The 106,168-nt window shown below is 68.9% G+C and carries 144 protein-coding genes and 2 tRNA genes (1 of these 146 cut by a window edge); 98 read left to right on the plus strand and 48 right to left on the minus strand.

Annotated elements, in window-relative coordinates:
* Window positions 1-359 precede the first annotated feature (359 nt).
* The 5 genes from IE307_RS37905 to IE307_RS37925 form a co-directional block, all read right to left on the minus strand.
* Window positions 360-818: a DUF6319 family protein gene (locus IE307_RS37905; protein WP_191304295.1), complete on the minus strand. Its 459-nt coding sequence runs from the start codon at window positions 816-818 to the stop codon at window positions 360-362.
* 93 nt (window positions 819-911) lie between these two features.
* Window positions 912-1,133, minus strand: a complete 222-nt coding sequence (locus IE307_RS37910; protein WP_229905486.1) for a hypothetical protein — start codon at window positions 1,131-1,133, stop codon at window positions 912-914.
* The gene (locus IE307_RS37915; protein WP_191304296.1) at window positions 1,130-2,293 is read right to left on the minus strand and encodes a S8 family peptidase; all 1,164 of its coding nucleotides are present in this window, start codon (window positions 2,291-2,293) and stop codon (window positions 1,130-1,132) included. The genes IE307_RS37910 and IE307_RS37915 overlap by 4 nt, the downstream gene beginning before the upstream one ends.
* Window positions 2,294-2,356: 63 nt before the next feature.
* Complete coding sequence (locus tag IE307_RS37920) at window positions 2,357-3,508, minus strand: cation:proton antiporter (protein WP_373306076.1); 1,152 nt, start codon at window positions 3,506-3,508, stop codon at window positions 2,357-2,359.
* 26 nt (window positions 3,509-3,534) lie between these two features.
* Window positions 3,535-4,008: a cation:proton antiporter regulatory subunit gene (locus IE307_RS37925; RefSeq protein WP_191304298.1), complete on the minus strand. Its 474-nt coding sequence runs from the start codon at window positions 4,006-4,008 to the stop codon at window positions 3,535-3,537.
* Between the two features lie 18 nt (window positions 4,009-4,026).
* On the opposite strand from IE307_RS37925, the gene IE307_RS37930 reads away from it, so the two are divergent.
* The 3 genes from IE307_RS37930 to aroH all read left to right on the plus strand — a co-directional run bounded on the left by IE307_RS37930 (window position 4,027) and on the right by aroH (window position 6,266).
* Complete coding sequence (locus IE307_RS37930; RefSeq protein ID WP_191304299.1) at window positions 4,027-5,127, plus strand: DUF1015 family protein; 1,101 nt, start codon at window positions 4,027-4,029, stop codon at window positions 5,125-5,127.
* A gap of 415 nt (window positions 5,128-5,542) precedes the next feature.
* The gene (locus tag IE307_RS37935) at window positions 5,543-5,872 is read left to right on the plus strand and encodes an STAS domain-containing protein (RefSeq protein WP_191304300.1); all 330 of its coding nucleotides are present in this window, start codon (window positions 5,543-5,545) and stop codon (window positions 5,870-5,872) included.
* A 31-nt stretch (window positions 5,873-5,903) separates the two neighbouring features.
* Window positions 5,904-6,266 carry a chorismate mutase gene (gene aroH / locus IE307_RS37940; RefSeq protein WP_191304301.1) on the plus strand — a complete coding sequence of 121 codons (363 nt, stop codon included), beginning with the start codon at window positions 5,904-5,906 and terminating at the stop codon, window positions 6,264-6,266.
* On the opposite strand, the gene IE307_RS37945 is transcribed toward aroH, so the two are convergent.
* Entirely contained in the window at window positions 6,256-7,176 is a 921-nt protein-coding gene (locus IE307_RS37945) for a homocysteine S-methyltransferase family protein (RefSeq protein ID WP_191304302.1), read from the minus strand. The two genes, aroH and IE307_RS37945, sit on opposite strands and share 11 nt — an antisense overlap.
* 87 nt (window positions 7,177-7,263) lie before the next feature.
* Here IE307_RS37945 and IE307_RS37950 point away from each other — a divergent pair, with 87 nt between their 5' ends.
* Window positions 7,264-8,037 (plus strand): hypothetical protein, encoded by a 774-nt coding sequence (locus IE307_RS37950; RefSeq protein ID WP_191304303.1) that lies wholly within the window; start codon window positions 7,264-7,266, stop codon window positions 8,035-8,037.
* 48 nt (window positions 8,038-8,085) lie between these two features.
* Here the strand turns inward: IE307_RS37950 and IE307_RS37955 are convergent, their stop codons facing one another.
* Window positions 8,086-8,526: a pyridoxamine 5'-phosphate oxidase family protein gene (locus IE307_RS37955; protein ID WP_229905487.1), complete on the minus strand. Its 441-nt coding sequence runs from the start codon at window positions 8,524-8,526 to the stop codon at window positions 8,086-8,088.
* Window positions 8,527-8,778: 252 nt separating this feature from the next.
* Here IE307_RS37955 and IE307_RS37960 point away from each other — a divergent pair, with 252 nt between their 5' ends.
* Window positions 8,779-9,213 (plus strand): toll/interleukin-1 receptor domain-containing protein, encoded by a 435-nt coding sequence (locus IE307_RS37960; RefSeq protein ID WP_191304305.1) that lies wholly within the window; start codon window positions 8,779-8,781, stop codon window positions 9,211-9,213.
* On the opposite strand, the gene IE307_RS37965 is transcribed toward IE307_RS37960, so the two are convergent.
* Window positions 9,214-9,651: a toll/interleukin-1 receptor domain-containing protein gene (locus IE307_RS37965; RefSeq protein WP_191304306.1), complete on the minus strand. Its 438-nt coding sequence runs from the start codon at window positions 9,649-9,651 to the stop codon at window positions 9,214-9,216.
* An 80-nt stretch (window positions 9,652-9,731) separates the two neighbouring features.
* Here IE307_RS37965 and IE307_RS37970 point away from each other — a divergent pair, with 80 nt between their 5' ends.
* Entirely contained in the window at window positions 9,732-11,291 is a 1,560-nt protein-coding gene (locus IE307_RS37970; RefSeq protein ID WP_191304307.1) for an Hsp70 family protein, read from the plus strand.
* A gap of 13 nt (window positions 11,292-11,304) precedes the next feature.
* Here the strand turns inward: IE307_RS37970 and IE307_RS37975 are convergent, their stop codons facing one another.
* Window positions 11,305-16,506 (minus strand): CHAT domain-containing protein, encoded by a 5,202-nt coding sequence (locus tag IE307_RS37975; RefSeq protein ID WP_191304308.1) that lies wholly within the window; start codon window positions 16,504-16,506, stop codon window positions 11,305-11,307.
* A gap of 104 nt (window positions 16,507-16,610) precedes the next feature.
* Here IE307_RS37975 and IE307_RS37980 point away from each other — a divergent pair, with 104 nt between their 5' ends.
* The 13 genes from IE307_RS37980 to IE307_RS38040 all read left to right on the plus strand — a co-directional run bounded on the left by IE307_RS37980 (window position 16,611) and on the right by IE307_RS38040 (window position 31,574).
* Window positions 16,611-17,141, plus strand: coding sequence for a hypothetical protein (locus IE307_RS37980; protein WP_229905488.1), 531 nt, complete (start codon window positions 16,611-16,613; stop codon window positions 17,139-17,141).
* Between the two features lie 10 nt (window positions 17,142-17,151).
* Window positions 17,152-18,759, plus strand: coding sequence for an Hsp70 family protein (locus IE307_RS37985; protein ID WP_191304309.1), 1,608 nt, complete (start codon window positions 17,152-17,154; stop codon window positions 18,757-18,759).
* 6 nt (window positions 18,760-18,765) lie between these two features.
* The gene (locus IE307_RS37990; RefSeq protein ID WP_191304310.1) at window positions 18,766-21,429 is read left to right on the plus strand and encodes a SaeA-related protein; all 2,664 of its coding nucleotides are present in this window, start codon (window positions 18,766-18,768) and stop codon (window positions 21,427-21,429) included.
* Window positions 21,407-22,615 (plus strand): TRAFAC clade GTPase domain-containing protein, encoded by a 1,209-nt coding sequence (locus IE307_RS37995; RefSeq protein ID WP_229905489.1) that lies wholly within the window; start codon window positions 21,407-21,409, stop codon window positions 22,613-22,615. The genes IE307_RS37990 and IE307_RS37995 overlap by 23 nt, the downstream gene beginning before the upstream one ends.
* A 1-nt stretch (window position 22,616) precedes the next feature.
* Window positions 22,617-24,965: a GTPase-associated protein 1-related protein gene (locus IE307_RS38000; protein WP_229905503.1), complete on the plus strand. Its 2,349-nt coding sequence runs from the start codon at window positions 22,617-22,619 to the stop codon at window positions 24,963-24,965.
* A gap of 5 nt (window positions 24,966-24,970) precedes the next feature.
* A complete protein-coding gene (locus tag IE307_RS38005) occupies window positions 24,971-26,509 on the plus strand; it encodes a TRAFAC clade GTPase domain-containing protein (RefSeq protein WP_229905504.1) in 1,539 nt (512 codons plus the stop codon).
* A 15-nt stretch (window positions 26,510-26,524) separates the two neighbouring features.
* A complete protein-coding gene (locus tag IE307_RS38010; RefSeq protein ID WP_191304313.1) occupies window positions 26,525-26,662 on the plus strand; it encodes a hypothetical protein in 138 nt (45 codons plus the stop codon).
* Between the two features lie 105 nt (window positions 26,663-26,767).
* Window positions 26,768-27,454: a (d)CMP kinase gene (gene cmk / locus IE307_RS38015; RefSeq protein ID WP_229905505.1), complete on the plus strand. Its 687-nt coding sequence runs from the start codon at window positions 26,768-26,770 to the stop codon at window positions 27,452-27,454.
* Window positions 27,451-28,083 carry a lysophospholipid acyltransferase family protein gene (locus tag IE307_RS38020; protein ID WP_191304315.1) on the plus strand — a complete coding sequence of 211 codons (633 nt, stop codon included), beginning with the start codon at window positions 27,451-27,453 and terminating at the stop codon, window positions 28,081-28,083. Before cmk ends, IE307_RS38020 begins: the two co-directional genes overlap by 4 nt.
* Window positions 28,080-29,501 carry a ribosome biogenesis GTPase Der gene (der, locus tag IE307_RS38025; RefSeq protein ID WP_191304316.1) on the plus strand — a complete coding sequence of 474 codons (1,422 nt, stop codon included), beginning with the start codon at window positions 28,080-28,082 and terminating at the stop codon, window positions 29,499-29,501. The genes IE307_RS38020 and der overlap by 4 nt, the downstream gene beginning before the upstream one ends.
* Before the next feature lie 84 nt (window positions 29,502-29,585).
* Window positions 29,586-30,218, plus strand: coding sequence for a response regulator (locus IE307_RS38030; RefSeq protein WP_229905490.1), 633 nt, complete (start codon window positions 29,586-29,588; stop codon window positions 30,216-30,218).
* A gap of 200 nt (window positions 30,219-30,418) precedes the next feature.
* Window positions 30,419-31,327, plus strand: a complete 909-nt coding sequence (locus IE307_RS38035; RefSeq protein ID WP_229905491.1) for a sensor histidine kinase — start codon at window positions 30,419-30,421, stop codon at window positions 31,325-31,327.
* 173 nt (window positions 31,328-31,500) lie between these two features.
* Window positions 31,501-31,574: transfer RNA gene (locus tag IE307_RS38040), tRNA-Pro, on the plus strand.
* Window positions 31,575-31,686: 112 nt separating this feature from the next.
* Here IE307_RS38040 and IE307_RS38045 read toward each other — a convergent pair.
* The 3 genes from IE307_RS38045 to IE307_RS38055 form a co-directional block, all read right to left on the minus strand.
* Window positions 31,687-33,267 carry a LacI family DNA-binding transcriptional regulator gene (locus IE307_RS38045; protein ID WP_191304319.1) on the minus strand — a complete coding sequence of 527 codons (1,581 nt, stop codon included), beginning with the start codon at window positions 33,265-33,267 and terminating at the stop codon, window positions 31,687-31,689.
* A complete protein-coding gene (locus tag IE307_RS38050; protein WP_191304320.1) occupies window positions 33,267-33,671 on the minus strand; it encodes a hypothetical protein in 405 nt (134 codons plus the stop codon). Before IE307_RS38050 ends, IE307_RS38045 begins: the two co-directional genes overlap by 1 nt.
* A 165-nt stretch (window positions 33,672-33,836) precedes the next feature.
* On the minus strand, window positions 33,837-34,262 hold the full coding sequence (locus IE307_RS38055) for a helix-turn-helix domain-containing protein (RefSeq protein ID WP_191304321.1): 426 nt from the start codon (window positions 34,260-34,262) through the stop codon (window positions 33,837-33,839).
* Between the two features lie 237 nt (window positions 34,263-34,499).
* Here IE307_RS38055 and IE307_RS38060 point away from each other — a divergent pair, with 237 nt between their 5' ends.
* From IE307_RS38060 to IE307_RS38195, 28 genes are all read left to right on the plus strand, one after another.
* Window positions 34,500-34,781, plus strand: a complete 282-nt coding sequence (locus IE307_RS38060) for a helix-turn-helix domain-containing protein (protein WP_191304322.1) — start codon at window positions 34,500-34,502, stop codon at window positions 34,779-34,781.
* 151 nt (window positions 34,782-34,932) lie between these two features.
* Window positions 34,933-35,244: a helix-turn-helix domain-containing protein gene (locus tag IE307_RS38065; protein WP_191304323.1), complete on the plus strand. Its 312-nt coding sequence runs from the start codon at window positions 34,933-34,935 to the stop codon at window positions 35,242-35,244.
* 144 nt (window positions 35,245-35,388) lie between these two features.
* A complete protein-coding gene (locus IE307_RS38070) occupies window positions 35,389-35,700 on the plus strand; it encodes a hypothetical protein (RefSeq protein ID WP_191304324.1) in 312 nt (103 codons plus the stop codon).
* Window positions 35,697-36,428 carry an exonuclease domain-containing protein gene (locus tag IE307_RS38075; protein ID WP_191304325.1) on the plus strand — a complete coding sequence of 244 codons (732 nt, stop codon included), beginning with the start codon at window positions 35,697-35,699 and terminating at the stop codon, window positions 36,426-36,428. Before IE307_RS38070 ends, IE307_RS38075 begins: the two co-directional genes overlap by 4 nt.
* Window positions 36,425-37,144 (plus strand): hypothetical protein, encoded by a 720-nt coding sequence (locus tag IE307_RS38080; protein ID WP_191304326.1) that lies wholly within the window; start codon window positions 36,425-36,427, stop codon window positions 37,142-37,144. The genes IE307_RS38075 and IE307_RS38080 overlap by 4 nt, the downstream gene beginning before the upstream one ends.
* Complete coding sequence (locus IE307_RS38085) at window positions 37,141-38,346, plus strand: hypothetical protein (RefSeq protein ID WP_191304327.1); 1,206 nt, start codon at window positions 37,141-37,143, stop codon at window positions 38,344-38,346. The genes IE307_RS38080 and IE307_RS38085 overlap by 4 nt, the downstream gene beginning before the upstream one ends.
* Window positions 38,343-38,705, plus strand: a complete 363-nt coding sequence (locus tag IE307_RS38090) for a hypothetical protein (protein WP_191304328.1) — start codon at window positions 38,343-38,345, stop codon at window positions 38,703-38,705. Before IE307_RS38085 ends, IE307_RS38090 begins: the two co-directional genes overlap by 4 nt.
* A complete protein-coding gene (locus IE307_RS38095; RefSeq protein ID WP_229905492.1) occupies window positions 38,702-39,244 on the plus strand; it encodes an HNH endonuclease in 543 nt (180 codons plus the stop codon). Before IE307_RS38090 ends, IE307_RS38095 begins: the two co-directional genes overlap by 4 nt.
* On the plus strand, window positions 39,241-39,564 hold the full coding sequence (locus tag IE307_RS38100; protein WP_191304329.1) for a hypothetical protein: 324 nt from the start codon (window positions 39,241-39,243) through the stop codon (window positions 39,562-39,564). The genes IE307_RS38095 and IE307_RS38100 overlap by 4 nt, the downstream gene beginning before the upstream one ends.
* Window positions 39,564-39,869 (plus strand): hypothetical protein, encoded by a 306-nt coding sequence (locus tag IE307_RS38105; protein WP_191304330.1) that lies wholly within the window; start codon window positions 39,564-39,566, stop codon window positions 39,867-39,869. The genes IE307_RS38100 and IE307_RS38105 overlap by 1 nt, the downstream gene beginning before the upstream one ends.
* Complete coding sequence (locus tag IE307_RS38110) at window positions 39,866-40,147, plus strand: hypothetical protein (RefSeq protein ID WP_191304331.1); 282 nt, start codon at window positions 39,866-39,868, stop codon at window positions 40,145-40,147. Before IE307_RS38105 ends, IE307_RS38110 begins: the two co-directional genes overlap by 4 nt.
* A 40-nt stretch (window positions 40,148-40,187) precedes the next feature.
* Window positions 40,188-41,105 carry a hypothetical protein gene (locus IE307_RS38115; protein WP_191304332.1) on the plus strand — a complete coding sequence of 306 codons (918 nt, stop codon included), beginning with the start codon at window positions 40,188-40,190 and terminating at the stop codon, window positions 41,103-41,105.
* Window positions 41,102-41,611, plus strand: coding sequence for a hypothetical protein (locus IE307_RS38120; protein ID WP_191304333.1), 510 nt, complete (start codon window positions 41,102-41,104; stop codon window positions 41,609-41,611). The genes IE307_RS38115 and IE307_RS38120 overlap by 4 nt, the downstream gene beginning before the upstream one ends.
* Entirely contained in the window at window positions 41,608-41,814 is a 207-nt protein-coding gene (locus tag IE307_RS38125; protein ID WP_191304334.1) for a hypothetical protein, read from the plus strand. Before IE307_RS38120 ends, IE307_RS38125 begins: the two co-directional genes overlap by 4 nt.
* Before the next feature lie 69 nt (window positions 41,815-41,883).
* Entirely contained in the window at window positions 41,884-42,669 is a 786-nt protein-coding gene (locus tag IE307_RS38130; RefSeq protein WP_191304335.1) for a hypothetical protein, read from the plus strand.
* A complete protein-coding gene (locus IE307_RS38135; RefSeq protein WP_191304336.1) occupies window positions 42,666-43,115 on the plus strand; it encodes a hypothetical protein in 450 nt (149 codons plus the stop codon). Before IE307_RS38130 ends, IE307_RS38135 begins: the two co-directional genes overlap by 4 nt.
* Window positions 43,112-43,699 carry a hypothetical protein gene (locus tag IE307_RS38140; RefSeq protein ID WP_191304337.1) on the plus strand — a complete coding sequence of 196 codons (588 nt, stop codon included), beginning with the start codon at window positions 43,112-43,114 and terminating at the stop codon, window positions 43,697-43,699. The genes IE307_RS38135 and IE307_RS38140 overlap by 4 nt, the downstream gene beginning before the upstream one ends.
* Window positions 43,699-44,355, plus strand: a complete 657-nt coding sequence (locus tag IE307_RS38145) for a hypothetical protein (protein WP_191304338.1) — start codon at window positions 43,699-43,701, stop codon at window positions 44,353-44,355. The genes IE307_RS38140 and IE307_RS38145 overlap by 1 nt, the downstream gene beginning before the upstream one ends.
* Window positions 44,355-45,128 carry a hypothetical protein gene (locus tag IE307_RS38150; protein WP_191304339.1) on the plus strand — a complete coding sequence of 258 codons (774 nt, stop codon included), beginning with the start codon at window positions 44,355-44,357 and terminating at the stop codon, window positions 45,126-45,128. Before IE307_RS38145 ends, IE307_RS38150 begins: the two co-directional genes overlap by 1 nt.
* On the plus strand, window positions 45,125-46,300 hold the full coding sequence (locus IE307_RS38155) for an RNA ligase (protein WP_191304340.1): 1,176 nt from the start codon (window positions 45,125-45,127) through the stop codon (window positions 46,298-46,300). Before IE307_RS38150 ends, IE307_RS38155 begins: the two co-directional genes overlap by 4 nt.
* Window positions 46,297-47,217, plus strand: coding sequence for a phosphatase domain-containing protein (locus IE307_RS38160; protein ID WP_191304341.1), 921 nt, complete (start codon window positions 46,297-46,299; stop codon window positions 47,215-47,217). The genes IE307_RS38155 and IE307_RS38160 overlap by 4 nt, the downstream gene beginning before the upstream one ends.
* The gene (locus tag IE307_RS38165; protein ID WP_191304342.1) at window positions 47,217-48,056 is read left to right on the plus strand and encodes a hypothetical protein; all 840 of its coding nucleotides are present in this window, start codon (window positions 47,217-47,219) and stop codon (window positions 48,054-48,056) included. The genes IE307_RS38160 and IE307_RS38165 overlap by 1 nt, the downstream gene beginning before the upstream one ends.
* Complete coding sequence (locus IE307_RS38170) at window positions 48,053-48,313, plus strand: hypothetical protein (RefSeq protein ID WP_191304343.1); 261 nt, start codon at window positions 48,053-48,055, stop codon at window positions 48,311-48,313. Before IE307_RS38165 ends, IE307_RS38170 begins: the two co-directional genes overlap by 4 nt.
* Window positions 48,314-48,336: 23 nt before the next feature.
* On the plus strand, window positions 48,337-48,828 hold the full coding sequence (locus IE307_RS38175; protein ID WP_191304344.1) for a hypothetical protein: 492 nt from the start codon (window positions 48,337-48,339) through the stop codon (window positions 48,826-48,828).
* Between the two features lie 108 nt (window positions 48,829-48,936).
* Entirely contained in the window at window positions 48,937-49,290 is a 354-nt protein-coding gene (locus IE307_RS38180; RefSeq protein WP_191304345.1) for a hypothetical protein, read from the plus strand.
* Window positions 49,287-49,631: a hypothetical protein gene (locus IE307_RS38185; RefSeq protein ID WP_191304346.1), complete on the plus strand. Its 345-nt coding sequence runs from the start codon at window positions 49,287-49,289 to the stop codon at window positions 49,629-49,631. Before IE307_RS38180 ends, IE307_RS38185 begins: the two co-directional genes overlap by 4 nt.
* Complete coding sequence (locus IE307_RS38190) at window positions 49,628-49,894, plus strand: hypothetical protein (RefSeq protein ID WP_191304347.1); 267 nt, start codon at window positions 49,628-49,630, stop codon at window positions 49,892-49,894. Before IE307_RS38185 ends, IE307_RS38190 begins: the two co-directional genes overlap by 4 nt.
* Before the next feature lie 2 nt (window positions 49,895-49,896).
* On the plus strand, window positions 49,897-50,274 hold the full coding sequence (locus IE307_RS38195) for a hypothetical protein (RefSeq protein WP_191304348.1): 378 nt from the start codon (window positions 49,897-49,899) through the stop codon (window positions 50,272-50,274).
* 105 nt (window positions 50,275-50,379) lie between these two features.
* Here the strand turns inward: IE307_RS38195 and IE307_RS38200 are convergent, their stop codons facing one another.
* Complete coding sequence (locus tag IE307_RS38200) at window positions 50,380-50,604, minus strand: hypothetical protein (protein WP_191304349.1); 225 nt, start codon at window positions 50,602-50,604, stop codon at window positions 50,380-50,382.
* Window positions 50,605-50,707: 103 nt separating this feature from the next.
* Between IE307_RS38200 and IE307_RS38205 the strand changes: the two genes are divergently transcribed.
* From IE307_RS38205 to IE307_RS38395, 37 genes are all read left to right on the plus strand, one after another.
* Window positions 50,708-51,322 carry a hypothetical protein gene (locus tag IE307_RS38205; protein WP_191304350.1) on the plus strand — a complete coding sequence of 205 codons (615 nt, stop codon included), beginning with the start codon at window positions 50,708-50,710 and terminating at the stop codon, window positions 51,320-51,322.
* Window positions 51,323-51,411: 89 nt separating this feature from the next.
* Window positions 51,412-51,591 (plus strand): hypothetical protein, encoded by a 180-nt coding sequence (locus tag IE307_RS38210; RefSeq protein WP_191304351.1) that lies wholly within the window; start codon window positions 51,412-51,414, stop codon window positions 51,589-51,591.
* Window positions 51,588-51,758 carry a hypothetical protein gene (locus tag IE307_RS38215; RefSeq protein ID WP_191304352.1) on the plus strand — a complete coding sequence of 57 codons (171 nt, stop codon included), beginning with the start codon at window positions 51,588-51,590 and terminating at the stop codon, window positions 51,756-51,758. The genes IE307_RS38210 and IE307_RS38215 overlap by 4 nt, the downstream gene beginning before the upstream one ends.
* Window positions 51,755-52,402: a hypothetical protein gene (locus tag IE307_RS38220; protein ID WP_191304353.1), complete on the plus strand. Its 648-nt coding sequence runs from the start codon at window positions 51,755-51,757 to the stop codon at window positions 52,400-52,402. The genes IE307_RS38215 and IE307_RS38220 overlap by 4 nt, the downstream gene beginning before the upstream one ends.
* 11 nt (window positions 52,403-52,413) lie before the next feature.
* Entirely contained in the window at window positions 52,414-52,794 is a 381-nt protein-coding gene (locus tag IE307_RS38225; RefSeq protein ID WP_191304354.1) for a hypothetical protein, read from the plus strand.
* The gene (locus IE307_RS38230; protein ID WP_191304355.1) at window positions 52,791-52,991 is read left to right on the plus strand and encodes a hypothetical protein; all 201 of its coding nucleotides are present in this window, start codon (window positions 52,791-52,793) and stop codon (window positions 52,989-52,991) included. Before IE307_RS38225 ends, IE307_RS38230 begins: the two co-directional genes overlap by 4 nt.
* Window positions 52,988-53,248, plus strand: coding sequence for a hypothetical protein (locus tag IE307_RS38235; RefSeq protein ID WP_191304356.1), 261 nt, complete (start codon window positions 52,988-52,990; stop codon window positions 53,246-53,248). Before IE307_RS38230 ends, IE307_RS38235 begins: the two co-directional genes overlap by 4 nt.
* Window positions 53,245-53,661, plus strand: coding sequence for a hypothetical protein (locus tag IE307_RS38240; protein ID WP_191304357.1), 417 nt, complete (start codon window positions 53,245-53,247; stop codon window positions 53,659-53,661). Before IE307_RS38235 ends, IE307_RS38240 begins: the two co-directional genes overlap by 4 nt.
* Window positions 53,658-54,074 (plus strand): hypothetical protein, encoded by a 417-nt coding sequence (locus IE307_RS38245; RefSeq protein ID WP_191304358.1) that lies wholly within the window; start codon window positions 53,658-53,660, stop codon window positions 54,072-54,074. The genes IE307_RS38240 and IE307_RS38245 overlap by 4 nt, the downstream gene beginning before the upstream one ends.
* A complete protein-coding gene (locus IE307_RS38250) occupies window positions 54,071-54,397 on the plus strand; it encodes a hypothetical protein (protein WP_191304359.1) in 327 nt (108 codons plus the stop codon). The genes IE307_RS38245 and IE307_RS38250 overlap by 4 nt, the downstream gene beginning before the upstream one ends.
* Window positions 54,394-54,897 (plus strand): hypothetical protein, encoded by a 504-nt coding sequence (locus tag IE307_RS38255; RefSeq protein ID WP_191304360.1) that lies wholly within the window; start codon window positions 54,394-54,396, stop codon window positions 54,895-54,897. Before IE307_RS38250 ends, IE307_RS38255 begins: the two co-directional genes overlap by 4 nt.
* Entirely contained in the window at window positions 54,890-55,462 is a 573-nt protein-coding gene (locus tag IE307_RS38260) for a hypothetical protein (protein WP_191304361.1), read from the plus strand. Before IE307_RS38255 ends, IE307_RS38260 begins: the two co-directional genes overlap by 8 nt.
* Window positions 55,459-56,316, plus strand: a complete 858-nt coding sequence (locus IE307_RS38265; protein ID WP_191304362.1) for a phosphoadenosine phosphosulfate reductase domain-containing protein — start codon at window positions 55,459-55,461, stop codon at window positions 56,314-56,316. The genes IE307_RS38260 and IE307_RS38265 overlap by 4 nt, the downstream gene beginning before the upstream one ends.
* Window positions 56,313-56,996, plus strand: coding sequence for a DUF1643 domain-containing protein (locus IE307_RS38270; RefSeq protein ID WP_191304363.1), 684 nt, complete (start codon window positions 56,313-56,315; stop codon window positions 56,994-56,996). Before IE307_RS38265 ends, IE307_RS38270 begins: the two co-directional genes overlap by 4 nt.
* A complete protein-coding gene (locus tag IE307_RS47125; protein WP_229905493.1) occupies window positions 56,993-60,244 on the plus strand; it encodes a DNA cytosine methyltransferase in 3,252 nt (1,083 codons plus the stop codon). Before IE307_RS38270 ends, IE307_RS47125 begins: the two co-directional genes overlap by 4 nt.
* 25 nt (window positions 60,245-60,269) lie before the next feature.
* A complete protein-coding gene (locus IE307_RS38290; protein ID WP_191304364.1) occupies window positions 60,270-60,686 on the plus strand; it encodes a hypothetical protein in 417 nt (138 codons plus the stop codon).
* On the plus strand, window positions 60,686-61,219 hold the full coding sequence (locus IE307_RS38295) for a hypothetical protein (RefSeq protein WP_191304365.1): 534 nt from the start codon (window positions 60,686-60,688) through the stop codon (window positions 61,217-61,219). The genes IE307_RS38290 and IE307_RS38295 overlap by 1 nt, the downstream gene beginning before the upstream one ends.
* Window positions 61,216-62,067: a hypothetical protein gene (locus IE307_RS38300; protein ID WP_191304366.1), complete on the plus strand. Its 852-nt coding sequence runs from the start codon at window positions 61,216-61,218 to the stop codon at window positions 62,065-62,067. Before IE307_RS38295 ends, IE307_RS38300 begins: the two co-directional genes overlap by 4 nt.
* A complete protein-coding gene (locus IE307_RS38305) occupies window positions 62,064-62,411 on the plus strand; it encodes a hypothetical protein (protein ID WP_191304367.1) in 348 nt (115 codons plus the stop codon). The genes IE307_RS38300 and IE307_RS38305 overlap by 4 nt, the downstream gene beginning before the upstream one ends.
* Window positions 62,408-63,013, plus strand: a complete 606-nt coding sequence (locus IE307_RS38310) for an ASCH domain-containing protein (protein WP_191304368.1) — start codon at window positions 62,408-62,410, stop codon at window positions 63,011-63,013. The genes IE307_RS38305 and IE307_RS38310 overlap by 4 nt, the downstream gene beginning before the upstream one ends.
* Window positions 63,014-63,066: 53 nt before the next feature.
* Complete coding sequence (locus tag IE307_RS38315; RefSeq protein ID WP_191304369.1) at window positions 63,067-63,306, plus strand: hypothetical protein; 240 nt, start codon at window positions 63,067-63,069, stop codon at window positions 63,304-63,306.
* Complete coding sequence (locus IE307_RS38320) at window positions 63,303-63,674, plus strand: DUF6085 family protein (RefSeq protein WP_191304370.1); 372 nt, start codon at window positions 63,303-63,305, stop codon at window positions 63,672-63,674. The genes IE307_RS38315 and IE307_RS38320 overlap by 4 nt, the downstream gene beginning before the upstream one ends.
* On the plus strand, window positions 63,671-64,333 hold the full coding sequence (locus IE307_RS38325) for a hypothetical protein (RefSeq protein WP_191304371.1): 663 nt from the start codon (window positions 63,671-63,673) through the stop codon (window positions 64,331-64,333). Before IE307_RS38320 ends, IE307_RS38325 begins: the two co-directional genes overlap by 4 nt.
* Window positions 64,334-64,472: 139 nt before the next feature.
* Window positions 64,473-64,856, plus strand: a complete 384-nt coding sequence (locus IE307_RS38330) for a hypothetical protein (protein WP_191304372.1) — start codon at window positions 64,473-64,475, stop codon at window positions 64,854-64,856.
* On the plus strand, window positions 64,849-65,307 hold the full coding sequence (locus IE307_RS38335) for a DUF4326 domain-containing protein (protein WP_191304373.1): 459 nt from the start codon (window positions 64,849-64,851) through the stop codon (window positions 65,305-65,307). The genes IE307_RS38330 and IE307_RS38335 overlap by 8 nt, the downstream gene beginning before the upstream one ends.
* Window positions 65,308-65,545: 238 nt before the next feature.
* Window positions 65,546-65,971, plus strand: coding sequence for a hypothetical protein (locus tag IE307_RS38340; protein ID WP_191304374.1), 426 nt, complete (start codon window positions 65,546-65,548; stop codon window positions 65,969-65,971).
* A complete protein-coding gene (locus tag IE307_RS38345) occupies window positions 65,968-66,246 on the plus strand; it encodes a hypothetical protein (RefSeq protein ID WP_191304375.1) in 279 nt (92 codons plus the stop codon). Before IE307_RS38340 ends, IE307_RS38345 begins: the two co-directional genes overlap by 4 nt.
* A complete protein-coding gene (locus IE307_RS38350) occupies window positions 66,236-66,532 on the plus strand; it encodes a hypothetical protein (RefSeq protein ID WP_191304376.1) in 297 nt (98 codons plus the stop codon). Before IE307_RS38345 ends, IE307_RS38350 begins: the two co-directional genes overlap by 11 nt.
* Entirely contained in the window at window positions 66,522-67,115 is a 594-nt protein-coding gene (locus tag IE307_RS38355; RefSeq protein ID WP_191304377.1) for a hypothetical protein, read from the plus strand. Before IE307_RS38350 ends, IE307_RS38355 begins: the two co-directional genes overlap by 11 nt.
* Complete coding sequence (locus IE307_RS38360; RefSeq protein WP_191304378.1) at window positions 67,112-67,717, plus strand: molecular chaperone DnaJ; 606 nt, start codon at window positions 67,112-67,114, stop codon at window positions 67,715-67,717. The genes IE307_RS38355 and IE307_RS38360 overlap by 4 nt, the downstream gene beginning before the upstream one ends.
* Window positions 67,714-68,577, plus strand: a complete 864-nt coding sequence (locus tag IE307_RS38365; RefSeq protein WP_191304379.1) for a hypothetical protein — start codon at window positions 67,714-67,716, stop codon at window positions 68,575-68,577. Before IE307_RS38360 ends, IE307_RS38365 begins: the two co-directional genes overlap by 4 nt.
* Entirely contained in the window at window positions 68,577-69,011 is a 435-nt protein-coding gene (locus tag IE307_RS38370; protein ID WP_191304380.1) for a hypothetical protein, read from the plus strand. Before IE307_RS38365 ends, IE307_RS38370 begins: the two co-directional genes overlap by 1 nt.
* Entirely contained in the window at window positions 69,011-69,202 is a 192-nt protein-coding gene (locus IE307_RS38375; RefSeq protein ID WP_191304501.1) for a hypothetical protein, read from the plus strand. The genes IE307_RS38370 and IE307_RS38375 overlap by 1 nt, the downstream gene beginning before the upstream one ends.
* Complete coding sequence (locus tag IE307_RS38380) at window positions 69,195-69,647, plus strand: DUF3307 domain-containing protein (RefSeq protein WP_191304381.1); 453 nt, start codon at window positions 69,195-69,197, stop codon at window positions 69,645-69,647. The genes IE307_RS38375 and IE307_RS38380 overlap by 8 nt, the downstream gene beginning before the upstream one ends.
* A 121-nt stretch (window positions 69,648-69,768) precedes the next feature.
* Window positions 69,769-70,002 (plus strand): hypothetical protein, encoded by a 234-nt coding sequence (locus tag IE307_RS38385; RefSeq protein WP_191304382.1) that lies wholly within the window; start codon window positions 69,769-69,771, stop codon window positions 70,000-70,002.
* Between the two features lie 35 nt (window positions 70,003-70,037).
* On the plus strand, window positions 70,038-70,709 hold the full coding sequence (locus IE307_RS38390) for a zinc finger domain-containing protein (protein ID WP_191304383.1): 672 nt from the start codon (window positions 70,038-70,040) through the stop codon (window positions 70,707-70,709).
* Window positions 70,710-70,792: 83 nt separating this feature from the next.
* Entirely contained in the window at window positions 70,793-71,023 is a 231-nt protein-coding gene (locus IE307_RS38395) for a hypothetical protein (protein WP_191304384.1), read from the plus strand.
* On the opposite strand, the gene IE307_RS38400 is transcribed toward IE307_RS38395, so the two are convergent.
* From IE307_RS38400 to IE307_RS38420, 5 genes are all read right to left on the minus strand, one after another.
* Window positions 71,020-71,232, minus strand: coding sequence for a hypothetical protein (locus tag IE307_RS38400; protein ID WP_191304385.1), 213 nt, complete (start codon window positions 71,230-71,232; stop codon window positions 71,020-71,022). The two genes, IE307_RS38395 and IE307_RS38400, sit on opposite strands and share 4 nt — an antisense overlap.
* A 116-nt stretch (window positions 71,233-71,348) precedes the next feature.
* Window positions 71,349-71,819 carry a nucleoside 2-deoxyribosyltransferase domain-containing protein gene (locus tag IE307_RS38405; RefSeq protein WP_191304386.1) on the minus strand — a complete coding sequence of 157 codons (471 nt, stop codon included), beginning with the start codon at window positions 71,817-71,819 and terminating at the stop codon, window positions 71,349-71,351.
* A complete protein-coding gene (locus IE307_RS38410) occupies window positions 71,816-72,184 on the minus strand; it encodes an HIT family protein (RefSeq protein WP_191304387.1) in 369 nt (122 codons plus the stop codon). The genes IE307_RS38405 and IE307_RS38410 overlap by 4 nt, the downstream gene beginning before the upstream one ends.
* A gap of 151 nt (window positions 72,185-72,335) precedes the next feature.
* A complete protein-coding gene (locus tag IE307_RS38415) occupies window positions 72,336-72,590 on the minus strand; it encodes a hypothetical protein (protein WP_191304388.1) in 255 nt (84 codons plus the stop codon).
* Window positions 72,591-72,661: 71 nt separating this feature from the next.
* Window positions 72,662-72,937 carry a hypothetical protein gene (locus tag IE307_RS38420; protein WP_191304389.1) on the minus strand — a complete coding sequence of 92 codons (276 nt, stop codon included), beginning with the start codon at window positions 72,935-72,937 and terminating at the stop codon, window positions 72,662-72,664.
* Between the two features lie 142 nt (window positions 72,938-73,079).
* Between IE307_RS38420 and IE307_RS38425 the strand changes: the two genes are divergently transcribed.
* Window positions 73,080-73,502, plus strand: a complete 423-nt coding sequence (locus tag IE307_RS38425; RefSeq protein ID WP_191304390.1) for a hypothetical protein — start codon at window positions 73,080-73,082, stop codon at window positions 73,500-73,502.
* Between the two features lie 56 nt (window positions 73,503-73,558).
* On the opposite strand, the gene IE307_RS38430 is transcribed toward IE307_RS38425, so the two are convergent.
* Entirely contained in the window at window positions 73,559-74,377 is an 819-nt protein-coding gene (locus IE307_RS38430; protein ID WP_191304391.1) for a GntR family transcriptional regulator, read from the minus strand.
* A gap of 101 nt (window positions 74,378-74,478) precedes the next feature.
* On the opposite strand from IE307_RS38430, the gene IE307_RS38435 reads away from it, so the two are divergent.
* From IE307_RS38435 to IE307_RS38475, 10 genes are all read left to right on the plus strand, one after another.
* Window positions 74,479-74,700, plus strand: a complete 222-nt coding sequence (locus tag IE307_RS38435) for a helix-turn-helix domain-containing protein (RefSeq protein ID WP_229905494.1) — start codon at window positions 74,479-74,481, stop codon at window positions 74,698-74,700.
* Window position 74,701: 1 nt separating this feature from the next.
* Window positions 74,702-74,827: a hypothetical protein gene (locus IE307_RS47360; RefSeq protein WP_268250455.1), complete on the plus strand. Its 126-nt coding sequence runs from the start codon at window positions 74,702-74,704 to the stop codon at window positions 74,825-74,827.
* Between the two features lie 58 nt (window positions 74,828-74,885).
* Window positions 74,886-75,059: a hypothetical protein gene (locus IE307_RS38440; RefSeq protein ID WP_191304393.1), complete on the plus strand. Its 174-nt coding sequence runs from the start codon at window positions 74,886-74,888 to the stop codon at window positions 75,057-75,059.
* A gap of 373 nt (window positions 75,060-75,432) precedes the next feature.
* On the plus strand, window positions 75,433-75,897 hold the full coding sequence (locus tag IE307_RS38445) for a hypothetical protein (RefSeq protein WP_191304394.1): 465 nt from the start codon (window positions 75,433-75,435) through the stop codon (window positions 75,895-75,897).
* Entirely contained in the window at window positions 75,894-76,178 is a 285-nt protein-coding gene (locus IE307_RS38450) for a hypothetical protein (RefSeq protein ID WP_191304395.1), read from the plus strand. Before IE307_RS38445 ends, IE307_RS38450 begins: the two co-directional genes overlap by 4 nt.
* A complete protein-coding gene (locus IE307_RS38455) occupies window positions 76,178-76,525 on the plus strand; it encodes a TraA-like protein (RefSeq protein WP_191304396.1) in 348 nt (115 codons plus the stop codon). Before IE307_RS38450 ends, IE307_RS38455 begins: the two co-directional genes overlap by 1 nt.
* A gap of 34 nt (window positions 76,526-76,559) precedes the next feature.
* Window positions 76,560-78,536, plus strand: a complete 1,977-nt coding sequence (locus tag IE307_RS38460; protein ID WP_191304397.1) for a hypothetical protein — start codon at window positions 76,560-76,562, stop codon at window positions 78,534-78,536.
* A 272-nt stretch (window positions 78,537-78,808) separates the two neighbouring features.
* Window positions 78,809-79,915: a hypothetical protein gene (locus IE307_RS38465; RefSeq protein WP_191304398.1), complete on the plus strand. Its 1,107-nt coding sequence runs from the start codon at window positions 78,809-78,811 to the stop codon at window positions 79,913-79,915.
* Window positions 79,916-80,000: 85 nt separating this feature from the next.
* Window positions 80,001-80,732 carry a metal-dependent hydrolase gene (locus tag IE307_RS38470; protein WP_191304399.1) on the plus strand — a complete coding sequence of 244 codons (732 nt, stop codon included), beginning with the start codon at window positions 80,001-80,003 and terminating at the stop codon, window positions 80,730-80,732.
* 93 nt (window positions 80,733-80,825) lie between these two features.
* Window positions 80,826-81,275: a hypothetical protein gene (locus tag IE307_RS38475; RefSeq protein ID WP_191304400.1), complete on the plus strand. Its 450-nt coding sequence runs from the start codon at window positions 80,826-80,828 to the stop codon at window positions 81,273-81,275.
* A gap of 105 nt (window positions 81,276-81,380) precedes the next feature.
* Here the strand turns inward: IE307_RS38475 and IE307_RS38480 are convergent, their stop codons facing one another.
* The 27 genes from IE307_RS38480 to IE307_RS38610 form a co-directional block, all read right to left on the minus strand.
* Complete coding sequence (locus IE307_RS38480) at window positions 81,381-81,740, minus strand: hypothetical protein (protein WP_191304401.1); 360 nt, start codon at window positions 81,738-81,740, stop codon at window positions 81,381-81,383.
* 16 nt (window positions 81,741-81,756) lie between these two features.
* The gene (locus tag IE307_RS38485; protein ID WP_191304402.1) at window positions 81,757-82,356 is read right to left on the minus strand and encodes a hypothetical protein; all 600 of its coding nucleotides are present in this window, start codon (window positions 82,354-82,356) and stop codon (window positions 81,757-81,759) included.
* A gap of 26 nt (window positions 82,357-82,382) precedes the next feature.
* Complete coding sequence (locus IE307_RS38490) at window positions 82,383-82,601, minus strand: hypothetical protein (protein WP_191304403.1); 219 nt, start codon at window positions 82,599-82,601, stop codon at window positions 82,383-82,385.
* Window positions 82,602-82,681: 80 nt separating this feature from the next.
* The gene (locus IE307_RS38495) at window positions 82,682-83,668 is read right to left on the minus strand and encodes a hypothetical protein (protein WP_191304404.1); all 987 of its coding nucleotides are present in this window, start codon (window positions 83,666-83,668) and stop codon (window positions 82,682-82,684) included.
* 2 nt (window positions 83,669-83,670) lie between these two features.
* A complete protein-coding gene (locus IE307_RS38500) occupies window positions 83,671-83,958 on the minus strand; it encodes a hypothetical protein (RefSeq protein WP_191304405.1) in 288 nt (95 codons plus the stop codon).
* A complete protein-coding gene (locus tag IE307_RS38505; RefSeq protein WP_229905507.1) occupies window positions 83,955-84,467 on the minus strand; it encodes a glucosaminidase domain-containing protein in 513 nt (170 codons plus the stop codon). The genes IE307_RS38500 and IE307_RS38505 overlap by 4 nt, the downstream gene beginning before the upstream one ends.
* A gap of 39 nt (window positions 84,468-84,506) precedes the next feature.
* A complete protein-coding gene (locus tag IE307_RS38510) occupies window positions 84,507-84,800 on the minus strand; it encodes a hypothetical protein (RefSeq protein ID WP_191304407.1) in 294 nt (97 codons plus the stop codon).
* Between the two features lie 9 nt (window positions 84,801-84,809).
* The gene (locus IE307_RS38515) at window positions 84,810-85,262 is read right to left on the minus strand and encodes a hypothetical protein (protein WP_191304408.1); all 453 of its coding nucleotides are present in this window, start codon (window positions 85,260-85,262) and stop codon (window positions 84,810-84,812) included.
* Between the two features lie 13 nt (window positions 85,263-85,275).
* Window positions 85,276-88,641: a hypothetical protein gene (locus tag IE307_RS38520; RefSeq protein ID WP_191304409.1), complete on the minus strand. Its 3,366-nt coding sequence runs from the start codon at window positions 88,639-88,641 to the stop codon at window positions 85,276-85,278.
* A complete protein-coding gene (locus IE307_RS38525) occupies window positions 88,641-90,791 on the minus strand; it encodes a phage tail tape measure protein (protein WP_191304410.1) in 2,151 nt (716 codons plus the stop codon). The genes IE307_RS38520 and IE307_RS38525 overlap by 1 nt, the downstream gene beginning before the upstream one ends.
* 166 nt (window positions 90,792-90,957) lie before the next feature.
* Window positions 90,958-91,383 (minus strand): hypothetical protein, encoded by a 426-nt coding sequence (locus tag IE307_RS38530; RefSeq protein WP_191304411.1) that lies wholly within the window; start codon window positions 91,381-91,383, stop codon window positions 90,958-90,960.
* Window positions 91,384-91,418: 35 nt separating this feature from the next.
* Window positions 91,419-91,919, minus strand: a complete 501-nt coding sequence (locus tag IE307_RS38535; protein WP_191304412.1) for a hypothetical protein — start codon at window positions 91,917-91,919, stop codon at window positions 91,419-91,421.
* Entirely contained in the window at window positions 91,910-92,317 is a 408-nt protein-coding gene (locus tag IE307_RS38540; RefSeq protein WP_229905495.1) for a hypothetical protein, read from the minus strand. Before IE307_RS38540 ends, IE307_RS38535 begins: the two co-directional genes overlap by 10 nt.
* Before the next feature lie 102 nt (window positions 92,318-92,419).
* A complete protein-coding gene (locus tag IE307_RS38545; protein WP_191304413.1) occupies window positions 92,420-92,875 on the minus strand; it encodes a hypothetical protein in 456 nt (151 codons plus the stop codon).
* Window positions 92,876-92,885: 10 nt separating this feature from the next.
* Window positions 92,886-93,626, minus strand: coding sequence for a hypothetical protein (locus IE307_RS38550; protein WP_191304414.1), 741 nt, complete (start codon window positions 93,624-93,626; stop codon window positions 92,886-92,888).
* Window positions 93,626-94,876 carry a DUF4082 domain-containing protein gene (locus tag IE307_RS38555; RefSeq protein ID WP_191304415.1) on the minus strand — a complete coding sequence of 417 codons (1,251 nt, stop codon included), beginning with the start codon at window positions 94,874-94,876 and terminating at the stop codon, window positions 93,626-93,628. The genes IE307_RS38550 and IE307_RS38555 overlap by 1 nt, the downstream gene beginning before the upstream one ends.
* Window positions 94,876-95,175 (minus strand): ubiquitination-like system serine protease family protein, encoded by a 300-nt coding sequence (locus tag IE307_RS38560; RefSeq protein WP_191304416.1) that lies wholly within the window; start codon window positions 95,173-95,175, stop codon window positions 94,876-94,878. Before IE307_RS38560 ends, IE307_RS38555 begins: the two co-directional genes overlap by 1 nt.
* Complete coding sequence (locus IE307_RS38565; RefSeq protein ID WP_191304417.1) at window positions 95,175-95,600, minus strand: hypothetical protein; 426 nt, start codon at window positions 95,598-95,600, stop codon at window positions 95,175-95,177. Before IE307_RS38565 ends, IE307_RS38560 begins: the two co-directional genes overlap by 1 nt.
* Complete coding sequence (locus tag IE307_RS38570; protein ID WP_191304418.1) at window positions 95,597-96,649, minus strand: hypothetical protein; 1,053 nt, start codon at window positions 96,647-96,649, stop codon at window positions 95,597-95,599. Before IE307_RS38570 ends, IE307_RS38565 begins: the two co-directional genes overlap by 4 nt.
* 61 nt (window positions 96,650-96,710) lie before the next feature.
* Window positions 96,711-96,872, minus strand: coding sequence for a hypothetical protein (locus tag IE307_RS38575; protein WP_191304419.1), 162 nt, complete (start codon window positions 96,870-96,872; stop codon window positions 96,711-96,713).
* Window positions 96,869-97,267, minus strand: a complete 399-nt coding sequence (locus tag IE307_RS38580) for an SAP domain-containing protein (protein WP_191304420.1) — start codon at window positions 97,265-97,267, stop codon at window positions 96,869-96,871. The genes IE307_RS38575 and IE307_RS38580 overlap by 4 nt, the downstream gene beginning before the upstream one ends.
* 104 nt (window positions 97,268-97,371) lie before the next feature.
* Window positions 97,372-97,857: a hypothetical protein gene (locus IE307_RS38585; protein WP_191304421.1), complete on the minus strand. Its 486-nt coding sequence runs from the start codon at window positions 97,855-97,857 to the stop codon at window positions 97,372-97,374.
* Between the two features lie 12 nt (window positions 97,858-97,869).
* The gene (locus IE307_RS38590) at window positions 97,870-98,388 is read right to left on the minus strand and encodes a hypothetical protein (RefSeq protein ID WP_191304422.1); all 519 of its coding nucleotides are present in this window, start codon (window positions 98,386-98,388) and stop codon (window positions 97,870-97,872) included.
* Window positions 98,389-98,418: 30 nt separating this feature from the next.
* The gene (locus IE307_RS38595; RefSeq protein WP_191304423.1) at window positions 98,419-99,891 is read right to left on the minus strand and encodes a phage major capsid protein; all 1,473 of its coding nucleotides are present in this window, start codon (window positions 99,889-99,891) and stop codon (window positions 98,419-98,421) included.
* A 13-nt stretch (window positions 99,892-99,904) separates the two neighbouring features.
* Window positions 99,905-101,068: a head maturation protease, ClpP-related gene (locus tag IE307_RS38600; protein ID WP_191304424.1), complete on the minus strand. Its 1,164-nt coding sequence runs from the start codon at window positions 101,066-101,068 to the stop codon at window positions 99,905-99,907.
* A gap of 29 nt (window positions 101,069-101,097) precedes the next feature.
* The gene (locus tag IE307_RS38605; RefSeq protein ID WP_191304425.1) at window positions 101,098-103,146 is read right to left on the minus strand and encodes a phage portal protein; all 2,049 of its coding nucleotides are present in this window, start codon (window positions 103,144-103,146) and stop codon (window positions 101,098-101,100) included.
* Window positions 103,146-103,367: a hypothetical protein gene (locus tag IE307_RS38610; RefSeq protein ID WP_191304426.1), complete on the minus strand. Its 222-nt coding sequence runs from the start codon at window positions 103,365-103,367 to the stop codon at window positions 103,146-103,148. The genes IE307_RS38605 and IE307_RS38610 overlap by 1 nt, the downstream gene beginning before the upstream one ends.
* 349 nt (window positions 103,368-103,716) lie before the next feature.
* Here IE307_RS38610 and IE307_RS38615 point away from each other — a divergent pair.
* Window positions 103,717-103,788: transfer RNA gene (locus IE307_RS38615), tRNA-Glu, on the plus strand.
* Between the two features lie 486 nt (window positions 103,789-104,274).
* On the opposite strand, the gene IE307_RS38620 is transcribed toward IE307_RS38615, so the two are convergent.
* The gene (locus IE307_RS38620; protein ID WP_191304427.1) at window positions 104,275-104,466 is read right to left on the minus strand and encodes a DUF397 domain-containing protein; all 192 of its coding nucleotides are present in this window, start codon (window positions 104,464-104,466) and stop codon (window positions 104,275-104,277) included.
* Complete coding sequence (locus IE307_RS38625) at window positions 104,463-105,413, minus strand: helix-turn-helix domain-containing protein (RefSeq protein ID WP_268250457.1); 951 nt, start codon at window positions 105,411-105,413, stop codon at window positions 104,463-104,465. Before IE307_RS38625 ends, IE307_RS38620 begins: the two co-directional genes overlap by 4 nt.
* A gap of 33 nt (window positions 105,414-105,446) precedes the next feature.
* Between IE307_RS38625 and IE307_RS38630 the strand changes: the two genes are divergently transcribed.
* Together IE307_RS38630 and IE307_RS38635 are read left to right on the plus strand one after the other, a co-directional pair.
* The gene (locus tag IE307_RS38630; protein WP_191304429.1) at window positions 105,447-105,854 is read left to right on the plus strand and encodes a hypothetical protein; all 408 of its coding nucleotides are present in this window, start codon (window positions 105,447-105,449) and stop codon (window positions 105,852-105,854) included.
* A 154-nt stretch (window positions 105,855-106,008) separates the two neighbouring features.
* Window positions 106,009-106,168, plus strand: partial view of a hypothetical protein gene (locus IE307_RS38635; protein WP_191304430.1) — the 5' portion only. Its footprint extends 89 nt past the window's final position; the window shows 160 of its 249 coding nt (coding positions 1-160); it begins with the start codon at window positions 106,009-106,011; the stop codon falls past the right edge of the window.

Raw genomic sequence — 106,168 nt, forward strand, 5'->3', positions numbered from 1 at the left:
CGACTTGACCTCACCCCTCAGGTGCAGCAAGAGCTGTGGTGCGACTCGTGACGGGACCCCACCGCCCAGGCCTCCGGCTAAGGGCTGAGGACGGCTCGCCTTCGGCATCGCGGGCCGTTTGTCCCGCGGAAGTGTCAGACCTCGTCGCTAGGTTGGGTCGCGGGGGGCCTCAAGCCAAGGGGGACCTCTGCGCGAGCCTGCCCCGGCATCTCTGCCCTCGCACCCATGGCCCGCAGCCCTGCCCCCCGCAGCCCTGCCCCCCGCAGCCCTGCCCCCGCACCCATGCCCCGCATCCCTGCCCCAGGCATGCGAAAGGGCGGCCCGCCGAAGCGGGCCGCCCCTCCGTTCGACCTCCGGACTTACTCGGAGAGCTCCGCCAGCTGGGCCTTCACCCTGGCCAGCTCGGCCTCGAGCTCCTCCATGCGGGTGCGGTGCTGGTCGCGCGCCGCCTCGAGCACCGACTCGATGCCCTGCGCGATGTCCTCGTGCAGCTCCTTGGCTGCCTTGGCGACCGCGATGGCCGGGATGACCAGGCCCGACACGACGCGCTGCGTGCCGTGGACCAGGTCGGCCTGCCACTCGCCCTCGGCGGTGCCGGTGACCGTGAGCGTGAGCTCGACGGTGCGAGTCTTCTTCGCCGTGCTCTTCGGGCGGCCGGCCTTCGGCTTCTCAGCCTTGGGGGCCTCGGCCTTCGGCGCCTCGGCGGGCTTGGGAGCCTCGACGGGCTTCGGGGCCTGGGCCTCGGGGGCGGCCGGCGCCGGAGTCTCCTCCACGACGGTGTCCTCGACTGCCTTAACCTCGGTGAGCGTGTCCGACACGATCAGGTTTCCTCTCTCCGCAACGACGTGACCCCGCGCACAGCATAGAACACCTGTTCGATCAGCCGTGAATGGGGTCAGCGGAGAGCCTAGTCAGTACGGCGGGAGCTGCACGCGCCACTGCCGTTCGACGTCGACGACGCCGGGTACCGCCTGCAGCGCCGGGATGGCCCTGACCTCGGCCGTGCCGGTGACCACGCCCAGCGCCTCCAGGACGGTGTCGACCACCAGGCCCGCCTCCCGCAGGTCGTCGAGGACCTGCGGGAGGCTGCCCTCCGTCACGGAGACCATCACCTGGTCCACCGGTGCGGTCATGGCGCCTGGACGAGTCCGGCGCCGATGTCGGTGGACGCCAGCGGCAGGCGCAGGGCCGTGCCGACCAGGCGGGCCCACAGCTCGTAGCCGCGCGCGCCCGTCTTCTCCGCGATCAGGACCGCCACTCCGGCCGCGTGCGGGGTGGCCATCGACGTGCCGCGCAGGCGGCGGTACTTCTCCGGGAGCTTGAAGGAGGAGTGGACGTCGACGCCGGGTCCGCACACGTCGATCTGGCCGATCTTGTCCGCCGAGCCCGAGGAGAACGACGCGATCGCGCGGTTCACGTCGATCGCGGCCACGGCGATGATGCTCGGGCAACGGGCCGGGTGGCCCACCGGCGCGATGCGGCCGGGGCGCGTGGAGGCGTTGCCCGACGCGGCGATGATCAGCGTGCCCTTGGCCAGCGCGCGCTGGGCCACGGTCTCGTAGATCTGCGAGTACGGCGTGCCCGCCGGGACGTCGGCGCCCAGGGACATCGAGATGACCGCGCACCCGTTGGTGATGGCCCAGTCGATGCCCGCGAGGATGCCGCCGTCGGAGCCGGAGCCCGCGTTCGACAGCACCTTGCCCGCGAAGATCTCGGCCTCGTACGCGACGCCGTAGCCCGGCAGGGTCGCGGGCTTGCGCGGGCCCGCGGACGTGCCGATGCAGTGCGTGCCGTGGCCGTGGCCGTCCTGCACGTCCTCGCCGGCGATGAACGACTGCGTGGTGATCGAACGCCCGGTGAAGTCCGGGTGGTTCTTCTCCCAGCCGGTGTCCAGGACGGCGATCTTGACGCCCTTGCCGGTGGCCGTGCTGACGTCCGCGCCGACCGCCTGCAGCCCCCAGGTCAGCACGGACTCGTCAACGGCCTGCACCTCGGCCTCCGCGGCCGGTGCGGCGTCGTCCTGGAACGCGTGCACGACGCGTTCCGGTTCGACGATCTGGACCGGGCCCGGACGGTCGGCCGCGCCGTTGAGCCCGGTCAGCAGCGTCGGGTCACCGGAGGCCACGGCGACGCCGAGTTCCGGGAACACCTGCAGCGTGTCCGAGCCGATCTCGCCGGTGTTCGGGTTGAACCCGGCGATGGCGCCGAGTTCGGCCAGTCCTTCTTCGATGGCGTCTTCCTGCAGCAGCACCAGGAAACGGCCTGTGGTCTCCACTTCCGCGGGTTCGGTCATGACGTTTCGCCCCTACTCTCCAACTAGCCCTCACTAGAGAGTCGTCACATCGGGGCTCTTGTTTCAGGCCGTTTGCCTTCTGCGCTGAAAGAATTCACCGATCGGCTCAACGTACTTGGCCGCGATCGGCCCGAGGATCGCCATCAGGAGCACGTACGCGGTCGCGAGCGCCGCCAGCTCGTCGGCCACCTGGCCGGACGCCACGGCCAGCCCGGCGATCACGATGGAGAACTCGCCGCGCGCCACCAGGGCCACGCCCGCACGCATGCGGCCCATCTTGCCGATGCCCTGCCTGCGCGCCGCCCACCAGCCGGTGTACACCTTCGTCGCCGTCGTGACGACGGCCAGCGCCACCGCGATCGCGAGGACTGGGGGAATCGAGCGCGGGTCGGTGTTCAGCCCGAACACGACGAAGAACATCGCGGCGAACAGGTCGCGCAACGGCTCCAGCAGGCGGGTGGCGTTCTCGGCGGTGGACCCGGAGATCGCGATGCCGAGCAGGAACGCGCCGACCGCCGCGGAGACCTGAAGCTGCGAGGCGATGCCCGCGACGAGCAGAGCCGAACCGAGCAGCTTGAGCAGGAACACCTCGTGGTCGGGACTGTCCACAATGGCCGAGATGAACCGGCCGTACTTCAACGCCACCACCAGGACCACGGTGATCGCGAGCAGCGAGATGCCGACCGAGGTGAGTCCGCCGACGAAGCTCACGCCCGCCAGCACGGCCGTCAGCACCGGCAGGTAGACGGCCATCGCGAGGTCTTCGAACACGAGCACGGACAGCACGACCGGTGTCTCGCGGTTGCCGAGACGGCCGAGGTCGCCGAGGACCTTCGCGACGATCCCGGACGACGAGATGTAGGTGACGCCCGCCATGGCCAGCGCGCCGACCGTGCCCCAGCCGAGCAGGTAGGCCGCGATCGCGCCCGGCGCCGCGTTCAGCACCAGGTCGAGCACGCCCGCCATCCAGGACTTCTTCAGCCCGGTGGTGAGTTCGGACGCCGAGTACTCGAGACCGAGCAGCAGGAGCAGCAGCACCACGCCGATCTCGCTGGCCAGGTGGGTGAACTCCTCGATGCCCGCTAACGGGACGAGCCCGCCCTCACCGAACGCGAGCCCGCCGATCAGGTACAGCGGGATCGGGGAGATTCCGGCACGGCGAGCCACACGACCCAGCAGACCGAGGCCGAAGAACACCGCGCCGAGCTGGATCATGGCAATTGTTGTCTCGTGCACTGTGCTTAACCGCCGTGGAGGATCTCCGCGGCGGCGTCGAGGCCCTCCGCGGTACCGACGACGACCGCGAGGTCACCGTTCTCGAAGATGAAGTCGGGGCCGGGCGACGGGTGGGCGTTGCCCGAGCGTACGACGGCCACGATGGACACACTGGTCCTGGTGCGCAGGGCGGTCTCGCCGAGGGTGTGGTTCGCGAAGGCGGTGACCGGCAGCTGACGCGTGGTGATGCCCGCGATGTCGCGGGTCTCCTCGCGCAGGTGGGCGACGAGCTGCGGCGCGCCGAGCAGGCCCGCGAGCGTGTTCGCCTCTTCCGGGGACAGCGGTATGGAGGCCGAGCACGAGTCGGGGTCGTTCGCCTTGGAGACGATCAACTCGAACTTGCCGTCCCGATAGGTGATCACGCCGACTCGACGTCCGGCGCGGATCGTGAAGTCCTGACGCGTCCCGATGCCCGGAAGGGGCGTGATCTCTACGTTCACACAGATCATGATACGTGGATGACGCAGCGAGTTCGCCCCGTGCGGCGGGGCTGGGTGGTGCGCGAGCGCGTGCCGGGCCCGGACGTCGACGAGTTCGCCGAGCCCGGCCAGGTGATCGGCGCGCTCGCGAGAGCCCCGCACGGCACGTTGCTGGCCGTGCAGCACCCCCACCGCACGCCGGACGCGCTGGCCGCGGGCACCGGGCTGCTCGACGCGCTGCCCGCCGCCCGTGCCGAGCTCGCGGTGCTGATCAGGCGCGCGTACGTCGAGGTCACCGACGTCGTGGCGCCCTACCGGGTGGACGGGCCGGACGGAACGGCGTGCGGTCTGCTGTGCCTGGTCGACCCGGACGGCATCGCGCACACCGAGGACGTCTACCCCGAGGTGGTCGCCGAACGCGGCCAGGTGCTGGCCTCGCTGGGCATCGCCACGAGCGCCGCCATGCTCATCCCCATCACGCCGCACGACGGGTTGACGGAGCTCGTGCTCGGCATGACGGAGGAACCCGCCGTGTCACTTGTGGACTCGGGCGGGCGGCGGCACTGGGTGTGGCTGGTCGGACCGGGGGAGCTGCAGGAGCGGTTCCTCGACGCCGCCGGAGCGCATCCGCTGCTCGTGGCCGACGGCAACCACCGGGTCGCGGCGGCGCGGCAGGCGGGACTGGCCGGGTTGCTGGCGCTCGTCACGTCCGGCCCGGGGCTGCGGGTCGGGCCCATCCACCGCGCGCTCGCCGGCACCGGCTTGGGCACGTCCGACCTGGTGGCGGCGTGGGAACGGGCCAGGCTCGCGGTGTCGTCGTTGCCCTACGTCGTCGACCCGTCGCCGGGTGTCGTCGTGGTGCGGTGCCCCGACGCGGTGCTGCGGGTCGAACTGCCTGCGGGACAGGGGATCGACCACGCCGTGGTGGAGTCGTTGCTGCTGGGCTCCGCACTCGGGCTGGACCCGGAGAGCCCGTGCGTGCGGCCGGTCGTGGACCCGTCCGTCGAGGCCGAGGCGGTGCTGCTGATCGCGCCGGTGCCGCTGCGGGAGGTGCTGGAGGGCACCAAGATGCCGCGCAAGAGCACCTACTTCACCCCCAAGCCGCGGAGCGGACTACTGCTGGCCGACCTGTCACCGTAGGGCCCTGCCGGGCGAGTTCGTTCGGCCCTGTACGGCCGTCGGGCACGCGGTGAAAATCGTCCAATGCAGCTGGTGCCGCACGCAGGCACGGGCACTGTCGTCGTGATGTGACAAGGCTTCGCGCACTCGGCCAGTGCCGCGCACCGCCACCAGGTCCTCGCCCTGACCTTCGCCCAGGACGAGGACTTGGTGGCGAACATCCGCCGGCGGCCGCTCAGGGGGCGATTCAGAGTCCACCGGCTCTGGCGGTCGTGGACCTGCTGACGTCTCATGGTGAGGGGACGATGTTCGCGGCGGCGGCACGGACATCCGGTGGCCGACGTCGCCGATGCCCACCTGGCCACACCGGCGCACCCGCTCCGCGTGCCGGCGGCGGTGCGCGACCTGCTGTCTCCCGACCCGTGAGGCACCCACGATGGAACCCCAGCCAGGCCAGATGGAGGTGAGCCGCCGCGGCGCGGTGGTGACGCTGACGGGCGAGGTCGACATGAACACCAGCGACCTGCTGCGCTCCGAGCTCGCGCTCGCCTGCTCGTCCGGAGACGGCATGGGGGACGTCGTCGTCGACTTCACCGGACTGACGTTCATCGGCTCGAGCGGCCTGCACGTGCTGATCGAGACCGCCGCCCGGCTGGGCGACCGGCGCCTCGTGCTGCTCGGCGGCGGTTGGGCGGCCTACGTCGTGAACCTGCTCGGGCTCACGATGAAGTTCCCGAACATCGTTGTGGACCAAGACGTCGGGTGATGTCCACTGAGGACGCTGTAGGGTCGGTCGCATGGCGGTGCGAGCGATCAGGGGTGCCACGCAGATCGACGCGGACTCGCGCGAGCTGCTGCTGGAGGCGACGGCCGAGCTGGTGCGGGAGGTGTTGGCGTGCAACGCGTTGACGTCGGAAGACCTGATCAGCGTCGTGCTCACCGCCACACCCGACCTGACGTCCGAGTTCCCCGCCTACGCCGCGCGCCAGGCAGGTCTGCAGGACGTGCCGCTGCTGTCCGCGACCGAGATCGCGGTGCCCGGCTCGATGCCCCGCGTGATCCGGTTGCTGGCACACGTCGAGACGGACCTGCCGCGATCGTCGGTGAAGCACGTCTACCTGCGCGGCGCGGCGGCGTTGAGGACCGACCTCAACCACTGAAGGCGCGGCTGATCGCGTCGACGTGCCGGTGGTCCGTGCCGCAGCAGCCGCCCAGCACCGTCAGCCGGGGAAAGCGCTCTCGCAGTGTCCGGTAGTCGTCCGCGAACTCCTCGGGATCGCCGCGGTCCAGCACCTCGGCCTCGTCCAGTTCGGCGTGGCTGAGCTTCGACGCGTTGGCCCTGATGCCCCTGACGCGTTCCGTCCACTCCGCGTGCGGGTCCAGCGCCGGCGCGATGTGCGTGGGATGCGCGCAGTTGACCATGTAGTAGGCCGGGTGGCCGTCGGTGTCGCGTTCGACCGCCTCGATCGCGTCGCCCAGCGCGTCCCCGCTCGGCAGCCTGCCGTCGGTCTCGACGGTGAACGAGATGACGACGGGCACGTTCGCATCGCGGGCGGCGTCGACGATGCCGGTGGCCTCGGGAACGTTGGTCAGGGTCATGGCGGTGACGAGGTCAGCCTGGGTGTCGGCGAGCGTCCGGATCTGCACCGCGTGGTAGTCCCGCGCCTCCTCCCTGGTCATGATCGACTCGGGCCGGTAGGCGTCGCCCCGCGGTCCGACGCAACCGCTGATGACGACCGGGATCGCGAACCGCTGCCGCACGTCCAGGAGGAGGTCGACGGCCTTGCGGTTGGCCGAGTCGAGGCGCTCCGCGTCGTAGCCCCGGCGCGCGGCCCAGTCGGGGTTGGCGCGCCAGGTCGCCGTTTCGAGGACGATGCCCGCGCCGTCGCGTTCGGCGATGCCCGCGTACCGCTCGTAGTAGCGGGTGAGCGCCGCGTGGCCGTCGGGGTCGTCGAGCAGCGGGAACGCGGCGAAGTCGGGCAGGTCGATGCCGTCGTCGAAGATCAGGGTGGTCTCGGCGCCGCCGTCGGTGAGGAAGAGGCCGGCGTGGAGCTGGGGCAGCGTTCTCATCGGATGCCTCCAGGTCGGAGGGCTCAGTGTGCGTTCCGGATGCCGGTTCCGCCCGATAAGGTGGGGCGATCACTGGGGGGTGATCACGTGTTCCAGCCCTATCTGGCCGAGTACCGCTACTACGCGTTGTTCGAGGCACAGAGCGACATGCACGACATCGAGAAGGCCGAGGGACTCTTCCGCTCCGTCACCGCGTTCGACGAGCAGAGGTACGAAGGCCACGGCGTGTGGCGGCGGAGCTGGGCCCTGTCGGCCAGCGAGGACCGCAATTCCTACGAGGACTACCGCGAGGCGAGCGCGGCCGAGGTGGAACTCCTCCGGCGGCGGGCCGATGCTCAGCCGGCGCCGTCGGTGGATCTGGATGAGCTCGACGAGGCGGTCGTGGTCCTCCTGGCGGCCCGGAGGCGTGCCGAGCCGGTGGACGGCCACCACTACTTCGCGCTGTTCGATGATCTCGCCCACCTGGTGGACCTCGACCGCGCGAGATCCCTGATCCGGTGCCCCTCCGACGGCGACGGCGGGTGGCAGACGTTCTCGCGCGAGGGCGAATGGCTGCCGGGCGGGGAACCGCGGAACGAGCACTCCCTGCCGGTCGGCCGCGAGGACGCCGGACGGATCAGCAGGACGAGGGAAGCCGCCGCGGTCCGGTACTTCGACGTCCGATCCCGCACCGGGAAGCCGCACGAAATCGTCCGTCGCACCGGATCGGCCGACGAGTCCGCCAGCCACCTGGGGTGGCGACCCACCGACGTCCTCGGACGGGTGCCGCCGGGCTCGTGGGTCGACGAGGTCGGCGAACGCTGGTTCGACAGGCATCGGTACGTCATCGCGGACAGCGGCCGGTTCACACTGCTGAGGTGACGGCGTTCCACCGGAGCCCCGCCCGGACGAGCGGGGCTCCGGGAGACCTCAGGCGCTGAAGTCCTTGCCGGGCAGCCACCCGTTGGGGATGTCCGTGACGCGCCACGTCGGCACCGAGACCTTCACCGTGCGGATCGGCGTGGCCAGGAACGGCGCCACCTCGGGCACCTTCGCCACGAGGTGCTGCCGCACGGCCTCGTCCTCGGCGCCCTCGACCACCACGGCCGAACCGCGCGCCTGCAGGAACGGCTCCATCGGCGACCCGGTCGACACGACCAGCGCCACCTCGGGGTTCTCCTTGATCGCCTTGAGCGTCCGGCCGCGCTCCTCCAGCACGAGCACCAGCGTGTGCGGGCCGTCCTCGGCGAAGTAGACGCCGCTCACCCACGAGCCGTCGGAGCCCGCCGTGGCGAGGAACATCGACTTGTGCGCGGCGAGCGTGCGGTGCAGCAGTTCCTCGACGGCGCTGCGCTGTTCAGTGGTGGTCACTGAGTCCTCCATGAATTCGGTGATGCGCCCACCAGATCGGCCAGGAGTGCTCCCGCCTTTTGCTGATTCCACCGATCGATACCGTCGCGGCGTGCTGATCACGTGGTGCGCCGCAATCTGAGTGACAAGCCACGACGCTGGCCCGAACGGATGTCAGATCATGGCCAGTTCGTTGTCATCCCGGCTCGGGCGGACGGCCCGGTCCTACTGTGCCGTGTGGCAGAACGAGGCGGGTCCCGGACAGAGGACGACGTGTCAGCAGATTTCTTCGTGTCGTTCGCGAAGCACGACATCGACTGGGCGCGCTGGATCGCGGCGGTGCTGGAACTGGAGGGCCACACCGTCGTCTTCCAGGAGCAGGACATGCGGCCGGGACACAACGTCGTGCGGCAGATGCAGCTGGGTGCGGCGGCGACGCGCACCATCGCCGTCCTCAGCCCCACCTACGCGGACCGGCCCTACCCGCTTTCGGAGTGGGCCGCCGCCTACGTGCGGGATCCTGCGGGGGTGGAGCGCACGCTGATCCCCGTACGGGTCAAGGAGTGCCGGCCACCGGGGCTGCTCGCGGCGATCGTCTACATCGACCTGGTCGGGACCGACAGGGACGAGGCGAAACAGCGACTGCTCAGGGGAATCGACATGGAGCGGCCCAAACCGACGGAGGAACCGCCTTTCCCGGGAGGGTGATCAGCGCGGGAACAACCCGGGCCGGTCTCCACCACCGGGACGGGTGCCGTCGATCCCGGTGATCAGCTTCGCAGCCGCCCGCGCTCCGTCCAGGCCGACGAGGTCGATGCACCGCAGATCCCCCAGCAGTCCTCCCGGCCGGCAGTTGGCGACGCGGACTGGGATCAGCGTGCGGCGGACGCCCGCGGGGTCGGCATCCCACGCGGAGTGCCACTCGGCGGCGAGCTCGGCGTCCGCGAGGTAGGCGGGGGACAGCACCACGACGGTTCGGCGGGACAGCCGCACGGCCTCGTCGAGCCGGTGGACCCTGTTGTGCCCCGGAGCGAGGTCGCGGACCTCCACCCGGACGTCGTGGCCCGCTCGCTCCAGGTGGAACGCGATCCACTCCGCCCAGCTCCGATCGGTTTCAGAACACGAAACGAAGAAATCCCAGAGCATCTGTTCCATCCGGCTGCCGAATAGTTCACCACGCGCTTCGAGTGGCACAATAGTCGGCCTTCACGAGACTTGGGATGTAGATGACCGTCTACGGCATCGACCTCGGAACAACATATTCCTGCATCGCGCGAATCGATGAGGCGGGAAAGCCTCACGTCATCCGGAACGTGACCGGTGACGAGTCGACGCCGTCCGTGGTCTTCTTCGAGACGCCTTACAACGTCGTGGTGGGGAAGGACGCCAAGAACGCGGCGCTGAGCGATCCGGAACTGGTCGTGTCACTCATCAAACGGGACATGGGCAAGGCGGGCGTGTCGCTCGACTTCCACGGCGTCGAGTACACACCCGAGAGCATTTCCGCGCTCATCCTGAAGGAGCTGGCGAAGTCCGCTTCCGACGCGGGGAACACGGTTCAGCAGGTCGTCATCACCGTGCCCGCGTACTTCGGTGTGGCCGAGCGCGAGGCGACCAGGACCGCAGGCGATATCGCCGGGCTCACCGTGGTCAACGTGGTGCCGGAACCGGTCGCGGCGGCACTGTACTACGGGGTGCTCAACAGCGGCGTCAACAGGACCGTGCTGGTCTACGACCTTGGTGGCGGCACCTTCGACACCACCGTGATCCAGCTGGCAGGGGACGACGTGACGGTGGTCTGCACCGACGGTGACCACGAACTGGGCGGAGCGGACTGGGACGACAAGCTGGCCGGTCTGCTCTGCGAGCGGTTCATGGACGAGCACCCCGGCTCCGGGGCGACCGAGGACGAAGCCTTCCTGCAGGACGTCGGACTTGTCGCGGAGGAGCTGAAGAAGGCGCTGAGCACCAGGCAGAGCAGACGGCAGCTGGTGCAGTTCGAAGGCCGCAAGACGATGATCGAGATCAGCAGGCTGGACTTCGAACAGGCCACCGCCGAGTTGCTGGGCCGGACCATGGACATCACCGATCGCACCCTGGCGCTCGCCGCGCGGCGCGGCGTCGAGCAGTTCGACGAGGTCCTCCTGGTCGGCGGTTCGACCCGGATGTGCGCGGTCGCCGAAGCATTGCGGACGCGCTTCGGGTTCAGCCCCAAGATGCACGAGCCCGACCTCGCCGTGGCGAAGGGCGCGGCGCTGTTCGCCCTGACGGAGTCGCTGAAGCTGAACGGGAACGACGCCGGCCGCCTCGGCGTCTCCGGCGCGGTCGTGGAGGCGGCCGCCTCTCGCAACGTCACCATCGTGACGCCGCGTGCATTCGGCATCGCGGTGGTCGATCCCGCGCACCCCGACGACGACGACCGGTTCCTGGTGACGCACCTGCTGGAGGCCAACACGCCGCTGCCCGCCCAGCAGACCGAGCAGTTCCGCACGTCCGGGCACGACCAGCGCGCCATCCTCATCCAGATCTGGGAACAGGCGGGCGCGATCGCCTCCCGCCAGCCCGAGCACAACAAGCGGATCGGTGAGGCTCTCATCGACAGGCTGCCGCCTTTGCCGAAGGACTCCCCCGTGAACGTCACGTTCAAGATGGACGAGAACGGGATGCTGCACGTCACGGCCCAGGACCTGCGCACGAACAAGACCGCGGTCACCGAGATCAAGATCGGCGATCTGACCAGGCAGCAGATGGCGGCGGCGAAGGACGCGGTCGCCCGCCTGTCCTGACGCCCTGACCGGCTCACACCGACGGCGCCACGACCGCGGGCACGCTCGACACACCGGACGGCAGCGGCGCCAGTTCGCGCACCACGTCGTCGATCGAAGGCCCGACCCGCGCCACCAGGCGGTCACCGGAAGCGATCTCACCGTCGGAGGCGCGGCGGCGGCGCAGCCACAGCAGTTCGGTGAGCGCGGCATCCGCCGCGCGGACGAGGGACGGATCGCCGCCGAGCAAACCCTGAGCGGCGTCGAACGTGGCGGGTACGCGCAGCTCCTCGGCGAGCACGGCAGCTTCGGCCAGCTGCACCCGGTCGCCGATGGTCGCACCCCACGTCCAACGGACGTGCATCGCCATGAGGTAGTCCTTCTGCCGTTCGCTGATCGCGAGCGCCGCCTCGAACTCGCTGATCGCCTCGTCGATCTTCCCCTGGCGCGCGGCGACCAGCGCCAGGTGCAGCCGGCAGTCCGCCAGCAGGGAGTGCACACCGGTGGTGATCGCGAGCCGCCGCGCGTGGTCGTAGCTCTCCCACGCCACGTCGAGGTCGTCCTCGGCACCGGCCCCGTCGCCCGCGAGCAGCAGGCCGACCACCGAGGACGCGGACGGGGGCAGGTCCTCGGCGATCCACCCGGCTCCGCGCATCACCGCGATCGCCGAGCGACGGCCGCTCGTGAACAGCACCCAGCTGAGGGACACGAGCGTGGTCAGCACGTCGGCGAACCGGCCGCGTACGCCGAAGATCTCCTCCGCGGTGGCCAGCGCCCGCACAGCCTCGGTGCGGGCGCCGAGTTCCGCCAGGCACCGGCCGCTCTGGCGGAAGAGTTCCGCGTGCAGGTCCGGCGCACCGACCTCGGCGATGACCTCCGCGCACTCGTCGTACAGTGCCATCGCCTCGGCGGCGTCACCCTGCTCGAAGAGCAGGTCCGCCTTGCGGATCAGGCCCTCGGACACGAGCCGGGGATCATCCTCCGAGACGGCGAGAGCCTTGTCGTACCAGTCGGTGGCGTCGTCGACGTCATGGCGGGAACGGGCGATCAACCCCAGGGCCAGCATGCACACCGCGCCACCGCGGCGGCTGTTCAGCGCCATCGCGCGATCGACTCCGCGCCGGAACAGCTCCTCCGCCCCCTCGATGTCCTCCAGCCGCAGCCGGACGAGCGCCAGCTGGATCGCGAACCCCATGGCCAGCAGGTCGGCGCTGACGGCGAGGCCGTTCTCCAGCACCGTCGCCGCCTCCTGCAGCAGTCCCGCGCTCGCGAGCACGCCGCCCAGCACCAGCTGGGCGGTGCCGGTGAGCATCGGTTCCATCACCACCGACCGCCGCAACGACTCGCGCGCGGCGCCGAGATCGCCCTGAGCCGCCCAGATGCGCCCGAGCTGCTGGTGGGCGACCGCCTGACCGCGGCGGTCGTCGAGTTCCTCGGCCAGCTCGATGAAGTACTCGTACGTCTCCCGCGCGTCGCTGAGCTTGCCCAAGTGCAGCAGCACCTCGCCCTGCAGCTGGACGCAGACGGCGTGCAGCCCGACGTCCCTGACCGCTTCCGCGTGCTCGCTCGCCTCGGCGAGGTGCTCCTCCGCCTGGTCGAACATTCCACGCACCACGCATACCGCACCCATCTGGAGCAACGCCGCCGCGACCACGCGCCGCACGTCGACATCGGCGGCGGCCACCTCCTGGGCGTGCAGCTCGTGCCGCTCCGCCTCGGTGTGTTCACCGCATGCGCGGGCGAGCGCCGCGAGGTCGGAGTGGATGGTGACCGAGTTGGTCTCCTCTCCGATCTCCTCGGCGACCTCCAACGCTCCGACGCTGAACAGTTCCGCCTCCTCCTCGTCGCTGCGAGCGAGCCCGAGCCCGCCGAGTCGCTGGTAGCAGCCGGCGAGCACGATCCGCGCGTCGAACCGCTCCGCGATCGCGCGGTCGCCGGCGACCTTGATCGCCTCGCGGTACGCCTCCTCCGCGCCCTCCGCGTCGTCGGCCAAGTGGGCGATCGTGCCGAGCTGCTGGAGTCCGGCGGCGACGGCGACCAGGTCACCCGAGGCCTGGGCGATCCTCTGCGCACGCAGCTGGGCACTCCTGGCCTGCTCGAACTCACCGCGGCGCAGCGCCACCACGGACATCCGGTGGTGGAACGGCCGTGTCCGCGGGTCCTCGGCCCCGACCACGGCGAGCGTCTCGGCACAGAGTTGCCGTTCCCAGTCCAGCGCACCGATGCGGTCGAGAACCGCGCACATCCGGGCGCTGACCGCCATCGCCTGACCCGTCATGCCGGCGGCCCAGCTGTGGTGCCGTGCCTCCTCCATCGCGACCAGACTGACGAACAGGTCGATCTGCCACAGGCCCGCCCGCCACCGGTGGTAGGCCGCCGCCCTGCGATGAGCCTCCGCGAGCCGGCCCGGCTCGGCCAGCCCGGTGAGGGCGTCAGCGGTCCAGCGGTGGACCATGAACCCGTCGCTCGACGGCGTCAGCAGGGTGAGTCTCGTCAGTTCGGCGCACGCCTCGGTCAGCTCGGCACGTTCGGCCGGCAGCAGAGCCGCCAGATCGGTGTTGATCTGGGCGTGGAGGGCGGGGGAGAGCGGCAGGTCGGCGAGGGAACGAGCGGTGCCGAGCCGTTCGGCCTCGCGCAGGCGCACATATGCGGCGCGCAGCCGGTGGCGTGCGGCCGGGCCGGGTTCGGCGTCGGGTGCGACGACCCAGGCGAGCCCCTGGGCGTCGACCGGCTGGCGGTAGACCGAGGCCGCGATCAGGAGCTCGGCCGCGGCCGGAGAGGTGTCGGTCAAGCCGGCGAACAGGTCCTCCACCAGCACGTCGGAAGCGGCGATCGCCACCGTCGTGGCGATCGCCGTGTCCAGGTCCTTGCCGTCCTCGCGCCACCACGCGGCGCCGCCCGTCAGCCTCTCGATGCGCTTCACGACGGTGTCGAAGTGCGCGCCGGAACCTCGTGCCGCGGTGTCGCGCTTGCCGCCGCGCATCACGGCGTCGAGGTACTCGAGCGCGCGTGGATGGCCGCCCACGGCCTGGTGAGCGCGTCGCGCGTCGTCGGGGCTCAGCCTGTCGAGCGCGGGCAGCCGGTAGATCAACTTCCTGGTCTCCGCCAAGGACAACGGGCCCAGGTGGTGTGTCACCAGACCCGCGGGTTCCGGGGCGAAAGGCACTCGTGCGGTCATGATCAAGCGTGCGGGGGTGCGCAGGCCGAGCCAGGCGGGGACCAGTTCGGGCAGGTCGGCATCTCCGGCGTCCTGGTCGAGCGGGTCGCCCGCGGGGTCGTCGAGCAGCAGGACCACCTCGGCGCCGAGCCCCGGCAGCACGTGCTCGTCCAGGTCGTCGAGCCTGTCGCGCCACGGCTCCGCCTGGTCGAGCAGGAAGTCGAGGTCCTCGCGCCGCATCCCCCGCCGGCGCAGCGCCTTGGCGATGCCCTTGAGAACCTGGTCGGGCTCGCACCTGCCGTGCACCGCCACGGTCAGGATCTGCCGCGACTCGTCGAGGTGGTGCACGAGTGCCGCGGCCAGAGTGCTCTTGCCGACTCCTCCCATGCCGTGCACGAGAACCCCGCGCACCTGCTGGAGTTGCCGCAACAGCTTGCGCAGTTCGGCGCGGCGCCCGACGAAGTCACCGATGCCGAGATCGGCGATGCCCTTTGCGAGCACCTTGCGGCTTCGGCCGTCGACGGGACCGATGTGGCCGGGCTCGAACAGCCGGTGCTGCCGGACCCGCTGGAACAGAGCCGGTGTCGCCCACTCGGTGAACTGCCGTTCGGAGTCGACCTGCCTGCGCACGTCCGACACGGCGGCGAGCGGCTCCGGAGCCTCCTGGCCCGCCAGTTCGCCGTAGACACGGGCGAGGAACTCGGTGGCGTAGTCGTCGCTCACCGACGCCGTCATCGCGAGGACGGCGGGCACCCCGTGCTCGACGAGGCCCTGTGCCAGCCCGGGCATCGAGTCCGCGGACTGCGCGGTGCCGCACCCCGCGAGCACCACGAACGGGACCACCCGGCCCGGAACGACCAACTCCCTGACGAAGTCCCGGGTCGTGACCTCGTGCGCGCGGCCGTCGGTCGTCTCCAGCACCAGCGCGCCGGGCCGGGCGTGACACGAGATGTGCAGGACGTGGAAGTCCTCCTTGAGCGCCTCCCTGATCGCTTCGACAGACCCCCAGTTGAGGATGCGCACGTGCGCCTGCCGCCGCCGGGCTCCCTGCACCTGGTCGAGGATCGTCGCCAGCTCGTGCTCGTGGTCGAGCAGATCTCCTCCGCCGTCGTCCGGGCTCGCGATCACCGCCAGCACCCGCAACGGCCCTGGCACGTCCGTGCGCGCGGTCGGGCCGAGACCAGGGCGGTGGCGGTAGACGCCCACACCCGCCCGCAGCGCGAGCGGCTCGCCGTCGACGACGAGGCTCTCCCACGGCAGGTCGGAGAGTCCGGGAGCGACGTCGAAGGCGATGCGCGCGGCTCTTCCGGCGCGCGTCGACTCGCGCAGCCGGTCGGTCAGGGCCGTGGTGACGGGGGCCGGGAGGAACGCCTCGGTGAGAACGCGGCCGAACGCCCGCGCAGTGGCGTCGAGATCGCGTTGCGCGGTGGCGTGGGCGGCACCGTCCCGGAAGATCCGGCCAGAGGTGGTGCGGGCCTGCCGCAACTCCCACAACGCGTGGCGCACCCGGTCGGTCAGACCTCCGTGTGCCGCGACCACCTCCGCGGCGCCGGTCGTGAGCGTCGTCGAGGCCGGGCCGACCTGGATCGTCGTCCACAGCGGGCTGCTCGCTGTCCGGGCCTGGTCGGCAGGTACCAGCAACGAGACGTCGTGTTCGCGTGCGGGGCGCTCAGACCTCAGTTCGGCGATCAGGCCCTGAGCGAGCGCGTCGAAGCTCGCGCGGTCCACAGCGGTGGCGAAGTCGTAGGCGCGCCAGGAGTTCAGCACCGGCGGCAGCACCGCCTGGTCGTCGCGCAGCACGGGAACCAGCCGGTGCAGCCCGCCCTCGAGCGCTTTGGTGGCGAGCGCCGCGTACTCCTGGGTCACCCGGAGGTCGTTCCTGTTGTTCGCGCTGCACACCACTATGCCGATGCCGGCGTCCGCGAGAGCTTCGTCGAGTCGACCGATCCGCGACTGGCCGGCCAGCACGTCGATGTCGTAGAGGAAAACCGCGAAGCCTGCGGACGTCAGTGCGAAGTGGAGCTCCGCGGCGAATAGTTCATCCGCCTTGGAATATGAGATGAAAATCTGCAGCTCCATTGTGGAAACGATGTCATCGCGCCTGTCCGCTCGTTGGCGCTGGCCATCAGTTGGCACTGAAATGGCAACTTATAGGTGAGTCCTTTGATGATAGGAAATTCCTCATGCTCCCCGCGCAGGGTCCGCCCGCCGAACAAAACCAGACCGAGCCGGCGGAACCAGGCGGTTTCGCCGAACTCTCGGAACGGCTGGGTGCCGTCGAAACGGCGGTGAGGGATTTCCACCGCCGCGCCGCGCATCGTGAAACGGTCATCGACCGGCTGCACGAGGAAAACCAGTCACTGCGCACCGGCATGCGCCGGGAGGTGCTCGAACCCGTCGTGGCCGACCTCGTGCGGCTGTACGACGGGCTGGCCGGGCAGACCGGGCAGGCGTCGGGCGAGCTGTTCGCGAGTTTCGCCGACGACGTGGTGCTGGCGCTGGACCGGTGCGGGATCGAGGTGCTGACCGCACGGCGGGGCGAGGCGTTCACATCGGGCCTGCACGCCGCCGGCTCCGTCGAGGACTGCGCCGACCCCGCGCTGCACAACACCGTCGCGGTCCCGCTCCTCGCAGGGCTGCGCGACCGCGACACGGGCCGTATGCGGCGACTGGTGAAGGCGACGTTCTACCGCGCCATCGAGACCGAGGTCTGAGAGGAACGCAGTGGGTATCTACGGGATCGACCTCGGCACGACGTACTCGTGCGTCGCCCACATCGACGACACCGGACGCCCGACGATCGTGAAGAACGCGATCGGCGAGGACACCACTCCTTCGGTGGTCTTCTTCGAGACGCCGGACAACATCGTGGTGGGCAGGGACGCCAAGAGCTCCGCGAAGATCAGCCCGGCACTGGTGGTGTCGCTGATCAAGCGACAGATGGGCGACAAGGTGTCGTTCACGTTCCACGGCACCGAACACACGCCTGAGAGCGTCTCCGCGCTCATCCTCCGCGAACTGGCGCGAGCGGCCGCTGAACACACCGGTGAGACGGTGCACGACGTTGTCATCACCGTGCCCGCGTACTTCGGGGTGAGCCAGCGGGAGGCCACGCGCAACGCGGGCAAGATCGCCGGGCTGAACGTCATCGACGTGGTCCCGGAACCGGTGGCCGCGGCGCTGCACTACGACGCCATGAACACGGGCGAAGACCGCACGATCCTCGTGTACGACCTGGGTGGCGGCACGTTCGACACCACCGTGATCCAGTTGAACGGCAAGGACGTCTCGGTTGTGTGCACGGACGGCGACCACCACCTCGGCGGTGCGGACTGGGACGAGAAGATCGCCGGCTTCCTGCTGGAGGCCTTCGTCTCGGAGCACCCCGACGCCGGTGCGGCCGACAGCGAGGACTTCCTGCAGGAGCTGGCGAACGCCGCGGAGGAGCTGAAGAAGGCCCTGTCCGTCACGACTTCGCGGCGGCACAACATGCGGTTCGCCGGTCAGGTGACGCGGGCGGAGCTGACCCGAGAGGTGTTCGAGCAGAGCACGGCGGAGTTGCTGGACCGCACCATGGACATCACAGCGCGAACCGTGGAGACCGCCAGGTCCCGAGGTGTGAGCGAGTTCGACGACGTGCTGCTGGTCGGCGGCGCCACCCGGATGCCCGCGATCGCGCAGGCGCTGCACGCGAGGTTCGGCTTCGACCCCAAGATGCACGACCCCGACCTGGCGGTGGCCAAGGGCGCGGCGTTGTTCGGGCTGATCCAGTCGGTGAAGATCGCTCTGCCGGAGGGCGAGGGCGCCGGCACGCCACCGAGCGAGACCGCGGTGGCGCTCGTCGCCGACCAGCTCGGCATCGCACCGGAGCAGGTGGCGCAGCTCGCGGACAAGAAGGTCGTCACCGTGTCGCCGCGAGCCTTCGGAGTGAAGATGCTCAAGGGCGACTCCGACGTGCACTTCATCGACCACCTGATCAACGCCAACGACGCACTGCCGGCGTCTCCTCCGTCCAAGCAGTACTACACGCGCTACGACCGGCAGGTCTCGATCCTGATCGAGGTGTGGGAGCAGGCGGGTGCGCGGGCGTCGGAACTGCCGGAGGACAACGAGAAGATCGGCGACGGTCTGATCAGCGGGCTACCGCCCCTGCCCAAAGGCTCCCCTTTGGACGTGACGTTCCGCATGGAGCACAACGGAACGTTGCGTGTGCACGCCGTGGAGCTCAGCACTCGCAAGGACCTCACGATCGAGCTGATGATCGACGGGCTCAGCGGCGACGAGGTCGAACAGGCGCGGGACGTGGTGGCGCGCTACACCGTTGGCGGGTAGTCGCTGATGACGGACGACTTCGACGCCTATCGCGACACGGTCCTCGACGCGGCGCGCACCGGCGGGAACGTGCCGCCGACCGACCTCTTCGTGCGCTACCACCTGGATCCCCGTGCTGTCGGCGACCCCGCGGAGTTCACCCGCCGCGTCGATCTGGTGGTCAAGTACTGGCGGAAGCTCAAGCTGCAGAAGAAGTACCTGGCGCTCGCCACCGCGTTGCTGGCGGCGGACACCGATCTCCGGCGCAAGGGCCTGATGAACCTCGAGGCCTTCACCAAGCGGCGGGACGAGAGCAGAGGCGATGCGCGCGGCCGGCTCGACGAGGAGATCGTCGTCATCGCGGCGGCGAGGCCGTGTGTCACGCAGGCCGGACTGCGCAGGCTGATCGCGTCCATGGACAACGTGTTCTCCGCGCAGGAGGTCCAGGAGGCGTTGGCCCGCAGCGGTGTCAGGGTGATCGACCCGCCCTGGGAGCTGCCGGCGGGACACCCGATCCCCGCGGTGAGGTCGCTCAGGGCGCCGCTCACTGCGCTGGGCTTCCAGCTCTCGCCGGAGGCGCTGTTCGGAACGGAGGCCGTGCGCAAGGGATTCGTGCTGCGCAAGGGTTTCCGCCTCGCTGACGGGCGGACGCTGACCGCGGACGTGCTGGAGAAGGCACGCGTCGAGCAGGCGAGGAGCAAACAGGACGAGCGCAAGACCGCGATGGACAACGTCCTCGCCATCCTGCTCAACGCGGCGACCCAGGCGGCCAACCTGGAGGAGTTGCTGCTGTGGGAGATGAGGGAACAGCTGCGCCCGGCGATCGAGGCGGGTGAGTCCGACAAGCTCGTCGCGCTCGTCGCCACCAGGCTGGGACTCGATTCCGAGGAGGCGATCGAGCTTGCGGTCACGCTCGCCGGTCAGAGCGGGGAGACGCGGCGCGGTGGTGACGCCACCCTGCAGATCGCCGAGGCGTTGCGCGCGGGCGAGCTGATGGAGGCGCGCAGGTTGCTCGACGGTGTGCCACCGGGGGAGTGCGCTGAGCTGAGGACCCAGCTCGACGAGACGTTGCGGCGCGTGGCCGATCACGTGGCGCGGGCCGAGAAGGCGTTGCGGGAGGGCGACTCCGAGGAAGCCGCCGGACTGTTCGCGGCGGCCGCCGAGCTCGCGCGCGACGACGACGCGCTGACAGCCAGGGTGTCGGACATCCCGCCTCCACCGGTGCCGGAGGTGTCCGCGGGGATCGACTCCGCCCGAGTCGTGGTGCGCTGGGCCCCGAGCCAGGCGCGCACGGCCGGGGTCAGGTACCGGCTCGTCCGGTCGGCCGGCACGCCCGCGGTGACGAGCTCGGCCGGGGAGACGGTGACCGAGACGCAGGGCAACGAGGCGTCCGATGACCTGCCATCGCCCGCGGTTCCGCTTCATTACACGGTTTTCGCGTCTCGTGGCGAAGCGTGGTCGGTGGGGACGAGCGCACCGGCGCTGGAAGTCGTGCCCAAGGTGGCGGACGTCGTCATGCGCACCGACGAAGGCTCGGTGAGCGGGTCCTGGCGCGCGCATCCGGCCGCTACCGAGGTGGTCGTGATCCGCACCGCCGGCGGCGAGGGGACCGAACGGCGGATACCCGTGACAGCATCCACGTTCACCGACAGCGACGTCATCAGCGGCGAGACCTACGCGTACGAGTTCCGTGCCGCGTACCTGAGTCAGGACGGCGAACGGCGCCTGTCGGAGCCGGTGGTCGTGACCGCCAGGCCGGACGCCCGGCCGGACGCGGTGACCGATCTCGCACACGAGGTTCGCGAGGAGCGGGGCGATGCCGTGCTGGTCGTGGCGTGGAGACCACCGCGCGCCGGTGTGGTCGAGTTGCGCACCTCGGCCAGCGCACCGCCGTGGCCCGCGGGCACGCTGGTGACCAAGGCGGAGGCGCAGGGATTCGGCCAGCCGGTGAGCGGCGCCGCGGCGCCTGGTGACGACGGCCGGGTGCGGGTCGCGTTGCCGGTCCGCTCCGGGAGGGTGACCGTCACTGCGGTGACGGTGTCCGGAGACCACGCGGCCATCGGTGGCACCGTGACCCAGTCGCTGGTCGCGGCCGTGACCGGGCTGCGGATCGAGCGGTTCGAGGACGTGGTCCGGGTCCGCTGGGCGTGGCCGCGGGGAGCCACCGCGGTCCTCGTGCGGTGGTGGCCCGCCGCTGAGGGGGACGCGCCGATCCACGTCGAGGAGCAGGAGATCTCCGGGCGTGTGCACACCGACTCCGGTGGTGCCGAACTCAGGACGGGACCGGACTCCGTGACCGTCTCGGTGCAGGCGGTCGCACGGGACCGGGACGGCGAGAGCGTTTCCGCCGCCGTGCGCGCGGCCGTTCCGGGACGGCCGGTCGCGGTCGGCTACTCGATCCGCCAGGCGGGTCTGCCCGGCCGTCGCCGCCTCGACCTCACCCTCACCAGCGACCGCGCGTGCCGGGCGCCAGGCATCGTCGTGGTGCACCGGGCGGACGGGGTTCTGCCGCTGCGCGCCGATCGCGGCCGGGTGATCGCCACGCTGCCGCCGTGCAACCTGACGGCGGGCGTCCCGGTGACCGTGACGCTGCCGGAACGGGTCACCCCGCTGTCCGGCCTCGCCTGCTTCGCCGACCCCGCTTCCACGACCGCCGACGAGGTGACCCTTGTTCCCCGCACTGTTCGGTAACGGGCTGCACTGCCCGTACTGCTACCGGTCGTTCCGCGCCAGGGAGATCCGCTTCCGGTGCTCGGGCCGGGTCGGGACGAAGAAGCGCTGCGAGACGAAGCTCGACCGCGTCCTGGCCGACCAGATGGGGGACCACGACCCGCAGTACCCGGTGTTCGACGGCGACGGCCGCAAGTCCACCGCGGTGCACGACGCGTGCTACGCCGAGACCCACTACCGGGTGTGCCCGCGCTGCCACAGCCAGCTTCCCGTCCAGTTCGGACAGATCGACAGCAAGCTGATCGCCCTGGTGGGAGCGAAGGACAGCGGCAAGACGGTCTACATGACGGTGTTGTTGCACGAGCTGATGAACGACGTCGGAGCTCGCATCCAGGCGTCGGTGCTCGGTGCCGACGCCTCGACGAGCACCCGGTTCGAGAACGTCTACCAGCGCGTCCTGTACGAGAAGCACGAGCTTTACAGCGCGACCCGCACCGCCGTCGCGGAGAAGGGCGGCCGGCGCCCGCTCGTCTTCAACCTCACCATTCGCGGCCGGAACAAGGTGCGCAGCACCCTGCTCTCGTTCTACGACACCGCGGGCGAGGACATGAACAGCGAGCGGAGCATCGACCAGAACGTCCGGTACATGACGAGCGCGGACGGCATCGTGCTGTTGCTGGACCCGTTGCAGATGAGAGGCGCGCGTCCGCACGTCGACGCGGACGCGTTGCTGCCCAAGCTGGTGCCGGCCGAGGACTCCCCGTCCTCCGTGCTGGCGAACATCGTCAAACAGCTGCAGGGCAGCACCGGGGTCAAGGCGGGCAAGCGCATCGACAAGCCGATCGCGGTGGCGTTCACGAAGATGGACGCGCTGCAAAGCGCGTTGCCCTCCGGCAGTCCGTGGCACCGGACTCCTTCGGAGAGCGCGGCTTTCAACGAGCCGGACAGCGTCGAGGTGCACCGGCACATGCAGGCGTTGCTGCACGAGTGGGCCGGCCGCAACCTGGACGAGACGCTGGCGAACAGCTTCACGCGCTACCGGCTGTTCGGGCTGTCGGCCCTGGGCGAGAGTCCCCGGCTGGAAGGAGAGGACACGCAACGGGTCTCCGAACGCGGAGTGCAGCCACACCGCGTCGAGGACCCGTTCCTGTGGTTGATGAGCGAATTCGGCGCCATCCGCAGGACGACGAAGCCGGCCGGTGAGTGAGATGGGGTTCAGCCAGCTCTACTACACCTCGTGCGAACGCGGACTGGCAGGCCATCCTGGTCTCCAGTTCAACGCGGCGACGCCGGGAGTCCGCCCCGAGGTGATGACCGCGGTGGAGGAGATGACCGGGTATGAACCGCCACCGTCGCTCGCCTACGGCGCGAGTGCGGCCGCGATCGCCACAGCGCCGGTGAACCTCTGCTATCAACCCGGAACCACGAAGACACCGGCGACGATGCTGGCACAGGTCGCCTTCGTGGGCACCGACTACTCGCGCCGGTTCGGCAACTACTTCGCGCACACCCTCGTCACGTCGAACCCGGCGGACTTCGGCGAGGTCCTGCCGATCGAGCTGTGGGGATCGGCGTTGTGGACCCGGGAACCGGTCGACGACCCGGACCTGCCCGTGCTCGGCGGCCTCACCCCTGGCGGACTGGACCGCGACGCCGTCGCGGCGTTCGTCACCGCGCATCGCGGGGAACGGCACCTGCCCGCCCTGCTGACCGCGATCGACCTCGCCCTGCGTCCGGAAGGTCGCAGGGTCGTGGTGGTCGAGCGCGACGCGGCTGCGGTGGCCGCCTGGATCGCCGCGGCCTCGTACCTGCTGCCGCGCGAGAGCGTTCGCCGCATGTCGTTCGCCACCTACGAGCACCAGCCGCGGTTCAGCGGGATGCACGTCGTGGGCACACTGGCGGAGTCGGAGGTGAGCCGGGCGGCGTTCGACACCTACCACCTGTTCGACTTCGTGGCCGACGAGATCAGCCAGATCGACGTGCACCCGATGGCGGCGCACCTCGCCTACATGGGCGTGGAATCAGCGGAACTGCTGTGGCGGCAGGCCCGCGAGCTCGCAGACGGGTCCGAGGAAGGTCTCGACGGGTGGTATCCCGTGGTAATGGCGGACGCCGGCACCGACGCCGTCGTCGTGGCGCCGTGGCTCGCCGCGCACGCACGCAGACTCGAAGCGGAGACCGTCGAACGGATCGGTTCGCTGCTCGACGTCAGTGGCTGCTCGCTGGACGCTCTCGCACGGCTCGCGCAGGCCACGGAGGCTGTCGGCGCCACAGGTTTCGCCGAACAGGTCGAGCTCGCGTGGGCGAGGAAGTTCATCGAGACGGCGCCGTCCGGCGGGACTCTGCCGGTGCGGTCCGTCCCTGCTCGCCAGGAAGTGGCGGTGGCACTGGCCGAGCGCCTTCCGCTCGCCGACGCCCGAGCCGCCGCCGCGTTGCTGCACTGGGCGGAGGAGTGCGCCATCCGGGTGCCGGACGACGTGCAGCACCAGACCGGAGCCAGGGCGATCGGCCCTGCGGTGTGGGAAGAGGGCGCGGAGGCGTGGTTGGTGCCGTTGCTGCGCTCGTGGCCCGGAGTGCGGGGCGGGGTGGTCGCGCACATTTCGGCGTCCGTCCACAACAGACTGTCCGATGTGATCGGTCTGCTCTCGTCGGAGCTGGCGCCGTTGTTGCGGTTGCGGGAGGACGGTGGGCTCGCCGTCGCTGTCCTGCTCGCGGACGTGAAGACGGGCCGGATACAGCCCGTCCACGCGCTGGCGAGGCTGGCGTTGTCCGGGCAGGTGCAGCCGGACGTGCTGATCTTGCTGTGGCCGGACGGCTGGACGCACCACGACGCGTTGCTGCTGCTGGACAACGTGGAGAAGAGCCTGTTCTGCCGGCCGCCGCTGCTGCAGTGGCTCAACGAGGCACTGCTGTCGCCGGCGTCCGGTGGTGATACCTATGAACGATTGTGTGCGAAGGTCCTGGAGGAGCCGGTGGTGGGGGTCCTGCCGAGAGAGACCGTCAAACAGGTCAACGCCCGGTTCGAGGCCGCCTCGCTGGTCGACGGGATGGTACGGGCTCGATCAGAGCAGCAGTTCGGGCACGCCATGGACGAGTTCATCGGGGTTTACCGAGGGACTCGCAACGAGCGCCGTCGCGGGGAGCTGATGACGGTGCTCGTCGATAAGGCCGCCGAGGTTCCGCCGGAATGGTTCGCGTTGTTGTACGCGCGACTGCAGGACGTGCGCGACGCCTATCGCTCCGCTGCGCAACCATCGCTGGACCCGCGTCAGGCCGACCCCGCCGTGGCCGCCGACCTCCTCACCGTGGCGCGGTATCTCGGGGACGTCGTCGGTGTGCGGGGGATCAACGCCATGCGCATGGAGTTGCACGAGCAGACCCTGCCCGCGGTGCGGAAGTGGCCGCGTCCCCTGGTCCGGCAGGTCGTCGAACTGCTGCGCCGGCGCGGGCCGCAGGACCTGGCCCGCTGGTTCGCCGACGAGTCGCGGGCGTTCGCGGGGAATCCGCTGGCGAGGTTCCTGCTCGGGCAGATGCGGTCCAGAGAACGGAGGCGGTGATCCTCATGATGCTCGTGGTCGCGCTGGCCCTCGTGGTGATCGTGCCTCCACTGGTGGCGGCGATGACGTTCGCCCAGAAGGTGTTGCGCGGATACGTGGTCTCCCTGGCAGCCGGGTACGGGATGGGCAAGGCGGCGAACGCGCTGGAGGCGAAGAGGCCGCCGGCGAAGCGGTCGCCGAAGGAAGAGCCCGCGTGGGACTTCTACCTGCGTGGTCAAGCGTGGCGGGACATCGTTCACGCCCACCGCGCCGGGGCCGCCGCGGCGAGAGGTGTGATCGCGAAACGTGCCAAGGAGATCGGGAAGAAGCACTTCGAGGACCCGCTCGGCAACAACTGGCTCGGAGCCTTCCACTACCTCGGACTGGCGCTGGGGCTCCTGCTGGCACTGGCCGCTCTCGTGAGCGCCGGAGTGGGGACGGGGCTGTTCCTGTTCGTCCTGCTCGGTTGCAGCTACCTCGCGCTGTACCTGCTGCGGCTCGTCGATGTCGTGATGTTGCGGTTCCGCGGCATCACGATGACGTGCAGGGTGTGCGGACACCGGGTGACCGAGGTGCTGTACGGGTGTCCCGGCTGCAAGACCACCCTGCACGGCGATGTCCGGCCCGGCCGCTACGGCATGACCCGTCGCAGGTGCCAGTGCGGCAAACCGTTCCCGTCGATGATGGTGCTGATGTGGTTCGTCAAGCAGGACGACAAGCCGACCCTGTGGTGTCCCCGCTACCGCGACGGGGAGGAACCGCACCAGCTCACCGGCCACACCGGGGAGATGGCCGAGATCGTGCTGCCGGTGTTCGGCGCGCCGAGCGCGGGCAAGACGCAGCTGATCACCGTGCTGATAATCGCCATGGAGGCGATGACGACCCGATCCGGCGGTGACTTCACCTACGCCGATGACCAGAGCAGGAAGTGGGCGGAGGACGGCAAGCGCAAGCTTGTCGCCACCTCGCGGCCGGACAAGACCAAGATCGCGACCAAGGGCGGTGTCGCACCGCCCGCCTGCTCGGTCCTCGTCGCGCCGCGCCGCGGCACCCGCAAGCTGGTGCACGTGTTCGACGCGGCGGGAGAGATCTTCAGCAACGCCAAGCAGATCCAGGAGCTGCAGTACTTCCGGATCGCGCGGACGTTCGTCTTCGTGGTCGACCCGATGTCGATCAAATCGGTGTGGGACGGGTTCGAGCTCGCGGAGCGCCAGGCGTTCGAGGACCGGCGGGCACAGCAGGAGCCGCACGTCACGTTCTCCGAGACGGTGTCGACGATGACGGCGATGGGCGTGGACCTCGCCAAGATCCACCTGGTGGTCGCGGTGAGCAAGGCCGACCTGGTCAAGCCGATGCTGGCCGATGTGGACACCGGCGACTCGCTCGCGATCAAGGAGTGGCTCGAGGACGTCGGCCAGGGCAACATCGTCCGGCGCATGGAGACGACCTTCAAAGAGGTGACGTACTTCCTGACGGCGGCGCTGCCCGACGAGCACAACGACGCGCATCCGAGCGTCGAGACGTTCGCCGGCCTCACCCTGGCCGATGAAGGGCTTCGTCTGTGACGAGAGAGGTCTGACGTGCACAAACAGCCGTACCACCGGTGGCGGGTGACCGCGTTCGTGCTGACCGTGACCATCGGCTCCCTCATCGTGCTGACCTTCCTGATCCTGGTCGCCTCGGTTCTCGCCGGCCTCGTGATGACACCGTTCGCCTGAGGTCGCCCTGTCCACCCGGTGCCGGTGAGGGCGTCCGCACCAGGCACAATGTGGACCGTGGGTGTCTCGGAGGGAGCTGCTGTGGGCCAGGGTCAGTTGCGCGGTGTGGTCGCTCTCGACGGACCGGCCGGCACCGGCAAGTCCACCGTGGCCAAGCGCCTCGCGATGGTGCTGGACGCCCGTTACCTCGATACCGGCTCGATGTACCGGGCGATCGCGCTGGCGGTGCTGCGCGCGGGTGTCGACCCGGCCGACGAGGCCAAGGTCGTCGCTGTCGCGGAGAACGCGGTGCTCGTCGTCGGCACGGACCCCCGGCAGCCGGGCATCACGCTCGACGGCGACGACGTGTCGTCCGCCATCCGCGGGCCCGAGGTCTCGCTCGCCGTGTCGCCGGTGTCCGCGACCGGGAACGTGCGGGAGCTCCTCGTGGCCCAGCAGCGTGCGATCATCGAGGACGCCGTCGACCACGTGGGCGGGATCGTCGTCGAGGGGCGCGACATCGGCACCGTCGTGACGCCCGACGCTCCGCTGAAGGTGTACCTGACGGCGTCGGCCGAGGCGCGTGCCGCGCGCAGGACCAAGCAGGACAGCGCCGCCGGTCGTGAGTCCACTGTGGACGCCGCGCTGGCCGACGTGCAGCGCCGCGACAAGTACGACTCGTCGCGCGCCGTGTCGCCGATGAAAGCTGCCGACGACGCGGTGGAGCTCGACAACACCGACCTCGACCTGTCGGGCACGATCACCGCGTTGCTCGAACTCGTGGAACGGCGTGGGCTGCGGGTGACCGGGTGAGCGTTCCCGAGGGGACGGTGCCCTGGCTGTTCGACCTCGGACGCTGGATCGGGCGGGTTCCGTACGCCTGGCAGTTCCGGATTCGGGTGCACGGCCGCGACCGCGTACCCTTGAGCGGCGGCGTGGTCGTCGTCGCCAACCACAGCTCGATGGCCGACGGGCCGATCCTGTTCGGGGTGCTGCCCCGGCGCGTGACGTTCCTGATCAAGCAGGAGATGTTCAAGGGCGTCGTCGGCTACCTCCTGGCCAAGATCGGTCAGATCCCCGTCAAACGGGGAGAGGCCGACCGCACTGCGCTGACCAGCGCGTTGTCCGTGCTCAAAGCCGGTGGTGTGATCGGGATCTTTCCCGAGGGCACGCGCGGCGAGGGTGCCGTGGCGAGCGCGCAGAACGGCGCCGCGTGGCTGGCCAAGACGTCCGGTGCGGTGGTGCTGCCGATCGCCTGCCGCGGTACCTACCAGGCCAAGGGCTGGCGGCCCGAGGTCGACGTGCTGATCGGTGAGCCGTTCCCCCTCCCCGAGGGGAAGGGACGAGCGGCACTCGGCGTTGCCACCGAGCAGGTGCGCGATCGCCTGGCGACACTGGTCGCCGAACTTGATGGACAACGTGCGAGTGAGGGAAGACGATGACGGACCTGGACGGCACCTGGGAGGACGAGGCCGACTGGTCAGCCTTCGACGACCTCGACGGCGGTGACGGCGAGCAGGCAGCGCCGCCCCAGCCGGTGCTCGCGGTGGTCGGACGGCCGAACGTCGGCAAGTCCACGCTGGTCAACCGCATCATCGGCCGCCGAGAGGCCGTGGTGCAGGACGTGCCGGGCGTGACGCGCGACCGGGTCGCGTACGACGCGCTGTGGAACGGCCGCAAGTTCACCGTGGTCGACACGGGCGGCTGGGAGCCGGACGCGGTCGGGCTGCAGGCCTCCGTGGCCGCGCAGGCCGAGCTCGCGATGGCGACCGCGGACGTGATCCTGCTGGTCGTGGACGGTTCGGTCGGCGCGACGTCGACCGAGGAGGCCGTCGCGAAGGCCCTGCGCCGCTCCAAGAAGCCCGTGATCCTCTGCGCGTCCAAGGTCGACGACGACAGGCTGATGGCCGACATCGCGTCGCTGTGGTCGCTGGGCCTCGGCGAGCCGTTCCCGGTCTCCGGCCTGCACGGCCGCGGCTCCGGCGACCTGCTCGACGTGATCCTGGACCGCCTGCCCGAAACCCCGCGCGACGACTTCGGCAGCGGCCGCGGCGGTCCCCGTCGCGTGGCGCTGGTCGGCAAGCCGAACGTCGGCAAGTCGTCGCTGCTCAACCGCCTGACGGGCGAGGACCGCTCGGTGGTCGACTCCGTCGCGGGCACCACCGTCGACCCGGTCGACTCGCTGGTGGAGCTCGACGGCGAGGTCTGGCGCTTCGTCGACACCGCCGGCCTGCGCAAGCGGGTGAAGTTCTCCGGCGGCGCCGAGTATTACGCCTCGCTGCGCACCAAGTCCGCGATCGAGACCGCCGAGGTCGCCGTAGTCCTGCTCGACGCCCACGAACCGTTGGCAGAGCAGGACCTCCGCGTGCTGACGATGGTCGTCGAATCCGGCCGCGCCTGCGTGCTGGCGTTCAACAAGTGGGACCTCGTCGACGAGGACCGCCGCACCGAGATGGTCCGCGAGCTCGAACGCGGCCTCGTGCGCGTACCGTGGGCCGACAAGGTCAACATCTCGGCCCTCACCGGCCGCGCCGTGCACAAGCTCGCCCCCGCCCTGCGCACCGCGCTGAACTCGTGGGACACCCGAGTCCCGACCGGCCGCCTCAACCAGTGGCTGACCGAGCTCATTTCCGCCACCCCGCCTCCCGTCCGCGGCGGCAAGCAGCCGAAGGTCCTGTTCGCGACCCAGGCCTCGACCCGCCCGCCGACGTTCGTGCTGTTCACGACGGGCTTCCTGGAGGCGTCGTACCGCCGGTTCATCGAGCGCAGGCTCCGCGAGGAGTTCGGCTTCCAGGGCAGCCCGGTCCGCATCTCCGTGCGCGTGCGCGAGAAGAAGAAGGCCGGCGCCGGCAAGAAGTAGCTCCCCGTGGTTCCCGCCGCGTTTTCCGGGTGATGACCCAACCGACTGGTTGCCCTTTGTGATGGGGTGCGGTTGGTTGGGTCCGTGGCCGTACGCGTGGTGCTAGCCGACGACGAGGCCCTGCTGCGGCGGGGCCTGAAGGTCCTCCTCGAGGCCGACGGCAGGGTCGAGGTGGTGGGCGAGGCAGCCGACGGCGCCGAACTCATCGAAGTCGTCCTGGCCCACCTGCCGGACGTGGTCTTGGTGGACGTCCAAATGCCGGGCGTCGACGGCCTGGAGGCAGTCCGCCGCCTCCGCACCTGGGCCACCCCACCGGCGATAGCCGTCCTCACCACCTTCGACCTCGACGACTACGTGGCAACAGCCCTGGACCTGGGCGCCCAGGGCTTCTTGCTGAAGGACGCAGAACCAGAAGCCCTCATCCGCGCCGTCGTGGACCTGGCAGCAGGCGGCGCGGTCCTGGACCCCCGCATCACAGCCCGCCTGCTCCCCAGACTGCGAGGCTTCCGCGCCAACCGCCAACTGGACTCCCTCTCAGCCCGCGAACGCCAAGTCCTCGAACTCGTAGCGGCAGGCCGCTCGAACCACTCGATCGCCGACCAACTCTGCCTCTCCGAAGCCACGGTGAAGAGCTACGTCTCCACCGTCCTCACCAAGCTGGGCGTGGAGAACCGCGTACAGGCGGCTCTGGTCGCCCACCAGGTAGGCGTCTGGTGAAGGCCGTACTACGCGAAATCGCCACCGTAGGCCTGACCACAGGCGTAGTCCTCCTAACACAAGACCGCCCGTTCCCGTGGTCCCTCTGGGCAGCGGTAGCCGCCTCCCTCCTCCTCTCAGTACGCCTCCGCTGGCCCTGGCTGGCAACACTCCTGTGCGTACCAGCGGTAGCAGGCGGCCTCGGCTGGGCACCAGCACTGGTGGCCCAATTCCGCCTGGGCCTCAAGGAAAAGTCCATCCCACTCCAGCTCTTCTGGGTCCTCCTCCTCACCACCGCCGCGATAGCCCCGGTCCTCCTGACCGAAACCATCCCCCTGGGCCCCCTGCTGCTCGCGTTCGCCTTCGCGTTCGGCCTGGCAGCCGCCCCAGCAGCCCTGGGCGCCCTGGTGACCACCCGCAAGGAACTGACTCAATCGCTGTACGAAACCCGCAGAGCCAGAGCAGCAGAACTAGAGGCCCAAGAAACCTCAGCCAGAGCCGCGGAACGAGCCCGAATAGCCCGCGAAATCCACGACGCAGTGGGCCACCACGCCACCCTTATCGCAGTCGAGTCAGCAGCCCTGGCCGCCACCGCCCCAGACGACACAGTCAGAGACACAGCACTACGCCTACGAGCCCTGGCAAAGGAATCACTCTCGGAGATGCGAGCAGCCCTCGGCCTCCTCAACTCCGACACCACCTACCCGTCCCTGCAAGAACTGGTCGACCGAGCCCGAGTAGCCGGCATAGACGCAACTCTCTCGGAAACCGGCGACACCCCACTGTCCCCAGCCGTCTCACGGGCCCTCTTCCGAGTGGTGCAAGAAGCCCTCACCAACGTGACGAAACACGCACCAGGCGCCTCCGTGACAGTGACAGTCGACCGATCCTCACCAGTACGGGTAACAGTCGTCAACGGCCCAAGCGACCAACCACCCCCACCCGACAGCGGAGGCGCAGGCCTGCACGGTCTCTCCGAACGAGTCCGCCTAGCAGGCGGCACCCTCACCACCTCGTACAAGCCAGACGGAGGCTTCACCGTCAGCGCGGTCCTACCGCCCGGTAAGCCGAAGGTTGACGGCCAAGACTCGACTTTCGGAGGTGGCGCCCGCGACGCCGCGACCGCATAGTTCTAGGCGTCGGTCGAGGATCGGGGGATCGGTCGGACCGAGGGACGCGGGGACCCGAACTTCGGGTCCCCGCCGTATTTCCGCAGCTAGCGGCCTGTTGCGGGGGCCGTTTTTGATCTCTGTCCGCGGTGTTGTAGGATTTCTCATGCACGCCGGGAAACCGGCGGTGTGGCCGGGACGTGGCGCAGTTTGGTAGCGCACTTGACTGGGGGTCAAGGGGTCGCAGGTTCAAATCCTGTCGTCCCGACGGTCGAAACAGCAGGTCAGGGGTGGTTTCCTCGGGAGAGGGACCCACCCCTGATTCGTCTCACAGGGCCTCTGGGGAGAATCTCGGGAGACGATCATGAAATATGCGGTCGTCACGTCAGTCCGAGCGTGCGCCGACGCACCTCGCCCCGACCCTGCTCGCTGACCTTCCGGGCGCGCGTCCGCAGCACCTCGTCCAGAGTAGACACCGGCGACCGCGGGTTCATCGCGAACCGGGCATCCACCGCCGACTCCCACGCCGCCGTCAGGTCCTCAAGCAAACGACCGCGCATCTCCTTGGTGACGTGCGAGTAGCGGCCCTGCACGCTGCCGTCCATGTGACCCATGCGTTCGTCCTGCAGCGGCTTCGGCACGCCGAGCTCAACCATGAACGTCTTGTGCGAGTGCCGCAGCCCGTGCGGTGTGAGGCCCTTGGCGATCGGCGTCCAGCACGAGTCGGCCCGGCCGGTGGCGTTGCGGCCGCGCGCCGGCACCCCTGGCCACGGCTCGGCGAGCACAGGCACCGGGTGTTCGGGATACGGAGACTTCTTGGGATACCAGCCTGTCGCCGCGGGCTGGAAGAGCCACGTCGCGAAGCCGTTGCGGCGCCAATGCGGCGCCGTCTCCCCGCCGGCCGCGCCGCGAACGAAACCGAGTTCGGTGATCGCCTGCTCCACCTGCAGGCGGGTCTCGTCAGCCACGCGGCCTGGGTGGTTGAGTACGTTCGAGACGGTGCCGGTCGACACCCCGGCCCGCCGGGCAACGTCGACGAGCTTCGCGCCGGGTCGCTTCGTTGCGCCGTTTGAGGCGTGCGCGCCGCGGAACACGTAGCTGCGACCGTGGCACGCGCACGGCTCCGGCCCGGTTCGGGCGATGTGGTCGGACAGCAGACGCGACAGAAACGCAGGCGCATCGATGTCACGGTACGAGTCGTCCTTCGGCGGGCAGCGATGCAGCACACCGGTGTTCAGCTCGTACAGCTGCCACTCGACGCGGATCGACCGAAGCCGCGCGTACTCGGTCTCCAAGCCGACGAGCTCACCCCAGCGCATCCCGGTGTAGTACTTCGTCACCATCGCCACGAACTCGTCGTCGCGGCCGGCCAGCAGCGCGGCGCGCTCGGCGAGCAGCAGGGCGCCGAGTGGGTCGGTGATGACCTTCTCAGGCCCGCGGACGCTCGTACGGCCAGCGCGCTTCCCTCGGCCTCGACGTCGCGCTGCGGGGTTGGACTCGAGCAGGTCGTCGTCGACCGCGTCCGCGAGGATCAGGTGAAGGGTGCCGCGGAAGTTGTTGATGCTGGCCGGGCTGTAGTCCGCGGCCCGCTTGCCCTTCTCCCACTCGGCGATGTCGAACGCGGTGATCGCGCCGATCTCCATGTCGCCGAAGAACGGGAGCAGGTGCACCTCGAGGTTGCCCTTGTAGGACTCCATCGTGGACAGCGCGAGGTCCTGTGCGGCGTACCAGCGTGAGGCGTAGTCGAGGAACGGGGTCTTCCCTGTCGCCGGATCGCGCCAGGAGCCGGCGCGCACCTTCGCCTCCTCGTCGTCGGCGGCTTTCTCCGCGTCACGTTTCTTGCCGAACCGGATCGTGGTGCCGCGGGCGTCCGCGACGGTGCCGTACTTCCCCGGGCTGATCTTGTAGCGCGCCCGGTAGTACGGGCCGTCCTTGCCAGTGCGTTTCTCCGCGTAGCCCATCAGGCGGCTCCTGTTGCGTCCTCCGCGCGCGCAAGGTCGAGAGCTAGGCGCGCGGTGTGCCGATCGATCACGAGGCGGTCGGCGATCTCGGTGGGGTCTGCGCCATGAAGGATGGCAGGGAGCTCGTGCCGTGGGGCAAGGAGGCGGGCAACCTCGTTGTGCACAGCCACTTCTTCAACGTACTCGCGGCCGATGCGGGCCGGGCCGCGAAGCAGGTGAACGAACTCGTGCACGAGCGCGACGTGGAGCTGGCCCTTCGTGAGGCCGTCCTTGACCGTGATGAGGCGTGCGGCGAAGTCGACTTCGGCGAGTCCCACATCGGGGACGCCACGGCGGATGGTGAGTTCCTGCGCGTGACCAAGCAGCGTGTCGAGCAGCTGGAGAAGCGGCGGAATCTGGTGCACGGCGCCGATAGCGCTGATCGGGTAGTCGCCGTTACGGACGTTTGGGTACGCGGGGTGGAATCTTCACCTCGTTGGGGCAACTTCTCGATGAATGTCTGGTTGCCTGTAACCCTCGCGCTGCTCCATCCGTGTAACTGGTGTACGTGTGCAAGTAACCGTTCGTAACTAGTCTTCCTGGGGTGGGTTGTACGCCGCCTTCGCGACCCGGTGGTCAGCCAGCGTCGTCACCGGGAGCTCCACCACGTTGTCGTTCTTGCGCGTCTCCCGCTCTGGATTGCGAGCCTCCCGCCCCGTGGCCTTCAGGAGCTGCCGGACGATCTCCCTGAGCAGGCTGCGCTGCTCGAGGTTGAGCAACTCGACACCGGGGAGTTCGACCGGAGTGTCGATCAGCACGAGTTCCTGCATCTTCGCGAGAGGAAGCTCGACGAAGGCAGCCGAGATCTTCTTCAGGGTGCCCTCGTGAGGCAGTGTTCTGCCTTGGAGGAACTCGTTCGCCGTGTTCTTGCTGATACCGACTGACCGCGCGAACTCACCGGCGGACATGCCGGCCGTTCGCGGATGCGTGCTGAGGTAGTCACTGAAGTGACCCATCGGCGAGCCTCCGGACGGGTGTGGGGTGTCGGTGATCCGCCCGTCCTGCGGAACACGGATGCAGTGTCCCACGATCGTTATGTTCCCCAAACTCCGCGTTCTCCCTGCTAGGCCGCCTGAACCTGTTCAGACCACACCAAATGGACTAGGCAACGTCCTGTTTCAATATTGCAGAACAGGACGTTGCAGCGTACGGTCATGGCCTGGTCAAAAGTCAACGATCGAAAGGAGGCGCCGGTGAGGGTGGCCAGCATGCGGCTCATCGTCCGGCCGCGCCTGATCAGGCAGCTCATGGACGTGCACGGCCTGACCATCAGGGGTGTCGCCGAGCAGGTCGGCACCAGCAAGACCACCATCGAGCAGATCCGCGATGGTCAGCGAATCGACACCGACGCTGGCGTGGCGGCCCGCCTGGAGCAGGTGCTGCGCGTCGAACCGCTCTCGCTGTTCTGCAGGATCCGCGAGAGCCTCGCGCCTGAGGCGGATGCCGCTGACGTGCGCGAATCGGACGCCGCATGAGCAGGCTCAGCGTGCGTCGGGAGGTTCTTCAGTTGTTGGCCAGGTCTTCAGTGTGCCCGAATCGTCCTGTTATCGGGTATCAAGAACCGGACGTCGAGGGGTTGGCAACGCCGGACGTGGACGGCACCGGCCCCGCCTGGAGCGTCGCCTGATGTCCGAGTTGCCGCGCCTGCACACCGCACAAGAGGTCGCCGAAGCCTTGGGCTGCTCCGAGTGGTTGGTGAACGACCGGGCGCGCAAGCGCGAGATCCCCTTCACCAAGGTCGGCCGGACACACATGTTCAGCGCCGAGCAGTTCGCGGACATCGTCGCGATCTTCGCGAGCACACCAGAGGTGCCGAAGGCACGGACGGCTTCCGCGCCGCGCCGCAGCGCGCCAGCGCGCTCACAGCAGCGCCCTGTGGCGGAGTCCGTCACGCGCCTCCAGCCGCGGCCGCCGCGACGACAGCCCAAGGCCGGATGACACACCCAGAACGACGAAGGCCGCCCACCACGCCGGATCGCACCCGGCATCGCAGACGGCCAACCATTCGCCACTGAACTAGGGAGTCCAACCCCTATGCACAGCAAGGATCGCACATCTTTGGGCGCGAACGCACCTTCCTTGGTGTGTGACGCCGCCCAGCGCGAGCAGACCAAGCAGCTCGCCACCGCCGCCGCGTTCGCCATCAAGGGCGACTGCGAGCACTGCGGTGGCACCGGTTACAGCGACCAGACGGTCCGCCAGATCGTGCACTGCTTCAGCCCGTCCGGGTTCGGCTCGGACTGGGAACTCGCCCGCGTGCACGCGGCGATCGACTCCGCCCGCTACGTGCGCTGGACCAACGACATCACCGGTCACGACCTCGTCGTCTCGATCGACGGCGAGCCCTACCGGTTCCAGGTGAAGAAGCCCGCACGGGCGGAGGACGCCGCGTGACCGCACCTGCCCGCACGTGGGCCGACGAGCCGATGACCGCGTTCGACATCGAGAGCTCCGGCATCGATACCTCCACGGCCCGCATCGTCACCGCCTCGGTCGTCACGATCGTCGGCTCGACGCCGCGTGTTCGGTCGTGGCTCACCGACGTGGGTGGCGAGGAGATCCCTGCCGAGGCAACGGCCGTGCACCACATCACGACGGAGCACGCCCGCGCGCACGGCATCCCGGCCGCAGATGCGGTGCGGCAGATCCGGGACGCGTTGATCGAGGCGCTGTACGCAGGCCGCCCGCTGGTGATCTACAACGCCCCCTTCGACCTGACGATGCTGGATCGCGAGTGCCGCCGCTACGGCATCGAACCGCTCGGCGCCGCCAGGGTTCCGCTGCGTGTGATCGACCCGCTCGTGATCGACCGCGCCACCTCTTACCGCAAAGGGTCGAGGAAGCTCGTCGACGTCGCCCGGCACCACGGGATCACGCTCACCGAGGACGAGGCGCACACGTCCGCTGGCGACTGCCTCGCGACCGCGCGGGTGGCGTGGTGTCTCGCGAAGCGCACTCCCGCTGGGCGGATGAACATCGATCAGCTGCAGGCGTATCAGCGCGAAGCGCACTCCCGCTGGGCGGCAAACCTCGAAGCCTTCAAACGCGGCCGGGGCGAGGACATCACGATCCCTCGGCACTGGCCGATCGTCCCTTTCGAACTGGTGGGAGCTGAAGCATGACGACGCAGATGGACACGGACCTGACGCCGGCCGACGTGCACGAGGAGATCCGGTCGACCCTCCCCACGCAGGGCGACGCCGCCCAGCCCGCCGAGGAAGCGCCTGTTGTCGAGGAGGTTCCGGCCGTCGAGGAGACGACGGTCAAGAACCTCAACGCGATCCTCGTCCGCGCCGCGGTGGCGCACCGCAACGCTGATCGCGCCAAGAAGGCCGACGAGGCGGCCAAGGCCGACGTCGTGAAGGTGTTGGGTCGCAAGGGCTCGCTGCCGGTGATGAACCCGCTCAACCCCGCCGAGGAGTTCGTTCAGGTCACCGTCTCGAAGCTCACCTACTCGGCGAAGGTGGTCGACCCGGCCGCCACCAAGGGGTGGATCGAGGCGCGGTACGCGGACAAGGTGGAGAAGCGGAAGCGCATCACCACCAAGTACCCCGCGCACGCCATCATCGAAATCCTCGAGAAGCTGGCGCCGTTCCTGCTCGAAGAGGTCGACGTCATCCCCGACCACGTCCTCAACGAGCTGACGCAGAAGTCCCGGCAGGCTCAGCAGCCGATGGGCTTCGGCGGTGAGGTCGGCGAGGACGCGCCTCCCGGCATCGTCGTGGAACCGAGCGACCCCAAGGTGTACGTCACGTTCCGCAACGCGGACGTCGTCGACGACCTGCTCATCAAGGGCGTCATCGACATGGAGGGCAACCTGCTCGGCGGTGCCGAGTGACCGCGCCACGCCTCCGCCGCCCCACCGGCAAGGGCGGTTGGCAGAGGGCGCTGCTCACGGGCGACGAGTCCGGCATCGTCGATGCCGCCTGGGCCGCTGCCGCGTTCACCGCCGACGACCGGCTCGTCACCACCTATTGGCTGGAGCTCAACCCCGGCGAGACCGGTGACGTGTTCGGGGCCGCGCCGAACGCCGACTTCGAGATCCTCGACCACGACGGCACCTGGGCTGACATCATCGACCAGGTCAACGCTGCCTGGGAAGTCGCGCATGACGTCGCCTCCAGCGGCCCGTACCCGTCCGCGCTGATCGTGCACGGCATGTCGGGCGAGTGGATGATGCTCTCCGACCTCGCCGACCGCCGCGCCCGCCGCCGTACCGCAGCCGAGCTGATCCGTCGCGGTGAAGACCCGGCACCCGCGTACTCGTCCGACATCAAGGTCGAGGTCGACCCGGACGTGTGGACGCTCGTTGGCCGCCGGCATCGCGAACTGATGGACAAGATCAAGTCCTGGCCGGGCCCGGTAATCCTGATCGCCCGCGAGAAGCGCCACGCCGACGGGCGCTGGATCCTCAAAGCACAGGACCAGCTTGGGTTCGACGTCACCGCGTGGGTCCGCTTCGCGCGCGGCGAAAAGCCGGAGATCGTGTCGTTCCTGACGCCCGAGCGCGCCCGGCTGAACTCGCGTCAGCGGCGCGAACTGCGATCGAAGTTCACGCTGTCGCGGATGCTGTGGGACTGGTCCGGCTGCACCGTCGACACGCCAGTGCCCGTGGGGCGCACGCTCAACGCCGACCAGCCCATGCCAGGCGAAGAGCCGCCCGTGCGCGCGGTGGCCGAGCGCCGGCCAGTCGCGCCACGCCCGCTGCCCCCGCCTCCGCCGTCGAGGCCTGCGCCAACGCCTCCTGAAGGGGGTACGTCCGAGTCGCAGGGCGCGCGGGTATACCGCCTGGCGGAGCGGTGGTTGGCGCTGGATCAGCGTGACCAGGTCCCGACCCTGTGGGCGGAGATGGCCCGCGAGGGCGACGAGATCATCGCCACCGACGTCTCCGGCCTGCTGACGCCCGAAGAGCGCGAGCTCTTCGAGGTCGCGGAGCACCAAGCTCTGCCGCTACAAGCGCTCGCGGACTCCATCGCGCGGCACGTGCTGCACACCGGTACCGCGATCAGGTCCTTGCTCGCGGTCGGGGTGGCCTCGTGAGTGCCGCCCTGGTGCGGACGGGGGTGGTCACCGTGTGCTGCGGTGGCCACCGCCCGTCCGGGTGCTGTGACAAGAACTGCGCGCCGTGCTGCCCGGAGTGCGTCACCTGCCCTGAGGTCCATCTCCTCACCCCAGCCCAGCGGACGCTGAACGCCGCGACCGCACGGGAGCAGCGCGCCCTCAAGGTCGTCGAGCAGTGGTGGGCGCAGACCCTCGCCATCCGGGCCCGCGCGGATGCCCTCGTCGACAACCTCGCCGCGTACACCGCGACGTTCATCCGCGTCGTGGACGTCTTCGAGCCCTCAGGGTTGGCCGCAGCCCGCGCGGTTCTCGCTGACCTCGACGGAGGTCAGACGTGAGGCACACGCCACTGAACCCCGGCAAGCCGATCGAGCGCCGCACCGAACTCAAGCGCCGCACCGAACTCAAGCGCGGCGCTGGCCCCAAGAGGACGGCTACCCCGACGGCCTGCAAGGCCGCCAATGCGACTGCGGCACCGAAGGGCGCGAAGGCACCACGCAACACGGGCCCCACCAAGAAGATGCGCGACGCCGTGCTGGAACGCGACGAGCACACCTGCCAGCGCTGCGGTCGCGGCATCCACGGCCAGCCCTACTCGCTGCAGCACCTCCTCCCTCGCGGACGTGGAGGCAAGAACACGATGCGCAACCTCGTGACGGTCTGCGGATCAGCCACCACACCGGGCAGCTGCCATGACTTTATTGAGCACCAGCAGCGTCGGCAGGCCACCTGGGAGGGGTGGCTGGTGCCCAACGGCATCAACGCCGACGACTGGCCAGTCAAGAGGTTCGGCCGGCAGTACGCGAAGCCCGGAGTCAACGGGTGGGTCCCGGCCAAGCAGCACCCGCTGCAGGCCGAGATGGAGCTGGCGGCATGAACCCCGAGGCACGCATGAACCCCGAAGGCACGCGCGTCGCGCTGAGGTTCAGCGGCGAGCGGTACTGGACCGCGTACGAGGGGAAGGGCTACTTCGAGAAGTTCCTCACCGACGAGGACCTCGCGACCTGGATCGTGCTCGCTGCACCGCGTCACGTCGAGCGCGTCACCTGCCCATGGTGTGGCCGTAACGGCCGCGCTCTCGACGAGCGCGGCCGGATCCGGTGGCACTTCGCCCACACGCCGGGCTTCTACACCGACCGCTGCCAAGGCACTGGCCGTCTTCCTTCCGACTACCGCGCCGCTCCAGGAGGTGTGTGATGAGGCAGGCGAGGACGACAGCCATCGAGCACGGCACCAGCAGAGGGTTCGACGCGCACGCGACCCGTGGCGAAGAGCCCTGCGCCGGCTGCAAGCAGGCCCACACGATCCGGTCCACCGCCGCGAGGATTCGCCGAGAGAGCCAGGACACCGTTCGCGTGCAGGCGGCAGGTCTCGGTGAACTGTTGATCGACTGCGGTGAAGAGGTCTGCCACAAGTTCGGCGAGTTCTTCGGGCACGAGATCGTCGCCGCCTGCATGGACCGCGCCGCGGCGAAGGCGTGGGCCGAGAAGAGGTCGGCATGACCGCGACGCGTCGCCGTGCGCTGCCTGCCGCTCTCGTCCTCGGGCGTCCGCACGCCACCTGGAAGTTGTGGGTGCGCTGCATCGAGGGCCGCGAGCCAGCCGAGTCCTTGCCGACCAGGGATCGGGAAGACCTCGTGTGGCACCTCGTGCACGAGCTCGGCTGGCTCGACGCGGAGGTCGCCGAGCACACGCGGATGACGGAGTACACGACCGCCCGCATCCGAGAACGGCTTGGGCTGCAACCCAACGCCACCAACACCATCACGGCCGCGGCATAACCGCGCCTCCCAACGCACCTCAAGGAGAGGCACCTATCCCATGACCTGGTTCCGGATCGACGACAAGTTCGCGGAGCACCCCAAGGTGAGGCGACTCGCCAAGGACCGTGTGCCCGCCGTCGGTCTCTGGACGCTGTGTGGGGTCTGGTGCGCAGACAACACCACGGACGGGTTCGTGCCGACCGAGGTGGTTCGTCGGCACGACCCCCGTTTGAGGCTCGCGAAGCGGCTCGTCGAAGTGCGTCTGTGGCACGAAGTTGAGCGCGAAGGCGAAGTTGGATTCGAGTTCCACCAGTGGTCCGAGCACCAGCCGACGAAGGAAGAGATCGATGAGAAGCGTCGCAAGACCGCCGCGAAGGTGAAGGCGTGGAGGGCCAGAAAGGCTGCTCAGAGGCTTGAGGAGCTGGAGGAGTACCTCGGTGAGGAACCCGAATGTAACCCGGTTACACGAGAGGTTACTAACCAGGTTCGTAACCCTGCCCCCGACCCGACCCGACCCGTAAGTACTTCTCCTGACGGAGAAGTACCCCCCTCACTTCGTTCGGGGGAGACGCGCCCGCGGGCGCAGACCGCCAAGAAGGCGAAGGCATCCCGGATCCCGAGCGACTTCACGGTGACGGCCGAGATGGTCGAGTGGGCGCGGGAGAAGACCCCGCTCGTGGGACGAGCCGAGACCGAAAACTTCGTGGACTACTGGACGGCGGCCACGAAGAACGCGTCGAAGCTCGACTGGGTCGCCGCGTGGCGCACCTGGATGCGACGTGCGCAAGCCGACGCGGAAGCCCGCCAGCCTCGGCGGCCCGCGCTGAACGGCAACCACCACGGCACCGTCTCCGGCTCAGCCCGAATGGACAAGGCGCTCTCCGCGCTCGTCGACGACGACCCGTACCTCACCCAGTACGCCACCCAGCAACCCGTTGAAGGGCTGCTGGTCATCGAAGGAGGCCGCACGGCATGAGCGACACCCCACCCACGACGGGCATGACCGTGGCCGAAGCCGGCCGTGTCCTCGCCGTCGCAATCGTCCTTGACCCGCGACTGCCGCAGCCGGACGCCCAGGGCTTCATCCGCGGCGTCTGGCACGACGCCCTCAAGGCGCTGTCGTTCCAGGACGCCTACGACGCCGTGATCGCCTACTACTCGTCCGAGGAGTACAGGGCGGAACGCCACTCGATCGCACCCGCTGACGTGGTGGCGTGGGCGCGGAAGCTCCGCTCGGTCGGCAACGCCCCGGCGTACAAGGCGCTTCCCGGCCCGGCGCCAGCATCGGACGAGACGCGAGCGTCTGCGATGTCAGCGGCACGCGAGTTCTTCGGCCGACACCCGCAGTTCAACCAGACGTTCGCGATGCCATGGTCGAAGCGCGGCCGTGTCGTGCGGACCAGCGCCGAAGACGCGCGGCGTCGTGCTGAAGCAGCGGCAGAACTCGACCGCGTTCGTCAGAGCCAGGCGAACGAGTCATGAGCCACAAGAACCGCTTCGGCGACGACGAGAACGACGAGCTGACCTCAGACCCTCCTGCGCCTGTGGTGCCACCGCTGGCCGAAGGGCCGCGTGAGTGCAGCAAGTGCGCCAAGGGCTGGATCGACCGCGAGAAAGCCGTTCCGTGCCTCGACTGCCGCCCGCACCTCGCCGAGGGCCGCCGCGTGCAGCTCGGCCTGCAGTAGCCCGCTTGATCAAGACCACCCCGTTTGCCCGCCCCAGATCGTCGGGGCGCGATTGGAAGGACCCTCGCCATGGGACAGGAACCCCAACTCGCTGACGGGGCACAGAGCCCCCCTCGGCCCACGCCGGAGATCAACACCGCCGAGGACTACATCCGGCAAGCCCTCACCGACGCCGCCTCCCTCCTCGAGCGCGTCATCGACCCCGAGAACGGCAACCTGAACCACATCGCCATCGCGCACTACATCAGCAAGTTCCCCGCGGTGGTGTTCCTCGAAGCGCTGCGCCGGCGCGACCCGAAGGGAGCCGACAGGCTCGCCGTCTGGGTTCAGAAGTCGATGGAGGACGGCGAGACCGCGGGCGAGCTGAACTGGGAGTGGAGTCGCCAGATCGCGGACGGACACCCCATGACGTGGCTCGGTGGCGAAGCTGACCGGCAGCCTCCGATCCCGGCGGGCCTCAGCACGGCCGAGATCACCACCCGCGACGGCTTGACGGCGGACCTGCCCTACGTGCCCACCCGCACGCCGGGGCTCATCGTCACTCAGACGCTCGCGGGCTCGTTCGACGGCGCCGACTGGAAGCGAGCCGAGGGCAAGTGGGGCATCACCCACGAGCCGACCCTGCTGCGCGTGCAGAACTGGGACTACCCGCTCGACGTGGCCCAGTCCGTCGCGGCCCGCCTCGGCGAGCTCGACGTCGACTGGACTCATGTCTCGCGGGACTTCGTGCTCAAGCTCGACCACGACACCCGCAAGGCGATCCTCGCGGTGTTCGAGGCGCACGACCTGTGCTCGTCCTGCTCCGACGGTGACCACCAGCCCGTGCTGCCGTTCCGAGCTGAGGTGGCCGCATGAACACCTCTGGGTTGCGGCCTGCGGTGACCGTGAAGGTCCGCGGGCCCGAGGAGACCCTGGCGACGATCCGGGCCGCGATCGCAAACACCACGGCCGTGATGCCCCCGCTCGCCGCGCGAGAGGTGGCCAGCGAGCTGTCGCGCGCGGCGAACCTCGACGCCATCCGGGTCATGTCGTGGGAGTGCCGCGACCGCTGGCTCGAGCTGGCCGACGAGATCAACGCCTACGCAGACTGCGCCCACCGCCACGTCGAGCACGAGGTGTTCCTCGCTGGCAGCACTCCGGATGACGCCGCTTTCACCCGACCCGCAGAAACCCACGGTGATGCGCTCGCTGCTGACCAGTGGCTCGTGGGCGCTGGCGCTGCGCACCGCCTCGTGATTCAGATGCGCGGCCCCTGGGTCATCGACCGCCCCGCCGCCGCCCACAAGGAGTCCTTCGCATGACCGCCGATGAACCGCTGGCCGAGCTTAAGGAGTTGCGCGCCAAAGTGGCCGCGTACGAGGCGGGGGCGGCGTTCACCGTGCACGGCGGGGACCGGATCAATTCCGCGCAGATGTGGCGGATGCTGCTGGACGCCTCGGCTGAGTCGCGGCTGATCACGCTGGACGCGATGGTCGAGAACGGCTGGAACGCCAAGCGGTGCCAGGACGAGGGCCACGCCGACCGGCCAACACGTGAGGCGTTCGACGAGGCGTGTCGCTCGGTCGAGTTGCAGCGGCAGGCGCTCGTTGACGCGCTCGGCGGTGACCAGCCGGAGCAGAGGCTGCCGTTCGGGGATGCGGTCGGATTGGTGTGGAAGCTCGAACAGCTCCGCAAGAAGGGCGCGAGCCAAGCCGAATGGTCCGCGCGCTGGCAACTGGCGCAGATCCTCGGCATCAAGGACTCGCGGGTGACGTGGGACGCCGTGGTGGCCGAAGTGAGTGCGCTGGCCGAGTGTCCAAGGGGTCCGGCTCACCTGGCGTGGAACGCGGACGGGTACTGCCCTCGCTGCGGCGCGTTCGAGGGCGACCAGAAAGCGGTGCGCTGATGAACATCCGCATCCTCTTTACCGTCGCCCGCGGCTACACCGACCAGGCCGGCATGCGCAGCGTGGTTGAGCTGATCCACGCCGCCCGACCGAACGCGGTGCTCGTGCACGGCGACTGTCCCGAAGGCGACCAGGACGTGGCCGCAATCTGGCGCGAGCTTGGCGGCGTCGACGAACCGCACCCGGCCGACTGGTACGGGCCGTGCCGCCCGAAGTGCCGGCCGCGCCACCGACGCCGCGACCGTACCGGCCGCGAGTACTGCCCGGCCGCAGGCCCGTACCGCAACCACGAGATGTTCGGCCCCGAGCCTATCCAGGAGACGCACGCCCTCCTGGCCAACGGCAGCCGCGGCGCCCGCGACACCGCCGAGATGTCCGTCCGGCTCGGCATCCCGACCTTCGCGTGGCCGCTCGGCGCCGGCACGGCGTCGGTTCCGAAGTTCCGGGCGGACCGGTTCCCGTGCGAGGTCACGGTCTTCTGCGACACGTGCGAGCACGAGGAGCGCGGCGACTACCTCGTCCACGAGAACGACACCGAGGACCGCCGCTACGGCTACGCCCGCGCCTATCTGCGCACGCAGGGCTGGCACTGCGACAGCACCGGGGACTTCTGCCCCAACCACAACCCCCGCCAACTGTCCCTGGAGGACGCCTGATGTCGGTTCGCATTCTCACCAAGGACCTGCTGGCGCTGCTCAACGACCACCTGCTCACCGCAGCTGAGGAGACGGGCCTCGCGGGCTGCGCCGGCATCCTGCTGCACACGTCGAAGGTCGAGGAGAACGCGGAAGTCGGCGCGGTGAACTGCCTGATCGCCACCTCGACGAACGGTCGGGTCGTCGGCCACTCGTGGGTCGAGGCCGGCGGCAGCATCCTTCCGACGCTCCTGCCGGTGAACTACGTCCGTGCCCTGATCGAGAGCCTGAAGAAGCTCCTCAACAAGGACAACAAGAACGACCACGTCAGCGACCTCAGGCGAGACGGCGAGGACGTCGTCATCGCCGAGGACCCGGACCTGTTCGGCCACGGCTTCACCCAGCGGTTCGCCTGGAGCGACCTGGACACGTTCCCGCGCACTGTGTTCCCGCTGCTCGCTTCCGTGCACCTCACCGCGCCGAAGGACCTGAAAGCGGTGGAGAACCGGACGGACTACACCGCTTCGGCGCTCTCCGCGTTCCTCACGATCGCGAACCGGCACAGCGGCACCGTGTCGCTCTACCGCGTGCACCAGTCCATGAACGTCCACGTCCAGATCGGCGTGAGCTACCGCGGAGTCATCGCCCCCTCGAAGGGCTGGAACGACTCCGACCTCGCCGACGGCCAGGCCCCGGACATCGGCGTGTACGCAGCCGACCTGCCGCCACTGCCCGACCCGGACGACGCCGAGACGGATACCGCTGACACCGAGCCCGCAGGAGCGAACGCATGAGCACCCGCCTAGACGACCTGTTCGACATCCTCGACCTCGAGACCGCCATCGACGCGGGGTACGTGCGCGCCCAGCAGCACCCGCACCTCCCGCTCACGATCTTCAACTACACCGAGAAGGCGGCCTACGAGCGTGCCTGGACGCCCGTGACTAGGCAGTGCCGCGGCCTGATCGCGGACTCGAACACCAGCGAGATCGTGGCGCGGCCGTTCCCGAAGTTTTTCAACCACAACGAGACCGAGGCCGCCGCGCTCGACTTCAACGAGCCGGTCGTGGTGACCGACAAGGCAGACGGCAGCCTCGGCATCCTGTACCCGACCCCGACGGGATGGGCGATCGCGACGCGCGGGTCGTTCGTGAGCGACCAGGCTCAGCACGCGACGGCCCTGTACCGCGGCAAGTACGGCTCGTGGACGCCGCCGCCGGGCGTCACCGTGCTCTTCGAGATCGTGTACCCGGAGAACAGGATCGTCCTCGACTACGGCGCCACCGACGACCTGATCCTGCTCGGGCTCGTCGACATCAAGACCGGGCAGACTCTCTCGGCCGGCGCGCACTTCCTCGGCATCGACTGGCCTGGTCCCATCGTCGAGTCCTTCCCCCACGGGTCGCTGGCGGAAGCGCTCGCAGCCGAGCCGCGAGCGAACGCTGAAGGTCTGGTCGTTCACCTGCTCACCTCGGACCAGCGCGTGAAGATCAAGCAGGCCGACTACGTGGCGATGCACCGCATCGTCACCGGCTTCACCGCGCGGCGCCTGTGGGAACGCAATGCGGTGCACGCCACCCTCGCGGCACACCCCGACATGCCGATCAAGCGCGTCGCTCAACAGCTGCGCCTGGACCCCGTCGAGGCGCACGGGATCGTGGACGCTGGCACCGACTGGCTCGACGCGCTCCGCGCGAAGGCCCCCGAAGAGTTCCTCGCGTGGATCGACGCGACGATCCGGGACCAACAGCACGTCGCCGCCAACCTCATCGCCGAGGTGGGCGCCACCGCAGAACAGCTGGCGTTGCTACCGCGAAAGGACGCTGCCGCGCTGCTCGTCGACCACCCTCACCGCGGTCTCGTGTTCGCCGCGCTCGACGGCAAGCCGATCACCGCACAGGCCTGGGCATCGATCTACCCCGCCCATGAGCGTCCCTTCTGGACGAGAACCGAGGACGCCGCATGAACCTCACCCTCACCGCGACCCGCGGCCTTCCCGGCTCCGGTAAAACCACCTGGGCTGAGGAGCAGCTCGCCCAGGCCAAGCCCGGAACCCTGGTGCGCTGCAACCGCGACACCTACCGGACGATGCTCCACGGCCGGCCATTCCATGGTGACCGTGTTCTCGAACACCAGGTCACCCTCGCCCAGCACAGCGCCATCGAACGCATGCTCCGCGCCGGCGTGAGCGTCATCGTCGACGACACGCACCTCGCTTCGAGGTACCTCCGTGCAGTCGCTGGCATCGCGTGGCGGTGCGGAGCCGACATCCAGGTACAGGACTTCACGCACATCCCGCTGGAGGAGTGCATCCGCCGTGACGCGCTGCGCGAAGGCCACGCCCAAGTCGGCGAGTACGTTCTGCGCAGCCTGCACCGGCGCTTCCTCTCCGGCCGAGCGCTCCCGCTGCCAATCCCGGAACCCGAACAGCCGATCGTCGGCCGACGGTACGTGCCGGACCCGTCGCTGCCAGCGGCCGTGATGGTCGACATTGACGGCACGGTCGCGTTGCACGGCGGCGTCCGCGACCCGTACGACACCAGCCGCTACCACCTCGACCGGCCCAACATCGCCGTGATCACCGCTGTCCGATCGATGTTCCTGACCGGGCACGAGGTCGTGTTCTGCAGCGGACGGGACGAGACCTACCGCGACGAAACCGCGGCCTGGCTCGCCGAGCACGTCGAGGTCCCGTACGCGGCGCTAGTGATGCGCAAGGCCGGCGACCGCCGCCGCGACGACGTGATCAAGCTGGAACTCTTCGACACCCACATCCGCGACCGCTACCGCGTTACGTGCGTGTTCGACGATCGCGACCGGGTTTGCCGTGCCTGGAGGTCGATCGGGCTGACGGTCCTCCAGGTGGCCGAGGGGAACTTCTGATGGGCGCCTCAGGCTCTCCGCTGCGTGAGCCGATCCTTGCGGCTCACAAGCAGGGGTTGCTCAACCGGGAGATCGCCGCCGTGGTTGGGTGTCATCACCGCACGGTGGCCTACTGGCTCGGCAAGGCAGAGCTGAAGCCGAACCTTCTACGCGGCGAACCGCCCGAGAGGGTGGACGACGAGCACTCCAGGTGTCGGAACTGCAGCACCGTGCAGCACAACAACGAGTTCCCGTTCGTTCGCGGGTTCGCAGATGGCCGGCGGCTTTCGATCTGCCGATGCTGCCGCGCCCACAATGCGCGGAAGTCGCTGGGTGCGTCGCCCGAGTCCTACTTCGCGGACCGGCAGAACCGGCTCCGCAATGGCGAACGAGGGGCTCGGCGTAGTCGGCAAGACATTGCGTACAAGCTGCCGGACGGATACCTCGCCGCGCTCTGGAACTACCAGGCTGGTCAGTGCTTCTATACCGACGTCGCCATGACAATGAGCCTCGGCAACGGGCGTGACCCGGATGGCGTCTCGATCGATCGGGTCGATCCGATCCGAGGGTACGAGGTCGGCAACATCGTTCTGTGTCGTAGCCGGGTTAACACGATCAAGAGCGATGTCACGCTCGGCGAGCTGCAAGCTTGGATGCCGCAGTGGCACGAGCGGGTCGTGGAGTGCCTGCCCACGTTGGTTGATGCCGTTGTCCCGCAGGAAGACGACACGCCGCGCGGCGCGACCGGTCGCCGCCTGCCCTCTTGGGTGATCGAGCGACGCGCCCGCATGGAACGACTTACGCGCGCCGCGAACGGCGGCGGTGACGAGCGCGATCCCGCGTTGGAGATCTCGGCATGAGCGACGACCGCTGCAAGCACGAGATGTTGCCCGGCCAGTGCGCGAACTGCCGCGGCCTGGTCTCCGCCGAGGAACAGGCCGACACCGCAACCCAGGAGACTCGCCGCCGACTGCTCGCCCTGCCGGGCTGGTTCGCCGCCAACTATCCCGGCAGCTGTGGCTGCGGCCAGCGTTTCCCGGTGGGTGCGGCGATCCGGTACAGCGACAACCCCGACACCAAATACCGCGCCGAATGCTGCGGAGAGGACACCCCATGAGCGCCCCGACCATCCACCCACCGTTGACCGACAACGACGACCAGCACCGCCAGCTTGCGCGCGGCGCGTTTACGGACGCGATGGCACAACGGGAAACCCTCGCGGAGTACGACGAGTTCGACCTGACCCTGCCTACCTCCGACGTGGTGAACGAAGCCATCGGCGCCTGGCTCGGCACGGGCCTGGTACACGAGTCCTACTCGGAGCGGGACTTGCGGGAAATCACGAGCGCGATCGTTGGCCGCGTCGCGACCGTGCTGGCGCTCGTCGGGTGGCAGCCGCCTGCTCGGCTGCTCGAAGGAGGCGGCGAGGCAGACCAGCCACCGACCGTGCGACAGTCCGAGGACAAGATCCGGGACCTGTGGAACGTCATCCAGATCTTCGTGACCCGCTACCCCGGTTGCGAAACCACCATCACCGCGAAGGAACTCGAAGGGCGGTCCGACCTCGGCGTGGTGGTCGTCTCCGACCCGGAGCCGGACGGCAGCGTCCGCCTGAAGGTGCGGCAGCGCTGATGGGCTCGGGCGAAGAGTTCGCGAATGGCCGGGGCTGCTTCAACTTTGTGCTCATCCCCGCTGCCTTGCTCGCCGTCGTCCTGGCCTTCGGCGGGGAGCGGAGGCGTCGTGGCTGAGTGGAAAGTACGTGTCGGCTACCTGCCGCGTGAACTCGTCGACGAGATGAAGTCGCTCATGGACAAGATCCCGGACGAGAGCGTGCAGTACGAGGTGATGCGCTTCGTCGAGCGGGCGCACGCCAGCGGCTACGAGGCCGCGTACATCCGCTACCAGATCGAGGAGAGCTGGCGCCAGTTCCGCGCGAACGACACCGCGGCGAAACAGCCGCACGTCGTGGAACTCGACGCCACCCAGATCCCCGAACACCTGAAGATCAGCGACGTCCAGGCGGTGTTCCGCGCCGCCGGACTGCAGGTGCAAATCGAGGTCGACGGCGCCGACCAGGGCAGCACAAGCCGATGACCATCTCCGGTCCGTGGGAACCGTCGCAGTGGCCGCGCCGCGGCTGCTGCGGCGCCTGCGGACGGCCCGCGCTCGAGGCACCGTCTCGCCGCTGGTGGCACGACGGCCGGCCCTGTCTCGCGCGCTCGCAGTCGATGTGGACCGTGGACAGCCTCGACGTCCGCAGTGCGCTCGTGTTTGTGGCCGAGGGAGAACCGCTGCCAGAAGGGCCGACGCGCTGGCACCTGGATCCGACGGGCACCGACGAGCGCGGCATCCCGTCCGCGTTCGACCTGTGCAGGACCGATCACACCCAGACCGTGCGGGAGTGGCTCGCACGGCAAGCAGAGGAGACCGCATGAGCAACCCGTCCGACTACTCGACCTGGACGACCGACGACCACATCGCCAAGGCCGAGACACTCGCCAGCGAAGCCGACGCGATGGCCTCAAGCGACGTTGCTGCCTCGGCGGCCGCGCTGCGGCGCCAGGAGATCCAGCAGACCGTCGACCGCGCGCAGCTGCACGCCACGCTGGCCACCCTCAAGAGGAGCGCGCCGGCCAGTGTGCCGACCCCGGCCAAGGCCAAGGCGACGACACGGGCGCCGCAGCCCGAAGTGGTGTAGCGATGGACTACGGGAACTTCGGCACGTACAACCCGGACCTGTGCGCCTGCGGCTGCAAGACCCCGGTGGAGGACAACGGTCTGACGCCTCGGTACGCGACCGCGACGTGCCGCGAACGATGGGCCGCAGTCAGGATGCTCCGCCCAGAGGACCACGTCGAACCGGAACTGCTCGACGAGCACCCACAACCGCCTCCCCCGGCAGCTGAGCCCATCGCGGTCGAGGAGGTCGCGCAGGTACAGCAGGAGTTCGCTGAGCGAGTCATCGCCGAACCGGACGCCGGACCGGTCCGGCCAGCAGTCCCGCCCGGCATGCCGGTGCCGCCGAGGTCGACGTCGCTGCGGGAGGCGTTTCGCCAAGGCACCCGCAGGGTCTGGTGACGGAGCCAGCAACGCCCAGTAACGAGAACGGCCCCCGACGTCCACTGGACATCGGGGGCCTTCGCGCATTCGACAACCGCTTGCACCGCAATGGAAGGCTACCGGTCACGCCGCCTTGTCCGTGATGGCGGGTGGGCGTTGGGGGAGTTCCGCACCGGGGAAGCGGAGCCACCAGCGCATGAACTGGATGAGCACGCTGCCGCGGTCACGGCCGGCGCTGCGCTCGAACGCTTTGAGGACGTGGCTGGGGCCTCGGAATGCGTAGGAGTCGTCCTTGGGGCCATCAGGTCCGGTGGGGCGTCCGCCCTTGCTGGGCTCGTCGGTTGCCATCTCACCTCCTTGTGGGGTCGGTGATGAGGCTACCGTGAAGACGTCCGCTTTTGAAACTTGCAAAACAGGACGGCATCCCGTACGTTTTGTCTAACAAAACCGGGTGAGCAGGGAGATCAAGATGGCCGCACCGCTCATGGAGCGTCAGATCGGCGACTGCAAGCCGTTCGCGCAGGCCGCGATGTCCGGTTTCAAGTCAATCGAAACGGGACTTCTGGTCGTTACCGACTGCGCCTCCGACGCGTGGGACGAGTCCGACAAGCAGGCCCTGACCGATCTGCGCAACGCCTTCGGCGACGACCTGGTCGACGCTTACGAGTCCGACCTGCGTCGCGCTGGGCACTGGCTGATCGAGGGGCACTTGCGCGCCGAGTGGCGCAACCGCGACTTCCTCGTGACGTTCGCCAAGAGCGCGCACTCCGGCGCGGACGGCGTCACCTACAACGTGCCCGCAGACGAGGTCTACCACCAGGTGTGGCAGGCCGCCGCCGACGCGATCACGGCGAAGGACCTCGTCCTCGAAGCCGCACTCGGGCACATCTTCGCGCTGGGCACCGAACTGGAGCGCCTCCGCGCCGCCGTGTCCTTCCGGCTCAACGAGTGGGCCAGCGACGACATGAGCGACCGCGCCGAGCAGCAGCTCGAAGGCCTCCGCGCGGCCGTCGAGAACGCCAAGACCTGCGCCCAGCTCATCGCCATCGGCGAGAGCTTCGCCTGACGTGACGGTGCCGGGCTCGTGCACGGCTTCCCCCGAGCCCGGCGCCGTCGACCAACCAACCTCGATCGCCACCGAGTTGGGAGTACCCCATGAAGCACCACACCATCCGGCCGCACAGCGTGCCGATCCTCGCGTCCACCAACCCCCGCATCGGCTGGGGCGTCATCCTCGGGTTCGCCGCCGCCGCACTGCTGCTCGCGCTGATGGCCATCGCCAGCGGCACCTTCGCCCCGTTCTTCACCACCGCAGTGCTGGCAGGTGTCCGATGACCACGAACACCACAGCCCGCATGGCCGGACAGGTCGCGAAGCGCACCGCCAACCGCACCGGCGGGCGTGCCGTCGCTGCCCGGCACGCGAAGCGCAGCGAGCGCAACACCTGGCGTGCCGAGGCCGCCTCCGAGATCGCCGCGCTCCGGATGGTGACGGTCCGATGAGCGAGCTCCCGAACCTCGACCTGCTGGGGCAGAAGGGCCCCAACGACCTGACCGCCGAAGAGCTGCAACTGGTGCTCATCCGCCAGGAGGCGGGCACGCCGGTGCCGACGGAGATCGAGTGGGAGATGCGGCTCTCCCGCCTCGGCCGAGACGTTCCCGCCCTGCTCGCCTTCATCGACAAACTGCTTGGCGACAACAAGGACCTCCGCGAGTACTCGGAGACCACGAAGTACCACCAGGACAAGCACGCCGCCGCCGTGCGCGAGCTGGAGATGGTACGGGCTGAGCTGACCCACCTCGCGGGGCCGCTCGCCACGGAGGACCGGCCCAACGCGTCCATCGAGGACCTCCTTATCGCGGTCGGCGGTGACCTGAAGTACCACCGCAGCGAGCTGGAGAAGGCTCGTGCCGAGGTCGTCCAGATCGCGATCGACACGAGCCCGGCGTACGCCGAACTGCGCGACGAGCGCGACTCCGCGCGCCGTGAGCGCGACGAGGCGATGACCAAGCTGGCGGACCTGCGCGGCACGACCGAGACCGACACGGCCGACGACGGCGTCCACTGCGAGTGCGACGGCTGCCGAGACGGCGGCACGTGCCACAACTGCGAGCAGTACCCGTGCACGTGCGGCGGTGCCCGATGAGGCGCGCGACCGTGTACGTGGACCTGGCCAACAAGTCCTGTGTGATCACCGACGGCACCACCCAGCACGGCGCCTGGGCGCCCGGCATCACCCGCACCAACGTCGAAGACCACATCGCCAACGCCGGCTGGATGTTCGCCGATGGCAGCGAGTGGCGCATGACGATCGACGGTGGCGTCCGGGAAGTCGTGCAAGCCGACGAACTCCTGCTCGACGACCTGTTCCTCGACATTGTCGGCAGCGCCGCGCCCGAGGTGCGCAAGGACTTTGCGAACGACGACCTGTGTGCGCGCCTGCTCGCCGCCCGCAACAAGTCCGAAGTCAGCCTGACCCGCGAGATCGGGCGCACCCCGTGTGCGATGACCGTGATCGCCATGGCGCGTGCAGCATGACCGCCTCCACGTCCCGTGAGGACCTCGACGGCGCCGTGCTGGAGCACACCGCCCACTCCGCCATCGTCGCGGCGCGCAGCATCTCGGCCGCCGTCGTGGCCACGTACAACCCCGCCCAGCAGGCCGCCGCCGAGCGGCGCCTCACCTACAGCCACAACACCGCCGACGAGCGCCGCAACGCCGGGCGGACGTCATGAGCGACATCGTCATCCAGCTCCACGCCGCCCGCGCTGCGAGCGAGAAGGAAGCCGAACTCGACCGGCAGGTAATCCGCCTCCAGATCCAGCTCGGCGCGCTCATCGACCACATCGTCGCCGAAGCCATGTTCCTGTGGCTCAGCCGCCACGAGACCTCGCCCACCGACAAGCAGATCGCTGACGAGGAAGCCCGACTGCGCCGCCACTACACGGGCGTCGCCGCCGCGGCCACCCAGGGACGAAGGGCACAGCCGTGAACCTGCGCAGCACCCTCCGTTACGCCGCGGTGGCCGGCCTCCTCATCGGCTTCACGATCAGCGTGGCGCAGAAGAGCTGGACCCCCGCGTTCATCGGCGCCGCCGTGAGCATCACCGTCCTGCTGTCACTCCAGGCCGTGCACGCGCTGCGGCAGGCCAACATCACGCACGAGCGGATCAACATCGAGGAGCTCGGCGACGCACCCAGCAAGTCCGACCAACCCGAGCCTCCGGCGGCGCATCTCGCCCGCCGTCTCGCCCGCAACATCACCATCGGGGCCGCGGTTACCGCTGGCGTCGCTGGGTTTCTCGACGGGTGGGGCCCGGTGTTTCTGGCATCGCTCGGCATCTACCTGATCGCAGGCATGGCGACCGTCCTGTTCACCACTGACACCACCGGAGAAACCCGATGACCGCCGACCACAAGACCGCGCTCCACAACCGAGTCACCGACGTGAACCGAGCCATCGGCAGCTTCCCGTTCTCCGTGCCCGAGTTCGACAGCGTGATCATCGGGAAAACGTTTGTGCGCCTGCAGATCCACCGCGAGTACCGAGGCACCGAGTGGAACGAGTACCGCAGGCTCGCCGACCTGGCCGCCTCGTTCAGCGTGCCGGTCCGCATCGAGAAGGCAAACCACAGCACCCGCAAGCAGATCTGCGTCGAGTTCGAACGCCTCGGGGTCAAGTTCAAGGCCATCTTCGACATCGCCACGCCCGCCGCCCGCACCCTCGCCAAGGCCATGAGCTGCAAGCTCACCAGCGACAGCTTGACCGTCAACGCGGCCGAGTTCCGCGCGGCGGTCGACGCCTTGGAGTCGGCGTGACCGCCCCGGACCCGTTGGAGTGCCTGGCCCTCCGCGCCGGCCACGACCAGCGCCTGTGCACCGCACTGGAGTCCGAGCACTGCGAGACCTGCCAGCTGTGCCCCGGCCACTGCGCCTGCCACCAACTCGCCGACCACCTGCCGAAGGGCACCCGCGTTCGCGTCACCTTCGACGCCGTCGTCCTCGGCCCACCCAACGTCAAGCCCGACCAGTACGCGCTCGTCGTCCTGCCCGGCACCAACCTCGACAGCGGCCTGCTGATGGACCGGTTCCGCGTCCCGCTCGACGCCATCACCGCGCTGGACCCCAAGGAGAACCCGTGAGCGTCGAAACCCGCGCCTACGACAAGCCCAACGACGACGGCTTCCCGCCCGACCCCGTCGTCGTCCTCGTCGCCACCGGCACCACCGACGTGTCCCGCCTCGTCCACGCACTCGCCCGCGGCAACAGCGAGCAGATCCGCCTCGCCGAGCAGATCAGCCGCCAGCTCCGCCGACACAACGCCGGCCGCGCCGCACTCTCGCTGCTGAAGGCGCACGGCGGCGCGGACTTCGCCGAGGAACCCAAGCCTCCGCAGCGGCAGTGGGCGGTCCGCCACCCCGAGGTGACGCTGTGCGTGCACCGCTCCCGTCACTCCGCGTTGTTCACCCTCGCGCAGGTCCCCGGCGGCGTGCTGGTGACCCGCATGTCCGACGAAGGCGACGACGCCTGGGTCCCCGAGTCCGGCAACCCGTACGCCTCGCTCGACGAGAACGCGGCCATCCCGCCCCGCTACGTCGACGTCCACCTGCATGCCACCACCGAGGAGCCCGCACGTGGCTGACATCCAGATCTCCCGCGAAGCCGTCGAAGCTGGAGCCCGCGCGATGACGCGGTCCGCGTACGCGGGCGACGACAGTCAGTGGGACAAGTTCCCGCCCAGCCAGCAGGTCACCATCCGCGAGCGCGTGATGGACGTGCTCAACGCCGCTATGCCGCACCTGGACCTCGTCGCCACGGTCAAGCCGGACGAGATCGACAACGAGCAGATCGCCTACTGGGGCTCGCCGGACGGCCTGCACGCGTCGTTTGTCTCCTCCGGTCCGGACGGCGACGTGGACATGTCGTACGCGCCGTTCAGTCGCCGCGTTGACCCGGCGGGAGCGCGAGCGATGGCAGCCCAACTGCTCGCCGCAGCGAAGTACGCCGACAGCTTCTGCGGCGGGTGCGAGAAGGCGCCGTGCGCTTGCAAGCCAGACCAGGGTGGCGAGTACCCGTGCACGAACTGCGGCACGACCGGCTGGGACTGCCTCACCCAGATGAACAGCGCACCTGCTGAGCGCAGGTGCTGCCACCGCTGCCCATACATCGACGGCCACAAGCGCCCCAAACTGCGAGCGCAGGCGTGACCGCGGGCATCGACGGGTCGCCGGCCACCCGCCGCGTGCCGATGTGGTCCAGCGGAATCACGAGCTGGGCCGTGGCTCGCATGGTCATCGAACGCTACGGGCGGGTCAACACCACCCTGCTCTTCGCGGACACCCTCGCCGAAGACGAGGACAACTACCGGTTCAACCGCGAGGCCACCGCCCAACTTGGTATGGAACTCACCGTCGTCTGCGACGGCCGCAACCCCCAGCAGGTCAACGTCGACACCCGCTGGCTGTCGAACTCCCGCACCGCGAAGTGCAGCGAGCTCCTCAAGATCGTGCCTTCACGGAAGTGGCTCGAAGCCAACTGCGATCCCGCCAACACCGTCCTCTACCTCGGACTGGACTGGACCGAACCCGAGCGGGTCGAGACGAACCGGCGGATGTGGGCGCCCTGGCGGGTCGAGTTCCCGCTCGTCGAGGCGATGAAGACCAAGGAGCACTGGATCGCCGAGTGCCGCGCCACCGGTGTGATGGAGCCTGAGATGTACCGGCTCGGCTTCCCACACGCCAACTGCGGTGGTGCCTGCGTTCGTGCTGGGCAAGGCCAGTGGGGACATCTCCTGCGTACCCGTGGCGTCGACCCGGCCTACGACCGCGACCGGTTCGCGAAGCGGTTCACCTCCTGGGAGGCGCACGAGCGGCACATGAACGAGTTGACACGTCAGGGCAAAGAGCCGGTGTCGATCGTTCGCGAGGAACGCCGCGGCGAGACTGTGCTGCTTCCGCTGCCCAAGATCCGCCAGCGGGTGGAGTCACAGCCGGCGCTGCTGGACCTCAATGACTGGGGCGGTTGCAGCTGCTTCACCGCGGGCAGCGGGTTCGCCTCATGAACGCCCGCGTCGACGGGTCGCCGTACCAGCACGGCGACCCCGTCACCGTCGCCGGCACCGCCCTCATCGTCGTTGAGCACGACGGTGACCAGGTCACGCTTACCTCCGAGGACGGCGCGATCGGCCTCACCGTCCACCAGGACGAGGTGCACGAGCGCCTGGTGCTGGACGAGGGCGGCGACCTACTCGAGTACGCGACGGCGCTGTTCAATGCCACGCGCACCCACCGGTACCTGCTGTCCCGCGTGTGGGACCCGACCGTGCCACCCGCGGTGTTCGGGCTGCTGAACCCATCGGTCGCCGACGCGTTCGTGCCGGACCCCACGGTCACGCGTTGCCGCGGCTTCGCCCGACGGGAGCACGCCGGCGGCTTCATCGTCGTGAACCTGTTCGGGCTGCGCTCGACCGACCCGTCCGTGCTCGACGGCCACCCGAACCCCATCGGCCGCAGCAACGACCGCCTGATCGCCGAAGCCGTCCAGGACGCCGCGGTCGTCATCGCCGGATGGGGCGTGCCCGGCCGGCTGCACGGCCGTGACCGCGAGGTCGCCGCCCTGCTCGCCGAGCGCGGCATCGAACTGAAGTGCCTGGGCCGCAACAAGGACGGCTCCCCGAAACACCCGCTCTACGTGCGCGCTGACCAGCCGCTTGAGCCCTACCGACTGGAGATCCACGCATGAGCCGTGCAGCACAGCGCCTGCAGCGCGTCGCCACGCACCGCCCGGCCAAGCGGCAGCGCCGCTTCCGTCACGACGAGCTGATCGCAGTCGATCTCTTTAGCGGTTTCGGTGGACTCACCGAGGGCATCCGCCGCGCCGGGTTCACGACGATCATGGCCGCGAACCACAACAGCTACAAGGTCGAGGTGCACGAGGCCAACCACCCCGACGCCGAGCACTGGATCGCCGACCTCGTAGACCCCGAGTCCGGGGACTACCACGATGTCCGAGACCTCCCCGCCGCCGACCTCCTCGCCGCGGGCGTCTCGTGCTTCGCCGCGGGCTCGCTGGTGCTGACGCGCCGCGGCCTGATCCCGATCGAGGATGTCGTGATCGGCGACGAGGTCTGGACGCACCGCAATCGGTGGCGGCCGGTGACCCACACCTCGGCGGTCGAGCGACCCACCATCACCGTCAACGCGACGGCGCCGATCACGTGCACCCCGGACCACCCGTTCTGGGCCGCGCACGCCACCCGCGACGTCCAGCCTCGACGCAAGTACCAGCCGCTGGAAGGCGCTCAGTGCCTCGAATGCAGCGGTGAGGTCGCCCAGTTCAAGGCGAACACCGCGAAATTGTTCTGCTCCCGCAAGTGCAGTCATGCCGATGCAAACCGACGTGCGCTCCCGGTGCTGCGGACACCAGCGGAGGTCCGGGCCGACCAGCTGGCCGGCTCGTGGGTCGGCACGCCGATCCTCGAGGACTCCAGCGCCGAGCTTCCAACGTTGCCCGACCTCGGCGAAGTCACGCCTGACGTGGCCTGGGTGCTTGGCCGCTGGGTCGGTGACGGCTGGGTGAGCCGCCGACCGGAACGCGACAACGTGTGGTCCCGCGTCACGATCTGCGGGAGCCACGCGGAGACCGACGAGCTCGGCGCCGAGCTGCGGGAGCGAACCAACCTGCCGTGGAACTACACCGAGCAGCGCACGACGGCCACCTTCCACGTCTCTCGGCAGGGACTGGCGGCATTCATCGTCGAGCACTTCGGTCACGGCGCCGCGGGTAAGCGGATTCCGGGCTGGCTGCTCTTCGCTCCGGAGCCGATCCGGAAGGCCTTCGTCGAGGGCTACCTGTCGGCGGACGGCCACACCAGCCGCGGTGGTCTGCGCGTGCAAGCGGCGTCGGTATCGAAGGAGCTGGCCGTCGGGATCCGCCTGCTCCTCACGTCGCTCGGGTACTACGCCTCCGTTCTCCTCCAGTGCCCGCCCGCCCAGGCCGTCATCGAAGGCCGCACGGTGCAGCAGCGTCCGCGCTGGGTCGTGACGGGTTACCTCCGCGCCGAGCGTCGCCCGAAGCACCGCGACGTCGACGGCTACCGGTGGGGCAAGGCCAACGGCGCCACACAGCCCGGCGAGTTGGTGACGGTCTACAACATGACCGTCGACGAGGACCACACCTACGTCGTTGACGGCGTCATCGTGCACAACTGCAAAAACCACTCGCAGGCCAACACCATCAAGGCCTACGAGCAGGGCCTGACGCTGTTCGGGATGAACGACCCCGAGTACGAGGCCAGCGTCACCCGCAGCGAGCGCGACCGGGCCACGGCGAACTGCGTGCTGCACTACGCCGCGAAGCACCACCCGCGCATGATCCTGGTCGAGTGCACCACCGAGCTCACCTCGTGGGGCCCGGCGATCCCCGGTCGGCCGAAGGTCGGTGACGGGTCGACGTTCAAGTGGTGGCTCAAGCAGTTCAAGCTGCTCGGCTACGAGTACAAGATCATGTATCTGAACACGGCGTTCTTCGGCGTGCCACAGTCGAGGGACCGGCTGTTCATCGGCATGTGGGACCGCAGCATCCCCGCCCCGGACCTCGATCACCGGCCCATCTCGTGGTGCGACCGCTGCCACACCGTGGTCGAAGCGAAGTGGACGTGGAAGACCGGACTGCCCGCGACCGGCAGTGTCCGCTACGGCAAGCAGTACAACTACACCTGCCCGTCGTGCCGCCGCGAGGTCATCCCGCCGATGGCGCCGAGCATCAACGCCCTCGACCTGTCGAACCTCGGCACCCGCATCGGCGACCGGACCAAGCCGCTCGCCCCGGCGACCATGGCCCGCGCCGAACGGTGCCGCAGCCGCTTCGCCGAGTTCCCCGCGGTGCTCATGCCCGCGAAGTCCACGCACGGCACCGAGAAGCACCCGTGGCAGCCGATGGCCACCCAGACCAGCCAGCAGGAGACCGCGCTGCTGTCGACCGGCGCGCTGATGGCCGCGGCCGGCAACACGTTCGAGCGGCCCGGTTCGGACTGCCGCTCGCGTGACCTGTCGCAGCCGCTGTGGGCGCAGACCGCCACGAACACCGTCGGCCTGGTCACCCCGCCCGTCGCGGTCACCGGGCACGTCATCGCTGCACACCGGCACAACGGCGACGGCCAGCACGTCAGCCGGCCGATGGACACCGTGACGTCGACGCACGAGAAGGCGGTGCTGCTGGCCGCGGTCAACAACTTCCAGGGCGCCCCGCGCGGCGTCGGCGAGCCGCTGCCGACACAGCCCGGCTCCGAGACCCTCGGGCTGCTGTCCGCGCGGGTCATGCCGAACCGCACGCACGCGACGAGCCGCGACCTGGGCGAGCCGATGGAGACCATCGTCGCGGGCGCCGGATCTGGCGGGCTCGGTGTCCTGTCCTCCGGTGTGGTGCCGTTCCGCAAGCACACGATCCCGACGACGCACGGCGAGCCGATGCCGACGTTCACCTCCGACCAGATCCCCGGCCTGCTCACCGCAGCCGGGTTCGTCAAGAACAACGGCAGCATCGACGAGGCCCAGTACCGGGCGCACCCGGTCAGCGACCCGCTCGGCACCGTCGTCGCCTCCGGCGCGAACCAGGCCCTGCTGTTCTCCGGCTGGTACAAGCAGAACGGCAGCTCCGAGGACGCCACGGCGCCGCACCCGCTGTCCGATCCGCTCGGCACGCTGACCGGACGCGACACGACCGGCGTGCTGAGCGCCGAATGGCGCGACGCGCTGTCAAAGATCTCGCTGGAGGACTGCTACTTCCGCATGCTCGGCCCGCACGAGATCGGCCGCGGCTGCGGCTTCGACGTCTCGTTCCCCGGCTACGAGTACGAAGGCACCTTCCAGGTCTGGGGCAGCGCGCGAGACCAGACCGACGGCTTCGGCAACGCCGTCACGCCGGCTGTCGGCGAGTGGATCGGCCACCGCCTCCGCGAAGCCCTACACCGCACCGAATCCGTCGCCTGACCAACCGTCCACGGAGGACACGCACGTGATCAAGATGGAGAAGTTCCTCATCAGCAAGGGCCCGTACGCGGTGGACCTCGCCAGCTTCAACGCCACGTGGAACGAGACGCGGTGGCAAGGCGAGCCCCCGCCTGGCGCAGCGAAGGGGTCGTGGCACTGCACGATCCGTGCAGTGTGGTTCCGCCGCCGACGTGGCGAGACTGTCGCGTCGATCGGCACCCTGTGGAAGAGCTTCCGCGAGGCCCCCGTGACCGCACTGGAGTTCCTGGAGCAGCACGTCGACGGCCGCTACGGCGGGGACGCTGTGGGCCGCTGGGACGGCGATGGCTACTGGGGCAACGTCAGCCTGGAGACCCAGCAGGAGCACCTGAAGATCCTGCGGCCGATGCTCGCGAACTACCCGGCCGTGCCTGCGGGTTTCGACGGGTGGTGGAAGTTCTGATGAGCAACGAACCGACCGCGTACCGTGCGAGCGAGCAGCTCGCCGCGGCGTACCGGAAGTACCTCGAGGCCTGCCAGGCTCAGCACGATAAGGCCAACACCTACAACGCGGCCCACCCCGAACTGCCGCTGTGCATCGTGCAGTCCCGCTACGACCACACCATCACCGTGTGCGGCTTCGTGGACGACGGCGAGCAGGACGTGCCGCCGGGCTTGAGCCGCAAGCACGGCCGTGGCTACTTCATCCCACGCCGAGGCATCGCGGGCGACCAGTGGCGCAAGGTGATCGCCGAGTACGACGCCTACCCGAGCCTGCCGGACACCGTGCTGCGGGCGCACGGCGTTCAGGTCTGCCTGCGTGTCGGCTTCAACATGCACGTGGCCGGCGTCTACGACTTCGGTGAGCCTGGGGTGTTCGTGCGGATCGGTGCCCCGTACCCGGAGCCGGGTGAGCACCTGACGGAGGTGCCGCTGTCGGAGTTCTACGCCGCCAAGGAGCAGCACGCGGCAGCGAAGGCGGTGGCGTCGCTGTGAACGCGCTGAACACCATGAAGAACGAGGGCCACGAGCGCACCGAGTACTGCCAGCGCTGGCAGTGGCCCGGCGGCGACACCACGCACGGCCCGATCAGCATGAGCCGCGAGCAGGCGCAGGCGTACGGCCTGCCGCCCAGTGTGCTGACGGGGGAGCTGGCCGAGCGCACCGTCACGATCTCGCCGTGGGAACCGGTGTTGCCGCCCGGTGTGCTGCGTCTGAACCAGGTTGCTGCCGCCGAGTACGGCGGGGTCAAGGTCGCCGAGCTCGGCGACGGCGTGGCCGAGGGCTACAACATCGTCGCGTTCACCGACGACCCCGTGAAGGCGCTGGCCGCGGTGCGCGCGCACTTCCTGATCGTGCACAACGAGAACCCCGGCCTGCTGCCTCGGTGGGAGGACGAACCGGTGCGGTGGTGGCAGGTGTTCGACACCTGCGGCTGCGGCGACACCTGCCCGCACGGCGACCCGAACGACGAGGACGTCGAGCACCGCTGCGAACGCGCCGGCTTGCCGCCGTGCGACCCAGACGGCGAAGACTCGTGGATCGGCGTGCTGGCTGAGAAGGACGCGCCTGGTGCGCTGCCGTTCGTCGAGTTCGAGGTCGGTGCCTCCTACACCCGCGACGAGTGGGCCACCGTGCTGCAGCACCTGCTCACGGACGCGGAGCAGAAGCTGCGCACGCTCTCCAAGAAGTGCCTCGCCGTGAAGACCACGCTCGACCAGCCGTACAGCGACGCACCCCAGACGACGCCCTGGAAGCAGTTCGTCGAGCAGCCGACCCGCGAGGCCTACAACCTCGCGGTCGAGATCCGGCGCGAGCTGAAGGCGCGAGGGCTGACGACGTGAGCGCCGACGAGCTCGCGGACCAACAACGGGAAGACGAACTGCGCGGCCAGATTGAGTCCCGTCCTGAGCGGGCCGCCGATGCGATCTCCGAGACGGTCGGTCTCGCAGTGGCCGAAGCGCTGGCGCGCGGTGAGTTCGCCGACCAGCTCGCCGCGCGCGGCTGGGTTCTCGTGCACGTCGGTAACGGCTCGTGTCCGGAGCCGCCGAAGGAGCGGCTGCACGACGGCATCGACATCACCGCGCAGGGCTGGCTCGACCCGTTTGGACGTCTGCACGAGCTGTGGCAGACGGCCTGGGAAGCAGGTCGCCTCGTTGGTCACGCCGGGGAAGGAACAGAGTCATGAAGGTGCTCACTGTCAGGCAGCCTTGGGCCTGGGCGATCGCCATGGGCCACAAGACGATTGAGAACCGCTCCCGCGCAACGAGTCACCGCGGACCGCTTGCCATCCACGCTGCAGCGAAGTGGGATGAGCCGCGCGAGCACTGGCTTCGACACGTCGTGCACGTTGCCCGCGACCTCGGCCGGCCGTTGCCGGAGAAGCTCGAAGACGACATGCCGTACGCGGACCGGGGCCTGGTGATCGCGGTCGTCGACGTGGTGTCCGTGTGCACGGCGTCTCGCGACGATCGCCAGGAGGACTGCGACTGCGGGCCGTGGGCGATCGTCGGCGAGACGCACTGGAAGCTCGAGAACGCCCGTCTGCTGCGCGAACCGATCCCAGCGAAGGGCACGCTGCAGCTGTGGAACCTCGACGTCCCACTCGACTTTCGCTGTGGCGCCATCGGGTTCTGGGGAGCGCGGAACACCCGCTTCGTGTGCGAGCTGCCTGAGGGGCACGACCAGAAACACCACGAGTCCGGCGACACGATTTGGTTCGGCGACCACACCCCACCGTGCACGTGCGGGCGATGCCCCGCCGTGGTGGAACAGGTCGGTGCGCTGTGAAGCCGAAGGCCGCCAACATCGACACCCGCCGTGCGCGGTGTCTCCGTGAATGCGTGACGACTTTCCGCGGCGAGCACGGCGCGGCGATGCCGGGCGGCCCCTTCCCGGGCACCAGCGGGGAACCGGGGGGCGTGCGCCGCTGCGAGCACGGCCAGGTGTGGGTGTTCGAGAAGGACGACGTCTACGGCTTTGACCACTGGGAGTGGCTCAGCCGTGTGTGGAACCCGGTCCGGTATCGCCGTGCAGTGCGCGCGTTGCAGCGCAACGACTTCAGGAAGGAGCCTCGGTCGTGACCGAGCAGAACAAGGCGCCGGAGGTCCGGCTGAGCCCGGATCGCACGCGAGTCGCTCTGCGGTTCGAGGGCCGCGAGTACTGGACCGCACAGGGCAACGGCAGCTTCGAGGCGCTTATGTCCGACGAAGACGTCGCGGACTGGACGCCGCTCGTGCCCGACGACGGCCAGCGCGAGCACGTGATCGACGTGCGCGAGGACGGGTGGACGATCAAGCACCCGATGTCCTGCCGCAGTGACCTGTTCGCGTGCGAGGTCAACCGGGCGGCCGGGCAGCAGATCAAGGCGATGCCCGCGCCCGCCGGCAAGTACGAGTGCGGCTTGGATGGCGCGGGCGTGTTCTCGATCGGGAAGGCGGTGACGTCATGACCGAGCCGGACACCGGTGCACCGTTGGTGGAGCAGATGGCGATCGCGATCTACTCCACCTCGCTCGGCGACGACCTGGGGAAGTCCGTGAACACCCCGTACTGGGACGACCTGCCGAAGTCTGGGAGGGCGGCGTGGCTGGCAGAAGCGGCTGCCGCGTTCGGGTCCGTGGTGCGGCCGGAGCTGGAGCGGCTCACCGCCGAGTCTGAACGGCTGCGCCAGCAGCGGGACAACGGCATACTGCGCCACGACGAGGCGTTCGGCGACATGCTGGCCATGGTGAAGAACTGCACCGGGCACCCGGACAGCGGACACGCCTCCCACTTCGACCAGATCCAGACGCTCCGCCGCGAGCGGGACGAGGCGCAAGCTGCGCAGGCTCTCGCCGAGGAGCGGATCGCCCTGACCCGCAAGGCCCTGCGTCTCGAAGAAAAGTGGTCGGTTCAGCACGGCGCGCTCGCAGTGCGGCAGGAACGGGACCGGGCGACGGAGGCGCTGGCCCAACAGCAGACCCTGCTGAGCCAGGCTCGCGAGGTGCTGGAGCGCGTCGGCTGCCAGTTTGACATGTGTACCGGGCCGACCAGCGCACCGGTCGACATGCGGACCTGCTTCGTGTGCGAGTTCCTCGGCCGCACGTGGGCGGACGGGGTGCAGCGGTGAGGCGGCGGGAGCGGTTGCCGGCGTTGTGGCGGCGCATCAGCAGCGGAGGGTACGGCCGCTGGTCAGACCCGCGGGGCATGCTCCAGGCCCGCGAGCCGTGGTGGCGCAGGCTGCGACGCCCAGGCGGTACCTCGTGAGCGTGGTCCGAGAAGTCACGTTCACCTGCGACCACGATGGCTGCGCGAACACCACCACGGTGCTGATCGAGTGCGTCGACGCCGATGCGGTGTTCCAGCGGGCCGCGCGGAAGCAGGCCTACGACGCGGGCTGGGCGTTCAGCAAGGGCACGGACCTGTGTCCCACGCACCGCCTACCGCCGCTAGAGGTCCGGTACGCGGACTGCCCCCGCGAGGGCTGTGGCCGCAACGTTGCGGTGAACAAGGACGGATCGCTACGCCGCCACCGGCGCCTTGTCGACGGTGAGCTCGGACCGTCCTGCCGGGACCCGATCAGCGGCGACGTGCACACCCGATACCCGAACCAGGTCAGCGACAAGCCGTTGGAAGGAAACCCCGATGCCTGAGCGGATCCAGCGCAAACGCACCGTTGGCTGGCGGATGCCTGAGAGCACGCAGTTCGTCGGCCGCCCCACGAAGTGGGGCAACCCGTTCGCGCTCAACACCGACTACGGCCTCGCCCGCGTGCCGGGCGTACTGAGCGGCGAGCCCTGGGAGTACGAAGGCCGCATCAGCAGCGACGGCGCACGCCACGACTACCACCACCCCGACGGGCGGATCACGGCCTGCCACGTCCGCTTCATGACCGCGGCCGAGTCCGTCGAAACCTACGAGCGGCTCCTCACCGGAAACCTCAGCCCGTCGATGGTCGCCGCCGGCTACCGGCTCGACCGCCGCAAGGTGACCGCCGAAGACGCGCAACGCGAGCTGGCAGGGAGAAACCTCTGCTGCTGGTGTCCGCCTCAGCAGCCGTGCCACGCAGATGTGCTGCTCAGACTGAGCAATCGTGAGGTATGACGTGCCTGTCGCGCTGGACCTGACCAATGAACGGTTCGGGCGCCTCGTGGCGCTCGCGAAAGAAGGCAAAGACAACCACGGAGCCTGGATGTGGCGGTGCCGCTGCGACTGTGGTGCAGAGCCACTTGTTCGCGCCGCGACCTTGAAGGCCGGAGCCTGCAGTGCGTGTGCATCATGCGCCTCGACGCGACCGACGCACGGGATGACTGGCACCGCTCTCTACTCACGGTGGAGGTCAATGCTCGACCGCGTCGGCAACTCCCAGCATCGTCAGTACAACAACTACGGCGGCCGCGGCATCACGGTGTGCGATCGATGGCGTCGGTTTGAGGCATTCGCCGAGGACATGGGGGCGACCTTCAAGCCGGAGCTGGAACTCGATCGGATCGACGTCAACGGCAACTACCGTCCCAGCAACTGTCGCTGGATCACCCACGCAGAGCAGCAGCGCAACAAGCGCACAAATCACATCGTCTCGTTCGCAGGGCGAACCCAGACCGTGCAGGACTGGGCCGAACTGCTGGCCATCAAGCCGAACACGCTGATCTACCGGCTGCGCCGCGGCTGGTCTACCGAACGCGCGTTGCGGACCGGCGCCGATTCTGACGTCTGGCAAAGGCTTCTTTCTGTGAACAGCGCTCAGGTACAGGAGGGGACGCGGTGAGCGCGCACGTCGTGTCCTGGGCCAAGCTCATCGAATCGCTGGAGACGGCCTGCCGCGATCAGGGCAAGTCGATGCGTGAGGTCGCCAAGGAGCTCGGCATCGCAGGGTCGGGACTCACCAGGTTGAGGCAGGGCAAGAGCCTTTCCGCTGACGCGACCGCTGCGCTGGTGGCATGGCTCTACCCCGACGACATTCCACCGTGGATCGAGCCCTGCTCGCCGACCGCTGGCCGGTCCTCGCACACACTGCAGAGGGGAGAGGGCGATGGCCGCTGACTACCACCGCGAGGAGACGACCACGACGACCGTGCGGCTGGTCGCGAAGGCGCCGCTCGACGGCACCGCGGACGTCTACCAGATGCTGATCCACGCGAGGCTGGAGCTCAACGAGCACCTCGGCAACGGGCGCACCGACGGCGACCCCGGCTACGGCCGGATCTGGCTGGAACCGGTCGGGTCCGAAGGCGACTCCGACGCTGGCATCGCAGTGCGCTTCGACAAGTCCGTCACCCGCGCCACCGGCGGCACGCTGTCGAGCGGAGGTGCGACCCGTGCCCACTGACTCGCCCGTGATCGTCGCGCGCATCCCGGCCGGCCAGCCGCTCGACCTGAGCCAGGCGGTGCTCGCGCTGTTCGGCACCGTGCTCGACGACTGCCACATGGCCCCTGGCAACGGCACCGACAGCGCCGCGGACATCGTCGGCGGCGAAGGCCTGCCCGTGAGCGACATCGTGCAACGCCTCCGGCGCGCGATCAGGAAGCTCGGCAAGACCTTGCCGAGACCGATCCCTGAGGACGAGCCCGACGACACGCTCGCCGAGGACCCGCCGCGGCTCAACGCCATGCGAGCCACCGAGACGGGCATCGAGCTTGGTATCGGCGGAGCAACCGAGGCGGCCCGCGCGCTCGCCGCCGATCTGCTCGCCGTGTTCATCCCCGCCCTCGATGAGGCGGGCGCCGAGAACTACCTGTCCTGGGACGCCGTCAACCCGACGACGGGCGACGCGTACTCCGTGATGCTCGTGAAGTCGAAGGGCCTCACACCGCACCAGGCCCGCCAGCGCGCGGACGCGGAAGCCGCGCGTCTCCGCGAACTCTGCCGGGCCAACGGCATCGACCCTGAAGCGAAGGAGGTGCCAGCGTGACGTCCTGGCAGATCGAGCCCCTCGGCACCTGGGGCCGCGAGGTCACGAGGAATCGGCGGCCCGCGCACACGTTCCGCGTCTCCTGGTCGAACACCTTGGAGTTGCTGACATCCGAGATCGAGATGCTCGGCGTGCGCGGGGTGATCGCGGTTCGAATCGACGTGCAGCGTGCGGACATCCGCCTCGACGGCATGATCCGAGCCCGTGCACGTGCCGGCTTCCCCGGCGTGGTTGTCTCATTCGAGTCCCGGTTCGGGCCGCTGTCGTACGCGACGGACGCCTACGACACGTGGCAAGCCAACGTCCGAGCGATAGCCCTGTCCCTGCAGGCGCTGCGCGCGGTCGACCGGTACGGCGTGTCCAGGTCGGGGGAGCAGTACGCGGGCTGGCGCGCCATCGAGTCGAGCAAAGCCACGTCGGAATTCGCATCGGCGGACGACGCACTGCGTTGGCTCGAAGAAGTCGTGGCCGAGCCTGGTATTCGCAGCCGCAAGAACCTGGTGCGGCTCGCTGCCCTGAAGTGCCACCCAGACCAACGCGACGGCGACCGGACGATGTGGAACCGGTACGAAACCGCCCGGAAACTCGTGGAGACCCTGTGACCGACATGCTCGACCTCGGCACGCCACCCGCCAAGGCGCACAGCAAGACGGCGCCACCTCGCGACCTCAACGCCCGGGCCATGTGCGAACTGCTGGAGCGGCACTACCGCGGCAAGGACGGCCACCGCGACCAGGACAGCCACGCCACGTTCCGCGAGCTGCGCGCACCAGACCAGGTGCACTACGCGGATTTCGTCGCCGTCAGCCTGTGGAGCAGCCGCGGCCTGGCGGTCGACGTGCACGAGATCAAGGTGTCTCGCGCGGACTGGCTCACCGAACTCGCGAAGCCGTCGAAGGCAGAAGCTTGGTGGCCGTACTCGACCCGCTTCTGGCTCGTCGTGCCTGACGCGTCGATCGTCAAGGCCAGCGAGCTCCCCGAAGGCTGGGGCCTGATGGTGCCGCCGAAGAACGCGAACCACCGCGTGATGCAGAAGCTCGTGAAGCCCGCCGTCCGCACACCAGTCCTGCCGCTCGAACTTCTTGCTCGGATGCTGATGCGCGGCCGAGACGAGGAGAAGCGACGCCTGGAGACCGCCACCCACGAGGCGTTCGTGAAGGGAGCCGAGCAGGCGCGAACGCTCACCGAGCCCGCGAGAGCGCCGATGACGCCGGCCGAGCGCGAGCGGCTCAGGACGCTCGACACGCTGGAGCTGATCGTCGGTAGCCCGATCGGCAACTGGAATAGCCGCTACAACGCCCGACAGATCGGGGACGCGATCCGGTGGCTCGAGACCGTGAACAAACTGCCCACCAACTACGAGCTCGCAAACCTGACCAAAGTCGCCGAAAAGATCACCGCGACCGTCGAGGAACTCGGCAAGCTGCTTCCCGAGGTCGCCCCGAACAGGACGGTGGGCTGATGGACGCCACCACGACCTACCGCCTCGTACTGCCACGCTACGACCTCGCGTGGGAGATGGTTCAAGGCAAGCGAAAGCGGCTCATATGGGACACGCTGCGCGGCAACGCGCGGCCTGGCCACTGGGCGATTCGGCATCGCGCGGTGAAGCAGGTCATCAGCGACGTCGTCACGCTCGCCCGAGCGAACCGCGTGCCAACCGGCAGGCACCTCACCGTCCAGCTCGTGTGGGCACCCGGTGACCGGCGCCGCGCCGATGTCGACAACCTCGTCGCACTGCAGAAGGTCATGTGCGACGCGCTCAGCCGCGGACGCAAGGACCTACCCGGCCTGCACCTCGTGCCAGACGACACACCGCAGTACATGACCAAGCGGATGCCAGAGATCCTGCCGCCTCCCGAGAACGGGCTGTGGCTCAACGTGGAGGTGTCCTGATGGGCAACGACAACGCCACACTCATCTTCCGCAGAGTGCAGCCCGACAAAGCAAAGGCCGAGGAGACGAGGCAGGAACGACGGCGGGCCGCGCGTGCGCTCGCCAGCACGTTCGCGCGCGACGCCCAGGACTGCGCGCTGCTGCTCGACGCGCTTGGCCTCACCGCCGCTGAAGGGAAGGCGCGTGCCTGACATCGGCACCTTCGCGGGTGTAGCCGTCGGCCTGCTGATCGCACACCAAGTCGGTGACCACTGGGTGCAGAGCGGACACCAGGCCGCAACGAAAGACCGACGTGATCACGCGGGCCGGATAGCCTGCGCCCGCCACGTCGCCTCCTACACCGTCGTCACCGCGAGCACCGTGCTCGCGTTGTGGGGAGCGTTCCAGCTCAACATCACCTGGCAGGGCTTCGCCGCCGGCCAGGTGATGTCGGCGGTGACGCACTACTGGGCGGACCGCCGCTTCACCCTCGCCCGCCTCGCCGCGCTCGCTGGCCTCGCCCCGTTCTACGCGCTCGGTGCGCCGCGTGAGGGCCGGGACGACAACCCGTTGCTCGGCACCGGGGCGTACGCGTTGGACCAGTCGTGGCACTGGGCGTGGCTCGGCGTGGCGGCTTTCCTCACCGCGGTGCTGTGACATGACACGACACGGCAAGAACCTGACAGAAGCACGACATCCGCGTGCCCGTCGCGCATCAGGCTTCGAGACGCGGTACGAACAACCGAAGCCCTTGCGTCCCAAGCCAGAGAGGTGATCGGTGAAGATCCGTCTGATGGGCACCAGCGACGAGCTCAACGCCGCGATTCCGCTGCTGGGCGAAGTGTTCGAGGTGCTGGAGGTCAACGGCCCCTATGCCAACAGGGGAGCCTCGAAGCTCGGCCGGGTCTACGTCGAGGTCGCCGCACCCGCCCCAGCCGGGCCGGTACAGGCACACGCGGTGCGAGCCGACCGCGCCGAGATCACCAGCAAGCACCGCCAGCTCAAGCGCTAAACATCCCACGACCCCAACAGAAACAGGGCAGGAACGTGACGCAGACCAGCACCCACCCGACCGACACCGCACACCTGCACGACGGCGACCGGATCACGCTGGAGGAGCTCTCCATCCACCTGTCGGCCGCCGCGGTGTGGTTGCGGCAGCTCGCCATTGCGGCCGAGACGCCGTCGGTGCCGGTCGAGCTTGAGGAATTCTGCGACGACCTCGACCGTGCAGCGAACGAACTGGTCCGCAAGGCCGAGCGTGTGGCCGAGGTCAACGGGATCATCGCCGACGAGAAGCCGTTGCACCGCAAGTTCAACGGCAGCGAGCCGTGGGGGTTCGCGGCCCACGGCGCGGACCCAGACAAGACGCGGTACGGCAAGAAGCTGTCGACCGTGCTCACCCACCACCAGATCGTCGCGCTCGCCCGACCGGACATGCCGTGGCGCTCCGACCAGACCGAGCCCGGCATCGCTTACCTCGACGGGCTGGACGGTCTGCCGGGCTTGGATCGGTGGGAGTCCAAGCGCGGCGCCAAGCGGCGCGCGCAGGAACGCGAACAGCGCATCCTCGCGACGACGCGGCAAACCCCGTGCCCCTCGTGCGGCGCCGAGCCCAACCGTGAGTGCCGGACCAAGACCGGTCGTGTCGCCGAGCTGTCGCACCAACCGCGGCGCCAAGCGGCCGTCGCGCACGTCGACGCCGCAGAAGCCAGCTAGCGGAGCCACCGAGCGCGCCGCCGTACAGCGGCCCCTGGACCACCTGGTCTGGGGGTCGTTGTCGTGCTGGCACACTTCGCCGCGTGGCGAACGACAAGTGGGACACCCTCCGGCAGCTGCCCGACACCCTCGACCCTGCGACGGCAACGGTCTACGTTGCGGTCGACGGCAGCCCTCTGGCCAAGCTCGGTGGCCGGCACCACGTGTTCGAAGGTGAGGTGTGGTGGGAGCTGGCCGACGGCGCCGGGTGGAAGCGCAGCATCCTCACGGCCGGTGATCTGGCGAACGACCCGAACTGGCAGGTGCAGGGTTAGGGCTTGATCTCGGCCTCGAGCTGGGCGGAGAGGTCGTACGGGTGGACCCAGGCCAAGCCGCCCCGCTCGACGTGGCAGTAGAAGCGGGTGGCGCCGCGGTCGGGCCACAGCTCGAACTCGGGGTCGCCAGCAGCGATCTCTTCCATGCGGCGGTAGTCGGTGCCCCAGGAGACGGCTTGGCCGTCGCGGCGGTCGCGGACGATGAGCATGGCGGTCCTCCTGGGGCGGGTGCGCGGGCATCGTAAGCACACCCTGGGTGGACACGGATGCGTGCATGAGTGCGGCCCCTGACCTGGTGTGGTCAGGGGCCGCGGTGCTGTCCGGGTCAGAGGCGGGTGAGCGCTTCGCGGACGGTGTCGTCGAGGGTGTCGCACACCGGTCGTCCGTAGCGGCGGGCCAGGGCGATCAGGTAGCGGTTGCGTTCGGGGTTGGGGCAGTCAGGTGGGCAGCCGAGGACGACCTGGCGGTGCGCGGTCACGTCGTGGCCGAACTCGACATTGGTCGTGAAGCCCGGCATCACGGCGAGGTCGCGGGGGATCCAGAACAGCACCACGCTCGCCGACCCGCGGGCTGCGGTCTCCCACTCGAACTGGTCGTCGTAGTGCTTCGCCCGCACGCCGCCGCGTGACTCCGGCGTCAGCACCGTCAACGGGCCGCCCGTCCAGGCCGCCTCGATCGCCTCGACCGCAGCTGGCCGCCACGACTCGACGCCGTCACCGGCGCGCGGGGTGGGCCCGGCGAGGAACACGGACGGCCCGCTGGGGATCGGCTCCCGGGCCCACGCCACGCGGATCATGCCGTCTCCTGCAGGGGCTGCGGCCACGGCAGGGCGATGTGGTCGCCGGGTCGTCTTCGGAGCAGGTGCCAGTGCAGGTGCTGCACGGTCTGGGAGCCGTAGGGGCCGATGTTGGCGATGAGGTTGGCGTCGTGCCAGCCGAGTTCGAGGGCGAGTTGGGCGGCGCGGGCGGACACGGTGCCGGTGACGGTGGCGTCTTCGATGGCGGTGGCGACGTGGCAGCGGGGGATGACGAGGACGTGGTCGCCGCGCTCGCCGACACCGGTTCTGGGGAGGATCGCGATGGCGTCGGGCCACTCGCGGACGACGGTGGCCGGCGCGGTGTCGGCGGCGATGGCGCAGAAGACGCAGGGCGTGGTGGTCATGGGTTCATCCTGTGGTCCGGTCATGGGGTGATGGGAGGGGTTTCCCGTTGCCTCTTGCGGAGGGGGCGGGGAGACAGAGACGGATGTATCCATAGGGGATGGATGAGAAAAGGGCAGGGCTCTGCGCCGCGTGGGCGCGGGCCCCGCCGGGTCAGGCGGTGATCAGCAGGACGTGGCGGGCCGTGCCGCCCAGTACCAGCGCCGACTTCCGGTCCTCCGCCGTCAGTCGCCGCTGGTCCGCCTCCCCCCGCAGGTACACGTCCTCTCGCATGGTCAGCTGGCACAGCGCCTCGTCGACGAGGGGGCGGGGGTAGAAGGTCAGGGAGGCACGGAGCTCGACAAGGGGCGTCTCACGGCCGACCAGGGCGGTGAGACGAATGAGGGAGGCGAGGGCGACGGCGTCCACCGGGGGCTCCTTGGGTAGGGGCTGAGCCAGCGAGGGGAGGGGGTGGCGGCCCCCGGAGGGGCCGCCGGCCGTCAGGCCTGGAAGTACTCGGGCTCGATGATCAGCAGGTGCTTGTCCTCGCCGGCGATCCGGACGGCGGCCGCGTGGTCGGTGGCGTCGAGGACCTTGCAGTTGGCGGAGGCGACCAGGTGGACGAGGCCGGTGCCGGTCATCTCGAGCAGGGTGGCGGTGATGCGGTCCTGGGGCTCGTTGATGCGCTTGCGGAGGGTGGCGAGGCGGACGGCGACCTGGGGGCCGTCGGAGAGGTCGTCGTAGTGGGCGGCGATGATGTCGGCGGTGAGGTTCATGGTGTCTCCCCGGTCTCTGTGTTCCCCTTGCTGATGTAGAGAACTCTACAGCTGTACCTGTAGACCTGTCTACAGTTAGCAGCGCTTCACTCGGTTGGCGTAGCTGTAGACATACCTACAGCTGACCTGTAGGGTCCTCTACATGAAGCCGTTGCAGACATACAAGATGGAAGCCTGGCTCGGAGACGACCACGGCCTCACAGACGACCAGGTCGAGCAGCTGCGCCAGATCTCCGACGAGATCTACGCCCGCTACTGCACCCCCGACCCGGACGGTGACGACCCCGAGATGGAAGAGGCCGACCTCGCCCAGGCCAGTCAAGAAGAGCGGGACGTCGCCCTGCAGACCGCCTACCGGCTGCTGCTCGGCGACGAGGGCGTCATCGCCGAGCTCACCCGCGACCGCGCCGCCGCCCGGCGGGAGGAAGCGCGCGCAGCCGCTGGACTCAGGCAGGCCGCGCTCATGGTCATCGAGCCCGGCACTCGGCACGACCGATCCGAGGCCGCCTTCGCCCGCCGCGTCGGCGTGGACCGCATGACCATGAGGAAGTGGCTCGGCAAGTAGCCCCGAACGACGGCGGCCCCGAGCCTTGAAGCTCGGGGCCGCTGCGTGTATCGCGTCTACTCGGCGGGGGGCGTAACCGCCTCGGTCGCAGGCGCTGGCGGCCACGACGCTGACTCATCCCGCTCGAGGACCGCCACGACCTCGTAGCGCGCGCCGTCCATGCGCGTGTCGTTCACTTCCACCGCGCGCCCGTCCGGCAGCGATGCCGTGCGCAGGATGCGCACCAGCGGCCCGCCGTGCACGACGCCATCCAGCGCCTCGGCCTCGTCTACTCCTGCCGCGACTGCGCCTTGGGCTTCCTCCCAGACGAGCGGCTCGCCGTAGTGCTCTTCGATGCGGTCATAGATCCCGCCCAGCCCGGTGTTCGCCTCGCCGATGACCGGCAGTTCGTCCCGCAACCAGGCCGGCAGGTATGACACCGCGCGCTGTCGCCCGCGCGGCTCGGGCTCGGGCTCGCCGACGACGCGTGTCCGCTTCACGACCTCGCTGCCAGGCTCAATGCCAAGGCGACGGGCCATCTCGACGGGGGCGGGCACGACTTCGACTGTCGGCGTGCCGATGAGCCGGTAGCCCTGGGCTGTCTCGTCGAAGTAGTAGCTGATGCGGTCGCGGAAAACGAACCTGCGGCGCGGGATGCGCACGATCGCTTCCGGTTCCCTCACGAACACGCCGCCACCCCCGAGGCCAACAACGAGCCCCTCCGCGCGCAACAGGTCGAAGGCGTTCTGCGTGGTCTGGGCGGCCACTCCGTAGCGCTCGCGGAGTGCCCGGCCTGTCGGAAGTTGATGCCCGGGCTTGTAGTCGCCGCGGTTGATCGCTGCGCGCAGCTCGTCGGCGATGAGGCGTGCCGTGTATCTCGGCGGCGGAGTCGACATCGCGCAAGCGTACGGGTGATCGCTCTAGACAGCTTTGCCACATTTGTACTCTAATGCTCTAGAATGACTAATCTAGAGCAATGCTGAGTCAAGGGAGACCCATGACCGAGAGCGAGGTCGAGTTCCTCCTAGTGCCGGAAGTGGCCAAGCGACTGCGGGTGTCCGATCGCACCGTGTACCGCCTGATCGACAGCAGGCAGCTCGCCGCGACCAGGGTCGGCGCTGGGCGAGGAGGACTGCGCGTCCGTCCAGACGCGCTCGTCGAGTTCGTTCGTCGGCGCGAGCAGACCGCCGCCTGCCTGGTGGCCGAGGTCGTGGCCTGACATGGCCCAGACCCGCCGCTGGGACGGCGAACCCGAGACCGAGGCCGACAAGAGGTTCTTCGACCTCAGGGACTCCGGCTACACCGGCCCGATCGACCAGGACGGCAACATCCCCGGCCCCAGCTAGCCGAACTGATCCAGCGAACACCAACAACCTGAGAACAACACGCGAAGGAGCTACCGAGATGCCATCCCGATTCGGCGAGCAGGTCAGCAGCGGGGACGCCTACCAGACCGCCCGCGGCGCCACCAAGCACATGAGCAACGACACGCTGGCCGCTGTGGCGAAGCAGAGCGCCCCCGACACGGAGCAGCACTGGGCCGCCCACGACGAGATCGCCTCCCGCGGAGGCAAGTGATCATGGCGAGCTGTTCCGGATGCGTCGGCCGCGGCACGGGCACGAACTGCTGCATGTGCAGCAACCCGATCCCGGCCGACAAGCAGCGCACGCCTGACTCGCCCAGCGAGATCACGGGCCGCTGACCGAAAGGAACGAACACCCATGACTAACGACCCGACCGAGCCCCGCTGGACCTGCGCCAACGGCCACTCCAACCCCGCCACCGCCAACACGTGCCGGATGGCCGGCTGCGGCTCCCCTACCTGACCCGCGCCCGGCCTGCCTTCCCCCGCAGGCAGACCAGGCGCTCCCAGGTCGTCTCGGCCGCCCCCACCCCTCACAGGGCGGCCGAGACGACCGCACCCCAACCAGCACACCGGAAGGACAAGCCGTGGAACTCACCGACGACATCGACACCCTCGGCGTGGCGTTCCACGAAGTCGGCCACGGCCTGGCCGCCAGCAAGGCCAGCCTGGCCGTCAAGCGCCTGCGCATCGAACGCTCCTGGTGGACCGGCAAGGTCTCCTGCGGCTACACCCTGCTCAACCCGCCCACCCCCGACGCGCCCGCCACGGTGTGGCAGGCCTACTCGGTCATGCTGTTCGCCGGCCAGACCGCGCAGCTCCGGTTCTACGACCAGGCCGGCGTCCTCACCCCCACCGTGCAGGCCAACGTCGAGCGCGGCTCGGCCAGCGACTTCCAGTTCTGGCTCGACGACCGCGCCCGCACCGGCGGCATGACCGAAACCAACGCCCGCCGCAGCGCCCAGGCGTTCTGCGACCAGCACTGGCCGCGCATGACCCAGCTCGCCGAACGCCTCGCCGCGCGCATGCAGCTCGCCGGGAGCGCACTGTGACCGGGCTGCTGATCTTGCTTCGCCACAGCTGGTGGCACGTCTCCTACTACGGGCACCTGCTGCTGCTCGCCCTGCTAGCCGCCGCCCGGTTCGTGTTCTTCGGCCTCGCCGTGCTCGCCCACCGCATGCACACCGACGTCGCCGCCCACGGGCAGGTCGTCGCCGACACCCTGTCCGCCACCAGCTACACCGACCGCGTCCGACCCCGCTCCGACCGCTACGCGCGCATGGCGTACTTCCTGCTCCACCCCCGCACCACCGAACACAAGGAGACCAGCTGATGGCCAGCCACTTCGGCGAGCTCGCCGACATGGAACTGCGTGACCCCGACGCGCTCTACCACTTCTGCGACCGCGTCCGCGACGACGCCCGCGAGCTGTCCTGGGCCCTGCAGTTCCAGGCCGACATGCTCCAGGGCGACCTGTCCACCGTCGCCGTGCCCGAGGGCCGGTTCGGGTCGCTGTCGTCCAAGGCCCGCGCGAAGGCCGTCGCCTCGTGCCTGCGTCTCGCCGCCGAGGCGGTCACGCACGCCGGCCGCCTCACCGTGAAGTGCTACTCGCTGTTCAAGCGCCACTACCTGGTCGAAGAGTCCGAGCCCAGCAAGCCCCGGTTCAAGCTCCCCGCCTGACCCCTGTCCCCCCGCGTGACCTGAGGAGTGAGTCGTGCCGAAGAAGCCCAGCAAGGCCGTCGAGGCGGTGAAGGACCGTGCTGTCGCGCAGGCCACCAGCCGAGGCAGCGTCGTCGTGCGCCCGGTGGTCGGCATGGTGTGCGAGCTGGGGGCGTCGGCCGCGCTGTGGGGCTTTGCGTCGCCCGAGGTGCTGCCGTGGATGACCCCGGCGCTCGCGCTGTCGACGGCGGGCTTGACCGGGTTGGTGTGGCACGTCGGCCGCGACCGGACCCCGGCCGGCCGGGTGCTCGCGATTGGCACCACCGCCCTGACCGGAACGCACCTGATCGCCTCGTCGATCGTCGGCCCGTTCGCCACCCCGTTGATCCAGATCTGGGGGTGGCTCGGCGGCACCACGGTCGTCGCCTGGGCAGTGCGGTTGTGGGTGGCCCGCAGCGACGCCCACCTGGAAGACGGCAAGAAGCAGGTGTCGTTGTGGGACCAGGCCACGGCCAAGGTCGGTGGCGCGTTGGAGGGCTCGGTGTTCAAGGCCAAGCAGGTGACCGCCGACAGCATGTCCGGCCAGTTGCAGCTCGAGCCCGGCGCCACGGTGAAGAATGCCCAGTCCAGCCTTGAGGAGCTGGAGTCCGTCCTTGGCCTGCCGGTTGGTGGGGCGACGCTGTCGCGGGATCGCAGCCACGCTGCGCGTGGGGAGTTGACGTTGATGCGCCGCGACGTGCTGGCTGACCCGCTGCCGTACCGGGGCCCGTCGGTGGTCGGTGGCAGTGTGGCCCAGCCGTACCGGGTGGGCCGCTACGCGCACGGCCGTGACGCCTTCATCCAACTGCACATCCCCGGCTTCGGCGAGGTGCACCTGATCATCCAGGGCATGACCGGCTCCGGAAAGACCAAGGGCGCGCACCAGCTGTTCGCCGAGGAGTTCACCCGTGTCGACGGCTACACGATCTACGTCGACACCGTGAAGGGCGCCCAGTCCCTCGGCCCGCTCGCGCGCGGCATCAAGTGGGCGATGCGCACCGAAGCCGAGGCCAAGGCGCTCATGAAGGTCCTCAAGAACAAGATCATCCCTCTGTTGTCGCAGTACCTCGGCCAGAAGGGTCTGGACTGCTGGGAGCCGGGCTGCGGCTTCCCGCGCATCTCGGTCCACGTCGAGGAGGGCGCCGGCCTGTTCCTGGGCAACGAGGCGTTCGTCCGCGTGCTGGAGCGGGCGCGGTCGGTCGGCATCCAGGTGAGGCTCTCCGCGCAACGGTTCTCCTACACCTCGCTGCCCACGGACGCGCGCGCCCAGTTCGGCGCGGTGTTGTGCTACGGCGTCAAGGACGTCGAGGATGCCAAGTTCGCCATGCCCGACCACGTCTTCGACGCTGGCGCGGACCCGTCGCTGTGGCAGAACGAGCAGCCTGGCTGCAACTACCTCGTCGCCCCAGGTGTCAGCGCCGCTGACCAGGTCACCGGGATGCGCACCGAGAAGACCGAGCGCGCCGAGCTTGAGCGGCTCGCCGAGTACCAGCACCAGCACGGCGCGGATCTGCCGGACTGGCTGGCCGAGGCGTTCGGTGAGCTGCACGAGTCTCGTGTGCCGGTCGAGGTGCAGATGAGCACCGCGCCACCGTCGGCGGACGTCGACGAGGGCGACGACGAGGACGACGACGTGCTGTTCGGCGAGGACGCTCCGCGCGCCTGGGCGCCGTCGGAGGAGGAGCCGGAGCCGGACGTGCAGCCTGCGGGCATCGACGAGCCGATCGAGCGCGTGGACGGTGGCGGCATGCGGTTCGGTGATCGCGGCACGGCCACGCCGGAGGAGGCCCGCGCCCTGTTCGAGCAGCGGCTGTTGGAGCTGCACCGTGAGGGCCGCGAAGAGGTGCGTGCGGCGGACATGGTCGAGGTCGCGCGGGCGGCGGGACGGTCGCCGGCGTGGGTGTACAAGCAGCTCAACGGCCGTGTCGACTCGGGTCACATGTCGCGGACGGACACGGGGTTCCGGTTCGAGCGTGCGCTGGAACCCGCCTGATCATGATCAACAACGTCGTGGCCGGGGTCGCGCGCCTACCCGCAGACGCACACCCCGGCCCACAGACCGCATGTCACAGGTCAGAGGGGGTGACACCGGGGGTGAATCACCCAGGTGACACCGGGGTGATCATCCCGGGTGACAGGGGTGAAACCGGCAGATCAGGCGGGGTGAGGCCCGGTGCCACCAGGGTGACAACAACCGAGTCACCCTCACATTTACCCCTTCTCATCCGCTCTGAACAGCGCAAACAGACTACGGAAGGACCAGACGTGACCACCCCTGCCGCCACCGCCGAGCCCACCCCGGGCTGGATGGTGGCCGTCCTCGGCGCCAGCCTCCTGCCGCTCGCCGCAGCCGCTTTCGTGCTGTCGTTCGAGCAGCTCTGGCCCGTCATGCTGCTCGGAGGCTGGTCCACCTCCACCGCCTGGCTCGGCCCCGTCATGCTCGACGTCACCGCCGCCGCCGGCGCCGTTATGCACGTCGTCAGCACCGACCGCGGCGCCAAGAACTGGGGCCTGGGCCTGCTGCTCGGCGCGACCCTGCTCTCCATCGCGGGCAACCTCGCCGGCCATAACATCGCCACCGCCCCCGGCGGCGCGACCCGCGCCCAGCTCCCACCCGACATGGCCGGCTGGTCCCTGCCCGACAGCTGGCAGCCCGTCGTCCTTGCCCTTTCCATCGCCGCCCCGACGTTCGTCGCCGTCCTCGTCCACGCCTTCGGCGCCGTCCTCAAGGCCTGGCTGTCCACCCGACCGGCCACCCGATCCGACTCGGTCGAGTCGATCGAAGACCCGACCGTCACCCGACTCGACCCGACCGAGTCGGCCCCATCCGACCCGCCTCCCACGGCCGACCCGACCCGACCCGACCACCTTGACCGACCCGACCCGGTCGCCGACACCCGACCGATCGCCCCGACCCGACTTACACCCGACCCGACCGCTGACCTGCGACAGTCGGCTGAGTCGGACACCCGACCCGACCAGACCGACGCACCCGACCAGCTCCGGCCGGCTGACCCGACCGACGATCCGACCCCGGCGGCAGCCGACTCGGCGCCGCAGCCGACCGACCGACCCGACCGACCGGTCGCCCAACCGACCAGCCGACCGGCACCCGACCCGACCGAGTCCGATGACCCGACCCGACCGACCGACTCGGCCGCGCCGACCGACCGCGCACCCGCCGCGACCTACTCACCCGACTCCGATCTTGCCGACCTCATCGCCCGCGCCCGCCGACTCGTCGAGTCGGGCGAGATCCGACTGACCGCCGACGCCATCCGACCCGCCCTCGGAGTCGGCCAGGCCAAGGCCCGCGAGATCCGCGACGCACTCAAGGACGAACAGCGACACGGTCTGCGTGCCGTCAGCTGACCCGCCCGACTGAGACACTGCCCCGCCCGTGGGTTCACGGGCGGGGCTTTCGCCGTTCCACACCTCAGCAGTTGGAGACGACCGCATGTACGGCATCACCCACGCTGCCACCGGATGGTGCGCCGGGCTCTTGCTCGCACCGCTCGTGGACGCACACACCCTGCCGCAGGCCGTCGTCCTCGCCACTGTCACCGCTGGCGCCGCGCTGCTGCCGAACCTCGACCACCCTGACGCCCGCCAGTCCCGGCTGCTATACCTGCTCACCGCCGCGCTGTCCGCGGTCATGCAGGGCTTGTCGCGGCTGCTCGGCCGACTGACCAGCAGGCGGTTCGAGGCTTACGGCGGGGAGCGCCAGTACTTCACGCACACCCTGCTGTTCGCGGGCCTGCTCGGGGCGGGTGTCAGCTGGTGGGTGTCGACGGCCCGCACGTTCGCGGTGGTCGCGGTGCTGGTGCTGTCCTGCGTGTTCGTCGTCGATGCCCTCGGCGATTGGCTGCTGCCTGCGGTCGCTGGTGCGGTGCTGGTCGCGCTGGTGAACACCGACAAGATGGCCGCGATGTCGCCGTGGCTCGGTCTCGCGGTGGGTGTCGGGGTACTGGTGCACTGCGCGGGCGAGGGCATGACCGGCGACGGGAGCCCGTTGTTCTGGCCAGTGCCGCTGGGCGGGCAAACGTGGCGTGAGATCCCAGCGCCGGCGCTGGCGCGGTTCCAGGCTGGTGGGTTGTTCGAGGTGGCGGTGCTGCTGCCAGGGCTGGTGATCGCGGACATGCTGTTACTGCCTGGGATGACGACGCTGCTGGGCAGCTTCTTCGGCTAGCAGGTCTTCGCCTGGCGGTAACGCGTGCTCACGCGCCCGCGACACGTCGGTTGCCACCGACAGAGCGGAGCCATCCCCGTGCGCACCCCCGCCGTGATCCTCGCCGTGCTGTTCGCGACCGCGTGCTCAAGCAGCGGCGACACCCCGCCGGAGACGCCCAGCTCGAACGCCTCGGCGGAGCCCACGCCCGGTCTCCACGACGAGTGGGCTGGCAGGTTCGACATACTCACGAAAATCTCCGGTGAGCCGCGATGCGCTGGTGAGAAGGTGCGGACGAAGGACTGCGCCAACTACCTCACCCCGATCGCGCAGACAGCGGCCGCTCTGGAAGGGAAGATCCAGGAGAGCCCGGACGCCGCGTTGTACGTGGACACCTTGGCCGAGCTCAAGGAGATGGCGTTCGCGCGTGAGATCTACACCGAGCTCAAGTGCGCTGACGGTGGCGGGACGCTCGACGCCTGCCAGCGGGAGATGCTCGGGATCGTCGGCGGAATCCCCGTGGTGCTGGCGACGCTCCGGACGGCTGACCTGAAACGAAGGTGACACGAAACGGCCCCAACACCCGCGCCTGGGTGTTGGGGCCGTTCGCTGCGCTGCCCGAGGGGGCTAGACAGCGCACCCCGCCGCCGCACACGGCGGGAGCTTGCGCTACCTGGCGAGGGCGTAGTCGGCCTTCACCTTCGGTTCCACGTTCGGCCGCACCAGCACCCCGGTGAGCACGAGTTCCACGACGACCATCGCGGTGGACTGCACCTCGGGCGACAGGGACAGGCCGAACGCGAGGCCGACGGCGATGAGCGCCTTGAAGAATCCGACGATCGCGGCAACGCTGCGTTCCTTGTCGAGGAACCCGATGGTGATGAGCCCGAACAGGGCGGCCGCGCAGGCGTTGACGACGCCCTGCTGCTCGGTGGTCAGGGGGAAGACCGCGGAGGAGACGAACGCGACGAGGCCGGAGATGAGGGCCAGCCAGTAGGCGGGTTCGCGGCCGAGGACGAGACGGGTCATGGCGACTTTCCTTTCGTTACCGTCGCCCGAGTAGCGGCGGAGGCGTGGTGGTGGTTGTGCCGGGCGGCCCGTTGGATGGGGCCGTGCACGTGTAGAGCGGGCTCGTGTCGGGGCTGGCGGGGTCGCGGGTGCAGGACTGCTGCCTGCCGTCACCGTCCACCCATGACCAGCCCGCGGGCGGTTTGCCATCGACACCGTCCCGCCCGTCCTTACCGGCGGTGCCGGCCTGTCCGTCGGCGCCGTTCTGGCCGTCCTGCCCAGCCGTCCCGGTTTCGCCGTCGGCGCCGCGGCATTGCGGTAGTTCGGACACGCAGGCCGGAGTGGTCCCGTCCTTCCCGTCGCGGCCGTCCTTCCCGTCCCGACCGGCAGGCCCAGCGGGTCCGGTGGGGCCCGGAATCCCTGGTGGCTGCACGACCGGCGTGCCGCCCAGTTCGGTGACCTGCTGGGCCAGCGCTGTGACGGACCTCTTCAGCTCGTCGGCCTGGTCGACCTGCTGGCTCCGATCGACCAGGAACAGAGCAATCGCGCCCGCGATCAGCGCGGCCGTGACGAGCCCCAGCGTGACGATCAGGCGGCGCCCGCGGCGGTCGACGGCGGCGTCAGCAGCGGGTTGCACGATGGTTCGGTCAACTCGTTCAGGTGTCACCGGTCGTCCTCTCCTTCCTCAAGCGCTGCCCGGATCTCGTCATCGGTGAGGTCTCCGTCCTTCGCGGATTCTTTGAGACGTCTCATGACTCCTGTGGCGGCACGGCGCCGTTCGCGTGGTGATGAACGCAGCGCGGTGATGATGCCGACCGCGGTGGTGCCGAGCGCGCCGACGAGCGTGGCGATGGCCCCGATGAGCAGTGCGATGTCACCCACTCACCCCTCCTTGGATCTGTTGTGCTGTGGGGCGATGAGTGGCCGCGCAGCTGCTTGACGCGACCGGGCGCCGCTCTGGGTTAGGCGGCGTGGAGCCGCTGGCCGAGCTCGTCCATGACCTCGGCCGCGAGGGTCTCGTCGCGCTCGGCGAGGATCGCGCGGAACGTCGCAGTCGCCGCGTCGAGCTGGGCCTGCAGCGCCGCGAGGTGTGCCGCGTTGCCGGCGGCGGTGGTCTCGCGGACCGCGTTGTCGACGATTCCCTTGACCTGTTCTGCGGTCAGCGCGCCGTTCTTGGAGAGGGCGGCGATGGCCGCGATCAGCCCGGCCTGCCCCTGCTCCAGGCGGACAGCGACGGCGTGGGTTTCCCAGACGCCGTAGTTGGTGCCGCGCAGGTGCTGGCGCAGGGGCAGGTCGCTGCTCTTGCCGTCGTAGCCGACCGGCACGGGTGCGTTCAGAACGTCTTCTGCGGACACGTCGTCCTCCTGGTGTGCGCCGGAGGCCTCGAGGGCCAGGGCGTCGCGTCGGAACTGGTTTGCGTCGATCGGGGTGCCGGGCTTCCAGCCGGCGTCCCACTTGCCCTCTTCAGAGGTCTCGAAGTGCAGGCGGCACCGCTCGATCGAGCCGTACCGCCGCCGGACCGCGATCGCGAAGACCTTGGAGACGTAGTACTGCTCGGGGCTCATCGGCGAGTTGCCGGCGTAGTCGGTCTCCATGCCGACGACCCTCGGGTTGAACAGCCTGGTGCGTGGCAACGGACCCATCGATCGGCCCGCGCCGGCACCCGCGTGGTTGGCGGGGTGTGCTGCGATCACGCGCACGACGCCGTTGAACTTGTTCTGGAACTGGCACAGCGGACCGGAGAGGTCCGGGCGGCCGTCGCGCAGTACCCGCGTGCCTGGACCTGGGTTCTGGTAGGTGGCCGGAATGCCTGTGTGGTGCAGGATCCCGCCCTCGTACGCGGCGGATGATCCGTTGCCGCGCGTCTCCCAACCCGGTTCGAACTCGACTGGAACACCGAACTCGCGGAACACCGAGACGAAGAACAGGATCTCCTCGACAGCGCCCATGATCACGCCTCCCCGTCGTCGTAGACCTGAGCGAGCAGGTGGGCGGGGACGCCGGCGAACGCGTCGTAGTCGGGCTTGAGGTAGGGCGCGTCGGGCTCCGCGTCGAGCGTGCCGACCACACGGACCTTGTCGGCCAACCGTTCGACGCTGACCTCGACGTCGTCGGCGTTGGTCTCAGGGTCGTCGTCCGCCGCTGCACGTGCGGACATCTCGGCGCGGACATGAGCCTCGGTTGAGGCGATCAGTTCGTCGCTCGCGTCGACGGGAAGATCGCGGGCGTAGGGGATCACAGTCCCACCTCCACGAGTCGTCGGGCGATCGAGGCGATGCCCTCGCCATAGCCAGACCCGGCCCAGCGGCCGGAAAGCTGCTCGAAGTCGGTGATGCGGTGTCCACCGAGGACAGCCCAGTACCGGGCGTGGGCGACGTCCCGTTCGGGCACGCCCCAGCCGGTGTAGGCCCGGAGGTGGTGTGCCTGCGCGAGCGCGCCTTGCCACCACGAACCGAACTGGTCGTGCGCCAGCAGGTTGTCGCCGTCGGTCACGCCCGGCTTCAACTTCTGGTTGTCCGGGTGGATCTTGATCCCGGCGACGTTGAAGAAGCTCGCCGGAACGGTGCCGGTGAACCGCCCCCAGTTGGTCTCCCGGGCAGCCTGAGCGATCGCGCCGACAGCGTCGATGCCGTAGCGCGAGCACGCTTCCCAGATGGCCGGGGCGATTTCGTCGATGAACAGCGGGGCTGCGTTCTGTGTTCCGAGCAGGCGGAGCACGACGTCCCACTGCTCGCTCGGTGGTCCCATGATGCGCACGGGCTCCACCTCCTCTCGTTGTTGAACGGGCTACTCGGTGACGGGCGCCTGGGTGTGCCTGGCGCTGAAGGTGGGTGCGGGCAGTTGCTTGAATGGCACGTTGATGGGCTCTTCGCCGCCCCACATCGGGCCGACGACGAACCACTCGCCCTCGGGCAGGAGCAGGTTGTCCATGCCGGCGGTGCCGTACAGGGTTCCGTCGGGCTGTGGCGTCCACTCCCAGTTCGGCCCCCGGTAGGTGCCGACGAGCTCGGCGACCTCGGCGACGTTGTCCCCGGTCCACTGCACGGCCTCGAACTCGCCGGGGATCTCGACGTATCTCATGGCATCTCCTTAGGCGGGAAGCGGTTCCCAGAGGATTTCGCGGTTATTGAACGTGCCGGTGCCGCCGCTCACCTTGTGTTGCATGGTGATCGTTCCGGCCGCACCTGGCGTCAGTCCTGTCTGGAAAGAGCGGCGGCCAACGCCGCCCTCGTTCGTGTTGCGGAAGTACGTCTGCCAGTTGTCGCTCGCCGCGACGGTGCCTGCCGCACCGGAGATGCGGTAGCTGATGACCGAGTAGTTGTCGGCGCTGTTGTCCGTGGACCCGAAGACCGTGACGGCGATCTTCCCGGAAGGCGGCACGATGAACGCCACGGAGACGGACGTGGTGCCGCTGAGGGTGTCCGTGTAGCTCGTGGACGTCGTCGTGCCCGCCGTCGTGTTCACACCGGACGATGCGTGCCCGGTGGGCGCCAACGAGTTGAGCATGCTGGCCGTGATCTTCTGCCCCGCGAGCGCGACCATCATCGCCTCCTAGTCATGACAGGCCCACGATCAGCGGGCGGGCGACGTTGACGGGTGTGCCGGCGGCGTGCACGAGGCCGGCACACCCGTTGGTTGCACGGGTCACGGTGAATGCCTGTGTTGCGTGGAACGCCACCGCGCCAGCACGGGAGACAGCAGACGCGCCGCCCGTCACGGTGAAAGAGCTGCCGGTTGGCCCGGTCGTCAAGCCGTCGCACACCTGGTAGTCCCAGACCACCCCTTGGTCGTTGCCGGTGGTGCTGGACGGTTCACCGATCTCCGTCATGCCGGTGAGCGTGGCGACCGACGTCCAGTCGTCCTGCTTCCATCCCCACTGCACGACCAGCGTCTTCGCGGCGTACGGCGTGAGCGGTGGCGTGCAGGCGATGTTCTGCGCAGAACTGTTGATCTGGAACTCGGTGTCGTACGCCGTGAGGGACACGCCGCGCAGCACGCACGCCTGCGCCGAGGTCGTGTCGCCCGCTGCGCCACCGGTGAACGTGATCTGCGGTGGGGCCTCGCCGTTGCTGGCGACTTCCTTGCCGAACAACCGGACGTTCGCACCGTCCTGAACAATCTCGTAGCCAGCCGGGGGGTTCGGGTTCGCCGTGCCGCTGGGGTTGCGGATGGCTGCCAGGATCAGCATGACGTCGCCAACCTGGCTGCTGGCCGGTGTTCCGGGTGTGACCGAGGCGTTGTCGCCGTGCGTTGCAGTGCCCACGCTGACGAACGTCGGGTTGCTCGAGCCGATCGCGGTCGCGAGCATCTCCTCGCCGCCCACCAGGATCGGCACGCCGGAACCCACGCTTGTCGTCCACGTCTCGCTGGACGACCGCACCTTGAACGTGGTGTCGCTGGCGGTCGCCATGTCGGCGTTCAGCACGGTGGTTTCCGCGTCGAGCCACGCCTCGTCGTCGTCGAGCACACCGGATCGGAACGGTGCGGCGGGCGCGAACACGATGGTCAAGGTGTGCCGGAACTGGTCGAGCACGCGGGTGTAGCCGATCACCAGCTGCGGCGTGGGACCGAAGACGAACGAGGTGTCCATGCCCTCCAACGTGATCTGGTCGCCCACGTCGAGCTCGATCAGCCGGCGGTACAGCTCGGGGTTGTCCTGCCAGATCTCCGTCCGGTGCAGGTCGACCACAACGGACGGGTACCGGTACTCGTCGACCGTGCCGCGGGCCACGCGCCACGACGCCTGATCGGACAGGGCCGAGTCGAGGTCGACGTTCAGCTCGACCTTCTTCTCGTACGAGCCGACCCCGCCGTCCTCTGGTGCCGCGGTCGACATGCGGCCAGAGGTGAGTTCGTAGGTGTACTCGCCGCCGTCGTCGCGCTTGGCCACGACCTTGTTGACCACGAGCCGGTCGTCACGGGTCGGCTGCCAAGGCGGGGAGATCTCCTTGGCGGACATGCTGATCGTGCAGCGGGAATCGCGGCCCAGCATCGAGTTCAGCGACCGATACACCAGTGACGCGGCCGAGCGCTGCTCGTACAGCAGGCCGTCGTCGGCTTTCTCGCAGTCCTCGAGGACGCTCATCAACGGGGCGATCTGCTGGGGCCCCATCGTCGCGGTGGCGTCCTGGTCTCCGATCCAGGCGAGCTGTACGTCGTAGTCACCGCACACGCGTTCCATCCGGTTCAGCGCGGTCTCCCCGGCGAACCCGAACACCGCGTCCCACGCGTTGTTGCCGAAGGAGTCGCTGAAGGCGGCGTCGTAGACGCAGACGTGCCCGACGGAGAAGTCGTTGGTGTGCGCGGCGAGGTCGTCGATGGAGACCTCGCGGAGGCGGGTGAGCGTGCCGGCGTACGTGTTTGAGAGGACGCCGGTGCCGTCGACGTACACGACCCACGTGATGTTGCCGCCGACCTGCTGGGCGGTCAGTCGGATGTGGTGCAGGCCGCCGTCGAACGGCGGCACGTACGTGACGATCGTCGAGCCGGACGGGTCGTTGACGTCGATCTCGTCGATGGCGTGCTCGAACGTCACGGTGATGTCGTTGTTGCCGTACCTGACCCGCAGTGCGTAGTCGCTCGACCAGGCCCCCTTGCGGACGTGGTCGACCATCCACCCGTCGGCCGCGACGAACCCTGGCAGCGACAGCTTGTCCAGAGTGTCCAGCGAGTCGAGGCCGAACATCTTGCACGCGGGGCCCAGCCACGACGCCAACGTGCCCTTGCCGAAGCTCTGGCTCGTGTCCTGGCCGGTCGTGAGGTACAGCGGCACGGTGCCGACCTCGGGCTCGGCGGCCGCCACGCCGCCCGAGTCCTCGAGCGGCCAGTAGTGCCGGATGCCCTGGGTGGTGCTGCGGTTGTGCTGACGCAGGAAGGTCCTGACCGCGTTGATCGTGGTCTTCTTCTCCTGGATCAACCTCCGCCGCACCCCGGCGCCGGTAACGGCAACCGTCTGGTGCTCGCCGGTCTCGTCCCTGTTCTGCGGCCACTCGGAGATGTAGTCGAACGCCAGCGGTAGGCGGATGTCGATGTCGTTGTAGGAGAACGTGACCGGCACGTTCGTGTTGCCCGCGCCCACGACCGACTGGACCGCGATGTACCCGGACGCGTCGAGCAGGGCGGTGTTGAAGCCCGTGTCGTCGGTGATGTCGATGTCCCAGCCGTAGGGCTCGGACGTCGCACGGTCGGCGCCCTTCCATAGCTTGCAGCGGAACGTCGACCCGTCCGCCTGGACCCGGATGTGCAGGGCCTGGCCCGCGGTGTGGGTGATGCCGTCAACGATGATCAGGTTCCGGATGGGGTTGCCGCTGCCGTCGTACAGCGCCAGGTACACGGTCTCATCGGTGTTGATCAGCAGCCGCGTCATGTAGTACGTCGAGGAGTCCTGGGCTCGGAACAGGAAGTCGGTGGCGAGCGCGCCGACCTGCACGTCGGTGAACCCGAGCGTCAAGCTGTAGGTCACGTCGACTTCGCGCTGGTCGAAGGCAAGCAGTTCGCTGCGGCGCCCGGAGTTCGCGGTGCCGATCGTGTGCGTGAGCGCGCTGCCGGTCTTCGCGTAGTCGGAGTTCGCCCCGCCGGAGTTCGTCCACGAGTAGGTCGCCCATGCCCCGTCGGGGTGCGCTTCTGTGGTGCCCCAGCCGTTGGAAACCACGGTCGAACCGGTATCCCTGGCCAGCCGCAGGGAGGTCTCGTGCGGGTTGTTGTGGCCCAGGTGCGTGTACCACGGGGACAGCGGGTTGCGTTCGGTGTAGCGGCCGTCCGCGTTGAACAGTTCGAAGTCGGATTCCTGCGGCGGCGCGATGCTGTCTTCGCTGCGGCGACCGCGTTGGATGTTGAGGCCGGCGTCGTACGACAGGTCGGAGGAGACGTCCTGCCATGTGCCAAGGAAGAGTCGGGTGACGATGTCGTTTCGCAGCCCCATCAGCTCATCGCCCCCGACAAGTCGACCTTGCCGCCGCGGATAGCCGCCTGGAACCACTCGAAGAACATCCGCTCGAGCGGGGACATGTTCCCGAGCGACCGGAGTGTCAGCGTGCCGCTGCCGCCTGCACCGCGGTCGGTGCCCCAGCGGGACTCCATCGACCGGGTCATGGACGCGGGAATCACGGTGGAGCCCTGGGGGAGCCGGATCGCTTCACCGTGGGATTGCGAGCCCCAGTCGTTCACGACGGCGTTCGTTCGCCCGCCGGGTATGCCGCCGCTGGCGAACCGTGCCACCGGGCCGCCGTGCGCGGACGGCCGGTCGTGGTAGGTGGCCTGGCCGTTGACGCTGCCGACGTAGCCGCCGATGGTGCTGATCTGCTGGGTGATGTAGATCATCGCCGTGCGGGCGCGAGCCAGTTGGTTCATCTGCGCTTCAGCATCGGCCGCGCCGAGCAGCCGCACCATCGTCGCGATCTGGTCAGGCGTGAGGCTGTACACCGAGTTGAGGTGCGCGATCTGATCCTTGGTCAGGCCAGCCTGCGACCAGGTCTCGTTGAGCTTGTCACGCATACGTCCGGTGTCGGCGATGAACTGCTCGCGGCTGATCTGCCCACTAGCGAGCGCGGCCGCCATGCCGTCGAACGAGTCCCGGACATCGTTGACCTGTGCGTACAGCTTGCGGCCGTTTTCGTTGGTGACATCGAAGGCACCTGTCGAGTCGAGGAGGGTTTTCGCGTAGCCCTTCGCACGGTCGTCGGCTTGCTTGAACGCGCCGTCCATCGCACCGACCGCCTCGGCCGCAGAGGCAAGCGCTTCGGTGTAGTCCGGGGTCAGCCCGTTGAGTAGGTCGAGCGCCTGCCGGACGGCGTCTACCTTCTTCGCGGCATCGTCGCCAGCCGCACCGACTCCTGCGATCGCCTCCTGCAGTGCCTTCATCGGGCCAGGTGGCGTCTGCGTCATGGCTTTGAGGCTGTTGTTGAAGTTGCCGACGTCCTTCTCGGCTTCCTTCAAGCCAACGAATTCGAGGCCCTGGGCAAGCTGGTCGATGACCATCTTGTTGCCCTCGTGGATGTCGTTGAGGACCCCGAGGACGTCTGCGCCGAACTCGATGATCTCGCCGAGGCTCGCGATGAAATCGCCGAGTGCCTGCGGGTTCTTCTCCACCGATGCCGAAAGGTCAGTGAACGCGTCGGCGATCTCGCCGACGATGCCTGGCAGTCGGTCGCCGAGGTCAGCGAAGACCTTCGACGCTGCTGAGGCAAGCGGGTCGAGGGCAGGAGCGAACCGCTGGAAAGATTGCAGCAGCCCGTCGAACAGCACCTCCAAGCCGGGGGCGACCTTGGCGAACGAGTCGGTCAGCTTGTGACCTGTCTCGTTCCACACGGTCTGCGCTCGGCCAGCGGTGCGGATGAGAACGCCCTCGATCACCGAGGTCCGGCTCTGTACCTCGTTGACGATCCCAGACCACAAATCCGAGAAGGTCTGGCGCACCTTCCCGTTCTGGGCGGCAGCGACGATGGCGAGGCCGCCGATACCCGCGCCGAAGCCGGCGACGATGCCGCCTGCGAGAGCGCCACCGACGAGGGGTGCAGCTGCACCCACCGCGGTCGCGAGCGTCCCGTACACGGCGGCCTGGACTGCAGGGTGCTGAGCCTTGAGCCCGTCGCCGAGGCCACCGACGAACGATGCCGCGCCCTTCGCGCCGGCCTGGCCGAGGTCGAGGCCCTTGCCGACCGTGTCAAATACCTTGCCGAACGCGTTGGCGATCTTCGGGCCGATACCGGACGTGATGTCGATGTCGAAGCCGCCGAGGCCGTCGAGGCTGTTCTTCATCCGGTTCTTGTCGAACTCGGCCTTCACCTTGACGATGCGCTCTTCCTCGGCGGCCTTGAACGCCTTGTCGACCTTGTCTTTCAGCCCGTCGAACGCCTTATCTGTTGCGTCGCCGAGCTTTTTGATGGCCTCCTTCGCCATGTCCGCGCTGTTGCCAGCCTTCTTGAGGCCCTTGTCGAGATCGGTGGTCGACTTCGACCCGGCCTTCTCCAACTCCCTGGCGTACTTGGTGATGTCCGCCAGGTCTTTCTTGAGCTCGGCGACCGTGTTGCCGGGGCGGTACTGACCGGTGACGACGATCTTCACTTCGTTCATGTCCCACCCCTTTCTCCACGTTCAGCGACTGCTCGCAGGTACATGTCTTCGATATGCAGGTGCCGCAAGAGCGATTGGTCAGCAGCCTCGACCTCTTCGGGGAACCGTCCGAATCGTTCGCCGATCTTGAGTAGCCACAGGGATTGTTCGACTTCCCAAGGCAGGGTTACCCGAGCGGCTGTGACGGGATGGATGCCTCGATAGCGAGATCCGGGCCCGTACTCGAGCCACTCGTCGATGCCCGCCCGGAGTTGCCGTCCAAAGGGGACTGTTCGTCGACGACCTCTTCCAGGCTCGACCACGCGTGAAGGATGCGCATCTGCACCGGGAGGTCGATCGTGTACCAGTCGTCCAACGTGATCGGCAGCTTGACGCCGTCCTCGTCCTCGATGTTCCAGTCAACGATGTGGTCGATCAGCGCCCGGAACTGGCGGTCGAAGTACGCGCGGTCTTCCTCGTCCTTGCGCTGGCCGCCCTTGAACTCCAGGCTCTCCAGCAGAGTCGGAGCCGTGGTCTTGACTTCCAACCCGTCAGTGATCGGGTCACCTTCCAGGAAGGTGAGGTTGTAGCGCCTCTTTCTCGGGAAGCCCATCTTGTTGCCCCTCTTGCGATGTGCGGTGTGGTTGATCAGGCGGGTAGGAGCTGGCGAACCAGCTCGTCATGTGGACAGACGCCCGCGTTGACGCGGCGTCCGTGGTTGCAGTTCATGCAGAGAACTTCGAAGCCAGGCGGGTAGTTGTGCTTGCGGAGCCAGGAGATGAACCCGCCACCACCGGTCTGACGCCGATGCTGGTTGCCGCCACCGCCGATGTGTTCGAAGGTCAGAAACGCGAGAGTTCCCTCCCCGCAGCAAGCGCACGACGGGTCAGGCGTCGTGCTGTAGACGCGGAGCGCTTCGACCCGCCGTTCCCGAGCCTTGGCGTTGACGCGGTCCCTGTTCGCGGCAGTCCACTTGTCCGCGACCTGCTTCTCACGCTCCGGCGCGGCGTGGTAGCGCTCACGACGACGTGCACCGATGCACTCAATGCACTGGCGCGTATAGCCGTCGCGGTAGGCGGCGTTCTTCCGGAACGCCTCCAAGGGCTTGTCCACCCCGCACTTAGTGCACGGCCTGCTGATCACGACCACGTCGGAACGTTCCCGTCGGCGAGCACGAATGGCGCTGCGTAGGTGAGCTCGCCCGACGCGGCGCGGGTGAGCGGGTAGTCGGTCACGAGGACCTCGTTCGCGAGCGTCTGCCCGGAAACCGTGAGAGTGAGGGTGCGGTTCACCGAAGTGGACGAGACCGTCTTCAGCACGGCGTGGCCCTTGTTCGCGGCGTCGTTGAAGACGCCGTTGAGGGTGCCGGAGCAGTCAGCGAGCAACAGGATGCGCTCGACCGCGCTCTTGTCGAGACCAGTCACGTCCTGCACGGCGCGCGGCGTGCTGATCTCCAGATTGGTGATGTCGTTCTTGATGTCCTGCGGCGTGCCGGACGCATCATCGAGTGAGCAGGTGCTCCACCCGAGGCCGGATTCTTTCGCCAAACCACTGCCCTCCTAGATGGCGGAGGGCAGTGGGGGTACCTCTCCTGAACTTCCTGGGTTGTTGCGGCGAGGCGGTCTACGACCGTCCTCTCCGGGCGGTCGTTACTCGCGCAGCTTCTTGAGGCGCTCGTCGTTCTCGAGGAACTGGTTCACCCAGCCGTCGGCCGAGCAGACCTCTGGGTTGGTGTTCACCCGGTAGTCGCCAGTACGGGTGCTGAAGACCGCAGGCACGTCCTCCAGCCGGATCTTGTGTTCGCTGGCGCCGAAGCACTGCTGCCCTGGCGCGAACTCGAACCGCACGATCCCGGCGGGGAGCGGCTCGCCGTTGGGGCGTTCGAGCACCTGCCGGAACGCGCGGCCGGACGAGTGCCGCACGTAGGTCTCCTGGAACTGCCCCTGCGGCGTGCGGGTGTCGAACTCCGACCACCAGCCGTGCTTCCACTGCTCGCACTCGACCTGCTCGCACGTCGCCGGCAACCAGTGCGTGGCCGCGGGCTGGGTGATGGCGAACGTCTTGTAGTCGCTCGGCTTGCCCTGGGGGGTGATGAGACGGTTCATGGCGGAACCCCTAGAAGTTGACCGTGAAGGTGTTCTTGATGGCGGCGACCACGAACGACACGCTCGTGAAGCCGCCCGTGGTGGTCGTGGCGACGCGGAGGTAGCGGCGCACGGTGGCGTTGCGCGCGGTCTGGATGCGCTGCGACTGCTTTGCCGCAGTCACCGAGGCGAAGGCGCCGGCTGCCAGGTCCGCGAAGGACGCGTTGTCGGCCGAGTCCTGGAGCTTGATCGTGACGTCCGTACCGGCGAAGGCCAGGACGTGCAGGTAGAACTGCGCGCCGAACGACGTGGCGGCCGAGTAGTCCACGCCGGGGCCGTTCGTCGCGGCGGTGTCGGTGCGTGCGCCGGCGGTGAGGAGTTCGCCCCACTCCAGGCCGTACCCGTTGCCCTGCGCGTCGACGTTGAAGGTGAGCTCGCCCTCGGCGGTGCGGGTGGGGTCGTAGCCGATCTGCTTGGACACCAGGCAGGCTGCGGCGCTGCCGATGGTGTCGCCGATGCCGATCGTGTACGCGCGGTCGGTGAGCAGCAGCGCGCCTTCGACGTCGTGCGCCTGGTCGGTCGCGGGGTTGAAGAACGACTTCGAGTTCATCGCGCCGTCGCGGCGTCCGCCGATGCGCACAGGCGCGAACTTGTTGATCGGCGTGACGTCGAACGGCGACATCGGGCAGGAGATGTCGTAGGTCTGCTTGTCGCCGGACAGGTCGTTGCCGTCGTAGTAGAGGACGGACCCGAGGCCGCTGCGCTTGGTCATCAGGCGGCTCCTTCCTGCCAGACGTCGTTGACGATGACGGGGATGGTCACCGTCACCACGCGGGACATGCCGTCAGACCAGCGGGCCCAGCCAGCGACGGCGTTAAGCCGTGCGCCGTGCGCGCCCCTGATGTCGATCATCCGAACGAGACCGTCAACGACGTGGTCATCGAGGTCAAAGTCCCGCGCCAGCGAGCCGATGAGACGGTCTGTGGCATCGCCGATGATGGCGTCCATCTCGTCCTGCGGTTCCTGCTCGCCAGGCGTGTACATGCGCAGCAGCCACTCCACGCGCGCCGAGGTGACGGCCAGACCGGAGGCGTCGATCGGCGTGATGGTGCTCCACCACAACGCCACATGCAGGGGCTCGGCGGGGCGCACGCGCGGCTCGTGCAGCGAGACGGTCTTGAAGTTGCCGAGCACCATTGCGTGGCTCGCCAGGGCCTGCTGCATGGCCTTGGTGTTCAACCGGTTCGATGAGGCGTCGGCGCCGAACACCTGGACGAAGTCCGCGCGGTTCGCCGTCTCGCCAGAGGAGTCGGTGGCACGGAACAACAGCGGGTAGATCCCGGACGTCGCGTACGTGTGGCTGGCCTGCAGCGTCGGGTAGGTGACGGTCGTGGCGTCGGTGCCGTCGCCCCAGTCGATGCGCAGCGTGAGGCCGGTCAGGTCTTCGTCGTCCTCGACGACTGCGGCCGCGGTCACCTGCAGCCCGTCTGCGATGGCGGAGGTGTCGACGATCCGAGGTGGCGTGGCGTCGCCGTGGCCCAGTGTGTACTGGAAGTCCACACCGTAGAACGGGGCGCCGAAGCCGGAGTTCGGGAAGGTCTCTGGGTCGGTGTTGAAGGTGCCGTTGAACCCGGTGGGCGAGTTCGCCGCGGAGAGCGCCACTAGGTTGCCGTCGGCACTGGGCACGTTGGCGTTGAGCGCGTTGGGCAGGGCGCCGTAGTTGCCGCCGGTTGAGTACGACGGCAGGAAGGTCGTCCCGCTGTCGATCTGCAGGGGTGCGGTCAGGGCGTGCAGGGTCCAGCCGTCGCCTGGGTTGTCGGGCAACGTGATGACGGCCAGAGCACCGCCGCCGGAGGACCAGATCCGGCCGCGCCGGTTGGTCACGTTGATCTCGCCCGGCCCCGTCCAGATGCGCAGGTGCGTGATCGTGATGTCGACTTCGGCGCGGTACCAGACACCCAGCTCGTAGTTGGAGCCGTCGCCGACCTCGCTCGGGTCGGCGCCATTCCAGGCCAGCACCATCAGCGCTCACCCCCAGCAGGAACCCAGCGGCCTTCACGGATGAACCCGTGGTGGCCGCAACCGCGGCAGAGCAGCGACGGCGACAGCGTGAGCGGCTCCTGCTGCTCGACCTGCCACATCGCGCTGGCCGCGGGCTCGAACACCTCGCGCACCTTGGCGGTGTCGAAGTACACGAAGCCCGCGCACCTGCTGCCGTCCGGGCGGGGATGGGTGTAGTCGATGCCGACCGCCGCACCGCCGGCGAGGCCGCTGTGCACGACCTCAAGCTCGACGCCGTGCCCGATGTCAATGACGGTCATCACGCACCTCGCAGGCGCGGCAGGTACCGCTTCATGACGGCCTCGGCGAGCGGCAACGCCTTGCCGCCGTTGAGTGCTCCGGTTGTCGCGCCGAACGCGCCGTAGCCACGGAACGAGGTGACGGGGGCGTTGCGCGATCCGTCGCCTTCCAGCCAGTGGCCGTAGATGACCCCGCGGTCGTGCACCGCGACGGGCGTGACGTCGGACTCGAGAGTCTCAAGCCCCTCGATGCCGCCGCGTTCCATCGTGATCTGGGTTTCGTAGTACGGCGTTGGGTTGCGGATGCTGGCGTCGAGGATGCCGTGGATGTCTGCGAGCGCCTGCTGACCGACCTGCCAGGTCGCGTCCTCCAGGTAGTCGTGGAGGATCTCCGGCATCTGGCCTTCGAGGACAGGGCCGGACTCGAGGACGATGACGGCGATCACCGGGCCACCGCCCGAATCCGGGCCTTGCGGCCGTAGTTCTCGTAGCACTCGTTACGAGCGTCGTTGAGGCTCCTGGCCCACGCCTCGCGTGCTGCCTCGCCCTGACCGATGACACGGGCCCACGCGGTGGACTCCTGCGCGAGCGTCGTCTGCGCCTCGGCGATCGTCAGCCGCTTCACCGGGCCGGGTGCTGGCCAGCGAGTGATCGATGCCCCGGACAGGTGCGTGGCGGCCGTGGTGCCCACCGCGCCGCGCTCGACGGTAAGCCGGCGCGCCGCGTAGATGTCGATGCCGGTGTTGTGCGCGGCGAGGACGGTGCCGTCCCACTGGCGGGTGACGAACAGCGTGTTGCCCGCGATGTCGTCGACCCGGACGCGCTCAGCGTCGAGCAGCAGGATCTCGCCGACGTTGAACGCGCTGCCGTCGGACACCGGCAGGGTCTGGTTGCCGAGGTTCGCGGTGAGCGACCCTGCGGCGTTGATCGTGGTGTCGACCATCGCCCGGCCTGTCACGATCATCCGCTCGGAGCCGAGCTTGATGAGGTCCCCGACACCGACCGCGGCCGCGTTGGTGACGTCCACTGTGGTGGCGGTGGTCGTCGACACGGCGGCTGCGAGTGCGCTGGCAGACTTCGAGTCGTCGTTGTAGCCGTGCAGGCCAAGGACTTCGACGTCTCGCTGGTGCGTGCTGCCGCCGCCGAACGCCGCGTTGGAGGCGAGGTCGATCTCGATGCGGTTGTACGGGGGACCGCTGTCCGGGTACAGGAAGAAGTCGGTGCTGGGGATGACCAGACCACCAGAGGTGAGGGTGGTGACCGAGATGACCTCGTGCTGGTCGAGCCAGAGCCGCCACGTCCGTCCGCTCTGCTCTCCAGGCCAGTCGAAGCGATGCGTCTCGAGCCTCGGGTAGAGGATGCGGTGCAGGCGCTTCTCGACGTCGCGCGTTGCGGCTTCGATCGCGTCGTCGACCTGCGTGGCCATCCGCGCGGTCAGCTTGATGTCGCCGCGCGCCATCACGTCCTCGCGGGTGCAGTGCCAGGGGCGTGCCATCTCGGTTCACCTCCTCTCCTTGCTAGGGCCGGAAGTCCGTCCGCCTGCGGACTCCCGGCTGCTACTGGGGCGTCCAGCCGTCGAAGCGGCAGTGCAGGACGCCGTTCTTTCCGCGTTCGAGCGGCTCGCCGTCGTTCGGGCAGGCTTGCGGTGGTTGGGAGCGCTCGGTATCCGCGAGTTTTGCTGCCTCGCGGGCGATCTCGCCGAGCTGCTCCCAACTCACCGCTCGACCTCGTCCGCGGTGTCGACGTCGTGCTGCTGCAGGCGCTCGACGAGCTCGTCGTGGTTGCCGGTCTTCGACAGCCCACGGTTGCCGAGCTCTTCCCTGAGCTGCTTGACGGTCCACTCCGGGTAGTCCGGGTTGGACACACGTTCGGTGCCGTCGCCGTCGATCGCCTCAGGCAGTGGCTCGAATGGCCCGTCGGGCGTCTCGCTCCCGGCCGCCTCGTCTGCGACGCGGGTGGCGTCGCGCGGGACGACGACGTCGCCCTCGTGGAGGATGACCCGCTCTGCCGCGATCTCCTCGGTCGTGACCGGCTCGGCCTTGGCGGCAGGCGTGGGCTGCTCCGGCTGCTGCCCGGCGATCGACGGGCCGCCGTGCACGGTGATCTTCGGCATGACGCTGCCTTCCTCGTGGTGGTCAACGGATCCGCACTGCGGGCATGCGGGGGCACCTACCGAGAACCGGCAGGTACAGCCCCCGCACACCCACAGAGTCACGACTAGGCCGCCGTCACCGTGGCGCCGTCGTCGAGCGGCACGTAGAACAGCGACCACTTCACCGAGCCGGTGTTGCTGGCCGCGCACGAGAGGTCGATCGTGCCCGCCGCAACGCAGAGCGCCTTCGCCCCGAACCCGATGGGGATCGCGCCGGCGAGCTGCTTGTCCAGCGCTACCGAGAACGGGGTGGCGTCCAGGTCCGGCGTGATGCTGAGCTTCCCGCCCACCTCGAGGTTAGCGACGTCGACGACCGCGCAGAGGTCGACGTCGGATCCCGTGGTGGGGTTGGCGATCAGCTTCGTGTTGTTGGCCTGGTTCTGGATCGCGGTGGTGACCTCGCCGATCAGGCCGGTGACGAGGACGCGCCCGCCGGCCACGGTGAAGATCGGCGCGGCGGTGGTCTGGGGGAGAGCTGCGGTGTTGCGGTCGACCTTCAGACCGAACAGGTTCTTCCGGAACGCGGAACCCTGCGGAGGCGTGGGAGCCATGGTCATGTCTCCTTACGACAGCGGGGCGACGAGGTTGGACGGTGCGCGCTGCGCAGCCAGGTCACGTGCGACGTACAGCACGCAGCCGAGCTGGGCGTTGCCGCCGACGTCCGCGACGTCGAGGGAGATGTAGTCGTAGCCGTCGGCCAGCGCGGTGGCGTTGACCGGGATGACGACGATCTGCTGCTCCTCCGCCGAGGTGCCAGCGGCACCGGGGTCGGTGATGGTGGCGGCCGCGGTCTGGGCGATGCGGCTCCACTGCTCGTCGCCGTCGAGCGTCTGCTCGGACTTGACGTAGTAGTGGTCGATCGCCGCCAGGTTCGCGGTGGTACCGCTGGAGGAGGCGGTGTGCTGCTTGAGCGTCAGCACCGGGTCGTCGCCCGCGGTGCCAGCGCCCTTGAACAGCACGACCTCGATGCCGCCGTACATGCGCAGGTTGATGCGCTTGCCGGTGTTCGCGGCCGTCTGCATGTCAACCGGGGCGAACCCGATCGACAGGTCGAAGAGGCGGCCGAGCCCTTCCTGAGCCATGTCAGTGTGTCCTTTCTGGATTCAGCCGTCTCAGCGAGCCGCGAGCTCGACGAACGGGGACAGGGTCGAGCCGTTGTTCTGCGGCGTGATGGGGGACTGGACCCACGGGCGGCCGTCGACGCGCTGGATGATCCGGAACGTCGTCTTGTCCGAGCCGAACTGGTACTCGGTGGACGAGGCCGCGGTCATGACCTGTCGGTCGCCGACCAGGTAGTAGGCGAGGTCGACGAAGGAGATGTCGCCGCGGTCGCCGAGGCGGCCGGCCTTCTCGGACACGATGATCGGGCGGCCGAGCATCGTCGCGGGGCCGGGGCCCGACGCGTTGACGAGCATGACCGGGGCACCGCCGGTGCCGACGGACAGCGCCATCGTGTACAGCTGCGGGATGCAGTCGGGGGAGACGATCCACGCGGCGCGGCTCAGCGACGCCGGCAGCATCCGCGAGTACATCTTGAGGATGTTCTCGAGGTAGATCGTGTCCGCGTCCTGGCCGGACTCCGCGGCGACCGCGATGGAGGCGGGGTTGCCGTCGCCGAGGAAGCCGAGCGGCTCGCCCGCGCCGCTGCCCTTCATGAACGCGACGTCCTCGTAGAACGCCAGGGTCTTCGGCCACAGGCGCTCGATCAGCGCGGTGAAGCTGATCAGGCTGTCCTGCAGCAGCTCGGACGGGACGGCGGAGAGGCCGGTGAGCTTCTTCGCGTCGAGGGTGACGCGGCCGAACTTCGCCGACGAGTCGGTGAGCGGCACGCCTTCCTCGCCCCAGTAGGCGATCATGCCGCCGAACAGGCTGGAGTTGTTGCCCGTCGAGTCGATCATCGGGAACGGGACCCGCGCGGACTCCATCGGCACGACCGTCGCCAGCGGACGGACGACGGACTCCTCCAGCGCGATCTCCAGCAGCTGGCTGCGCAGCGTCTCCGGGACGAGGAAGCCACCGTCCGACGGCACGACCGACCCGAACGCGTTGGCGATCTCAGCGCGCTTGGCCTGAGCCTCCGGCGTGGTGTTCAGGTGCCAGATGTTGTAGATGAAGTCGTTGTGGCTGGCGAACTTCCCGTCCATCTTGGCGCCGAGCGCCTTCGGGTTGTGCGCCGTGGCCTGCTTGTGGCTCGACAGCATCCGACCCGAGGACCGGTTCTGCGGGTCGAGGTTGAGGCGCTGGATCTTCTCCTGGCCCTCGTCGTCGACGTCGTTTTCCCGCAGCATCTGCGCGACCACGCGCTGCGTCTCGGCCCTGACGGCCGCGCGCAGGTCGGTGCCTTCGCCCTGCTGCTCGTCGGCGTAGGCCTGCACCCAGGACGCGAACGTCGACGGGTCCTTGGCGACGTCCTTCATCTTGGTCGGGTCGCCGACCATCTCGAGGAGCTCGTCGGAGTTCTTCGGGATCGGCACACCGGGCGGCGGGGTGAGCGTCGCTCGGTTGCAGATCCGGCCGACCCACCGCGGGTCGAGGCTGCGCAGTGCGAACAGCGAACGCCGCCCCGGAGAGAGCTTCGTCTTCATCGTCACGCCCCCTTCAGGGCTTCGTGAGGTTGGCGAGCACGTCGTCCCAGGTGGGCGACGCTGGGGTGGCGGAGGTCAACGGGCCCATGAGCTGCGCCCAGGGGTCCGTGTCTGTGGCGGCCGTGACCGGTTCGGTGACTGGGGCCGTGTCGGCGGGTGCGGGTTCCGGCTCGTCGGCCGGGACTTCTGCGGCGGGCTCGACAGGCGCTTCCTCGGAAGGCGCCGCGTCGGCGGGCGCCTCCTCCGGCTCGGCGGGCTCGTCGGCCTCGTCGTCGGCCGTGCGTCCGGTTTTCTGAGAATCAGAACCGGACGTGTCGGGCGCGTCAGTAGAGCTGGCGGCGGGCGTCTGGTCCTCCGTGCGCTCGGGCGCTGCCGCAGGCGCCTCGGTCGCCGGCTGCTCGGGCTCGGGGTCCGTCTGGGGTGTGGGCTCGGCAGGCAACTGCGGCTCGACCTCCTCAACTCGGTTGGTGAGCGCGGGGGCCGGGGCGAGCTCGCGGCCGGCGTAGCGGAACGCGAACATCGACAGGTTGTGGCGGGCGGTCATGCGCTGCTGCATGTCCTCGTCGCCGTCCTCGGTGGCGTCCTCGTCGGTGCGGTCGGCGAGTCCTGCCGCGACGGCTTCGGCACCGGTGAACCAGGTCTCGGCGCGCATCAGCTCGCGGAAGTCCTCAACGGACCTGCCGGACTTGCGGGAGTAGATGCCGGCGATGTTGTTGGAGTACCGGTCGAGCAGGTCGGCGGTCTCGCGCAGCTCGGCGGCGTCACCGATCGCGATCGTCGCGGCGTCGTGGATCATGACCTGGCCAGTAAGGGCGATGACGACCTCGTCGGCGGCCAGCGCGATGAACGACGCGGCCGATGCGGCGAGGCTGTCGATGAACGACGTCTTGCGGGCCGGGTGGTTGCGCAGCGTGTTGTAGATCGCGATGCCGTCGTCCACCTCGCCGCCGGGGCTGTTGATGTGGATGTGGAGCTCGTCCACGCGCAGGCCCTGCAGCTCGTCGATGAGGTTCATCGCGGTCGTGCAGTGGCACTCTTCGTCCCACCAGCAGGTGCAGCCGATGACGTCGTAGATGTAGATCACTGCGGTGGACGGCCGGTCGACGAGGTTCTCGATCCGGTACCACCGGTTGCCGTTGGTGCGCTTCTGCGGGGCCGTGGTCTTACTCGCCGCCATCCGCCGGCGCGCAGCCCTCGTCCGGTCCTTCATGAGGTCTCCTTGCCGGTCTGCGCACGCCAGACACCGTGGAAGGTGCCGCGGCAACGGATCCCGCCGTCGCAGTCGATGTAGCCCGCGAGGGGGTAGAGCTTGAACAAGGCGGTCAGGTCATCCGTGTTGCAGATCCACCGACCGTCGATCTCGCGGCACGGCTCGCAGGTGGCGCTGTCGAGCGTCTCCGTGGCGTAGATGGCGCCGACCGGCCCGGCGCCGAGCGTCGCGGCACGTCCGGCGTTGACGGCGCCGTGCAGCGCCCCGCCGAGCACCCGCTTCGGTTCCGCGTCGGTGAGGGACTCCAGATGCGTACGCACGCTGGCGACGACCTCGTCCACGTCCGGCTCCGGCCCGGCGATGCGCTGCACCTCGCGCGCGGCCGAGGTCTCGAGCCCGCGGGCGAGGAGGTCGACGGTGAGGGCGGCGTCGGGTGCGTAGTCCTCGCGCGCCGGGTACACCGCGGTCAGGTCAACGTCCTGCTCGACAGCTTCGGTCACCACCTGGCGCGCGGCGGTCTCGCCGAGCTGGAGCTGCGCGTCCTGCAGCAGCCCGGTGGCGGTGGCGGTGCTGACCTTCAGCGTGGCGAGGTCCGCAGTGCTGCCGGAGCGGAGGATGCCGCGTACTTGGTCGAGGAGCTCGACGATCCAGTCGGCGACGACCGCGGTCCACTGGGCGAGCAGCGCGGCGAGCGCGGCCGACCAGGCGATGTCCACAGCAGACAGGTCCGGCTCAGGCGGGGTTTCCTCGGCGGCGGCGTTCTGCACGAGGTTGGCGACGATGCGCGCGAACTGGGTGTTCGTCGCGTCGTCCGTCGGGGTCTGCTCACGCGGCGGTGCTTGCGGCGCGGAGACGGGCACGCTGAACGGCAACGCCGGCAGGTCGAACGCCTTCAGCGTGGCCTCCGGGTCGGCGCCCTGTGCGATCAGTGCGACCGCCGCGGCGACGCGGGAGTCACGGGACTCGTTCTCGGCCTGCCCGTCCGCCGGCACCGGGCTGTCGAAGTCGAACTCGAGGTCCGCTGCGGTGTCGCCGTACAGCGGCAGCAGGTCGTGGTTCAGCGCACCGCGGATGCGCTCCAGGCGAGGGACCGTCAGCCAGCGGGCGAAGATGTACTCGGCGGCCAGGGCGGCGGCGCGGTTGGAGTCCTGGTCGATGCCGAGCAGCGGGCGGGGGAAGCCGTAGGCCTCAAGGATTTCGTCGCGGTCGGACTCGCGGAGCTCCGTGATCTGGAGGTCCTTGATGCTGAACCCGATCTCTTTCCACTCGCCGTGCTCCAGCACCGCGACCTTGTGCGCGTTGCCGACACCGCGGTGCTGCTCGTTCCACCGCATGGTGAGTTCGTCGAACTCGTCGTCCGACAGGCGCTTCTCGACTTGGATGATGCCGCCAGGGCGAGCGCTGTTGGCGAAGAAATTGCGGTTCCACTCGGCGGCCGCACGTGACCGGCCGAGGGTGATCAGCAGCGTGGTGATGGGGGAGCAGCCGCGAAAGGGGTCGAGCGGGTTCGGGGTGCGGAGGTGGATGACCTCTTTCAGCCCGAGGCTGATGAGCTTGCCGTCCTCCGGGGAGCGGTAATTCCAGCCGAGCAAGAACTTCTTCGGATCTGGGTCGGGCTCCATCCGATCTGGACGGACCGGCCACAGCTCCAGCGGCAGGGTCTTGAACCGCTTGTCGTAGGCGACCACCCATGGCGACTCGCCGGCGAGGTCGACGTGCTGCTGGACGACCTCAACGAACTCTTGCCGCGGCATGAACGGGTTCGGCTTGTTCCACAGGTCCCACGCGGCGTGGTCGGTGACCTTCTGGCGGTCCTCGGGCTTGCCGGTCTTCGACTTGCGGTAGAGGTGCCACTCGACCTGGGAGACCGCCGTGCTGGTGCGGCTGACGATGCCGTTGACCGTGCCGTTGGTGGTGAACGACCGCAGCTGCGCCTCGAACCCGGATGCGCCACCGCCAGCGCCGAGCATCGCGCTGCTGTTGCTTCGGCGCATGGCGAGCGGGACAGGCGCCTGGTTGAGCAGGGGGCCGAGGAGGCTGCGCATCACCGATCACCTGGCCCGGAGCTGAGGCCCTCGACGACCAGGAGCGCGACGCCCATGAAGAAGAGGCCGACGCCAGCGCCGATCACCGCGCCGAAGAGAGCGGCGGCGATGGTCCAGAGGCCAGCGACGATGAGGGCGAAGGCGAGAAGGATGAGGATCGCGGTGCGCGCGTTACGGAGTCGTCTCAGATTCACGGCGACCGCCGCGGGGCGGGCGCCCAACCCCACACCCCACGAGGGGGTCGGGCACCCGAGTCACGGCATGCAGGACGCGCCGCCTGGATAGGCGTGGGGTGGCGGCCGTCGACCTGCATGGGCACAAGGTAGATCGATAAGTCCTGTTCTCACAAGCTCAGAACCGGACGACACGCCTGCGATTCATCGGCGATACCGGTTTGTGACCGTCGAATCCTCGGGTAACCCTGGCGGTTCGGTGCTCATTCGTGTGCGGTGAGTTAGCCTCGTGGCATCGCACAGCTGGTCTCGCTGGCCGTACACCGGTGAGAAGCGACGGCCCCTCGGCGCGCAACGCCGTCCAGCCGGCACAGGTTCAACCTGGAGGGGGCCACCAGGCCGGTGAGCCATACGGATGAGGCGCCACCCTTTCAAGGTGGAGAACCGGGTTCGACTCCCGGATCGGCTACTCTCGACGCACCGGATCCTGGAACGCACCTGCCGGCGAGCAGGTCAGTCCGGTTCCAGCGCGAGGTCTGGGCAGCCAGGTAAGAACCGAGCCGACCGCGTCCGGGCTGAGCGGGACGCGTAAACCGCCAAGGTTGGTTCGGTCACCGCTGTTTGAACGGCTCCTGTCGTGAGCGGCCGCGATCGGCGGGAGTGCTGCGAGGAAGCGCACCTGCCACGGGCAGGACCTTGCGGCGTAACGCCGGGAACGCCCCGTGGACGTCCCGGCGCCTAGATTTCCATCGGGCTGCCACCACCCTCGGGTGGTCCAGGAGATGCCACCGCTGGCTCGTGTGGCTGGACAAGCGCGGCCCGCCCACTGAGGTAAGACCCCCGGTCCGGACCAGCGCCGCGCCGGGGGACTCTGTCTGTCGGCGGGAGCTGGCACACTACGCGCAGGGGCCGTGCTCAACGGCTCTGAGCACGGCCCCTGGTCTATCGCTCTTGTTCAGCCCTTGCCGAACTCTCCGCTCTTGGCGGCGGTCAGGAACGACGTCCATCCGGCTCGTCCGACCATCAGCTCAGCGTCCTTGTGCTTCGAGTCCCTGATGCGGTCGAAGGTCTGCGCGATCTCGACGCAGTCCGATTGCGATGCACTCCGGGAACTCTTGCGCCACCGCGGCGGCGCTCCATCTGTCATCTGTCGGAACCCTTCTCTCTGAGCATCGATTCGATCGCTCGGAGAGAGTCTCCCTCTTCCATCGAGATTGACTGAAACTGGTCGAGTGCCTCGGTGTAGGGCGCGGTCTCGCTCCCGTTGGAGAGAAACACGCCTGACCTGGACAGTTCCACGTGTACGACCGGTGGCGTCAGGTCAAATTCGATCACCATGAAGGGCCCGACGAGGCCCGAATGTGCCGCAGAGTTGACGGAAATCAGCCGGATCGTGACGTTGTCGCGCTCGCTCAAGTCGAGCAGGTGCCGTAGCTGGTTGCGCCGGATCAGATCGTCGCCGACCCTGTTGAACCGCAGCACGGTCTCGTCGATGTACGCGCAGTACTCGACGCCCCGGTCGAGGAGCTGTTCCTGTCGCTTCGCGCGGGCCATGAGCCGCGTACCGACCTCGGCCTCTGAGATCCCGTCGGCCAGCATGAACGCCCTGCTGTACTCCAGCGTCTGCGCCAAGCCAGGCACGAGCAGCGGCGACCAGTTGGTGAGGCGGGTGGCCTCTGCCTCGTAGGTGGCCAGAGTGATCGATTCCTCCGGCAGGCCTTCGCGGATGTTGTCGAGCCACGCCGGGTCATTCGGAGTGCGCGCCATGGCCATCAGTTTCGCGTGTTCGTCCCCGATGACGCCAAGGGCCGTGAGGAGCGAGGCGCACTCCTCGGAGGAGACCGGTCGCTCACCGGTCTCCATGCGGCTCAACTTGGACTCGGACCAGCCGAGTTGGGCGGCGACGTTCGCCATCGACCTTCGGGGCCTAATCCTGGTTCGGATCTCGCGGAGTTCCGCGCCCAGACCCTGCGCTTTCTTGCCTGGCTGACTCACCGTCACCTCTGGATCACCCGGTTGGAACTTGCAAACTTGCAGAGCCTGGTCAAAACTTGCGCAAGTTTCCTCAAGCTTGCAAGAGAGATGGTCCCACATCACCGGGACTGCCGCGTACCACCCGGAGCCGACATGTCCGATTTGGTTGCAGCTTCACCCGGAGGCACCCCGCCGGCAGCCGCCGTCGCCGCGTTGACCGCCGAGGACGCCGTCCAGCTCTTCCCGACGTTCGGGGCGCTGCTCCTACTCAAGGACGCCGGCTGGAAGTTCTTCCCGAACGACGGCACCGACGCCTTGCTCGACGGTGCCAAGGTGTGGCCCCGAGGCTGGCGCGACGCGATCCGCGTGAACGACGTGAACGACGCACTCGGCATGCGACTCCGCCTGCCCGGCGACAGACACTCGGCCGACGAGATCACGTGGGAGGAGACCGGCGGCCTGGAGGAGATCGTCCACCGGCTGCTCGCGCTCCCGCAGCCGGAAGCCCGCCTTGCGCCGACCCGCGCCCTCGGTAGAGCTCCGCAGCTGTGGACCCCGTAGAAGGGCCGATGCAGCTGAGCGTCGGATTCTTCCGGCGTCTCAAGCACCTCGTCGAGCCCGCTTCCTTCGCGACCGACCACCGAGGGATCCCGCTTCGCGCCGCATGGTGTGGCGCCATCTCCATCCCCACCATGAGCCCCGGACCGCTCTCGTGGTGTCCCACCTGCTGGTCCGCGAGAGCCACATGTCCCAGCCCGTCCCGGAGTACGTCTCCACCTTCCTCATACCCGTCCGGCGACGCGACGGCACCGTCAACATCGGTGCTGCCGTCAACGATCGCGGGCAGGTTGTGATCCTTCCGCTGCCCAGCAACG

The sequence above is a fragment of the Lentzea cavernae genome, from assembly GCF_014653695.1.
GTDB lineage: Bacteria > Actinomycetota > Actinomycetes > Mycobacteriales > Pseudonocardiaceae > Lentzea > Lentzea cavernae.

Bases quoted from the DNA above. Each gene is read 5' to 3' on its own strand.
- IE307_RS38270 (WP_191304363.1), top strand. From the start codon at position 56,313: ATGAACGCCCGCGTCGACGGGTCGCCGTACCAGCACGGCGACCCCGTC.
- IE307_RS38230 (WP_191304355.1), top strand. From the start codon at position 52,791: ATGACCGCCTCCACGTCCCGTGAGGACCTCGACGGCGCCGTGCTGGAG.
- IE307_RS47125 (WP_229905493.1), top strand. From the start codon at position 56,993: ATGAGCCGTGCAGCACAGCGCCTGCAGCGCGTCGCCACGCACCGCCCG.
- IE307_RS38135 (WP_191304336.1), top strand. From the start codon at position 42,666: ATGAACACCTCTGGGTTGCGGCCTGCGGTGACCGTGAAGGTCCGCGGG.
- IE307_RS38335 (WP_191304373.1), top strand. From the start codon at position 64,849: ATGCCTGAGCGGATCCAGCGCAAACGCACCGTTGGCTGGCGGATGCCT.
- IE307_RS38350 (WP_191304376.1), top strand. From the start codon at position 66,236: ATGGCCGCTGACTACCACCGCGAGGAGACGACCACGACGACCGTGCGG.
- IE307_RS38005 (WP_229905504.1), top strand. From the start codon at position 24,971: ATGATGCTCGTGGTCGCGCTGGCCCTCGTGGTGATCGTGCCTCCACTG.
- IE307_RS37990 (WP_191304310.1), top strand. From the start codon at position 18,766: ATGACGGACGACTTCGACGCCTATCGCGACACGGTCCTCGACGCGGCG.
- IE307_RS38220 (WP_191304353.1), top strand. From the start codon at position 51,755: ATGAGCGAGCTCCCGAACCTCGACCTGCTGGGGCAGAAGGGCCCCAAC.
- IE307_RS38120 (WP_191304333.1), top strand. From the start codon at position 41,102: ATGAGCGACACCCCACCCACGACGGGCATGACCGTGGCCGAAGCCGGC.
- IE307_RS38620 (WP_191304427.1), bottom strand. From the start codon at position 104,466: ATGACAGATGGAGCGCCGCCGCGGTGGCGCAAGAGTTCCCGGAGTGCA.
- IE307_RS38210 (WP_191304351.1), top strand. From the start codon at position 51,412: ATGAAGCACCACACCATCCGGCCGCACAGCGTGCCGATCCTCGCGTCC.
- IE307_RS37915 (WP_191304296.1), bottom strand. From the start codon at position 2,293: ATGACCGAACCCGCGGAAGTGGAGACCACAGGCCGTTTCCTGGTGCTG.
- IE307_RS38105 (WP_191304330.1), top strand. From the start codon at position 39,564: ATGAGGCAGGCGAGGACGACAGCCATCGAGCACGGCACCAGCAGAGGG.
- IE307_RS38155 (WP_191304340.1), top strand. From the start codon at position 45,125: ATGAGCACCCGCCTAGACGACCTGTTCGACATCCTCGACCTCGAGACC.
- IE307_RS38455 (WP_191304396.1), top strand. From the start codon at position 76,178: ATGGCCAGCCACTTCGGCGAGCTCGCCGACATGGAACTGCGTGACCCC.
- IE307_RS38400 (WP_191304385.1), bottom strand. From the start codon at position 71,232: ATGCTCATCGTCCGCGACCGCCGCGACGGCCAAGCCGTCTCCTGGGGC.
- IE307_RS38605 (WP_191304425.1), bottom strand. From the start codon at position 103,146: ATGCGCAGCCTCCTCGGCCCCCTGCTCAACCAGGCGCCTGTCCCGCTC.
- IE307_RS38055 (WP_191304321.1), bottom strand. From the start codon at position 34,262: ATGGGTCACTTCAGTGACTACCTCAGCACGCATCCGCGAACGGCCGGC.
- IE307_RS38195 (WP_191304348.1), top strand. From the start codon at position 49,897: ATGGACTACGGGAACTTCGGCACGTACAACCCGGACCTGTGCGCCTGC.
- IE307_RS38140 (WP_191304337.1), top strand. From the start codon at position 43,112: ATGACCGCCGATGAACCGCTGGCCGAGCTTAAGGAGTTGCGCGCCAAA.
- IE307_RS37930 (WP_191304299.1), top strand. From the start codon at position 4,027: ATGACGCAGCGAGTTCGCCCCGTGCGGCGGGGCTGGGTGGTGCGCGAG.
- IE307_RS38125 (WP_191304334.1), top strand. From the start codon at position 41,608: ATGAGCCACAAGAACCGCTTCGGCGACGACGAGAACGACGAGCTGACC.
- der (WP_191304316.1), top strand. From the start codon at position 28,080: ATGACGGACCTGGACGGCACCTGGGAGGACGAGGCCGACTGGTCAGCC.
- IE307_RS38150 (WP_191304339.1), top strand. From the start codon at position 44,355: ATGTCGGTTCGCATTCTCACCAAGGACCTGCTGGCGCTGCTCAACGAC.
- IE307_RS38245 (WP_191304358.1), top strand. From the start codon at position 53,658: ATGACCGCCGACCACAAGACCGCGCTCCACAACCGAGTCACCGACGTG.
- IE307_RS38515 (WP_191304408.1), bottom strand. From the start codon at position 85,262: ATGGTCGCGCTCGCGGGGCAGAAGATCACGGCCAGCATGCTCAACTCG.
- IE307_RS38000 (WP_229905503.1), top strand. From the start codon at position 22,617: ATGGGGTTCAGCCAGCTCTACTACACCTCGTGCGAACGCGGACTGGCA.
- IE307_RS38080 (WP_191304326.1), top strand. From the start codon at position 36,425: ATGACGACGCAGATGGACACGGACCTGACGCCGGCCGACGTGCACGAG.
- IE307_RS47360 (WP_268250455.1), top strand. From the start codon at position 74,702: ATGGCCCAGACCCGCCGCTGGGACGGCGAACCCGAGACCGAGGCCGAC.
- IE307_RS38370 (WP_191304380.1), top strand. From the start codon at position 68,577: ATGGACGCCACCACGACCTACCGCCTCGTACTGCCACGCTACGACCTC.
- IE307_RS38580 (WP_191304420.1), bottom strand. From the start codon at position 97,267: ATGCCGAAGATCACCGTGCACGGCGGCCCGTCGATCGCCGGGCAGCAG.
- IE307_RS37965 (WP_191304306.1), bottom strand. From the start codon at position 9,651: ATGCTCTGGGATTTCTTCGTTTCGTGTTCTGAAACCGATCGGAGCTGG.
- IE307_RS38185 (WP_191304346.1), top strand. From the start codon at position 49,287: ATGACCATCTCCGGTCCGTGGGAACCGTCGCAGTGGCCGCGCCGCGGC.
- IE307_RS38525 (WP_191304410.1), bottom strand. From the start codon at position 90,791: ATGAACGAAGTGAAGATCGTCGTCACCGGTCAGTACCGCCCCGGCAAC.
- IE307_RS38190 (WP_191304347.1), top strand. From the start codon at position 49,628: ATGAGCAACCCGTCCGACTACTCGACCTGGACGACCGACGACCACATC.
- IE307_RS38555 (WP_191304415.1), bottom strand. From the start codon at position 94,876: ATGGTGCTGGCCTGGAATGGCGCCGACCCGAGCGAGGTCGGCGACGGC.
- IE307_RS38440 (WP_191304393.1), top strand. From the start codon at position 74,886: ATGCCATCCCGATTCGGCGAGCAGGTCAGCAGCGGGGACGCCTACCAG.
- IE307_RS37945 (WP_191304302.1), bottom strand. From the start codon at position 7,176: ATGAGAACGCTGCCCCAGCTCCACGCCGGCCTCTTCCTCACCGACGGC.
- IE307_RS38505 (WP_229905507.1), bottom strand. From the start codon at position 84,467: ATGGGACCACCGAGCGAGCAGTGGGACGTCGTGCTCCGCCTGCTCGGA.
- IE307_RS38590 (WP_191304422.1), bottom strand. From the start codon at position 98,388: ATGGCTCAGGAAGGGCTCGGCCGCCTCTTCGACCTGTCGATCGGGTTC.
- IE307_RS37920 (WP_373306076.1), bottom strand. From the start codon at position 3,508: ATGATCCAGCTCGGCGCGGTGTTCTTCGGCCTCGGTCTGCTGGGTCGT.
- IE307_RS38630 (WP_191304429.1), top strand. From the start codon at position 105,447: ATGTCCGATTTGGTTGCAGCTTCACCCGGAGGCACCCCGCCGGCAGCC.
- IE307_RS37970 (WP_191304307.1), top strand. From the start codon at position 9,732: ATGACCGTCTACGGCATCGACCTCGGAACAACATATTCCTGCATCGCG.
- IE307_RS38310 (WP_191304368.1), top strand. From the start codon at position 62,408: ATGAAGGTGCTCACTGTCAGGCAGCCTTGGGCCTGGGCGATCGCCATG.
- IE307_RS38520 (WP_191304409.1), bottom strand. From the start codon at position 88,641: ATGGGGCTGCGAAACGACATCGTCACCCGACTCTTCCTTGGCACATGG.
- IE307_RS38550 (WP_191304414.1), bottom strand. From the start codon at position 93,626: ATGACCAAGCGCAGCGGCCTCGGGTCCGTCCTCTACTACGACGGCAAC.
- IE307_RS38110 (WP_191304331.1), top strand. From the start codon at position 39,866: ATGACCGCGACGCGTCGCCGTGCGCTGCCTGCCGCTCTCGTCCTCGGG.
- IE307_RS38130 (WP_191304335.1), top strand. From the start codon at position 41,884: ATGGGACAGGAACCCCAACTCGCTGACGGGGCACAGAGCCCCCCTCGG.
- IE307_RS38145 (WP_191304338.1), top strand. From the start codon at position 43,699: ATGAACATCCGCATCCTCTTTACCGTCGCCCGCGGCTACACCGACCAG.
- IE307_RS38405 (WP_191304386.1), bottom strand. From the start codon at position 71,819: ATGATCCGCGTGGCGTGGGCCCGGGAGCCGATCCCCAGCGGGCCGTCC.
- IE307_RS38160 (WP_191304341.1), top strand. From the start codon at position 46,297: ATGAACCTCACCCTCACCGCGACCCGCGGCCTTCCCGGCTCCGGTAAA.
- IE307_RS38595 (WP_191304423.1), bottom strand. From the start codon at position 99,891: ATGAAGACGAAGCTCTCTCCGGGGCGGCGTTCGCTGTTCGCACTGCGC.
- IE307_RS38410 (WP_191304387.1), bottom strand. From the start codon at position 72,184: ATGACCACCACGCCCTGCGTCTTCTGCGCCATCGCCGCCGACACCGCG.
- IE307_RS37975 (WP_191304308.1), bottom strand. From the start codon at position 16,506: ATGGAGCTGCAGATTTTCATCTCATATTCCAAGGCGGATGAACTATTC.
- IE307_RS37910 (WP_229905486.1), bottom strand. From the start codon at position 1,133: ATGACCGCACCGGTGGACCAGGTGATGGTCTCCGTGACGGAGGGCAGC.
- IE307_RS38600 (WP_191304424.1), bottom strand. From the start codon at position 101,068: ATGGCGGCGAGTAAGACCACGGCCCCGCAGAAGCGCACCAACGGCAAC.
- IE307_RS38325 (WP_191304371.1), top strand. From the start codon at position 63,671: ATGACCGAGCCGGACACCGGTGCACCGTTGGTGGAGCAGATGGCGATC.
- IE307_RS38430 (WP_191304391.1), bottom strand. From the start codon at position 74,377: ATGTCGACTCCGCCGCCGAGATACACGGCACGCCTCATCGCCGACGAG.
- IE307_RS38510 (WP_191304407.1), bottom strand. From the start codon at position 84,800: ATGAGATACGTCGAGATCCCCGGCGAGTTCGAGGCCGTGCAGTGGACC.
- IE307_RS38495 (WP_191304404.1), bottom strand. From the start codon at position 83,668: ATGGGCGCTGTCGAGGAGATCCTGTTCTTCGTCTCGGTGTTCCGCGAG.
- IE307_RS38340 (WP_191304374.1), top strand. From the start codon at position 65,546: ATGCTCGACCGCGTCGGCAACTCCCAGCATCGTCAGTACAACAACTAC.
- IE307_RS38560 (WP_191304416.1), bottom strand. From the start codon at position 95,175: ATGACCGTCATTGACATCGGGCACGGCGTCGAGCTTGAGGTCGTGCAC.
- IE307_RS38570 (WP_191304418.1), bottom strand. From the start codon at position 96,649: ATGGCACGCCCCTGGCACTGCACCCGCGAGGACGTGATGGCGCGCGGC.
- IE307_RS38045 (WP_191304319.1), bottom strand. From the start codon at position 33,267: ATGGGCTACGCGGAGAAACGCACTGGCAAGGACGGCCCGTACTACCGG.
- IE307_RS38200 (WP_191304349.1), bottom strand. From the start codon at position 50,604: ATGGCAACCGACGAGCCCAGCAAGGGCGGACGCCCCACCGGACCTGAT.
- IE307_RS38425 (WP_191304390.1), top strand. From the start codon at position 73,080: ATGAAGCCGTTGCAGACATACAAGATGGAAGCCTGGCTCGGAGACGAC.
- IE307_RS37935 (WP_191304300.1), top strand. From the start codon at position 5,543: ATGGAACCCCAGCCAGGCCAGATGGAGGTGAGCCGCCGCGGCGCGGTG.
- IE307_RS37980 (WP_229905488.1), top strand. From the start codon at position 16,611: ATGCTCCCCGCGCAGGGTCCGCCCGCCGAACAAAACCAGACCGAGCCG.
- IE307_RS38165 (WP_191304342.1), top strand. From the start codon at position 47,217: ATGGGCGCCTCAGGCTCTCCGCTGCGTGAGCCGATCCTTGCGGCTCAC.
- IE307_RS38480 (WP_191304401.1), bottom strand. From the start codon at position 81,740: ATGACCCGTCTCGTCCTCGGCCGCGAACCCGCCTACTGGCTGGCCCTC.
- IE307_RS38170 (WP_191304343.1), top strand. From the start codon at position 48,053: ATGAGCGACGACCGCTGCAAGCACGAGATGTTGCCCGGCCAGTGCGCG.
- IE307_RS38375 (WP_191304501.1), top strand. From the start codon at position 69,011: ATGGGCAACGACAACGCCACACTCATCTTCCGCAGAGTGCAGCCCGAC.
- IE307_RS38295 (WP_191304365.1), top strand. From the start codon at position 60,686: ATGAGCAACGAACCGACCGCGTACCGTGCGAGCGAGCAGCTCGCCGCG.
- IE307_RS38065 (WP_191304323.1), top strand. From the start codon at position 34,933: ATGTCCGAGTTGCCGCGCCTGCACACCGCACAAGAGGTCGCCGAAGCC.
- IE307_RS38545 (WP_191304413.1), bottom strand. From the start codon at position 92,875: ATGAACCGTCTCATCACCCCCCAGGGCAAGCCGAGCGACTACAAGACG.
- IE307_RS38470 (WP_191304399.1), top strand. From the start codon at position 80,001: ATGTACGGCATCACCCACGCTGCCACCGGATGGTGCGCCGGGCTCTTG.
- IE307_RS38215 (WP_191304352.1), top strand. From the start codon at position 51,588: ATGACCACGAACACCACAGCCCGCATGGCCGGACAGGTCGCGAAGCGC.
- IE307_RS38100 (WP_191304329.1), top strand. From the start codon at position 39,241: ATGAACCCCGAGGCACGCATGAACCCCGAAGGCACGCGCGTCGCGCTG.
- IE307_RS38235 (WP_191304356.1), top strand. From the start codon at position 52,988: ATGAGCGACATCGTCATCCAGCTCCACGCCGCCCGCGCTGCGAGCGAG.
- IE307_RS38625 (WP_268250457.1), bottom strand. From the start codon at position 105,413: ATGTGGGACCATCTCTCTTGCAAGCTTGAGGAAACTTGCGCAAGTTTT.
- aroH (WP_191304301.1), top strand. From the start codon at position 5,904: ATGGCGGTGCGAGCGATCAGGGGTGCCACGCAGATCGACGCGGACTCG.
- IE307_RS38435 (WP_229905494.1), top strand. From the start codon at position 74,479: ATGACCGAGAGCGAGGTCGAGTTCCTCCTAGTGCCGGAAGTGGCCAAG.
- IE307_RS38585 (WP_191304421.1), bottom strand. From the start codon at position 97,857: ATGGCTCCCACGCCTCCGCAGGGTTCCGCGTTCCGGAAGAACCTGTTC.
- IE307_RS38115 (WP_191304332.1), top strand. From the start codon at position 40,188: ATGACCTGGTTCCGGATCGACGACAAGTTCGCGGAGCACCCCAAGGTG.
- IE307_RS38530 (WP_191304411.1), bottom strand. From the start codon at position 91,383: ATGGGCTTCCCGAGAAAGAGGCGCTACAACCTCACCTTCCTGGAAGGT.
- IE307_RS38420 (WP_191304389.1), bottom strand. From the start codon at position 72,937: ATGAACCTCACCGCCGACATCATCGCCGCCCACTACGACGACCTCTCC.